The 112,831-nt window shown below is 72.1% G+C and carries 107 protein-coding genes, 3 pseudogenes and 1 riboswitch (1 of these 111 cut by a window edge); of the genes and pseudogenes, 57 read left to right on the top strand and 53 right to left on the bottom strand.

What is annotated here, in order from left to right:
* The 3 genes from H305_RS0128030 to H305_RS0128020 form a co-directional block, all read left to right on the top strand.
* A protein-coding gene (locus H305_RS0128030; RefSeq protein WP_028803366.1) for a pectate lyase family protein crosses the window boundary here: on the top strand, nt 1-414 show its final stretch. 918 nt of this gene lie to the left of the window's left edge; the window shows 414 of its 1,332 coding nt (coding positions 919-1,332); the start codon falls outside the window, past its left edge; its stop codon occupies nt 412-414.
* A gap of 1 nt (nt 415) precedes the next feature.
* Nucleotides 416-562, top strand: a complete 147-nt coding sequence (locus H305_RS53520; RefSeq protein ID WP_158690581.1) for a hypothetical protein — start codon at nt 416-418, stop codon at nt 560-562.
* A 117-nt stretch (nt 563-679) separates the two neighbouring features.
* Nucleotides 680-1,471, top strand: a complete 792-nt coding sequence (locus H305_RS0128020; RefSeq protein WP_028803365.1) for an HAD family acid phosphatase — start codon at nt 680-682, stop codon at nt 1,469-1,471.
* Between the two features lie 252 nt (nt 1,472-1,723).
* Here the strand turns inward: H305_RS0128020 and H305_RS47225 are convergent.
* Nucleotides 1,724-1,933: pseudogene (locus tag H305_RS47225) on the bottom strand (SigE family RNA polymerase sigma factor); the annotation flags it as partial.
* A gap of 266 nt (nt 1,934-2,199) precedes the next feature.
* On the opposite strand from H305_RS47225, the gene H305_RS0128010 reads away from it, so the two are divergent.
* A complete protein-coding gene (locus H305_RS0128010; protein WP_028803364.1) occupies nt 2,200-3,651 on the top strand; it encodes an NCS2 family permease in 1,452 nt (483 codons plus the stop codon).
* Between the two features lie 52 nt (nt 3,652-3,703).
* Here H305_RS0128010 and H305_RS0128005 read toward each other — a convergent pair whose 3' ends face one another.
* The 5 genes from H305_RS0128005 to H305_RS0127985 form a co-directional block, all read right to left on the bottom strand.
* A complete protein-coding gene (locus H305_RS0128005) occupies nt 3,704-5,155 on the bottom strand; it encodes a peptidoglycan D,D-transpeptidase FtsI family protein (RefSeq protein WP_028803363.1) in 1,452 nt (483 codons plus the stop codon).
* 55 nt (nt 5,156-5,210) lie between these two features.
* Nucleotides 5,211-5,885: a response regulator transcription factor gene (locus H305_RS0128000; RefSeq protein WP_028803362.1), complete on the bottom strand. Its 675-nt coding sequence runs from the start codon at nt 5,883-5,885 to the stop codon at nt 5,211-5,213.
* Nucleotides 5,882-7,210 carry a sensor histidine kinase gene (locus H305_RS47220; protein WP_037765557.1) on the bottom strand — a complete coding sequence of 443 codons (1,329 nt, stop codon included), beginning with the start codon at nt 7,208-7,210 and terminating at the stop codon, nt 5,882-5,884. The genes H305_RS0128000 and H305_RS47220 overlap by 4 nt, the downstream gene beginning before the upstream one ends.
* A gap of 10 nt (nt 7,211-7,220) precedes the next feature.
* Nucleotides 7,221-8,255, bottom strand: a complete 1,035-nt coding sequence (locus H305_RS0127990; RefSeq protein ID WP_028803361.1) for a hypothetical protein — start codon at nt 8,253-8,255, stop codon at nt 7,221-7,223.
* An 88-nt stretch (nt 8,256-8,343) separates the two neighbouring features.
* The gene (locus H305_RS0127985; protein WP_028803360.1) at nt 8,344-9,117 is read right to left on the bottom strand and encodes an IclR family transcriptional regulator; all 774 of its coding nucleotides are present in this window, start codon (nt 9,115-9,117) and stop codon (nt 8,344-8,346) included.
* Between the two features lie 131 nt (nt 9,118-9,248).
* Here H305_RS0127985 and H305_RS0127980 point away from each other — a divergent pair, with 131 nt between their 5' ends.
* From H305_RS0127980 to H305_RS0127955, 5 genes are all read left to right on the top strand, one after another.
* Nucleotides 9,249-10,778: an aldehyde dehydrogenase (NADP(+)) gene (locus H305_RS0127980; RefSeq protein ID WP_078629279.1), complete on the top strand. Its 1,530-nt coding sequence runs from the start codon at nt 9,249-9,251 to the stop codon at nt 10,776-10,778.
* 74 nt (nt 10,779-10,852) lie between these two features.
* A complete protein-coding gene (locus tag H305_RS0127975; RefSeq protein WP_028803358.1) occupies nt 10,853-11,461 on the top strand; it encodes a DUF1349 domain-containing protein in 609 nt (202 codons plus the stop codon).
* A 492-nt stretch (nt 11,462-11,953) separates the two neighbouring features.
* A complete protein-coding gene (locus tag H305_RS0127965; protein ID WP_028803356.1) occupies nt 11,954-12,466 on the top strand; it encodes a GNAT family N-acetyltransferase in 513 nt (170 codons plus the stop codon).
* A 168-nt stretch (nt 12,467-12,634) separates the two neighbouring features.
* The gene (locus H305_RS0127960; RefSeq protein ID WP_028803355.1) at nt 12,635-13,354 is read left to right on the top strand and encodes a DsbA family oxidoreductase; all 720 of its coding nucleotides are present in this window, start codon (nt 12,635-12,637) and stop codon (nt 13,352-13,354) included.
* 60 nt (nt 13,355-13,414) lie between these two features.
* Nucleotides 13,415-14,500 carry an aminotransferase class V-fold PLP-dependent enzyme gene (locus tag H305_RS0127955; protein WP_028803354.1) on the top strand — a complete coding sequence of 362 codons (1,086 nt, stop codon included), beginning with the start codon at nt 13,415-13,417 and terminating at the stop codon, nt 14,498-14,500.
* A 218-nt stretch (nt 14,501-14,718) separates the two neighbouring features.
* Here H305_RS0127955 and thpD read toward each other — a convergent pair whose 3' ends face one another.
* The 5 genes from thpD to H305_RS0127930 all read right to left on the bottom strand — a co-directional run bounded on the left by thpD (nt 14,719) and on the right by H305_RS0127930 (nt 19,548).
* Nucleotides 14,719-15,615 carry an ectoine hydroxylase gene (gene thpD, locus H305_RS0127950; protein ID WP_028803353.1) on the bottom strand — a complete coding sequence of 299 codons (897 nt, stop codon included), beginning with the start codon at nt 15,613-15,615 and terminating at the stop codon, nt 14,719-14,721.
* A gap of 5 nt (nt 15,616-15,620) precedes the next feature.
* Nucleotides 15,621-16,019 (bottom strand): ectoine synthase, encoded by a 399-nt coding sequence (locus H305_RS0127945; protein WP_028803352.1) that lies wholly within the window; start codon nt 16,017-16,019, stop codon nt 15,621-15,623.
* Between the two features lie 101 nt (nt 16,020-16,120).
* The gene (ectB, locus tag H305_RS0127940) at nt 16,121-17,395 is read right to left on the bottom strand and encodes a diaminobutyrate--2-oxoglutarate transaminase (RefSeq protein ID WP_028803351.1); all 1,275 of its coding nucleotides are present in this window, start codon (nt 17,393-17,395) and stop codon (nt 16,121-16,123) included.
* Between the two features lie 67 nt (nt 17,396-17,462).
* Entirely contained in the window at nt 17,463-18,008 is a 546-nt protein-coding gene (gene ectA / locus H305_RS0127935) for a diaminobutyrate acetyltransferase (protein WP_028803350.1), read from the bottom strand.
* Nucleotides 18,009-18,447: 439 nt separating this feature from the next.
* On the bottom strand, nt 18,448-19,548 hold the full coding sequence (locus tag H305_RS0127930; RefSeq protein ID WP_028803349.1) for a pyridoxal-phosphate-dependent aminotransferase family protein: 1,101 nt from the start codon (nt 19,546-19,548) through the stop codon (nt 18,448-18,450).
* Nucleotides 19,549-19,818: 270 nt separating this feature from the next.
* Between H305_RS0127930 and H305_RS0127925 the strand changes: the two genes are divergently transcribed.
* The 5 genes from H305_RS0127925 to H305_RS0127905 all read left to right on the top strand — a co-directional run bounded on the left by H305_RS0127925 (nt 19,819) and on the right by H305_RS0127905 (nt 24,699).
* The gene (locus tag H305_RS0127925) at nt 19,819-20,667 is read left to right on the top strand and encodes a transporter substrate-binding domain-containing protein (RefSeq protein WP_028803348.1); all 849 of its coding nucleotides are present in this window, start codon (nt 19,819-19,821) and stop codon (nt 20,665-20,667) included.
* On the top strand, nt 20,664-21,497 hold the full coding sequence (locus H305_RS0127920) for an amino acid ABC transporter permease (protein ID WP_028803347.1): 834 nt from the start codon (nt 20,664-20,666) through the stop codon (nt 21,495-21,497). The genes H305_RS0127925 and H305_RS0127920 overlap by 4 nt, the downstream gene beginning before the upstream one ends.
* Nucleotides 21,494-22,294, top strand: a complete 801-nt coding sequence (locus H305_RS0127915; protein WP_028803346.1) for an amino acid ABC transporter ATP-binding protein — start codon at nt 21,494-21,496, stop codon at nt 22,292-22,294. Before H305_RS0127920 ends, H305_RS0127915 begins: the two co-directional genes overlap by 4 nt.
* 35 nt (nt 22,295-22,329) lie before the next feature.
* On the top strand, nt 22,330-23,421 hold the full coding sequence (locus tag H305_RS0127910) for an amidohydrolase family protein (protein WP_028803345.1): 1,092 nt from the start codon (nt 22,330-22,332) through the stop codon (nt 23,419-23,421).
* A 372-nt stretch (nt 23,422-23,793) separates the two neighbouring features.
* Entirely contained in the window at nt 23,794-24,699 is a 906-nt protein-coding gene (locus tag H305_RS0127905) for an SCO1860 family LAETG-anchored protein (protein WP_028803344.1), read from the top strand.
* Nucleotides 24,700-24,817: 118 nt separating this feature from the next.
* Here H305_RS0127905 and cobC read toward each other — a convergent pair whose 3' ends face one another.
* From cobC to cobM, 5 genes are all read right to left on the bottom strand, one after another.
* Nucleotides 24,818-25,948 (bottom strand): Rv2231c family pyridoxal phosphate-dependent protein CobC, encoded by a 1,131-nt coding sequence (cobC, locus tag H305_RS0127900; RefSeq protein WP_051371026.1) that lies wholly within the window; start codon nt 25,946-25,948, stop codon nt 24,818-24,820.
* Nucleotides 25,938-26,870, bottom strand: coding sequence for a sirohydrochlorin chelatase (locus H305_RS0127895; protein ID WP_028803342.1), 933 nt, complete (start codon nt 26,868-26,870; stop codon nt 25,938-25,940). Before H305_RS0127895 ends, cobC begins: the two co-directional genes overlap by 11 nt.
* Nucleotides 26,871-27,132: 262 nt before the next feature.
* Nucleotides 27,133-28,824, bottom strand: a complete 1,692-nt coding sequence (gene cobJ / locus H305_RS0127885) for a precorrin-3B C(17)-methyltransferase (RefSeq protein WP_028803340.1) — start codon at nt 28,822-28,824, stop codon at nt 27,133-27,135.
* Nucleotides 28,778-30,133, bottom strand: a complete 1,356-nt coding sequence (locus tag H305_RS47210; protein ID WP_051371024.1) for a bifunctional cobalt-precorrin-7 (C(5))-methyltransferase/cobalt-precorrin-6B (C(15))-methyltransferase — start codon at nt 30,131-30,133, stop codon at nt 28,778-28,780. Before H305_RS47210 ends, cobJ begins: the two co-directional genes overlap by 47 nt.
* Nucleotides 30,130-30,954, bottom strand: a complete 825-nt coding sequence (cobM, locus tag H305_RS0127875; protein ID WP_028803339.1) for a precorrin-4 C(11)-methyltransferase — start codon at nt 30,952-30,954, stop codon at nt 30,130-30,132. Before cobM ends, H305_RS47210 begins: the two co-directional genes overlap by 4 nt.
* 132 nt (nt 30,955-31,086) lie before the next feature.
* Here cobM and H305_RS0127870 point away from each other — a divergent pair, with 132 nt between their 5' ends.
* Complete coding sequence (locus tag H305_RS0127870; protein WP_028803338.1) at nt 31,087-31,815, top strand: ZIP family metal transporter; 729 nt, start codon at nt 31,087-31,089, stop codon at nt 31,813-31,815.
* Nucleotides 31,816-31,826: 11 nt separating this feature from the next.
* Here H305_RS0127870 and cobI read toward each other — a convergent pair whose 3' ends face one another.
* The 10 genes from cobI to H305_RS0127820 form a co-directional block, all read right to left on the bottom strand.
* Entirely contained in the window at nt 31,827-32,576 is a 750-nt protein-coding gene (cobI, locus tag H305_RS0127865; RefSeq protein WP_028803337.1) for a precorrin-2 C(20)-methyltransferase, read from the bottom strand.
* Nucleotides 32,573-34,012: a cobyrinate a,c-diamide synthase gene (locus tag H305_RS0127860; protein WP_107440115.1), complete on the bottom strand. Its 1,440-nt coding sequence runs from the start codon at nt 34,010-34,012 to the stop codon at nt 32,573-32,575. Before H305_RS0127860 ends, cobI begins: the two co-directional genes overlap by 4 nt.
* On the bottom strand, nt 34,012-34,611 hold the full coding sequence (gene cobO, locus H305_RS0127855) for a cob(I)yrinic acid a,c-diamide adenosyltransferase (protein WP_028803335.1): 600 nt from the start codon (nt 34,609-34,611) through the stop codon (nt 34,012-34,014). Before cobO ends, H305_RS0127860 begins: the two co-directional genes overlap by 1 nt.
* Nucleotides 34,611-36,665: a putative cobaltochelatase gene (locus H305_RS0127850; protein ID WP_028803334.1), complete on the bottom strand. Its 2,055-nt coding sequence runs from the start codon at nt 36,663-36,665 to the stop codon at nt 34,611-34,613. Before H305_RS0127850 ends, cobO begins: the two co-directional genes overlap by 1 nt.
* Nucleotides 36,662-40,315, bottom strand: coding sequence for a cobaltochelatase subunit CobN (gene cobN / locus H305_RS0127845; protein WP_028803333.1), 3,654 nt, complete (start codon nt 40,313-40,315; stop codon nt 36,662-36,664). Before cobN ends, H305_RS0127850 begins: the two co-directional genes overlap by 4 nt.
* Nucleotides 40,312-41,820 carry a cobyric acid synthase gene (locus tag H305_RS0127840; protein ID WP_028803332.1) on the bottom strand — a complete coding sequence of 503 codons (1,509 nt, stop codon included), beginning with the start codon at nt 41,818-41,820 and terminating at the stop codon, nt 40,312-40,314. Before H305_RS0127840 ends, cobN begins: the two co-directional genes overlap by 4 nt.
* Nucleotides 41,821-41,869: 49 nt before the next feature.
* Nucleotides 41,870-42,832 carry a cobalamin biosynthesis protein gene (locus H305_RS0127835; RefSeq protein WP_028803331.1) on the bottom strand — a complete coding sequence of 321 codons (963 nt, stop codon included), beginning with the start codon at nt 42,830-42,832 and terminating at the stop codon, nt 41,870-41,872.
* Between the two features lie 108 nt (nt 42,833-42,940).
* Nucleotides 42,941-43,084, bottom strand: a riboswitch (cobalamin riboswitch).
* Between the two features lie 263 nt (nt 43,085-43,347).
* Entirely contained in the window at nt 43,348-43,569 is a 222-nt protein-coding gene (locus tag H305_RS0127830) for a hypothetical protein (RefSeq protein ID WP_028803330.1), read from the bottom strand.
* A gap of 12 nt (nt 43,570-43,581) precedes the next feature.
* Nucleotides 43,582-44,835: an inorganic phosphate transporter gene (locus tag H305_RS0127825; RefSeq protein ID WP_028803329.1), complete on the bottom strand. Its 1,254-nt coding sequence runs from the start codon at nt 44,833-44,835 to the stop codon at nt 43,582-43,584.
* A 177-nt stretch (nt 44,836-45,012) separates the two neighbouring features.
* Complete coding sequence (locus tag H305_RS0127820) at nt 45,013-45,762, bottom strand: lysozyme (protein ID WP_028803328.1); 750 nt, start codon at nt 45,760-45,762, stop codon at nt 45,013-45,015.
* A 196-nt stretch (nt 45,763-45,958) separates the two neighbouring features.
* On the opposite strand from H305_RS0127820, the gene H305_RS0127815 reads away from it, so the two are divergent.
* The 3 genes from H305_RS0127815 (at nt 45,959) to H305_RS0127805 (ending at nt 49,961) form a co-directional block, all read left to right on the top strand.
* Nucleotides 45,959-46,681, top strand: a complete 723-nt coding sequence (locus tag H305_RS0127815; RefSeq protein ID WP_028803327.1) for a class II aldolase/adducin family protein — start codon at nt 45,959-45,961, stop codon at nt 46,679-46,681.
* A 550-nt stretch (nt 46,682-47,231) separates the two neighbouring features.
* Nucleotides 47,232-48,356: an alpha/beta hydrolase gene (locus H305_RS0127810; RefSeq protein ID WP_028803326.1), complete on the top strand. Its 1,125-nt coding sequence runs from the start codon at nt 47,232-47,234 to the stop codon at nt 48,354-48,356.
* 201 nt (nt 48,357-48,557) lie between these two features.
* Nucleotides 48,558-49,961: a hypothetical protein gene (locus tag H305_RS0127805; RefSeq protein ID WP_078629277.1), complete on the top strand. Its 1,404-nt coding sequence runs from the start codon at nt 48,558-48,560 to the stop codon at nt 49,959-49,961.
* 31 nt (nt 49,962-49,992) lie between these two features.
* Here H305_RS0127805 and H305_RS0127800 read toward each other — a convergent pair whose 3' ends face one another.
* Nucleotides 49,993-50,406: a VOC family protein gene (locus H305_RS0127800; protein WP_037765583.1), complete on the bottom strand. Its 414-nt coding sequence runs from the start codon at nt 50,404-50,406 to the stop codon at nt 49,993-49,995.
* A gap of 187 nt (nt 50,407-50,593) precedes the next feature.
* Nucleotides 50,594-51,484, bottom strand: a complete 891-nt coding sequence (locus tag H305_RS0127795; RefSeq protein ID WP_028803323.1) for a neutral zinc metallopeptidase — start codon at nt 51,482-51,484, stop codon at nt 50,594-50,596.
* Between the two features lie 202 nt (nt 51,485-51,686).
* On the opposite strand from H305_RS0127795, the gene H305_RS47205 reads away from it, so the two are divergent.
* The 4 genes from H305_RS47205 (at nt 51,687) to H305_RS0127775 (ending at nt 55,859) form a co-directional block, all read left to right on the top strand.
* Complete coding sequence (locus H305_RS47205) at nt 51,687-52,625, top strand: PQQ-binding-like beta-propeller repeat protein (protein ID WP_063611361.1); 939 nt, start codon at nt 51,687-51,689, stop codon at nt 52,623-52,625.
* A 92-nt stretch (nt 52,626-52,717) separates the two neighbouring features.
* A complete protein-coding gene (locus H305_RS0127785) occupies nt 52,718-54,316 on the top strand; it encodes an ABC-F family ATP-binding cassette domain-containing protein (RefSeq protein WP_028803322.1) in 1,599 nt (532 codons plus the stop codon).
* 393 nt (nt 54,317-54,709) lie between these two features.
* Nucleotides 54,710-54,931: a helix-turn-helix domain-containing protein gene (locus H305_RS0127780; protein WP_006123601.1), complete on the top strand. Its 222-nt coding sequence runs from the start codon at nt 54,710-54,712 to the stop codon at nt 54,929-54,931.
* Between the two features lie 136 nt (nt 54,932-55,067).
* The gene (locus H305_RS0127775; RefSeq protein ID WP_028803321.1) at nt 55,068-55,859 is read left to right on the top strand and encodes an enoyl-CoA hydratase/isomerase family protein; all 792 of its coding nucleotides are present in this window, start codon (nt 55,068-55,070) and stop codon (nt 55,857-55,859) included.
* A gap of 161 nt (nt 55,860-56,020) precedes the next feature.
* Here H305_RS0127775 and H305_RS52640 read toward each other — a convergent pair whose 3' ends face one another.
* Nucleotides 56,021-56,752 (bottom strand): hypothetical protein, encoded by a 732-nt coding sequence (locus H305_RS52640; protein ID WP_028803320.1) that lies wholly within the window; start codon nt 56,750-56,752, stop codon nt 56,021-56,023.
* 87 nt (nt 56,753-56,839) lie between these two features.
* On the opposite strand from H305_RS52640, the gene H305_RS0127765 reads away from it, so the two are divergent.
* Genes H305_RS0127765 through amaP form a run of 5 tightly spaced genes read left to right on the top strand, consistent with a single transcriptional unit; the run spans nt 56,840 to nt 59,250 of the window.
* Nucleotides 56,840-57,325, top strand: coding sequence for an Asp23/Gls24 family envelope stress response protein (locus H305_RS0127765; RefSeq protein WP_028803319.1), 486 nt, complete (start codon nt 56,840-56,842; stop codon nt 57,323-57,325).
* Between the two features lie 59 nt (nt 57,326-57,384).
* Nucleotides 57,385-57,570: a hypothetical protein gene (locus H305_RS0127760; RefSeq protein ID WP_028803318.1), complete on the top strand. Its 186-nt coding sequence runs from the start codon at nt 57,385-57,387 to the stop codon at nt 57,568-57,570.
* Nucleotides 57,571-57,573: 3 nt separating this feature from the next.
* Nucleotides 57,574-57,996: an Asp23/Gls24 family envelope stress response protein gene (locus H305_RS0127755; RefSeq protein ID WP_028803317.1), complete on the top strand. Its 423-nt coding sequence runs from the start codon at nt 57,574-57,576 to the stop codon at nt 57,994-57,996.
* Nucleotides 57,993-58,667 carry a DUF6286 domain-containing protein gene (locus H305_RS0127750; protein WP_028803316.1) on the top strand — a complete coding sequence of 225 codons (675 nt, stop codon included), beginning with the start codon at nt 57,993-57,995 and terminating at the stop codon, nt 58,665-58,667. Before H305_RS0127755 ends, H305_RS0127750 begins: the two co-directional genes overlap by 4 nt.
* Before the next feature lie 4 nt (nt 58,668-58,671).
* Entirely contained in the window at nt 58,672-59,250 is a 579-nt protein-coding gene (gene amaP / locus H305_RS0127745) for an alkaline shock response membrane anchor protein AmaP (RefSeq protein ID WP_028803315.1), read from the top strand.
* 128 nt (nt 59,251-59,378) lie between these two features.
* Here amaP and H305_RS0127740 read toward each other — a convergent pair whose 3' ends face one another.
* The 6 genes from H305_RS0127740 to H305_RS0127715 form a co-directional block, all read right to left on the bottom strand.
* A complete protein-coding gene (locus tag H305_RS0127740; protein WP_028803314.1) occupies nt 59,379-60,134 on the bottom strand; it encodes an SDR family oxidoreductase in 756 nt (251 codons plus the stop codon).
* 5 nt (nt 60,135-60,139) lie between these two features.
* Entirely contained in the window at nt 60,140-62,026 is a 1,887-nt protein-coding gene (locus tag H305_RS0127735; RefSeq protein WP_028803313.1) for a glycoside hydrolase family 15 protein, read from the bottom strand.
* Between the two features lie 138 nt (nt 62,027-62,164).
* Nucleotides 62,165-62,956, bottom strand: a complete 792-nt coding sequence (locus tag H305_RS0127730) for an SURF1 family protein (RefSeq protein WP_028803312.1) — start codon at nt 62,954-62,956, stop codon at nt 62,165-62,167.
* Between the two features lie 71 nt (nt 62,957-63,027).
* Nucleotides 63,028-63,261 carry a hypothetical protein gene (locus tag H305_RS0127725; RefSeq protein ID WP_078629285.1) on the bottom strand — a complete coding sequence of 78 codons (234 nt, stop codon included), beginning with the start codon at nt 63,259-63,261 and terminating at the stop codon, nt 63,028-63,030.
* 189 nt (nt 63,262-63,450) lie between these two features.
* Nucleotides 63,451-64,434 carry a DEDDh family exonuclease gene (locus tag H305_RS0127720; protein ID WP_028803310.1) on the bottom strand — a complete coding sequence of 328 codons (984 nt, stop codon included), beginning with the start codon at nt 64,432-64,434 and terminating at the stop codon, nt 63,451-63,453.
* A gap of 111 nt (nt 64,435-64,545) precedes the next feature.
* Nucleotides 64,546-65,163: a TetR/AcrR family transcriptional regulator gene (locus H305_RS0127715; RefSeq protein WP_028803309.1), complete on the bottom strand. Its 618-nt coding sequence runs from the start codon at nt 65,161-65,163 to the stop codon at nt 64,546-64,548.
* Nucleotides 65,164-65,289: 126 nt separating this feature from the next.
* Between H305_RS0127715 and H305_RS0127710 the strand changes: the two genes are divergently transcribed.
* The 8 genes from H305_RS0127710 to H305_RS0127675 all read left to right on the top strand — a co-directional run bounded on the left by H305_RS0127710 (nt 65,290) and on the right by H305_RS0127675 (nt 73,336).
* Nucleotides 65,290-66,087: an acetoacetate decarboxylase family protein gene (locus H305_RS0127710; RefSeq protein WP_028803308.1), complete on the top strand. Its 798-nt coding sequence runs from the start codon at nt 65,290-65,292 to the stop codon at nt 66,085-66,087.
* A 70-nt stretch (nt 66,088-66,157) separates the two neighbouring features.
* The gene (locus H305_RS0127705) at nt 66,158-67,042 is read left to right on the top strand and encodes an SDR family NAD(P)-dependent oxidoreductase (protein ID WP_028803307.1); all 885 of its coding nucleotides are present in this window, start codon (nt 66,158-66,160) and stop codon (nt 67,040-67,042) included.
* Nucleotides 67,043-67,052: 10 nt separating this feature from the next.
* Nucleotides 67,053-68,336 carry an amidohydrolase family protein gene (locus H305_RS0127700; RefSeq protein WP_028803306.1) on the top strand — a complete coding sequence of 428 codons (1,284 nt, stop codon included), beginning with the start codon at nt 67,053-67,055 and terminating at the stop codon, nt 68,334-68,336.
* On the top strand, nt 68,333-69,589 hold the full coding sequence (locus tag H305_RS0127695; protein ID WP_051371021.1) for an amidohydrolase family protein: 1,257 nt from the start codon (nt 68,333-68,335) through the stop codon (nt 69,587-69,589). The genes H305_RS0127700 and H305_RS0127695 overlap by 4 nt, the downstream gene beginning before the upstream one ends.
* Nucleotides 69,590-69,639: 50 nt before the next feature.
* On the top strand, nt 69,640-70,350 hold the full coding sequence (locus H305_RS0127690) for a VIT1/CCC1 transporter family protein (RefSeq protein ID WP_028803304.1): 711 nt from the start codon (nt 69,640-69,642) through the stop codon (nt 70,348-70,350).
* 347 nt (nt 70,351-70,697) lie between these two features.
* Nucleotides 70,698-71,582, top strand: a complete 885-nt coding sequence (locus tag H305_RS47200; protein ID WP_037765547.1) for a sterol desaturase family protein — start codon at nt 70,698-70,700, stop codon at nt 71,580-71,582.
* A complete protein-coding gene (locus H305_RS0127680; RefSeq protein WP_028803303.1) occupies nt 71,579-72,253 on the top strand; it encodes a lysoplasmalogenase in 675 nt (224 codons plus the stop codon). Before H305_RS47200 ends, H305_RS0127680 begins: the two co-directional genes overlap by 4 nt.
* 39 nt (nt 72,254-72,292) lie before the next feature.
* Nucleotides 72,293-73,336: a zinc-dependent alcohol dehydrogenase family protein gene (locus H305_RS0127675; RefSeq protein WP_028803302.1), complete on the top strand. Its 1,044-nt coding sequence runs from the start codon at nt 72,293-72,295 to the stop codon at nt 73,334-73,336.
* A 90-nt stretch (nt 73,337-73,426) separates the two neighbouring features.
* On the opposite strand, the gene H305_RS0127670 is transcribed toward H305_RS0127675, so the two are convergent.
* The 3 genes from H305_RS0127670 to H305_RS0127660 all read right to left on the bottom strand — a co-directional run bounded on the left by H305_RS0127670 (nt 73,427) and on the right by H305_RS0127660 (nt 77,747).
* The gene (locus H305_RS0127670; RefSeq protein WP_028803301.1) at nt 73,427-74,437 is read right to left on the bottom strand and encodes a CopD family protein; all 1,011 of its coding nucleotides are present in this window, start codon (nt 74,435-74,437) and stop codon (nt 73,427-73,429) included.
* A 100-nt stretch (nt 74,438-74,537) separates the two neighbouring features.
* A complete protein-coding gene (locus H305_RS0127665; protein ID WP_078629274.1) occupies nt 74,538-76,022 on the bottom strand; it encodes a CoA transferase in 1,485 nt (494 codons plus the stop codon).
* Between the two features lie 198 nt (nt 76,023-76,220).
* On the bottom strand, nt 76,221-77,747 hold the full coding sequence (locus H305_RS0127660; RefSeq protein WP_028803299.1) for a S8 family serine peptidase: 1,527 nt from the start codon (nt 77,745-77,747) through the stop codon (nt 76,221-76,223).
* Nucleotides 77,748-78,122: 375 nt separating this feature from the next.
* Between H305_RS0127660 and H305_RS0127650 the strand changes: the two genes are divergently transcribed.
* The 3 genes from H305_RS0127650 to moaA all read left to right on the top strand — a co-directional run bounded on the left by H305_RS0127650 (nt 78,123) and on the right by moaA (nt 81,252).
* The gene (locus tag H305_RS0127650) at nt 78,123-78,479 is read left to right on the top strand and encodes a DUF485 domain-containing protein (protein ID WP_028803298.1); all 357 of its coding nucleotides are present in this window, start codon (nt 78,123-78,125) and stop codon (nt 78,477-78,479) included.
* Nucleotides 78,476-80,095: a cation acetate symporter gene (locus H305_RS0127645; protein ID WP_028803297.1), complete on the top strand. Its 1,620-nt coding sequence runs from the start codon at nt 78,476-78,478 to the stop codon at nt 80,093-80,095. Before H305_RS0127650 ends, H305_RS0127645 begins: the two co-directional genes overlap by 4 nt.
* A 167-nt stretch (nt 80,096-80,262) precedes the next feature.
* Complete coding sequence (moaA, locus tag H305_RS0127640) at nt 80,263-81,252, top strand: GTP 3',8-cyclase MoaA (protein WP_028803296.1); 990 nt, start codon at nt 80,263-80,265, stop codon at nt 81,250-81,252.
* A gap of 36 nt (nt 81,253-81,288) precedes the next feature.
* Here moaA and H305_RS0127635 read toward each other — a convergent pair whose 3' ends face one another.
* Nucleotides 81,289-81,534 (bottom strand): hypothetical protein, encoded by a 246-nt coding sequence (locus H305_RS0127635; protein ID WP_028803295.1) that lies wholly within the window; start codon nt 81,532-81,534, stop codon nt 81,289-81,291.
* 222 nt (nt 81,535-81,756) lie between these two features.
* Nucleotides 81,757-82,143, bottom strand: coding sequence for a DUF3099 domain-containing protein (locus H305_RS0127630; protein ID WP_037765540.1), 387 nt, complete (start codon nt 82,141-82,143; stop codon nt 81,757-81,759).
* A 245-nt stretch (nt 82,144-82,388) separates the two neighbouring features.
* Here H305_RS0127630 and H305_RS0127625 point away from each other — a divergent pair, with 245 nt between their 5' ends.
* Nucleotides 82,389-82,670, top strand: coding sequence for a GlsB/YeaQ/YmgE family stress response membrane protein (locus H305_RS0127625; protein ID WP_028803293.1), 282 nt, complete (start codon nt 82,389-82,391; stop codon nt 82,668-82,670).
* 68 nt (nt 82,671-82,738) lie between these two features.
* Here H305_RS0127625 and tyrS read toward each other — a convergent pair whose 3' ends face one another.
* Genes tyrS through H305_RS0127610 form a run of 3 tightly spaced genes read right to left on the bottom strand, consistent with a single transcriptional unit; the run spans nt 82,739 to nt 86,974 of the window.
* Nucleotides 82,739-84,007, bottom strand: a complete 1,269-nt coding sequence (gene tyrS / locus H305_RS0127620) for a tyrosine--tRNA ligase (protein ID WP_028803292.1) — start codon at nt 84,005-84,007, stop codon at nt 82,739-82,741.
* A gap of 52 nt (nt 84,008-84,059) precedes the next feature.
* Complete coding sequence (locus H305_RS0127615; protein ID WP_028803291.1) at nt 84,060-85,454, bottom strand: metallopeptidase TldD-related protein; 1,395 nt, start codon at nt 85,452-85,454, stop codon at nt 84,060-84,062.
* Nucleotides 85,451-86,974, bottom strand: coding sequence for a TldD/PmbA family protein (locus H305_RS0127610; RefSeq protein WP_028803290.1), 1,524 nt, complete (start codon nt 86,972-86,974; stop codon nt 85,451-85,453). Before H305_RS0127610 ends, H305_RS0127615 begins: the two co-directional genes overlap by 4 nt.
* 300 nt (nt 86,975-87,274) lie before the next feature.
* Here H305_RS0127610 and fabG point away from each other — a divergent pair, with 300 nt between their 5' ends.
* The 3 genes from fabG to H305_RS0127595 all read left to right on the top strand — a co-directional run bounded on the left by fabG (nt 87,275) and on the right by H305_RS0127595 (nt 89,339).
* A complete protein-coding gene (gene fabG / locus H305_RS0127605; protein WP_028803289.1) occupies nt 87,275-87,979 on the top strand; it encodes a 3-oxoacyl-[acyl-carrier-protein] reductase in 705 nt (234 codons plus the stop codon).
* Nucleotides 87,980-87,984: 5 nt separating this feature from the next.
* Nucleotides 87,985-88,752: an enoyl-ACP reductase FabI gene (fabI, locus tag H305_RS0127600; RefSeq protein ID WP_028803288.1), complete on the top strand. Its 768-nt coding sequence runs from the start codon at nt 87,985-87,987 to the stop codon at nt 88,750-88,752.
* 203 nt (nt 88,753-88,955) lie between these two features.
* Nucleotides 88,956-89,339: a hypothetical protein gene (locus H305_RS0127595; protein ID WP_028803287.1), complete on the top strand. Its 384-nt coding sequence runs from the start codon at nt 88,956-88,958 to the stop codon at nt 89,337-89,339.
* On the opposite strand, the gene H305_RS0127590 is transcribed toward H305_RS0127595, so the two are convergent.
* Nucleotides 89,314-90,009: a FadR/GntR family transcriptional regulator gene (locus H305_RS0127590; RefSeq protein ID WP_028803286.1), complete on the bottom strand. Its 696-nt coding sequence runs from the start codon at nt 90,007-90,009 to the stop codon at nt 89,314-89,316. The two genes, H305_RS0127595 and H305_RS0127590, sit on opposite strands and share 26 nt — an antisense overlap.
* A gap of 111 nt (nt 90,010-90,120) precedes the next feature.
* On the opposite strand from H305_RS0127590, the gene H305_RS0127585 reads away from it, so the two are divergent.
* From H305_RS0127585 to H305_RS0127570, 4 genes are all read left to right on the top strand, one after another.
* Complete coding sequence (locus H305_RS0127585) at nt 90,121-91,473, top strand: CynX/NimT family MFS transporter (RefSeq protein ID WP_234021067.1); 1,353 nt, start codon at nt 90,121-90,123, stop codon at nt 91,471-91,473.
* Nucleotides 91,474-91,616: 143 nt separating this feature from the next.
* Nucleotides 91,617-91,733: an SGM_5486 family transporter-associated protein gene (locus tag H305_RS55825; protein WP_095933372.1), complete on the top strand. Its 117-nt coding sequence runs from the start codon at nt 91,617-91,619 to the stop codon at nt 91,731-91,733.
* A 193-nt stretch (nt 91,734-91,926) separates the two neighbouring features.
* On the top strand, nt 91,927-92,142 hold the full coding sequence (locus H305_RS0127575) for a hypothetical protein (protein WP_028803284.1): 216 nt from the start codon (nt 91,927-91,929) through the stop codon (nt 92,140-92,142).
* A gap of 113 nt (nt 92,143-92,255) precedes the next feature.
* Complete coding sequence (locus H305_RS0127570) at nt 92,256-92,774, top strand: SixA phosphatase family protein (RefSeq protein WP_028803283.1); 519 nt, start codon at nt 92,256-92,258, stop codon at nt 92,772-92,774.
* Between the two features lie 71 nt (nt 92,775-92,845).
* Here H305_RS0127570 and serB read toward each other — a convergent pair whose 3' ends face one another.
* Nucleotides 92,846-94,057, bottom strand: coding sequence for a phosphoserine phosphatase SerB (serB, locus tag H305_RS0127565; protein ID WP_028803282.1), 1,212 nt, complete (start codon nt 94,055-94,057; stop codon nt 92,846-92,848).
* 204 nt (nt 94,058-94,261) lie between these two features.
* Nucleotides 94,262-96,181 carry a streptophobe family protein gene (locus tag H305_RS0127560; RefSeq protein WP_051371020.1) on the bottom strand — a complete coding sequence of 640 codons (1,920 nt, stop codon included), beginning with the start codon at nt 96,179-96,181 and terminating at the stop codon, nt 94,262-94,264.
* 242 nt (nt 96,182-96,423) lie between these two features.
* Here H305_RS0127560 and H305_RS0127555 point away from each other — a divergent pair, with 242 nt between their 5' ends.
* Entirely contained in the window at nt 96,424-98,922 is a 2,499-nt protein-coding gene (locus H305_RS0127555; protein WP_028803280.1) for an FHA domain-containing protein, read from the top strand.
* Nucleotides 98,923-99,034: 112 nt separating this feature from the next.
* Here the strand turns inward: H305_RS0127555 and H305_RS0127550 are convergent, their stop codons facing one another.
* The 3 genes from H305_RS0127550 to H305_RS0127540 all read right to left on the bottom strand — a co-directional run bounded on the left by H305_RS0127550 (nt 99,035) and on the right by H305_RS0127540 (nt 101,902).
* On the bottom strand, nt 99,035-99,790 hold the full coding sequence (locus H305_RS0127550) for a transglycosylase SLT domain-containing protein (RefSeq protein ID WP_028803279.1): 756 nt from the start codon (nt 99,788-99,790) through the stop codon (nt 99,035-99,037).
* Nucleotides 99,791-100,088: 298 nt separating this feature from the next.
* Complete coding sequence (locus tag H305_RS0127545; protein ID WP_051371018.1) at nt 100,089-101,210, bottom strand: S-adenosylmethionine:tRNA ribosyltransferase-isomerase; 1,122 nt, start codon at nt 101,208-101,210, stop codon at nt 100,089-100,091.
* Nucleotides 101,207-101,902 carry an SDR family NAD(P)-dependent oxidoreductase gene (locus H305_RS0127540; RefSeq protein ID WP_028803277.1) on the bottom strand — a complete coding sequence of 232 codons (696 nt, stop codon included), beginning with the start codon at nt 101,900-101,902 and terminating at the stop codon, nt 101,207-101,209. The genes H305_RS0127545 and H305_RS0127540 overlap by 4 nt, the downstream gene beginning before the upstream one ends.
* 188 nt (nt 101,903-102,090) lie before the next feature.
* On the opposite strand from H305_RS0127540, the gene H305_RS0127535 reads away from it, so the two are divergent.
* From H305_RS0127535 to H305_RS0127520, 4 genes are all read left to right on the top strand, one after another.
* Nucleotides 102,091-103,269 carry a GAF domain-containing sensor histidine kinase gene (locus H305_RS0127535; protein WP_028803276.1) on the top strand — a complete coding sequence of 393 codons (1,179 nt, stop codon included), beginning with the start codon at nt 102,091-102,093 and terminating at the stop codon, nt 103,267-103,269.
* The gene (locus tag H305_RS0127530; RefSeq protein WP_028803275.1) at nt 103,262-103,903 is read left to right on the top strand and encodes a response regulator; all 642 of its coding nucleotides are present in this window, start codon (nt 103,262-103,264) and stop codon (nt 103,901-103,903) included. Before H305_RS0127535 ends, H305_RS0127530 begins: the two co-directional genes overlap by 8 nt.
* Nucleotides 103,904-104,109: 206 nt before the next feature.
* The gene (locus tag H305_RS0127525) at nt 104,110-104,355 is read left to right on the top strand and encodes a chaplin (RefSeq protein ID WP_028803274.1); all 246 of its coding nucleotides are present in this window, start codon (nt 104,110-104,112) and stop codon (nt 104,353-104,355) included.
* 195 nt (nt 104,356-104,550) lie between these two features.
* Nucleotides 104,551-104,790: a chaplin gene (locus H305_RS0127520; protein ID WP_028803273.1), complete on the top strand. Its 240-nt coding sequence runs from the start codon at nt 104,551-104,553 to the stop codon at nt 104,788-104,790.
* A gap of 453 nt (nt 104,791-105,243) precedes the next feature.
* Here H305_RS0127520 and H305_RS0127515 read toward each other — a convergent pair whose 3' ends face one another.
* Entirely contained in the window at nt 105,244-106,032 is a 789-nt protein-coding gene (locus H305_RS0127515) for a hypothetical protein (protein WP_051371017.1), read from the bottom strand.
* A gap of 121 nt (nt 106,033-106,153) precedes the next feature.
* Between H305_RS0127515 and H305_RS0127510 the strand changes: the two genes are divergently transcribed.
* The 3 genes from H305_RS0127510 (at nt 106,154) to H305_RS0127500 (ending at nt 108,576) form a co-directional block, all read left to right on the top strand.
* Nucleotides 106,154-106,945 carry an ABC transporter ATP-binding protein gene (locus tag H305_RS0127510; RefSeq protein WP_028803271.1) on the top strand — a complete coding sequence of 264 codons (792 nt, stop codon included), beginning with the start codon at nt 106,154-106,156 and terminating at the stop codon, nt 106,943-106,945.
* Between the two features lie 105 nt (nt 106,946-107,050).
* On the top strand, nt 107,051-107,485 hold the full coding sequence (locus tag H305_RS0127505) for an NfeD family protein (protein ID WP_028803270.1): 435 nt from the start codon (nt 107,051-107,053) through the stop codon (nt 107,483-107,485).
* A gap of 131 nt (nt 107,486-107,616) precedes the next feature.
* Nucleotides 107,617-108,576, top strand: coding sequence for an SPFH domain-containing protein (locus H305_RS0127500; RefSeq protein ID WP_028803269.1), 960 nt, complete (start codon nt 107,617-107,619; stop codon nt 108,574-108,576).
* Nucleotides 108,577-108,660: 84 nt separating this feature from the next.
* Here H305_RS0127500 and H305_RS0127495 read toward each other — a convergent pair whose 3' ends face one another.
* From H305_RS0127495 to H305_RS0127485, 3 genes are all read right to left on the bottom strand, one after another.
* Nucleotides 108,661-109,167, bottom strand: coding sequence for an HNH endonuclease (locus H305_RS0127495; protein WP_028803268.1), 507 nt, complete (start codon nt 109,165-109,167; stop codon nt 108,661-108,663).
* A 168-nt stretch (nt 109,168-109,335) separates the two neighbouring features.
* Nucleotides 109,336-109,869 (bottom strand): YbhB/YbcL family Raf kinase inhibitor-like protein, encoded by a 534-nt coding sequence (locus tag H305_RS0127490; RefSeq protein ID WP_028803267.1) that lies wholly within the window; start codon nt 109,867-109,869, stop codon nt 109,336-109,338.
* Nucleotides 109,870-109,939: 70 nt separating this feature from the next.
* Entirely contained in the window at nt 109,940-110,725 is a 786-nt protein-coding gene (locus H305_RS0127485; protein WP_028803266.1) for a sporulation protein, read from the bottom strand.
* A 209-nt stretch (nt 110,726-110,934) separates the two neighbouring features.
* Here H305_RS0127485 and H305_RS0127480 point away from each other — a divergent pair.
* From H305_RS0127480 to H305_RS51060, 3 genes and pseudogenes are all read left to right on the top strand, one after another.
* Nucleotides 110,935-111,192: pseudogene (locus H305_RS0127480) on the top strand (DNA-3-methyladenine glycosylase); the annotation flags it as partial.
* Between the two features lie 14 nt (nt 111,193-111,206).
* A complete protein-coding gene (locus tag H305_RS0127475) occupies nt 111,207-111,818 on the top strand; it encodes a DNA-3-methyladenine glycosylase (RefSeq protein WP_028803264.1) in 612 nt (203 codons plus the stop codon).
* Between the two features lie 80 nt (nt 111,819-111,898).
* Nucleotides 111,899-112,225, top strand: a pseudogene (locus H305_RS51060) (DNA-3-methyladenine glycosylase); the annotation flags it as partial.
* Nucleotides 112,226-112,831 lie beyond the last annotated feature (606 nt).

Here is a 112,831-nt window from a genome sequence, read left to right as displayed (position 1 = left end):
AAGGCCACGTTCCACCACAACCTGTTCACCGGTCTCGTCGAGCGCGCGCCCCGCGTCCGCTTCGGCCAGGTCGACTCCTACAACAACCACTTCGTCGCCGACTCCACGTTCTCCTACAGCTTCGGCATCGGCATGGAGTCCCAGCTCGTCGCCGAGCACAACGCGTTCACGCTGCCCGACGGGATCAGCGCCGCGACGGTCCTGAAGAAGTGGAAGGAGGCGCCGCTCACCGCCGCCGACAACTACGTCAACGGCAGGAGGACCGACCTGATCGCCGTGCACAACGCGCAGATCCCGGCCGAGACGCTCCAGTCCGGTGCCGGCTGGACTCCCGCGCTGCGTACGAAGGTCGACCCGCCGAAGGCCGTCCCGGGCCTCGTCGACCACCGGGCGGGCGCCGGAAGGATCCGCTGACATGGCCGGGCCCCCGCTCAGCAGAAGGGCGTTCGTCGCCGCGGCCGTCACGGTCCCCGCCGACCGGCCCCAACTCACCCCCGAGGAGGCCGAGTCCGCCACCCGCGAGGCACATCTCGGCGACCGGGCACCCTGGAAGGACCGCTGATCCGTCCACCGCCGGCGCCGGGCTCTCCGGTGCCGCCGGGGCCCGTTGCCTGTGGAGTATGTATCGATCGGGCAACGGGCCTCGCGTTCCCCTGGGTGACGCGCGTAGAAACCTGTCATGCATAAGCCACGCATCGCGGCCATCGCCGCCGCCTGTGCCGTCGCCGGCGCCGCCCTGTACGGCGCCGGCGCGGCCACCGCCGGTCAGTCGACCGCGAACTCGACCCACGAGCCCTACAACATCGGGGTCCTGGTCAAGGACATCGACACCTACTACGGCACGACGCTCGACAGCGACGGTGTGTACCAGGCCTCCCCGGACAGCCCGTACGCCAAGGACCTGGCGCGCATCGAGTCCGACGCCGAGCGCTACATCGACAAGGCGGCGCACAAGGCCCGCCACCACGGCGAGAAGCCCGCGGTCGTCTTCGACATCGACGACACGCTGCTGCTCTCTCTCGACTACGAGAAGAAGACCAACTACACGTACAACTCGGCCTCCTGGGCCGCGTACGTCGCCCAGGCCGACCGCCCGGCCGTCTTCGGCACCCCCGCACTCGTCGAGTACGCGCGGTCCAAGGGAGTCGAGGTCTTCTACAACTCGGGCCTGAAGGAGTCGCAGCGCGCCGACGCCGTCAAGAACCTCAAGAAGGTCGGCGCCGACGTCAACCTCGACGCCGACCACATGTTCCTCAAGGACGCGGCCAACCCGCCCGCCTACCTGGGCGACTGTGCCACGGCGACCGCCTGGAACTGCACCACCGTGCAGTACAAGTCCGGCACCCGCAAGCACATCGAGTCCCTCGGGTACGAGATCGTCGCCAACTTCGGCGATCAGTACTCCGACCTCGACGGCGGCTACGCCGACAGGACGTACAAGCTCCCGAACCCGACGTACTTCGTGAGCTGAGCCCTCCCGGGAGACGAACGCCCCCGCAGGTCGTCACCGGCGGGGGCGTTCTCTGCTGACCGAGGGGGGCTCGGGTCAGCAGGTCCGTACAAGGGAAAGGACGCCGGAATCGAACGTCCGGTTGTTTCGTTCGGCAATCTATTCGTGAGCGGCGGCGTGCGGTCGTGAAGCGGGTTCCTCGAACGGTGAGTAGACCTCTGCGTCTCCGGGTCGCCACCCACGGGAAAAGGGTGGCCGCGTCCGGCGGGGCCAGATCACGAGGGGCGCGTACGCCACCGGGTGGTCCGCCGCGCGCACCCGGTCCCAGCGGTGCCGCAGGGCGGGCGGCGCGTCCGCCGCCAGATCGTCCGCGACGTGCGGTTCGCCCGTCAACAGGGCGGCGAGGCGGGGGAGTTCGGCGTAGTGCCGCTCGAAGAAGGCGTGGAACCCCACGGAGGCGTTGTCGTCGAGGGCCGTGTCCACGGGTGGGTGACCTCCCCTCGCTGCGGCTACGGGCACCGGCGGGGGTGCGGGTGCGTGGTCGTGCGGCCCCCGTGTGCCATCCGTGACGAAGCGGCTGTCCGTGGGACGGGATGCGAGAGCGAATCAGCGTCCGTACGGAGCTTCGAATGCCGTATGGCGGGCCGAACTCGATTCCGTAACACGGAGAAAACCTGAAACCGGTGCGACGTGGGAACAATCCAGCCAGCATCCGCACACCCAGCACGCAGGCATCGAGGAGCAACGCCATGTCCGAATCCCAGAAGGTGGCCGACCGGCCAAGTGCCGCGCCCCCCGCGGCGAACAGCGTCGACGGGTTCTTCAAGATATCCGCCAGGGGCTCCACCTTCGGCCGGGAGATACGCGGCGGCTTCGCCACGTTCTTCACGATGGCCTACATCCTTGTCCTGAACCCGATCATTCTGGGCAGCGCCAAGGACAAGTTCGGCCACCAGCTCGACGCCGTCCAACTGACCACCGCCACCGCCCTGGTGGCCGCCGTCATGACCGTCGTCATGGGCCTCGGCGGCAACCTCCCGCTCGCACTCGCCGCGGGCCTCGGCCTCAACGCGGTCGTCGCCTTCCAGATCGCCCCGCTGATGAGCTGGGACGACGCGATGGGCCTGATCGTCCTGGAGGGCCTGCTGATCTGCGTACTGGTGGTGACGGGTCTGCGTGAAGCGGTCATGCACGCGATCCCGCAGCCGCTGAAGCAGGCGATCAGCGTCGGCATCGGTCTGTTCATCGCCTTCATCGGCTTCGTCGACGCCGGGTTCGTCACCCGCATCCCGGACGTCGCGAGCACCACGGTCCCGGTGCAGCTCGGCGGCACCGGCACGCTGACCGGCTGGCCGGTCCTCGTCTTCTGCCTCGGCGTGCTGCTGACCATCGGACTGCTCGCCCGCAAGGTCAAGGGCGCGATCCTGATCAGCATCGTGACCATGACGATCGCGGCGATCGTCATCAACTCCGCCGCCGACATCAAGAGCTGGGGACTGACCACGCCGAAGCTTCCCGACGACGTGGTGGCCTCACCGGACTTCGGACTGCTCGGTCACTTCAGCCTGTTCGGTGCCTTCGGCGAGACCGGCGCGATCACGGTCGTCCTGCTGATCTTCACGCTCGTCCTGTCCGACTTCTTCGACACGATGGGCACCGTCGTCGGCATCAGCGCCGAGGCCGGCCTGCTGGACGAGGAGGGCAAGGTGCCGAACCTCGGCCGGGTCCTGCTCATCGACGGCGCCGCCGCGGTGGCCGGCGGTGCCGCCTCGGCCTCCTCCTCGACCTCGTACATCGAGTCGGCGGCGGGCGTCGGCGAGGGAGCCCGCACCGGCTTCGCGAACCTGGTCACCGGCGGGCTCTTCGCGCTCGCGCTGTTCCTGACCCCGCTGCTCACGATCGTCCCGCTGCAGGCCGCCGCGCCCGCGCTCGTCGCGGTCGGCTTCCTGATGATGACCCAGGTCAAGCACATCGACTGGGACAGGTACGAGATCGCCATCCCCGCCTTCCTGACCATCGCCGTGATGCCGTTCACCTACTCGATCACGAACGGCATCGGCGCGGGCTTCCTGGCCTACGTCCTGATCAAGACGGTCCTCGGCAGGGCGAAGGAGGTCCACTGGCTGCTGTGGGCCTCCTCGGCACTGTTCCTCGTGTACTTCGCGATCGATCCGATCGAGCAGATCCTCGGCGTGAAGTGACGACGAGGGCCCCGCACCCGGACGGGGGTGCGGGGCCCTTCGCGGGTGGCGCTCAGCCCTTCAGCGCGGCCCGCATCGCGGCCTTCGCGACCGGCGCCGCCAGGCCGTTGCCGCTGACCTCGGAGCGGGTGGCGTCGGACTGCTCGACCATCACCGCGACGGCCACCTCCTTGCCGGTGGAGTCGGACTTCGCGTACGACGTGAACCAGGCGTAGGGCGTCTCGCTGTTGTTCTCGCCGTGCTGGGCCGTGCCGGTCTTGCCGCCCACGGTCGCGCCGGAGATCCTGGCGTTCGTGCCCGTGCCGTCCTCGACGACCGTCTGCATCGCCGACCGGAGCTGCCGCGCCGTGGACGAGCTGACGATCTCCTTCGTGCGCGTGTCGTCGTCGTAGTTCTTCAGGACGTTCCCGTCGGCGTCGCTGGTCTGCGCCACCATGTGCGGTGAGACCAGCTTGCCGTCGTTGGCGATCGCGGCGGACACCATGGCCATCTGGAGCGGCGTCGCCGTCACGTCGAACTGGCCGATGCCGGTCAGCGCCGTCGAGGACCTGTCCATGCCCGAGGGGTACACGCTGGCGTAGGCCCGCACCGGCACGTCCTGCTCCTCGTCGTTGAAGCCGAACTTCTCCGCCATCGCCCTGACCTTGTCCTGGCCCAGGTCGACGGCCATCTTCGCGAAGACGTTGTTGCAGGAGTACTGGAGCGCGACGCGGATGGAGGCGTCCTCGCAGGGGGCCGAGCTGTTCTCGTTCTTCAGGACACGGCTCGTGCCCGGCAGCGTGTACGGGTCGGGGCTGTCCGTCTTCGCGTCCACGTCCGGGTACAGCTCGTCCTCCAGCGCGGCGGCCGCGACGACCAGCTTGAACGTCGAGCCAGGCGGCAGCGGCTGCCGGAGCGCGCGGTTGACCAGCGGCTTGTCGGCGTCCTTCTTCAGCTTCTGCCAGACGCTGTCGTTGCCCGCGGAGATCGTCGTCGGGTCGTACGACGGTGTGGAGACGGCCGCGAGGATCCTGCCCGTCTTCGGGTCGATCGCGACGGCGCCGCCCTTCTTGTCGCCGAGCGCGTCGTACACCGCCTTCTGCACGTCCGGGTCGATCGTCGTGATCACGTCACCCGGGTCGGCGTGCTTGCCGGTGAGCGCGTCCAGCGGGTTCTTCAGCCGGGTGTCCGTGCCGTCCAGCAGGTCCCGGTAGATGCCCTCCAGCTGGGTCGCCCCGTACACCTGGGAGCTGTACCCGGTGACCGCCGCGTACAGGCTGCCGTCCTTGTACGTCCGCTTGTACTTGAGGTCGCCGCCCTTCGTCGGCGCGGAACCGGTGATCGCGTCGCCGGCCACGATGATGTTCCCGAGCGGGTTCGCGTACAGCGAGATCGCGTTCCGCCGGTTGTCCTTGTCGTCCGCGAGCGCCTTGCCGTCGTAGAACTGCACCCAGGTCGCCCTGACCAGCAGTGCGAGCACGAGCAGTAGAGAGAAGACGGCGGCCCGCCTGATCGTCTTGTTCATCCCGCCCAGAAGGACGAGTGGAGGAGGGCGGATCGTTCCCTCCCGCCGCGGTTTCTCATCCGCCCTTCATGAAGCCGGCCTCGTACGCGGCGATCACCGCCTGGGTGCGGTCCCGTGTCCCGGTCTTCGCCAGCACCGCCGCCACGTGCGACTTCACCGTGGCGGGGCCCACCCCCATGCGCGCGGCGATCTCGGCGTTGGTGAGCCCCGTCGCCATCAGCCGCAGCACGTCGCCCTCCCGCGCGGTGAGCCTCGCCACCCACGGCGGTGGCGCGGGACGGGACCGGGCGTGCCCGGCGGCCAGCGCGCGCACCGCCGACGGGAACAGCAGCGTGTCGCCGCGCGCCACCAGCCGGACGGCCTGCACGAGCGCGTCCGCGTCGGCCCGCTTGAGCAGGAAGCCCGCGGCTCCGGCGCGCAGCGCCTCGTACACGTACGCGTCGTTCTCGAAGGTGGTCACGACGACGACGCGCGGGGGGTCCGGCAGGGTCGCCAGGATCTGCTCGGTGGCCCGGATGCCGTCGACCTCGGGCATCCGCACGTCCATGAGCACGACGTCCGGGGCCAGCTCCCGCACGACCGACACGGCCTCGGCGCCGGTGGCCGCCTCGCCGACCACCTCCAGGCCGGGCTCGGCGTCGAGGATCACGCGCAGGGCGGTGCGCACCATGCGCTCGTCGTCGGCGACGACGATCCGCAGGGGAGCGGTGCCGGGGGACGGGCCGGTCATGAGGGCTCCTCGTCTCTCTCGACGGGCGGTCGTACGGGCAGGCGCACGGCCAGGCGCCACAGCCCGTCGGCCGGGCCGGCCTCGGCCGTGCCGCCGAGGAGGCGGGCACGGTCGGCGACCCCGCGCAGACCGTGCCCGCCGCCGGGACGGGGCGCGGGGACCGCCGCGGACACCGGGTTCTCGGCGGTCATGTACAGCTCGGTGCGCGGCCCGTCGCCGGTGAGCGCGATCCGCAGCGTGACACGGGTGCCGGGACCGGCGTGCTTCAGCGCGTTGCTCAGTGCCTCCTGCACGATGCGGTACGCCTCGCGCGACACCCGTGGCGGCAGGGTCTCCGGGCGCACCTCGACGGCGGCCGTGACGCGCAGGCCACCGGCGCGGGTGCGGCGCAGCAGGCCGTCGAGGTCGGTGTCGAGCGTGGGGGTGGCGGGCTCCCCGCGGCCGGATCCCACCGCCGGGTCCGGTCCGGGCCGCCGCTCCCGGTCGTCGCCCTGCCGCAGCATGCCGAGGACCGCGTCCAGTTCGCCGACCGTGCGCCGCGTGGTGTCCTCGATGGCGGCGAGCGCCTCCCGGACGAAGTCGGGGTCGGTGTCGAGGACCCGGCGGGCGGCGCTCGCCTGGAGGGTGACCGCGCTGAGGGCGTGGCCTACCGAGTCGTGCAGCTCGCGGGCGAGGCGGTTGCGTACCGCGAGGTCGGCGGCCCGGCGTTCGGCCGCCGCGAGCCGGTCCTCGGGCGTGGGGCCGAGCAGCCGGGGCGCCCAGCGTGCCAGCAGCCCGCCGGACCCGGCGGCGCAGCTCGCGAGCGCGATCAGCGTGGCGATCCCGGCGACCGGGGAGAGCGTCAACGCCCAGCCGTGGTCGAGGACTTCGGGCAGTCCCAGGCGTGAATCGCCCAGCAGCACGACGGCGGGCAGTGCGATGAGGACGGCCGCGAACGGCGGCACGGCCAGCGACATCCCGCTGATGATCCCGCCGAACCCGAGGTGCAGGGTGAACCAGCCCGCCGCCCGCCGGCGGGCCGCCCAGGTCCGCGCGGGTCCCTCGGCGAGCGCGTCGCCGTCGACGCCGCACAGGGCGCGCACCGCGGCCACCGACATCGGCCGGGTCAGGGGGAACAGCGCGGTGACCGCGGCGAGCGGCAGTCCGACGGCGAACGAGAGGAGTTGGAGCGGCAGCGAGTCGAACACGTGCCGCGAGCCGGTGGCGGGCCCGACGATCACCTCGCCGACCAGCACGTACGGCATGGCGAGCGCGCCGCCGAGGATCAGGTGGACCCATCGCCGACGGGCCCGTCGGCCGAACAGGAAGCGGGCGGCCCCCCTCACGCGGACCCCCTCACGCGGTACGCCGCGGCGGCCCGGCGGCGGCGGACCGCTCCGCGAAGAGGTACGCGCCGAGGGTGACCACGAGCACGCCGACGATCATCTGCACAGAGTAGGTGAGGTTCATCAGGCCCGTCGGGCGATCTGCGACGTCGTCCCCACCGCCCAGGCTCGCCAGCGACAACCAGCCGCCCCAGCACGCCACCGCGCCGGATCCGGCCCAGCCGAGGGCGAGCGGCACGGCCAGGGGCAGGTCCCGGCCGCGCCGGAAGGCGAGCATCCAGGCGCCCGCGACGGCGCACAGCAGATGGACCACGTACATCGCCTCCAGCACCCGGAAGTCGCCTGACCGGTCGGCGATCCTCCCGGCGCTCAGCCCCGACGTGCCGCCGCAGGCCCACATCAGGTGCGTGGTGAGCGGGAACAGTGTGAGCACGGCGGCGGCGACCGCCGTGGCCCGCCGGGCGGCGCCGGCCGGACCGGCGGACAGCTCCCGGACCCGGCCCCGCCACAGGTGGGCCCAGCGGTCCCCCGCGTACAGCACGAACAGCACGCCCAGCGTGAGGCCCTGCACGATGAACCCGGTGTAGACGACGCCGAAGACCCATTCGTCCAGGAACGGTTCGCGGCCCGCGGCGGCCGGATCGCGGCCCGAACCGCCGAGGAGCCGTACGAGGAGCTGCATCGGGTAGCCGGTCATGATCGGCGTGAGCAGGCCGGTCGCCACCCACATGGGGAAGGCGAGCAGCCAGGCGGGGACGCGCAGGCCCCACGGCCGGGTCAGCAGCAGCGCGAGCACGATCACCGCGCTGTCGAGCAGCACGCTCAGACCGTTGACGACGGCCATGCCGACGCGGTGGTCCAGCAGCGAGCTGCCTCGGGGGATGCCGATACGGCTTCCCGCCACCCAGGCGATCTTCAGGGACAGATAGGGCACGCAGGAGACGACGGCCACGGCGCGAAGGGCCCGGCGCGCCCGGCCGGGCCCTCCCCAGGACGGTTCCGACTGCGACGGCGTGTCCGGCCCGGCGGTGGATGTCTGCGTCATGCCCTCCACGCTGCCGTGAGGGGTCCCGCCGCACGTCGTGCCCTGCGACGATCCGCCTCCGCCGCGCGGCGGAGGCGCGCCTGACCCGTCAGAGCCGGCGCGTCGCCAGGGTCAGACGGTCGCGCGCGTCGAACAGCGCGTCCTTGACCATCTGTTCGTGCGCGGGGGTGAGCCGGGCCACCGGCACCGAGCAGCTGATCGCGTCGCGGGCCGGCGTGCGGTAGGGGATGGCGACGCCGAAGCAGCGCAGCCCCAGCGTGTTCTCCTCGCGGTCCACCGCGAAGCCCTGCTCCCGTACCTGGTGCAGCTCCTCGATGAGCTTCTCCCGGTCGGTGATCGTGTGCTCGGTCAGTGCGGGCAGGGTCTCCGGGAGCATCTTGCGGACCTGCTCGTCCGTGTGCGTGGCGAGCAGCGCCTTGCCCAGCGACGTGGAGTGCGCGGGGAGCCGGCGGCCCACCCGCGTGAACGGACGCAGGTAGTGCTGGGACTGGCGGGTGGCGAGGTAGACCACGTTCGTGCCGTCCAGGCGCGCGAGGTGGATGGTCTCCGTGGTGTCGTCGGACAGCCGGTCGAGTGTGGGCCGGGCCGCGGCCACCACCTCGTCGCCGTCGATGTACGACGTGCCGACGAGCAGCGCGCGCACCCCGATGCCGTACCGCGTGCCCGTCGCGTCGGTCTCCACCCAGCCGAGCTCCACGAGCGTGCGCAGCAGCATGTACAGGCTGGACTTGGGATAGCCGACGGCCTCCTGGACCGCGGCCAGGGAGTGCATTCCGGGCCGGCCGGCGAAGTACTCGAGCAATTCCACGGTCCGTACCGCGGACTTGACCTGCGCCCCGCCGCCTGTCTCGCCTGCCGACATCGCCCTTGACCCCTTCGTTGGACGGGAAATAGTCTCCGACAGCATATTCATCATCAGAGACAGCGTTCAGTATATCGAACGCCCTGGTGAGTGACACAAGAACTGCGGCATCACATCTGGAGGGACCCGCGGTGGCAGCAGCACCAGTCTGGAGTGTCGACCCCCGTACCGGGAAGCAGCGTGAGCAGGTTGCGGTGGAAGCCACAGCCCAGGAGGTGGACGACGCCGTCCGCGCCGCCCACGCCGCGCGCCCGGCCCTCGCCGACCGCACGGTACGCGCCGCGTTCCTGCGCACCGCCGCGGACCTCCTCGAAGGCGCCCGCGAGCAGCTCGTCGAGGCCGCCGACGCGGAGAGCGCGCTCGGCCCGGTCCGGCTCACCGGGGAACTCGCCCGCACCTGTTACCAGTTGCGGGCCTTCGCGGACATCGTCGACGAGGGCGCCTTCCTCGACGTGATCATCAACCACCCCGACGACACGGCGACCCCGCCCGTCCCGGACCTGCGCCGCTACAAGGTGCCGCTCGGCGTCGTCGCCGTCTACTCCGCCTCCAACTTCCCCTTCGCGTTCTCGGTCGCGGGCGGCGACACCGCGAGCGCGCTGGCGGCCGGCTGCCCGGTCGTCGTCAAAGCCCACCCGGACCACCCCGCCCTCTCCGAGCTGGTCGCGGCCGTCCTGCGCCGGGCCGCCGCCCGCCATGACATCCCCGAGGGCGTCATCGGCCTGCTGCACGGCTTCCAGGCCGGCGTCGACCTGGTCAAGCACCCGCTGATCGCCGCCGCCGGGTTCACCGGTTCGGTCCGCGGCGGCCGGGCCCTCTTCGACGCCGCCGCCGCACGCCCCGTGCCGATCCCCTTCCACGGCGAACTCGGTTCGCTCAATCCCGTGGTCGTGACCGAGGCCGCCGCCGCCGAACGCGCCGAGGCGATCGGCGCCGGCCTCGCGGGCTCGATGACCCTGGGAGTCGGCCAGTTCTGCGTGAAGCCCGGCCTCGTGCTCGCGCCCGCCGGAGCGGCCGGCGACCGGCTGGTGAAGTCCCTGACCGACGCTGTCAGCGACACCGACGCCGGTGTCCTGCTCGACCACCGCATGCGCGACAACTTCATCGCCGGCGTCGCCGAGCGCGCCGAACTCCCCGAGGTGGAGACCCCGGTGACCCCGGGCGCCGGCAGCGAGCACACGGTGAGCCCCGGCTTTTTGACCGTGCCCGCGCACCGGCTGGCCACCGAGGGCGAGCACGACCTGCTCCTGGAGGAGTGCTTCGGACCCCTCACGGTGGTCGCCCGCTACGAGGACGAGTCCGAGGCGAGCGCGGTCCTCTCCCGGTTGCCCGGCAACCTCACCGCGACCGTCCAGCTCTCCACCGAGGAGGCCGCGGGCGAGGGCCGCGGCGCCGAGATCCTCGCCGAGCTGACCCCGCTCGCCGGACGGGTCCTGGTCAACGGCTGGCCGACCGGTGTCGCGGTCGCCCCGGCACAGCACCACGGCGGCCCGTACCCGGCGACGACGTCCACCTCGACCTCCGTCGGCGGCACGGCCGTCGAGCGGTGGCTGAGGCCGGTGGCCTACCAGAACGCCCCCGAGGCGCTGCTGCCCCCGGAACTGCGCGACGACAACCCGCTGGGTCTGCCGCGCCGCTTCGACGGGCGCCTGGAGCGGTAGCCGCGCCGGAGCCACGCGTGTCACTTCCCCGCGCCCCCTCCGGGGCGCGGGGACGGACCTGAGAGACTCGCGCAATGGACGTCGAACTCCCCGAACTTCCCTTCTCCCTGCGCACGTACGGACCCGACGGTCACTGGTCCTACGAGGACGGGGTGCTCGCCGGCTGGGCGGGCCCCCGCCAGGACCGGTTCGTGCCGCCCACCGGCGAGGGGCTCGACCCCGCCTCCGACGCGCCCCGGCTGCTGGGCGCGCCCGAGGGGGACTTCCAGCTGATCGCCCGGGTCACGGTCGGCTTCGGGGCGGCCTTCGACGCGGGTGTCCTCTACGTCCACGTGGGCGAGCGGGCCTGGGCGAAGCTCTGCCTGGAGTACTCGCCGGACGTGCCGACGGTGTGCACGGTGGTCACCCGCGGACACTCCGACGACGCCAACTCCTTCACGGTGGAGGGCAGTTCCGTCTGGTTCCGGGTCAGCCGGACCGGGCGGGCCTTCGCCTTCCACGCCTCGCGCGACGGAAAGCGGTGGACCTTCGTCCGGCTCTTCACGCTCGGCGAGGAGAAGGAGACCGGGGCGGCCCTCGTCGGCTTCATGACCCAGTCGCCCATGGGCGAGGGCTGCGTCGTCACCTACGACGGCATCGAATACCGCCCGCACTGGCCGAAGGACCTGCGCGACGGCAGCTGACCCGCGGGCGGCGGCCGGCAGGGCGCCCGCCAGGACCGGCCACGCCCGTCACGCAGGGGACACCGCACCGCATCGCCGCCATCGCCCCGTCCCCCGTGTCGCTGTCCGACCTCGCCCTCCCCGAGCTCCTCTTCGGGAAGCCGAGGCCGGTGGACGGCCGGGCTGCGAACCGGCCGTGTGCACCCCGCGCCCGGGCCCGGTCGCCACCGCCGGCGGACACGACCTGCACGTCGGACGCGGCCTGGACGCGGTGGCCGACGCGGACACGGTGACGGGCGCGGGCACCGGGCGGCGGTACGCGGCCGATCCGGGTCACCGCGGCCGCCTTGCGCGAGGCGGACGCCGCCGGCAACGGGGTCGCCTCCATCTGCGGCGGCGCCCTCGCGCCGGCCGCGGACACCTGGCCCGGCGCACCGGGCTCACCCCGAGCGCCTGCCGTGCCCGGTTCAGCAGGCTGGGAACCGCGGCCTGACCGGGAGCGTCCTGGCCTGCATGATCGAAGACCGTGTCAGCTGTGTGAGCCGTGTGATCAGAACCGCGCTGCCCGCCGAGGCCGACGTCGTCGCGGCACTGCACGCCCGAGCGCGGGCCACCTACTACCCGGACGGCGTACCGCAGGACGGGACGGACTGGCTCGCTGCCTGGCGCGGCGCCATCGAGCGGCCGGACGGGCACGTGCTCTGCGTCGTCGACGGCGGCCGGCTCACCGGCGTCGCCTCCTTCCGCACCACCGAGGGCGCCGCGGCCGACACCGTCAGGCTCTTCCAGTTCCACGTGGATCCCGACCACTGGCGGGCCGGGATCGGTACCGAGCTGCACAGGGCGTGCGTCGAGGAGTGGAGCGCCGACGGGAAGCGCACGGCCACTTTGGACGTGCACGTCGACAACCGGCGCGCGCAGGCCTTCTACGCCCGCCAGGGCTGGGTCCCCGACCCGGAGAACACGCCGGCCGAGGGGGACCACCACCTCTTTCTGCGGTACACGGTGCCGGCGCCGGGGAAGTGACCGGACGGCCTTCGCGGAGCGAGCCCACGACGCCGGGGGAGCCGTCTCGCGGGGCCCGGGTCCCGGGGTGCGGAGCGGCCGGCACGGAATAGACCGAGCCGCTTGAACGTTCACACACCGACCCGCGAGGGTCCACCGGTACCCGCACGACCTGGAGAGAGCCGAGACATGCGCGTCGAGATCTGGAGCGACATCGCCTGCCCGTGGTGCTACGTGGGCAAGGCCCGCTTCGAGAAGGCGCTGGAGGCCTTCCCGCACCGCGACGACGTCGAGGTCGTGCACCGGTCGTTCGAGCTGGACCCGGGCCGTGCCAAGGGCGACATCCAGCCCGTGCTCACGATGCTCACCAAGAAGTACGGCATGAGCGAGGCACAGGCGCAGGCCGGCGAGGAGAACCTGGGCGCGCAGGCCGCCGCCGAGGGCCTGGAGTACCGCACCCGTGGCCGCGACCACGGCAACACCTTCGACATGCACCGCCTGCTGCACCTCGCCAAGGAGCGGGGCCGCCAGGACGAACTGATCGGCCTGCTCTACAAGGCGAACTTCGCGGAGGAGCGGACCGTCTTCGACGACGACGAGCGGCTCGTGGAGCTGGCGGTGGCCGCCGGGCTCGACGCCGACGCCGCCCGCGCGGTGCTCGCCGACCCGGCCGCGTACGCCGACGACGTCCGCGCCGACGAGCGCGAGGCGGCGGAGCTGGGCGCGAACGGCGTCCCCTTCTTCGTCCTCGACCGCAAGTACGGCGTCTCGGGCGCCCAGCCCGCCGAGGTCTTCACCGAGGCGCTCACCCAGGCGTGGGGCGAGCGCGAGCCGCTGAAGCTGATCCAGCAGGGCTCCGCCGGCGCGGAGGCCTGCGGGCCCGACGGCTGCGCCGTGCCCGGGCACTGAAAACCCCAGGTCGGGGCGGACGTATAAGGGTTCCTTGGCACAACCACGCAGAAATCCGCAATGGACGGGGAGTTCCGGGGGCCGCAGAGTGGACCCATGGAGACCTTCGAGACCCTCGTCCGAGCCGAGTTCGCCCCGAAGAACACCTATCTGAACACCGCGAGCACCGGACTCGTGCCGGCCCGCACGGTGACCGCCATGCGGGCCGCCGTCGAGTCCGTGGCCGCCGGGCAGCCCTCCGACATGTTCGCCGACGTGGAGGCCGCCCGCGCGTCGTTCGCGCGGCTCGTCGGGGTTGCGGCGAGCCGGGTGGCCGCCGGGGCCTCCGTCGCCGTGTACAGCGGCCTGATCGCCGCCTCACTGCCGCCGGGGGCCGAAGTCCTCACCGCCGAGGCGGACTTCAGCTCCGTCGTCACCCCCTTCCACGTCCGCGGCGACCTCAAGGTCCGCTCCGTTCCGCTGGAGCGGATCGCCGAGTCCGTCCGTCCCGGCACGGCGCTCGTCGCCGTCAGCGCCGCACAGTCGGCCGACGGGCGGATCGCCGACCTGGAGGCGATCCGCGACGCCGCGCGGACGCACGGGGCGCGTACGTACATCGACGCGTCCCAGGCCGCCGGATGGCTGCCCCTGCGGGCGGACGCCCACGACTACGTCTCCTCCGTCGCCTTCAAGTGGCTCGTCTGCCCGCGCGGCGTGGCCTTCCTCGTCGTCCCGGAGGACCTCGGCGGGCTCACCCCGGTGTTCGCGGGCTGGGTCGCGGGCGAGGCCCCCTGGGACAGCTGTTACGGCCCGGTCGAGGAACTGGCGCACTCCGCACGGCGGTTCGACGAGAGTCCCGCGCTCTTCTCCTACGCGGGCGCACGACGGTCGCTGGAACTCGTCGAGGAGCTGGGCGTGGAGCGCGTGCACGCCCACGACCTCGCCCTCGCCGACCGCTTCCGGGCGGGCCTGCTCACCCTGGGCAGGCAACCCGTCCGGGCCCCCGGCTCGCCCATCGTCTCCGTCCCCGGGCTCGGCCACCGGCAGCCGGACCTGAGCCGTGCCGGGGTCGAGGTCTCCGACCGCGCGGGCAACCTGAGGGCGGCCTTCCACCTGTACAACACGGCCGCGGACGTCGACCGGCTGCTGGACGTGCTGGCCGGCTGAGCGACCGTGCGCCCGCCCCGGCCCCCTTGCGCGGGGGCCCGGCGGGGCGCCAGGAAGGGCACCACGAGCACGGCCGTGCCGGCGCGCGCCGCGTCGCCGGCACGGCTGCAGCCCCCGGCCCGCCGGTGGGCTCCGACTCCCGGGCCCACGGCGGTCTTGCGCGCACACGCACGTGGCCGGTGCCTCCCCACCCGGGAGGCACCGGCCACGGACGGACGTCACTTCACCGGAGTGAAGTCCCGTGCCCCGATGAACTCGGGCCGGCGCACCGGCGCCGCGAACGGCTCCACCGCCGCGTTCTCCACGCTGTTGAACACGATGAAGACGTTGCTTCGCGGGAACGGGGTGATGTTGTCGCCCGAGCCGTGCATGCAGTTGCAGTCGAACCAGGTCGCCGAACCGGCCCTGCCGGTGAACAGCTTGATGCCGTGCCGCGAGGCGAAACGGGTGAGCGCCTCGTCGGACGGCGTGCCCGCGTCCTGCATCTGCAGCGACTTCTTGTAGTTGTCCTTCGGCGTGGCCCCCGCGCACCCGAGGAACGTCTTGTGCGACCCCGGCATGATCATGAGTCCGCCGTTGGTGTCGTGGTTCTCGGTCAGCGCGATCGACACGGACACCGTCCGCATGTTCGGCAGACCGTCCTCGGCGTGCCACGTCTCGAAGTCCGAGTGCCAGTAGAAGCCGCTGGCCCCGAAGCCCGGCTTCACGTTGATCCGCGACTGGTGGACGTACACGTCCGAGCCGAGGATCTGGCGGGCCCGTCCGACCACGCGCTCGTCGCGCACGAGCCGGGCGAAGACCTCGCTGATGCGGTGCACCTCGAAGACGGAGCGGATCTCCTGGGACGCCGGCTCCACGATGGACCGCTCGTCGGCGCGGATCGCCGGATCGGCGACGAGGCGCTCCAGCTCCTGCCGGTAGACGGCGACCTCGTCGTCGGGGAGCAGTTCCTCGACGGGCAGGAAGCCGTCGCGCTCGTAGCACTGGAGCTCGTGCACCGTGATCGGGCCGGGCTCGCCCGGCGCGCTCCACACGACCGGGTCCTTGCGGGGTACGGACACCTCCGTGGCGCCGCGGCTGGGGTAAAGATCGGTGACTTCGGCGACGGTGGTCATCTGTCTCACACCTCCTCGGTGATCAGCGGGTAGACGCCGTTCTCGTCGTGGTCCTCCCGTCCGGTGACGGGCGGATTGAAGACGCAGACGCACCGGAAGTCGGTCTTCGGGCGCATGGTGTGGCGCTCGTGACCGTCCAGGAGATACATGGTCCCCGGGGTGATCCAGTGCTTCTCGCCGGTCTCGTCGTTGGTCAGTTCGGCCTCGCCCTCCACGCAGAGCACGGCCTCGATGTGGTTCGCGTACCACATCGACGTCTCGGTACCCGCGTAGAGAGTCGTCTCGTGGAGGGAGAAGCCGACCCGCTCCTTGGCGAGCACGATGCGCTTGCTCTCCCAGGTGCCGGACTTCGCCTTCACATGACGCTCGGTTCCCTCGATGTCCTTGAACGATCGGACGATCACGGTGCGTTGCTGCCTTTCTGCTCTGCTGGTGCGGGCTGCGCACGTCCGCCGCAGGCGGGGCGTCGGCGGACGTGGGCGCGTCGTACGGCTGCCGTACGCGGTCAGGCGGCCGTCTCGTGGACGGCGCGGGCGAGGGTGCGCAGCCCCTCGTCCAGTTCGTCGGGGGTGATGGTGAGCGCCGGGAGGAGTTTGACGACCTCGCTCTCAGGACCGGACGTCTCGATGAGCAGCCCGAGTTCGAAGGCGCGCTGCGCGACGCGGCCCGCACGCGCCTTCTCCTTGAACTCCAGGCCCCACACGAGTCCCCGGCCCCGGTACTCCTTGACGTCGGCCAGGTTCTCCTCGGTGATGGAGATGAGCGCCTGCTCGATCTGCTCGCCGCGGGCGCGGGTCTGCTTCTCCATGGCGGAGCCGTCGGTCCAGTACGTCTCCAGGGCCGCGGCGGCGGTGACGAACGCCGGGTTGTTGCCGCGGAAGGTGCCGTTGTGCTCGCCCGGCTCCCAGATGTCCAGCTCGGGCTTGAACAGGCACAGGGACATGGGCAGGCCGTATCCGCTGATGGACTTCGAGACGGTGACGATGTCGGGCACGACCCCCGCCTCCTCGAAGGAGAAGAAGGCGCCGGTGCGGCCGCAGCCCATCTGGATGTCGTCCACGATGAGCAGCATGTCGCGGCGGGCGCAGAGGTCGGCGAGGGCACGCAGCCACTCGGGGCGCGCGACGTTGATGCCGCCCTCGCCCTGCACGGTCTCGACGATCACCGCGGCGGGCTGGTTGAGGCCGGAGCCCTGGTCCTCCAGGAGCCGCTCGAACCACAGGAAGTCCGGGACCTGGCCGTCGAAGTAGTTGTCGAAGGGCATCGGGGTGCCGTGCACGAGCGGGATGCCCGCGCCGGCCCGCTTGAACGCGTTGCCGGTGACGGCGAGCGACCCGAGGGACATGCCGTGGAAGGCGTTGGTGAAGGACACGATGGCCTCGCGCCCCTTCACCTTCCGCGCCAGTTTCAGCGCGGACTCGACGGCGTTGGTGCCCGTCGGCCCGGGGAACATGACCTTGTACGGCAGGTCGCGCGGGCGCAGGATCAGGTTCTGGAAGGTCTCCAGAAAGCCGCGCTTGGCCGTCGTCGACATGTCGAGGCCGTGCGTGACGCCGTCGCGCTCCAGGTAGTCGATCAACGCCCGTTTCAGTACGGGGTTGTTGTGGCCGTAGTTCAGGGATCCCGCGCCGGCGAAGAAGTCGAGGTACTCGTGGCCGTCCTCGTCGTACATCCGGCTGCCCCGGGCCCGGTCGAAGACGGTGGGCCAGCCGCGGCAGTAGCTGCGCACCTCGGACTCCAGGGTCTCGAAGACGCTCAGGTCGGGCTGGGTGATGGTCACAGCGAATCGCTCCTCGGAACGTGGGGGGAGGGGGATCGGCGAAGTCTCGGGGGGAGGCCGGCGCGGGTCACAGGGAGAGCGGACCGATGCGGTGCAGCACTTCCGGCTCGTGCGGTCCGCCGGGGAAGTGGGCCGTCCCGAACAGCACTTCGCGCTCGACGGTCGCGCCGTGGCGTCGGGCGTACGACGCGAACAGGCGCTCGGAGGCGGTGTTGCCGGGCGTGATGGTGGTCTCCAGGGCGGTGGGCGCCTGGGTGCTCTCCTCGGCGAGCCGGGCGGTCAGGCCGTCGAGCAGGGCCGCGGCCAGCCCGCGTCCGCGATGCGCCTCGTCGACGGCCACCTGCCAGACGAACAGGGTGCGGGGGCGCTCGGGGCGGACGTACCCGGTGACGAAGCCGACCGGCGTCCCTTGCGCGTCGCGGGCCACCGCGGACGTGCGGGCGAAGTCACGGCACCAGAGGAGATAGCTGTACGAGGAGTTCAGGTCGAGGGTTCCGGAGTTCTTGGCGAGATGCCAGAGCGCGGCTCCGTCGGCCACCTCGGGACGGTCGATCCGAAGGCCCTCCGGCATTTCCCGGAATTCCGCTTGCAGGTCTGCTTGTGCGGCGGTCATGCGAATTGAATTTACCGAGGGAAAGCTGAAATTGCATCGTCGTGAGGGGTTACGGGAGGCGCGCCTGTGTGTTATCACGCGCCCGCGTCTGAGCGCGCGAATAGGCGGCAGTAGATGCCGTTCTGTCCGGAAAATACCGCACAAAAGGAGCGCGCTGTGGAGTGCGTCACAGGGACGTAATGCGTAAGAGACCTGCCCGAATTGCGACGGTTGGCGTTCGCGAAATCTTTGCGTTTAGGGCCAGGAAAAGCGGGCAGAAGAATACGGGAAGCTGCGCTTGATTAATATATGGATAAGCGGACGGAGTGGCCCTGAAATTCTTTTCGGAGAGTGTTCCGTCCGACTCGTTCCCCGCGCCGTCCCGGAGGGCCGCGGGTCGTTTCGGGCAGGACGGCGTCCGGTGGAGGAGCTCCACCGGACGCCGGGGACCGGCGGCAGCTCAGTCCCAGGCCTGCGCCACGGCCCGGCGTGCCCCTTCCGGATCCACCGGGAAGCCGGACTCGGCCAGCGCGGCCCCCAGTCCAGCGAGGCTGGAGTGGACGACGCCCGGCGTCGCGTCGGGCCCGTAATGGTTCACCCGGATCATCTCCTTGGCGAGCGCACCCCCGCCCGCGGCCAGCGGCAGCGCCGGGTCGGCGGCCAGCGCCTTCGCGACGAGCGCGGACGCGTCGGCCCCGGCGGGCACCCGCAGCGTGGTGGCGACCGGCGCAGCGTCGGAGGCCGCGTACACGTACGGCTCGAGGCCGCCGCCCAGGGCGAGCGCTCCGGCCCGGGTCGCCGCCGCGGCCGAGGCGTGGCGGTCCATCACCGCGCCCAGGCCCTCGTTCTCGATGCGCTCGACACAGGCCTCCAGTGCCAGCATCTCCAGCTGCGCCGGCGCGTGCAGCAGCGCCTTGCGGCCGCCGTCGACCCATCGCTGCTTCCAGTCCAGCAGCGACAGGTACGACCGGCGCGGCGCCGCCGGGTTGGCGGCCATCCGCGCCCACGCCCGCTCGCTCACCGAGACCGCCGACACACCCGCGGGGCCGCCCATCGCCTTCTGCGCCCCGATCACGCACAGGTCGACGCCCCAGGTGTCCGGCAGCACCGGCTCGGCGCCGATCGACGCGACCGCGTCCAGGTAGAACAGGGCGCCGTGCTCCTGGACGACCTCCCCGATCTCCGCGACGGGGTTGGTGTTGCCGGTGGCCGCCTCCGCGTGCACGAGCGAGACGAAGTCGATCGACGGGTGCTCGGCGAAGGCCTCGCGGACCTGCTCGGCGGTGACCGCGGTGTGGAAGGGCACCGCCAGGTCGATCACGGTCGCGCCGCAGTCCCGCAGCCAGTCGCCGAAGGTCTGCCCGTACGGGCCGGTGATCACGTTGAGCGCGGTCGTGCCGGGACCGGCCGTCGCGCGGATGGCCCCCTCCAGCGGGAGCAGCGCCTCGCCCTGCATGATCACGACGTCCTGCTCGGTGGAGAGCAGTCCGGCCACGCGGTCCTCGATCGAGGCGAAGCGCGCGGCGCTCAGCGGCGCCAGGTCCAGGAAGGGGTGGGTCACGGCGGTGCTCTCTTCGCTCACGGGTCCGGTACGCGGGTGCGTGCCTCCCGTGCGGGTGCGCGGGGGGACTCGTCCGTGAGCGTAACCGGAGGTCTCCCCGATGGCCGGACCGCCCGCGGCCGCCCGCGCGGGGCACGGGACCGGAGGCCGGACGGCCCTCCGCGGGCGCGGGATCCGAGGCCGGACGGCCGCGTGACCATTGGATTGTTTTGAGCAACCCAAACCTTTCCTTATAATCGGAACCCACAGTTCCCCCACAGGAGGTCCCCCGTGAACTCGGTCCTCGGACGCCGGACGCGCATTCTGGCCGCCACCACCGCGACGGCCGGGCTGCTGCTCGTGGCCGGTTGTTCCTCGGACGGCAAGGACGGCGGCGGCACCGCCAAGGGCGTCCCCGTGGTCAAGACGGGCAAGCTCACGACCTGCACCCACCTCCCGTACCCGCCCTTCCAGTCGGAGATCGACGGCAAGGTGCAGGGCTTCGACGTGTCGCTGATCGACCTGGTCGCCAAGGACCTGGGCGTGAAGCAGACCATCGTCGACACCCCCTTCGAGAACTTCAAGACGGGCGCGTTCCTCAACTCCGGCCAGTGCGACCTCGCGGCGGCCGGCATGACGATCACCGAGGAGCGCAAGAAGAACGTCGACTTCTCCGACCCGTACTTCGACGCCACCCAGGCCGTCCTCGTCGACAAGAAGAGCGGCGTCGACTCGCTCGCCGACGTGAAGGCCAAGGGCAAGAAGCTCGGCGCCCAGGCGCAGACCACCGGTGAGGAGTACGCGAAGAAGCAGGGCTTCGACCCCGTCTCCTTCGAGTCCTCCGACGCGGTCATCAACGGCCTGCGCACCGGCCAGGTCCAGGCCGTCGTCATCGACTATCCCGTCGTGCAGGGCTGGCTGAAGGACAAGGCCACCGCCGACGCCTTCAAGGTCGTGGACAACCTCAACACCGGTGAGCAGTACGGCTTCACGGTGAAGAAGGGCAACACCAAGCTCGTCGACGCCCTCAACAAGGCGATCAAGGACGCGAAGGCCGACGGCACGTACAAGAAGCTCTACGAGAAGTGGATCGGCCCGTACGACGCGTCCGCGGCCAGCGCCTCCCCGTCCGCCTCATGAGCGGTGCCGACACACAGGTCCGGCCCCGCAGGTCCGGCCTGACCCGCCGGCAGAAGCGCGCGCTGTCGCGCGGCGTCCAGTACGCCGTCTTCATCGCCGCCGTGGCCGTCTTCGCGGCCACGGCGGACTGGGCACGTCTGAAGAACCAGTTCGCCCAGTGGGACCTGGTCCAGCAGATGTTCCCGGACGTCATCACGCTGGCGCTGAAGAACACCGTGCTCTACACGATGTCCGGCTTCGTCGTCGGCCTCGTGCTCGGCATGGTCATCGCCCTGATGCGGCTCTCCCCGGTGGGCCCCTACCGCTGGGTCGCCGGCATCTACATCGAGATCTTCCGTGGCCTGCCCGCCCTGCTGATCTTCGTCTTCGTCGGCGTCGCGGTGCCGCTGGCCTTCCCGGGCACGGAGATCCCCGGCGGCACCTACGGCAAGGTCGCCCTCGCGCTCGGCCTGGTCTCGGCCGCGTACATGGCCGAGACGATCCGCGCCGGCATCCAGGCGGTCCCCAAGGGACAGATGGAAGCGGCCCGTTCACTCGGCTTCTCGCATGCGCGGGCCATGGTCTCGATCGTCATCCCGCAGGCGTTCCGCATCGTGATCCCGCCGCTCACCAACGAACTGGTCCTGCTGTTCAAGGACTCCTCCCTGGTGCTGTTCCTCGGCGTCACGCTGGAGGAGCGCGAACTCACCAAGTTCGGGCGCGACCTGGCCAGCCAGACCGCCAACTCCACACCGATCCTGGTGGCGGGCCTGTGCTACCTGCTGGTGACCGTGCCGCTCGGATTCGTCGTACGACGTCTTGAGACCAAGGCGGGGGAGGCCACCCGATGAGTGCAAGCGGTGCTCCGGAGATCCAGGTCCGCGACCTGCACAAGTCCTTCGGCGACAACGAGGTGCTGCGCGGCATCGACCTGGAGATCCGGCAGGGCGAGGTCGTCTGCGTGATCGGCCCGTCCGGCTCCGGCAAGTCGACACTGCTGCGCTGCGTCAACCTGCTGGAGGAGCCCACCGAGGGCCAGGTCTTCGTCGGCGGCACCGAGGTCACCGACCCCGACGTCGACATCGACGCCGTACGCCGCCGCATCGGCATGGTCTTCCAGCAGTTCAACCTCTTCCCGCACCTCTCGGTGACCGAGAACCTCACGCTGCCCCAGCGGCGCGTGCTGAAGCGGGACAAGGCCGAGGCCGCGCGGATCGCGGCGGCCAACCTGGACCGCGTGGGCCTGGCCGAGAAGGCGGACGCCTACCCCTCCTCGCTGTCCGGCGGCCAGCAGCAGCGTGTGGCCATCGCCCGCGCGCTCGCCATGGGTCCCGAGGTGATGCTCTTCGACGAGCCGACCTCTGCACTCGACCCCGAACTCGTCGGCGACGTGCTCGCCGTCATGCGGATGCTCGCCGACGAGGGCATGACGATGATGGTCGTCACCCACGAGATGACGTTCGCCCGCGAGGTGGCCGACCGGGTCGTGTTCATGGACGGCGGCGTGATCGTCGAGGACGGCACCCCGGCCCAGGTCATCGGTGCCCCGAGCCACGAACGCACCCGCCACTTCCTGTCCCGGCTCCTCGACCCCGCCATGGCGGACGTCGAGGAGGAGGTGCCGGACGCGGCCGAAAAGGGCTCGTAGCGCCCGCCCGTACGGCACGAACTAAGGTGCGGTGCATGAGCGATCGCGCGGTGCTGCACGTGAAGGGGCGGGTGCTCGTCGGGCCCGACGACGTCCGGGACGACCTCTGGGTCGTCGGCGGCAGGGTCACGTACGAGCGCCCGGCGGGAGCCCGTGACGTCCGCACCGTCGAGGGCTGGGCGCTGCCCGGCCTGGTGGACGCGCACTGCCACGTCGGGCTCGACGCGCACGGCCCTGTCGAGCCGGACGTCGCCGAGAAGCAGGCCCTCACCGACCGTGAGGCCGGCACCCTCCTCGTCCGGGACGCGGGCTCGCCGTCCGACACCCGCTGGATCGACGACCGCGAGGACCTCCCGAAGATCATCCGCGCGGGCCGTCACATCGCCCGCACCCGCCGCTACATCCGCAACTACGCCCACGAGATCGAACCCGAGGACCTCGTCGCGTACGTCGCCCGGGAGGCCCGGCGCGGCGACGGCTGGGTCAAGCTGGTGGGGGACTGGATCGACCGGGACACCGGCGACCTGAGCGCCTGCTGGCCGCGCGACGCCGTCGAGGCCGCGATCGCCGAGGCGCACCGGCTGGGCGCGAGGGTCACCGCGCACTGCTTCGCGGAGGACTCGCTCCGGGACCTCGTCGAGGCGGGCATAGACTGCGTCGAGCACGCGACCGGGCTGACCGAGGACACCGTCCCGCTGTTCGCCGAGCGCGGCGTCGCCATCGTCCCGACTCTCGTGAACATCGCCATTTTTCCGCGCCTGGCGGCCGGCGGCGAGGCCAAGTACCCGCGCTGGGCGGCCCACATGCGACAACTGCACGCACGGCGCCACGACACCGTGCGCGCCGCCTACGACGCCGGAATCCCGGTCTACGTGGGCACCGACGCGGGCGGTACCCTCGCGCACGGGCTCGTCGCGGCGGAGGTCGCCGAACTCGTCACCGCGGGTATCCCACCCGTAGAGGCCCTCTCCGCCACCACGTGGGGCGCCCGGCGCTGGCTCGGGCGGCCCGGCCTCGACGAGGGAGCGCCCGCGGACCTCGTGGTCTACGAGGGCGACCCCCGCGAGGACGTCCGGGTCCTCGCCGCCCCGCGGCGGGTGGTCCTGAACGGGCGGGTCGTCGGCTGACCCGGCGCCCGCGGGCCCACCCCGGCCGGCCGGCTCGGACGGCGTCCACCTGCCGACCGTGACGACCGGCGCCCTCTCTCGACCAGGGGCGGCCGGCACGTGCCCGTCGGCCGGCACACCGTCCGTTGACTGACGGTGACGGGCGGGGCGGGCCGGTCGTTGTGCACTCCTGCGCGCGCTCCGGCGCTCCGACCGGCGCTTTCGACTCTGCGGGGTGGCCCGGGTGACGGTGGGGAACAAGCGTGCCGGAGGAATCGAATGCGTTCACGGAATTCCCACGTTGGAGTGAAGTGGCGGAAGGTCGCTGACTGTTCACTCTCAGTGCGCAATTCTTTCCGGGTCCCGAGCTTTCCTCCCATGGGGGTCCCACCCGTGAACAGCAACAGCTTCCGCCTGCCCGCACGCCGACTCGCCGCCACGGCGGCCGCCACCGCCCTCGCCGCCGGTCCCGCGGGCCTGGCCGGCGCGGGCACCGCCCACGCGACCACCGACCACGGTCGCGCGAGCGCCGTCGTGCTCCGCACCGGACTCGACGTCTCCCTGCTCGACAAGACCGTGGACGTCCCGTTCGCGGTCTCCCTCAACGAGGTGCAGGCACCACGGAGCGCGCAGAAGACCGCGCTCACCGCCCAGTTGGACGGCGTCGACGGCGGACGCCCGTTCAGCGTGCTGCGCGCCGACGTCGCCACCGCCAAGGCCACCGTGTCCGCGGACAAGGCCGAAGGCTCCAGCACCCTCGCGCACGCGGCGGTCCATGTCCCCGGACTGCCCCTGCTCTCGGTCATCGAGGTCGAGCAGGTGACGTCGAAGGCGACGTGCGAGGCGGGGAAGAAGCCCGTCGCCACCGCGAACCTGCTCGGATCGGTCACCGTGCTCGGCAAGAAGGTGACGCTCTCGGCAGGCGGGCCGACGGAGGTCAAGGTGCCCGGTGTCGGCGAGGTCCGCCTCGACCTGTCCAAGACGCGGACGACGACCCGCACGGCCGCCGCCTCCGCCCTCGAACTCAAGGTCTCCATCGATCCGTTGAAGCTGAACGTGGCCGAGGTCGAGGGCACCCTGACCCTCGCGGGCGCGACCTGCGAGGCCCCGCCGGCGCCGGCCGCACCGGCCGAGCCCGGCGACCCGGTGGCCGACGTGAAGCCGCAGGGCGCGCCCGCGGAGGCGAACCTCGCGGAGACCGGGGGAAGTTCGACGACCCCGTACATCGCCGCCGGGGCGGCGGCGCTCCTCGCGACGGGCGCCGGCGCGGTGGTCCTGGCCCGCCGCCGCCGGGGCTGAGGCAGCCGGAGCGGCCCCCCGAGGAGCCGTGTCGGCCTGAACGGCCCCGTCCCCGGGTGCCGGGCGGGCTTCCCGGCCCGTCCGGCACCGGCGTCGCGGGCCTGGGGGCGAAGACCCCTCAGTCCCGCGACAGCGTGATCGCGCGGTCGACGGCCTGGAGCAGCCGGTTGACCGTCGCCCGGTCCCGGACGGCGATCCGCAGCCAGTCCTCGTCGAGCCCGGGAAACGTGTCGCCGCGCCGCACCGCGAACCCGAGGTCGCGCAGACGCCTGCGCACCGCGGCCGCCCGCGGCAGACGGACCAGCACGAACGGCCCCTCCGACGGCTCCACGACGTACAGCCCGTCAGAGGCGAACTCCCGGAGCCCGGCCACGAGATGGGCACGGTCCGCGGCGATCCGGTGCGCCGCGTGCGCGGCCTCCGCGAGCGCCTGGGAGGACACACAGGCCTCGGCGGCGGCGAGCGCGGGCGTGGACACGGGCCACAGCGGCTGGGCCCGCTCCAGTTCCTCGACCGTCCCGGGATCGGCGAGCACGTACCCGATGCGCAGGCCGGCCAGTCCCCACGTCTTCGTGAGACTGCGCAGCACGACGAGCCCGGGGACGTCCGTGCGGCCGGCCAGCGCCTCCCGCTCCCCGGGCACCGCGTCCATGAACGCCTCGTCGACGACCAGCACCCGCCCGGGCCTGGCGAGCCGCGCGATCGACGCGGCCGGATGCAGCACCGACGTCGGGTTGGTCGGATTGCCGATCACGACGAGGTCCGCGTCCTCGGGCACGGCCGCCGGATCCAGCCGGAAACCGTCCTCGGCCCGCGACAGGACCCGGCCGACGGCGTGCCCGGCGTCCCGCAAGGCGGCCTCCGGCTCCGTGAACTGCGGATGCACGACCACCGGCCGACGCACCTTCAGGGCACGCGCGAGCAGCACGAACGCCTCGGCGGCCCCGGCGGTCAGCAGTACCCGCTCCACCGGAAGCCCGTGCCGCGCGGCCACCGCGGCCCGCGCCGCCCGCCCGTCCGGGTAGGCGGCCAGCCCGGTCAGCGACGCGGCGATCCGCTCGCGCAGCCACGGAGGAGGCGTGCCGGCGCGGACGTTCACGGCGAGATCGGTGAGCGCGGAGCCGCCGTCGCGCACCTCGGCGTCACCGTGGTGACGCAGGTCGTGGCCGCCGTCGCCCGCGGCCGGACCGTCCGCCCCGGGCGCGTCCCCCCGGGCCGAACCGCCGCCGTGCACGTCGTCAGTGCGCATGCGAGTGCGAGTGCGAGTGGCCACCGTGGTGGTGTCCGTGGTGGTGACCGTCGTCGTCCGGGTGGAAGTGCGGCTGCTGGGGGAGCCCCACCTTGTCCTCGAACCCGGGCATCGCGATCCGGTACACGCAGGAGTCGCAGTTCATCCGCAGATCGCCCCTGACGGCCTCCTCGTACCGCTCCATGACGAGGCCGAGCAACTCCGGCTCCGGGCCGATGACATCGGCGGAGCGCACCTCGACGTCCGGGTGTGCGGCGGACCAGCCCTCGGTCTGCTGCCGCACCCGGTCGGGGAGGATGCCGGTGAACAGGAAGTAGGGGAGCACGACGATCCGGCGGGCACCCAGCTTCACACACCGGTCGAGCCCGGACGGCACGTCCGGCGCCGCCAGCGACACGAACGCCGTCTCGACCCCCGCGTATCCGCGGCCCTCCCACAGCAGCCGGGCCGCCTTGTGCACCTCGGCGTTGGCGTCCGGGTCGGTGGAACCGCGCCCCACGAGCAGCACGGTCACGTCGGCACGGTCCTCGGGCGTCCGCGCCGTCCCGCCGAGCGCCTCGTCGAGCCGCCGTTCCAGGACGGCGAGCAGCGACGGGTGCGGGCCCAGCGGACGCCCGTACGTGTACGAGATGCCGGGGTGCCGTTCCTTCTCGCGGGCGAGCGCCGCCGGGATGTCGCCCTTGGCGTGCCCGGCGGACACCAGCATCAGCGGTACGGCCGCGAAGCGCCGCACGCCCCGTCCGACGAGCTCGGCGACGGCCTCGCCGAGCGGCGGCGGCGACAGTTCGATGAACCCGCCCGCGACGGGCAGGTCGGGGTGGCGGCGGCCCAACTCCCGTACGAAGTCGCGGAAGGCCTCGGCTCCGGCCTCGTCCCGGGTGCCGTGTCCGGCGATGAGCAGGGCGGGGGCAGGGGTGGTCACGATGTCTCCTTGGCGGATTGTGAAGCCTCGGTGGCCTGGGGAACGGGGTGGTACGGCGGGACGCCGGCTGCGGCGGTGACCGCCGGCCGGAGCCCGCCGGACACGGTGCGGGCGGTGGTCGGGCCGCTCGCGACGCGCGGTTCGGATGCGGGTACGCCGGGCCGGCGGGCGCGCGGCGACCGGCAGGACACCCGCCCGACGGGCCGTGCCGGGCGGTCCGGTCCGTCGGTGTGCGTGGCCCGAGCCCGCGGGGAGCGCGGGCTCATCCGGCCGTCTCCTGCCAGCGGTAGCCGCGCGGCGTCACCATGCGCCCGGCGATGTCACGGGTCGCCGTGTTCCCCACGGTGACCACGGTCATCATGTCCACCGTCGCCGGATCGAGCGCCGAGAGGCTGGTGAGCCGGCTCGACTCGTCCGGACGTGACGCGTTGCGCACGACACCCACCGGTGTCCGCGGCTCCCGGTGCTCGGCGAGGATCGCCAGCGCCTTCGGGAGCTGCCAGTCGCGGCCCCGGCTACGGGGGTTGTAGAAGGTCACCACGATGTCGGCCTCGGCGGCGGCCCGCACCCGGCGCTCGATGACCTCCCAGGGCGTGTGCAGGTCGGAGAGGCTGATCGACACGTGGTCGTGGCCGAGCGGGGCACCCAGGATCGCTCCCGCCGCCAGCGCCGCCGTCACCCCGGGCACCCCGACCACGTCGATGTCGTCGGACGCCTCGGCCAGCGCGGGCGACGCCATCGCGTACACGCCCGCGTCGCCGCTGCCGATCAGGGCGACGGCCTGCCCGCGCCGGGCCTCGGCCACCGCGGTCCGCGCCCGCTCCTCCTCCGCGCCCAGCCCCGATTCCAGGACACGGGTGCCCGGGCGCAGCAGATCGCGGATCTGGTCGACGTACTGGTCGAGCCCGACGAGCACCGACGCACGCCGCAGTTCCTGCTCGGCGCGCGGGGTGAGCAGGTCGCGGGCGCCCGGTCCGAGACCGACGACCGCGAGCCGGCCGCGGGCCACGCGTCGCACGACCGCGCAGGTCGCCATCGCGGGACGCCCGTCGGCGCGCCCCGACTTGCGCTTGGGGACGAGGAGTTCGCCACCGCCGTGGAGGGCGGCGGCCTCCGCCACCGAGGGGGTGCCGACGGCGGCGAGCGGTGCGTCCGACGGGTTCGGCACGTCCACGCGCGCCAGTTCGTCCGCGGCGTACGTCACCAGCGGCACCCCGAGGCGCTCGGCGGCCCCGACGATGCCGGGCTCACCGGCCTTGGCGTCCACGGTGGCGAGTTCGCCCACCGACCGCACGGACAGCCCGGCCTCCCGCAGGGCGTCCTCGACGAGCCCCAGCACCTCGTCGACGGGCGCGCCGCTGGACGCGCCCACACCCACGACGAGGGACGGCGGACGCAGCACGACCTCCCGGTCGGCGGCCGGCACGAGCCGGTCGGTGACCCGGATCGTGCACACGCCCTCGTCCGTGACCGGCAGCGGAGGCAGCGGCCACGCCAGCTCGGCCGACAGGCCGACGGGTTCACCGTCGAGCAGGGCGCGGGTGACGCCGGCGACGTCCCCCTCCACGGGGAAACCGAGGGTGTCCAGACCGGGGACGCCCACCGCGTCGGTCGCCGTGGTCACCACGGGTGCGGCGCCGAGCACCGCGCCGACCTCGCGGGCGAGTTCGTTCGCCCCGCCGCCGTGACCGCCGACGAGGGACACCGCGAAGCGCCCCGCCTCGTCGACGCACACGATCCCCGGGTCCGACGTCTTGTCGCCCAGCAGCGGTGCGACGAGCCGTACGACCGCGCCGGTGGCGAGGAAGCACACGAGCCGGTCGCACTCCGCGAACGCCCGCCGCACGGCGTCGGCGACGGACCCGTCGTACACCCGCGTGCGGGAGGGCCAGGCCGCGGCCAGCCGGTCACGCGCCGCCGCGCCGGCCGCCGTGGCGGAAATCAGGCCGATCACTGGGGACTCCTTCGATACGGGCCGGGGGTCTGACACCCCACAGCAGGAAGACGGGGTTGGTGGCGGCGAGCCGGTCGACACCGCCGGGCAGCGCCGCCAGCCGGGACGACTGCAACAGCACGCCGTCGCAGTCGAACCCGGCGGCGACGAGCGCGTCGCGGGCCGCCGGCACCCGGTCCAGCGCGGCCATGGCCACCACCACGGCACGCCGGGCCCGCCGCGCGCAGGCCGTGACGATCACGGGCAGTTCACGTCCGCCGCCGCCGATGAACACGGCGTCCGGATCGTCCAGGCCGGACAGCGCCGTGGGCGCCGCCCCGTGCACGACGCGTACGTCCACGCCGTGCGCCTCGGCGTTGGCGCGGATCCGCTCGACGCCGTCCACGCTCTTCTCGACCGCGGCGACCGCGGCGCCGAACCGCGCGCACTCGACGGCGACGGAGCCGGAGCCCGCGCCGACGTCCCAGACCAGGTCGCCCGGGCGCGGACCGAGCCGGGCCAGCGCGAGCGCACGCACCTCGAATTTGCTGATCATCGAGTCACGATGGGCGAACTCGCTCTCGCCCAGGGCCCATCGGTCGGGCCCCGGACGGGGCCCGGCGACGGTCCGCGCCGGGCCGAGGGCGCGCGCCTCGTCCAGGCACAGCACGACGCTCACCGCCGTCCCCCAGTCACGGGCGGCGGCCTCGGCGGGCGTCACCCGCTCCACGCGCTCGCGGCCGGGGTCGCCGAGGGCGCTCGCCACGACGAGGACACGTGTCCCGCACCCGTGCGCGAGGGCCGCGCCCAGCTCAGCCGGCCCGGAGCCCGGGCCGGTCAGCACGGCCACCTTCGGATGAGCACGGCACACGTTCACGGCGGTGCGCAGATCACGCCCGTGCGCGCTCACCACCACCGCGTCGTCCCAGGGCACTTTGAGCCGCGCGAACGCGGTGGCGACGGACGAGACTCCGGGGTGCACGTCCAGCCGGTCCGGCCCGAACCGCCCGGCCAGCGCCCGTACGATCCCGAAGAACCCCGGGTCGCCGGAGGCGAGCACCACGACCCCGTCGCCGGGCGCGCCGGCCGGTCCCGTCCCGTCCGGCCGCGCGGACCCCGCCGCCCGCTCCGCGGAGCGTTTCTCCACGTACTGCTCGATCGCGTCCAGCGCGGGCGCCAGCGGCCCGAGGACGATCCGCTCCACCGCGTCCGGCAGCCTTGCCGCCGTCAGATGACGGCGGGCGCCCACCACGAGACCGGCCCCGGCGAGCGCGGCCTCGGCGTCCGCGGGCAACGGCGCGCCCGTCCCCGTACCGACGACGGTGATCACGACGAACCGCTCCTGCGTGCCGCGCGCAGCTGCGCGCGCGCCTGCGGGTCGGCCTTGCGGAAGCCGTGGAAGTGACCGGGGTGGTAGAGGTGCGAGCGGGTGCCGCTCGCATCGAGCGCCGGACCGACCAGGAACAGCGTGTGCTTCCACAGCTTGTGCTCCTTGACGGTCTCCTCCAGGGTGCCGATCGTGCACCTGACGACCAGTTCCTCGGGCCAGGTCGCCTGGTGGGCGACCACGACCGGCGTGGACGTCGGATAGCCGCCCTCCAGCAGCTCCCGGACGAGCTGCCCGCTGCGCGCGGCCGACAGGAACAACGCCATCGTCGTCCCGTGCCGGGCGAACTCCCGCACCTCCTCCCCGGGCGGCATCGGCGTCTTGCCCCCGCCGAGCCTGGTGAGGATCACGGACTGCGCGACCTCGGGGATCGTCAGCTCGCGCTGAGCGAGCGCGGCGACCGCGGAGAAGGAGGAGACGCCGGGCACGATCTCCGTCTCGATCCCGATGGCGGCACACCGATCGACCTGCTCCTGCGTGCCGCCCCAGAGCGCCGGGTCGCCGGAGTGGATCCGGGCCACCCGCAGGCCCTGCGCCGCGGCCCGCTCGTACACGGCGACGACGTCCTCGAGGGACATCGTCGCGGAGTCCAGGATCTCCGCGCCCTCCCGCGCGTGGTCGAGGACCTCGGCCTGCACCAGGCTGGCCGCCCAGATCACGACGTCCGCCTCGGCGATGGCGCGCGCGGCGCGGAACGTCAGCAGGTCGGCGGCGCCGGGGCCGGCACCGACGAAGGTCACCTTGCCGGTGGGGGCTTCGGCCATGGGAATCGGTCCTCTCCTACACAGTGCGAGTACTACGGCTGCGGGCACCGCGAATGCGGTGATCGCGAAAAGTCAGCGGACGATCCGCCGTCGGACGTGCGCGAACGGGGGTTGATCGGATAGCAAGGGCGTATGGCGGTCCTCGTAGCGCTCGGCGCGTTCCTGATGACGCTGGCCGGCGGCTGGACGGCACAGCGTGTGACCGACCGCCGCCACCTGGTCCTGGGCCTGGCCGGCGGGCTGATGCTCGGCGTGGTCGGCCTGGACCTGCTGCCCGAGGCGCTCCAGGCAGCGGGCGAGGAGGTCTTCGGCGTACCGTCCGCGCTGCTGCTGTTCGTCGCGGGATTCCTGCTGGCGCACCTGGTGGAGCGGCTGCTTGCCCATCGTCAGGCCGCGCACGGCGGCGAGGAGGACGGCGGACGCGCGCCCGAGGTGGGCCTGACGGCCGCCGCGGCGATGGTCGGTCACAGCGCGATGGACGGCGTCGCGATCGGCGCGGCCTTCCAGATCGGCGGCGGGATGGGTCTCGCGGTCGCCCTCGCGGTGGTCGCGCACGACTTCGCGGACGGCTTCAACACGTACACGATCACGAGCCTGTACGGAAACGCCCGCCACAAGGCGATCACGATGCTCGTCGCGGACGCCTGCGCCCCCGTGGCCGGCGCGGCCTCCACGCTCTTCTTCACCATCCCGGAGCAGGTGCTCGGCTGCTATCTCGGGCTCTTCGGCGGTGTCCTGCTCTACCTCGCCGCCGCGGAGATCCTTCCCGAGGCGCACCACGAGCACCCGGCCCGCTCGACCCTGCTGTGCACGGTCGCGGGCGTGGGCTTCATCTGGCTGGTGGTCGGTATCGCGGGCTGAGGCCGGGCGGTTCACAGTTTTCCGCCGCGGGTGCCGTCACGTCGCGCGGGCGCGATGAGCGTCGACAGGTAGGGGAGGGCCGCGCCGTCCAGTTCGGCCGCGGAGCGGATGGACTCGCCCTCCAGGCCGAGCGCGGAACCCCACACGGCGTCGTCGATCCGGCCGGTCTCGCGCAGCGCCTCGGCCACCTCCCGCGCCTGCCGCCCGAACTTGTACGCGACCACGGTCCCCGGTCCGCCGAGGGCGTCCTTCAGCACGGTGGCCCCCGCCGTCACCGGGACCAGCACCAGCGGCTCGGTCCCTTCGGTCAGCACCGCGCCCGACCGTGCGGCGAGGTCCTGCATGGCGGTGATCCCGGGCACGGTCTCGATCACCGTCCCCGGCACGAGCTCGCCGATCGTCCGAGCGAGATAGGTGAACGTCGAATACACGTTGGGGTCGCCGATGGTCGCGAACGCCACCGTGGCGTGCCGGGTGAGGAGCTCCGCGACCCGGCCGCCGGCGGCGTCCCAGGCGGCCTCGCGGCGTGCCCGGTCGGTCCGCTCGTTGAGCGCGAACACGACCCGCACGACCTTCTCCCCGGGCACGTAGTGCAGCACGGTCGCCTCCGCACGTCCGGGCTCGCCGCCGTCCTGACCGTCCGGCGCGGCCATGACGGGTACGACGACGACCTCGGCGGCGCGCAGGGCGTTGACACCCTTGACGGTCACCAGCTCGGGGTCACCGGGGCCGACCCCGACTCCGATCAGCTTGCTGCTCATGACGTCAGGCACCTCTCCACGAACCGACGGGCGACACCGGGCTCGGACGCCCAGTGCGTGTGCAGATAACTCGCGTGCACACCTTGTTGTACGAAACCTTCGAGCCGCCGCTCAGGGGCGCGCACACCCCAGGCGGGAGCCGCCCCGGCGCCGGGGTCGACGACGGTCCGGTGGAACTCGTGCCCGCGCATCCGTGTACCGGCCGCGGCGAGCACACTGTCGGACACGGCGACGGCATCGCGGTAGCCCAGCGTCAGCCGTTCCGTCATGCGCGCCGTGGCGTCGAGCACCCCGCACATGGGCCGCCCGTCGAGCTCACGGCACAGGTAGAGCAGGCCGGCGCACTCGGCGGCGACGGGAGCACCGCTCAGCGCCAGCTCCGCGACGGCCTTGCGCAGCGGCTCGTTGGCGGACAGCTCGGCCGCGTACACCTCGGGGAAACCACCGCCGACGACCAGCCCCGTGATGCCGTCCGGCAGTTGCTCGTCGTGCAGCGGGTCGAAGGTGACGACCTCGGCCCCGGCGGCGGTCAGCAGCTCACCGTGCTCGGCGTAGGAGAAGGTGAACGCGGCGCCACCCGCGACGGCGATCCTCGGCCGCGGCCCGTCCGCCGCGCGGGGGCGGGAGCGTCCGGGCAGCCCCGAGGGGTCCGCGGGCCCGGTCGCCGCAGACGGGCCGGGCCAGGGCTGCGGGAGAGGACCGGCCACGGCCTCGGCCGGATCCCACGCGGCGACCGGCAGCGCCCCGGCGCCCCGCGCCAGCGCGGCCAGGGCCTCCAGGTCGCACCCCTCGGCCACCTGAGCGGCCATGGCCGCCACGGCCTGAACGGCGGCGGACCGCCGCTCGGCGACGGGCACCAGCCCGAGGTGCCGCGACGGCGTGTCCACCTGCGGGGCGCGGCGCAGCACACCGAGCACGGGCACGCCCGCCGAGTCCAGCGCGTCGCGCAGCAGCGCCTCGTGCCGGTCGGAGCCGACCTTGTTCAGGACGACCCCGGCGACCCGCACCTCGGGGTCCCAGGACGCGAAACCGTGCACCAGCGCGGCCACCGACCGCGACTGCGACGAGGCGTCCACGACGAGCACGACCGGCGCCCTGAGCAGCTTCGCGACCTGCGCGGTGGACGCCAGTTCGCCCTCCCCGGCGGCCCCGTCGTACAGACCCATCACGCCCTCGACGACCGCCAGGTCGCAGCCGCGCGCACCGTGCGCGAACAACGGCGCCACGAGCTCCGGCCCGCACAGGTACGCGTCGAGATTCCGTCCCACGCGCCCGGTGGCGAGCGCGTGATATCCGGGATCGATGTAGTCCGGCCCCACCTTGTGCGGGGACACGGCGAGCCCCCGCGCGGCGAACGCCGCCATCAGCCCCGTGGCAACGGTGGTCTTGCCGCTGCCCGAGGAGGGCGCGGCGACGACCAGCCGTGGGACGGACATCACCACTCGATGCCCCTCTGGCCCTTCTGACCGGCGTCCATGGGGTGCTTCACCTTGGACATGTCGGTCACCAGGTCCGCGAAGTCCACTAGCTTCTCCGGCGCGTTCCGCCCGGTGATCACCACGTGCTGGGTCCCCGGCCGGTTCCGGAGCACGTCGACGACCTCGTCGGTGTCGACCCAGCCCCAGTGCATCGGATACGCGAACTCGTCGAGCACGTACAGCCGGTACGTCTCGGCGGCCAGGTCCCGCTTGACCTGCTCCCAGCCCTCCCGGGCCTTCTCCTCGTTGTCCAGCTGCTCGTCGCGCTGGACCCACGACCAGCCCTCGCCCATCTTGTGCCAGTCGACGGTCCCGCCCTCGCCACAGGCGCCGAGCACCTTGAGCGCGTTCTCCTCGCCGACCTTCCACTTCGCCGACTTGACGAACTGGAACACCCCGATGGGCCACCCCTGGTTCCAGGCGCGCAGCGCGAGCCCGAACGCGGCCGTGGACTTGCCCTTGCCGACGCCCGTGTGCACCACGACCAGCGGACGGTTGCGCCGCTGACGTGTCGTCAGACCGTCGTCCGGCACCACGTTCGGCTGTCCCTGCGGCATTACGCGGCCCTCCTGTCGCCCTGAACTTCCCTGACCAGCCCGGCGATCGAGTCCGCCCGCAGCTCGTCCAGCGTCACCGCCGTACCGGCCAGCTCACCCGCGAGGTGCCCGGCGAGGCCCAGCCGTACCGGCCCTGTCTCGCAGTCGACGACCACGGACGCGATCCCGTCGGCCGCGAACAGCCGCGCCGCACGCCCCGCGAGCGCGACCGGCTCCGTCCCACCCGTCGCCCGGCCGCCACCCCGGCCCGAGGCGCTTCGCGCCGCCCCTGTGTCCGTGGCTCGTCCGTCCGTCACCACGACGACCAGCGGACGCCGTGCCGCGTCCCGCAGCCGCTCGACCCGCAGCACCTCGTGCGCCCTGAGCAGCCCCGCGGCGAGCGGCGTGCGCCCGCCGGTGGGCAGCGACTCCAGCCGCGCCGCCGCCGCGTCCACCGACGACGTGGGCGGCAGCGCCACCTCGGCGGCCGACCCGCGGAAGGTCACCAGCCCCACCTTGTCCCGCCGCTGGTACGCGTCGAGGAGCAGCGACAGCACGGCACCCTTCACCGCGCTCATCCGCTGCCGGGCCGCCATCGAACCGGAGGCGTCCACCACGAAGAGGACGAGGTTCCCCTCGCGGCCCTCCCGCGTCGCCTGCCGCAGATCGTCGCGCCGGACGACCAGACCGGGCCCGGAGCGCCCGCGCACCCGCTGGTGCGGCGCCGCCGCCCGTACGGTCGCCGCCAGGTGCAGCTTGGTCAGGGCGCCCCGGGGCCGCCGCGACCCGGTCGTGCGGCCGTGCTCGGTCCGCGCGCGCGAACGCCGCCCGGCCGCGCCCTCGCCGAGCCCGGGAACGCTCAGCGTCTTCGTGCGGAACGGCTTGGCGGCCCGCACCGGCGACTGCTCGCCCGCCCCGGATGCCTGCGGCTCCCCGCCCTCCCCCGACTCGGGGCGGGCGGCCGTGTCGCCGCCGGCCGGACCCTCGTCCGGCGCCGGCTGCCCACCGCCACCGGGTCCGTCCGGCCCGGGGTCCGGATCGTCGTCGCCCTGGTCCGTGTCCTGACCGCCGAACTCCTCCAGCGTCTCGTCGAGCTTGTCCTCGTCCAGCCCGGGCGCGTCGAAGGGGTTGCGGCGCCGCCGGTGCGGCAGCGCCAGCAGCGCCGCCTGACGCACGTCCTCGGCGAGCACCTCGGTGCGCCCCGCCCACGCTGCGAGCGCCGTCGCGGTCCGCGCCATGACGATGTCCGCCCGCATGCCGTCCACCTCGAAGGCCGCGCAGGTCGCCGCGATCTGCCGCAGCGCCCCGTCGCCGAGCCGCACCGACGGCAGCAGGGCGCGCGCGGCCACGATCCGGGCCCGTACCGCGGCCTCCTCGTCGGCCCAGCGCGCGGCGAAGGCCTCCGGGTCGTCGTCGTGGGCGAGCCTGCGCCGGACCACCTCGACGCGCTGGTCGGGCTCCCGGGACGCCGCGACCTCGACGGTCAGCCCGAACCGGTCGAGCAACTGCGGCCGCAGCTCGCCCTCTTCCGGGTTCATCGTCCCGACCAGCAGGAAGCGGGCCGCGTGCCGCACCGAGACGCCCTCGCGCTCCACGTAGGAGGCGCCCATCGCCGCAGCGTCCAGCAGCAGGTCGACCAGATGGTCGTGGAGCAGGTTGACCTCGTCGACGTACAGGATGCCGCGGTGCGCGTCGGCCAGCAGGCCCGGCTCGAAGGCCTTCACGCCCTCGGCGAGCGCCCGCTCGATGTCGAGCGCGCCGACCAGCCGGTCCTCGGAGGCGCCGACCGGAAGCTCCACCATGCGGGCCGGACGCGACTCGGACGCCCCCGGCCCATGGGGCCCGTCCGGGCACGCCGGGTCGGGGGCCGCCGGGTCGCAGGAGAACCGGCATCCGGAGACGACGTCCACCACCGGCATCAGGGCCGAAAGGGCGCGCACGGCCGTGGACTTGGCGGTGCCCTTCTCGCCGCGCACCAGCACGCCGCCCACCGCGGGCGACACGGCGTTCAGCAGCAGCGCGAGCCGCAGGTCGTCCTGGCCGACGACGGCCGTGAACGGGAACGGGGTACTCACTTCTCGTCGCCCTCCAAGTCGCCTTCGAGCTCCAGATAGGTGGCGCGCAGCTCTTCGATCGTGTCGGCGTCCGGCTCGGCCCACAGCCCACGGTCGGCGGCCTCCAGGAGCCGTTCGGTGATGCCGCGCAGCGCCCACGGGTTGGACTTCTTCATGAAGTCACGGTTCTCGGCGTCGAAGACGTACTCCGCGCTGAGCTTCTCGTACATCCAGTCGTCCACGACCCCGGCGGTGGCGTCGTAGCCGAAGAGGTAGTCGACCGTCGCCGCCATCTCGAAGGCGCCCTTGTAGCCGTGGCGGCGCATCGCCGCCATCCAGCGGGGGTTGACCACCCGGGCGCGGAAGACGCGGTGGGTCTCCTCGCCGAGGGTGCGGGTCTTCACCTGGTCCGGGACGGCCGAGTCGCCGACGTACGCCTCGGGGGAGGCTCCCGTCAGATGCCGCACCATGGCGACCATGCCGCCGTGGTACTGGAAGTAGTCGTCGGCGTCCACGAGGTCGTGCTCGCGGGTGTCGACGTTCTTCGCGGCCACCGCGATCCGCCGGAACGCGGTCTCCATGTCCCCGCGCGCCGCCCGCCCGTCGAGCCCGCGCCCGTACGCGTAACCGCCCCACACCGCGTACACCTCGGCGAGGTCGGCGTCCGAGCGCCAGTTGCGGGCGTCGATGAGCGGCAGCAGACCGGCGCCGTAGGCGCCCGGCTTGGAGCCGAAGACCCGGGCGGTCGCCCGCCGCCGGTCCCCGTGCTCGGCGGTGTCCTCGTCCGCGTGCGCCTTCACGAAGTTCTGCCCGGCGGACTCGTCCAGCTCGGCCACCGCCCGCACCGCGTCGTCGATCAGCCCGACGACGTGCGGGAACGCGTCCCGGAAGAAGCCGGAGATACGGACCGTCACGTCGATGCGCGGCCGGCCGAGCTCCTCCAGGGGCACGATCTCGAAGCCGGTGACCCGGCGCGAGGCGTCGTCCCAGACCGGACGGCAGCCCAGCAGCGCGAGGATCTCCGCGATGTCGTCGCCCTGGGTGCGCATCGCCGAGGTGCCCCACACGGTGAGCCCGACGGAGGTCGGGTACGCGCCCGTGTCCTGGAGGTAGCGCTGCACGAGGGAGTCCGCGAGGGACTGCCCGACCTCCCAGCTCAGCCTGGACGGGATCGCCTTGGGGTCGACGGAGTAGAAGTTCCGGCCCGTCGGCAGGACGTTGACCAGTCCGCGCGTCGGCGAACCCGAGGGCCCCGCCGGCACGTAACCCCCGTCCAGCGCCTTGAGGATGTGTCCGATCTCGTCCGTCGTCCGGGCGAGCCGCGGCACCACCTCACGGCAGGCGAACTCCAGCACGGCCACCGCGTCGGGCAGTTCGGTGCCGAGGACCTCCCGGACGAGGCCCGGGCCCTCGGCGACCGCCCAGCCGCGCTCCTCCATGCCCTCCGCGATCCGCCGGCACAGCTGCTCCAGCAGGTCGATCGCGTCCGCCCCCGTCCGGGAGGGCCCGGCGACCAGGTCGGTCAGCCCGTCCGGCACCTTGACCGGCGCGCCCGGCTCGGCGAGCAACTCCTTCTCGACCAGGCCGAAGTGTGCGGCCAGGCAGGCCCGCAGGCCCGGCAGGGCGTTCGCCGTGCCGCCCCACACCTGCGAGGCGCGCAGCACGGCCAGCACCAGGTTCACGCGCGGCTCGGCCTCGGGACCGCCACCGAGGACGTGCAGGCCGTCCCGGATCTGTACGTCCTTGATCTCGCACAGATAGCCGTCGATGTGCATGACGAACTCGTCGAAGTCGTCGTCGCCCGGTTGCTCGGCGACGTGCAGGTCGTGGTGCAGCTCGGCCGCCTTGACCAGCGTCCAGATCTGCGCGCGCACCGCCGGGGCCTTCGTCGGGTCCAGGTCGCAGACGAGCGCGTACTCGTCGAGCAGCTGCTCCAGCTTGGCCAGGTCGCCGTAGGTGTCCGCACGCGCCATCGGCGGCACGAGGTGGTCGACGACGGTGGCGTGCCCGCGGCGCTTGGCCTGGGTGCCCTCGCCGGGGTCGTTGACGATGAACGGGTAGATCAGCGGCAGCTCGCCGAGCACGGCGTCCGGCGCGCAACCCCCGCTGAGGCCGAGGCCCTTGCCCGGCAGCCACTCCATCGTGCCGTGCTTGCCCATGTGGACGATCGCGTCGGCGCCGAAGCTGTTCTCCAGCCACCGGTAGGCCGCCATGTAGTGGTGGGAGGGCGGCATGTCGGGGTCGTGGTAGATCGCGATCGGGTTCTCGCCGAAGCCGCGCGGCGGCTGGATCATCACGACGACGTTCCCGAACTGCAGGGAGGCGAGCACGATCTCGTCCCCGTCGACGTACAGGCTGCCCGGCGGCTCGCCCCACGCCTGCAGCATGGCCTCCCGCAGCCCCGGGTCGAGCTCGTCGAACCAGGCCCGGTAGTCGGCGAGCGGCACCCGCGCGGGAGCGGCGGCCAGCTGGTCCTCGGTGAGCCACTCGACGTCGTGACCGCCCGCCTCGATCAGCCGGTGGATCAACTCGTCGCCGTCGTCGGGGTATTCGGTCAGCGAGTACCCCGCGCCCCGCAGTGCGTCCAGGACCCGCACCGCCGAGGCGGGCGTGTCCAGGCCGACCGCGTTGCCGACCCGCGAGTGCTTGGTCGGGTAGGCGGTGAAGACCAGCGCGAGCTTCTTCTCCCCGTTCGGCTTGTGCCTGAGCCGGGCGTGCCGCACCGCGATCCCGGCGACCCGCGCCGCCCGCTCGGGGTCGGCGACGTACACCGGGACGTCGTCTGGGCCTTGCTCCTTGAAGGAGAACGGCACCGTGATCAGCCGCCCGTCGAACTCCGGGATGGCGACCTGCATCGCCGCGTCCATGGGGGACAGGGCGGCGTCCGAGGCGTCCCAGGCGCTCCGCGAGGAGGTCAGGCACAGCCCCTGGAGGACGGGCACGTCCAGGTCGGCGAGCGCGCCGATGTCCCACGCCTCCTCGTCGCCGCCCGCGGACGCCTGCGAGGCGTGCGTGCCGCCCGCCGCGAGCACGGTGGCGACCAGCGCGTCGGCCCTGCCGAGGATCTCGTACAGGCCCGGGTCCGCGCCGCGCAGCGAACCGCAGAACACCGGCAGCGCGTTGGCGCCCCGCGCCTCGATCGCGTCGCACAGCGTGTCCACGAACGCGGTGTTGCCGGACAGCTCGTGGGCCCGGTAGAACAGCACGCCGACCGTGGGACGGCCCTCGGCGGCCACGCGCTCGCCGTGCACACCGAACTCGGCCGTCCGCTGCGGCTCCTCGAAGCCCTCCCCGGTGAGCAGCACGGTGTCGGAGAGGAACCGCGCCAGTTCGGTGAGGTTGGCCGGGCCACCCTCCACCAGATAGCGCAGCGCCTCCGCGACCACACCGGCGGGCACCGACGACTCGGCCATCAACTCGGCGTCGGGCACGGACTCGCCGCCGAGCAGGACGGTCGGCACACCCGACGCCCTCAGCACGGCCAGACCCTCCTCCCAGGCGCGCTTTCCGCCCAGCAGCCGTACGACGGCGACGTCCGCGCCGTCGAGAAGGGCGGGCAGCTCCGCCACGACGTCCACCCGGGTCGGATTGCCGATCCGGTACGGGGCACCGGAGGCACGGGCCGCCAGCAGATCCGTGTCGGCGGTCGACAACAACAACACTGTGCTCATGCGGGCGCTCCCGGTGGAATGAAAGGCAGTCCTTGCGGCGCGCCCGACTCGATGAGCCGCAACAGCGCGTCCGTGTCCGCGTGTTCCTCGATCAGATCGCCGAGCCGGTCCAGCTGCTCCTCGCGCAGCGCCGCGAACGACGTGTCCGCGGCCGGCACGAAGCGGCGGCCCGCGGCGGCGGCCACCTCGCGCAGGAAGGCCCGCCGGAATCCGTCCGACTCCAGCGAACCGTGCCAGTGGGTGCCCCACACGGAGCCGACCCGGCATCCGTCCAAGAAGGCTTCCCCACCGGTGACATGGGCGACACCGTGGTGGATCTCGTACCCCTCGACCCGTTCGCCCAGGGCCTCGCCGACCGGTCTGGTCAGGGTCTTCTCGTGCGCGAACCGCACCCGCACCGGCAGCAGTCCGAGCCCGTCGACGTGACCGGCGCGGCTCTCCACGCCGTCCTCGATGTGCTCGCCCAGCAACTGGAAGCCGCCGCAGATGCCGAGCGTGGGCCGCCCCTCGGCGGCCCGGCGCAGCAGCGCGTCGGCGAGTCCGCGCTCGCGCAGCCACTCCAGCGCCTTCACGGTCCCCCGCGTCCCGGGCACCACGACCAGGTCGGCGTCGGCGAGTTCCTCGGCCCGGTCCACGAACCGCACGACCACGCCCGGTTCGGCGGCCAGCGCGTCGACGTCCGTGAAGTTCGACATGAGCGGGACCGCGCAGACGGCGACCCGCAGAACGTCCTCGCCGACAGGGGCGCTGACCCCCGACTCGCGGACCGCCCCGCGCAGCGACACCCGCAGCCCGTCCTCCTCGTCGATGCCGAGGCCGTGCCGGAACGGAAGCACACCGTAGGAGGGCCGCCCGGTGAGGTCCTTCAGCATGTCGAGACCGGGATCCAGCAGCGAGACATCACCGCGGAACTTGTTGACGAGGAACCCGGCGACGAGCGCCTGGTCCTCGCGCGACAGCAGCGCGACCGTCCCGAAGAAGGAGGCGAACACACCGCCGCGGTCGATGTCGCCGACGACGAGCACGGGCAGCCCCGCATTGCGGGCGATGCCCATGTTCACGATGTCGGTGCGCCGCAGATTGATCTCGGCAGGACTGCCGGCCCCCTCACAGATCACCGCGTCATACGTGCCCCGCAACTCGGCCAGACAGTCCAGGACCGTGCCGAGGAGCGCCTGTTGGCGGCCCCCGTGGTAGCCGCGCGCGCTCATCTCGCCCACGGGCCTGCCCATGAGCACGACCTGACTGCTCCGGTCGCTGCCCGGCTTGAGCAGCACGGGGTTCATGAGCGCGGTCGGCTCCACGCGTGCGGCCTGCGCCTGCATGGCCTGCGCGCGCCCGATCTCGGCGCCCTCACGGGTGACGAACGAGTTGAGGGACATGTTCTGCGCCTTGAACGGCGCGACCTTGACGCCCCGTCGCACCAGCCACCGGCAGATCCCGGCGGTGACGACGCTCTTGCCGGCGTCGGAGGTCGTTCCGGCGATCAGCAGTCCGCCGCTCATGACAAGGCTCCTTCGCGCGCTCCGGCATCCATGGCGTACCCCTCCCCGGTCATGCCCCGGCCCCTCGTCGCCGCGCGGCGACGCGCCCGAGGAGCGTGCGCGCGACGGCGCACGCGCCCAGCGCCAGCCAACCCACGCGACGCGACAGCCGTACGGCCCGTTCGATGTCGGCGACGGCCACCGCGCGGCCGTTGCCGTTGAGGACGGGCCGGTGCTCGACCCGGCCCGCGTACGAGAGCGTCCCGCCGAGCCGCACCCCGAGCGCCCCCGCGAACGAGGCCTCCACCGGACCGGCGTTGGGACTCGGATGCTTGTGGGCGTCCGTGCGCCAGGCGTGGGCGGCGCCGCGCGGGGCGCCACCGGCGACGGTCGCGAGAACGGCGGTCAGCCGCGCCCCCGGCCAGCCCGCGACGTCGTCGAGCCGCGCGGAGGCCCAGCCGTACCGCCGGTACTTGGGCGACTTGTGCCCGACCATCGCGTCGAGCGTGTTCACGGCGCGGAAGGCGACCAGACCGGGGGCTCCGCCGACGGCCCCCCACACCAGGGCTCCCACCACGGCGTCGGAGGTGTTCTCGGCGACGGACTCGACGACGGCCCGCGCGATCCCGTCGGCGTCCAGCGCCTGGGGGTCGCGCCCGCACAGGTGCGGCAGCCGTTCCCGGGCCGCCTCCACGTCGCCCGCGGCGAGCGCCGAGCCGATCGCCCGCGCCTCACGGCCGAGTGTGGTGCCGCCGACGACGGCCCAGGTGGCCGCGGCGGTCAGCGCGACGGAAGCGGCGGGGGAGGGCCGGACGGCACGGTGGGCGAGGGCGGCGAGGGCGGTGGCACCGCCCACGCACACGGCGGTGTGCAGCGCACCCCGTCCGCGGTCGTCCCGCCACAACACCCGTTCCACGGCGCCCGCGGCCCGCCCGAACACGGCGACCGGGTGCCCCCGGCGAGGATCACCGAGCAGCAGGTCGCCGAGAAGGCCGGCGGCGGCGCCGTACGCGAAGACGCGATCGGCACGCATCGGTTCAGCCGGCCGTCAGGTCGGTCTCAACCGTCGTTAGCGTCCTGCGCAGAGCACTTGGGCAGCCGTGCATGGCGACATGTCCTCACTCAGGGTGTCCACGCCCTGGTTCGACGAGACCGGCGGTGAGAGTTCCTGGCTCCCGGGACATCTCTTCCCCGGTGACAGTGGCGGGACCGCGCCGGACTTGCACCGGCTTCCTCTCTTGCCGCCGTACTTGGCTCCGGCAGTCCACCACGGGGCGAGAACAGCCGTCAACTTGCTGTTGACCTGCGAGGAGAGAGTGTGCTGAGCCCCACACCGCCACCACGCCCGGCTGCCCGCCAAGACCGAATTGCACCGTGTCCCGGGGCCGTTGCGCAGGCCCGCGGCCCGCCTTCCGGCGACCTGGGACGCATCCCGCCGGGCGCGACCGCCCGCAGTCCTCGCGCGCCCCCGGGCCCCGGCACGACGACGGGCGGGTACGGGACGCCATGTCCCGTACCCGCCCGTCGTGCGGCAGAGCGTCGCCTGTGTCAGGAGACGATGATGAAGATCCCGTACGCCACTGCCGCCGCGCAGGCCGCGAAGCAGGCGTACGCGCCGGTGACCGCGAGGGCCGCCGAGTCGCCCCGGACGGACGCCGACTCGCGCTTGGAGAGGCCGACGATGCCGAGGGTGAAGAGGCCGACGAGTGCCACGGTCGCCCCGAGGCTGACTCCGAAGACGGAGCCGAGGGCTGCCCAGTCGATGTTCATGCTGTTCGTTCCTTACACCGTGGCCGGGCGGGTGGGCTCGGCGGAGGGGCCGGGGTCCGGCACCGGGATGGTGGCCTTGAGCTCGGTGTCGGCCGCGGTGACCGGGCCGGCCGGCGGCACGGCGACGGCGGCCATCGCCGTGGTGACGACGCCCGCGGGCTCGGCGTCGACGTCGTTCACGTTGTGGACGGTGACCGGCTGGCGTCGCGACAGCGTCCAGATGGCGCCGGCGCCGGCGACCAGCAGCACGCCCGTGAGGACGATGCCCCAGGTGCCCTGCTTGGTCAGGAACTCGGCGGAGGCACCGGCCAGACCCGCGGCCGGCAGGGTCAGACCCCAGGCCACGAACATGCGGGTCGCGGTCGACCAGCGGACCACACCGCCCTTGCGGCCGAGGCCCGAGCCCATCACGGCGCCGGAGCACACCTGGGTGGTGGAGAGGGAGAAGCCGATGTGCGAGGAGGCCAGGATGGCCGTCGCGGCGCTGGTCTGGGCGGCGAAGCCCTGCGGCGGCGCGAGGTCGGTGAGGCCCTTGCCCATCGTGCGGATGATGCGCCAGCCGCCCAGGTAGGTGCCGAGCGCGATGGCCATACCGGCCGAGACGATGACCCAGGTGGGAGGGTTCGAGCCGGGGGCGATGACGCCGCCGGTGACCAGGGCCAGGGTGATGATGCCCATCGTCTTCTGAGCGTCGTTCGTGCCGTGGGCGAGGGAGACCAGGCCGGCGGAGGCTATCTGGCCGGCGCGGTAGCCCTTGGCGGTCGCCTTCTCCTCGACGCGACCGCCGATGCGGTAGGTCAGCCGGGTGGCCAGCATGGCGGCGATTCCGGCCACGATCGGCGCGGCCACCGCGGGGATGAGCACCTTGGTGACGACGGTCGAACCGTTCACCGACGACCAGCCCGCCGACATGACGGCGGCACCGATGAGGCCGCCGAAGAGTGCGTGGGAGGAACTGGAGGGCAGACCCAGGAGCCAGGTCAGCAGATTCCACAGGATGGCGCCGACGAGCGCCGCGAAGATCACTTCGGTGCGTATGCCCTCTTCGTTGATGATTCCGCCGGAGATCGTCTTGGCGACCTCCACCGAGAGGAACGCACCGACGAGATTCAGCACGGCGGACATGGCCACCGCCGTCTTGGGCTTGAGAGCGCCGGTCGAGATGGTCGTCGCCATCGCGTTGGCAGTGTCGTGGAAACCGTTCGTGAAATCGAACACGAGAGCGGTGACGATCACGATTCCGAGGAGGAGCGTGATGTGTTCCATTTACCCAGGCTTCTGTTGGACGTCAGTGGCATGTGGACCGTAAGCAACCTGGGTGAACGGAAGATGAACTGAGGCGGACCGGGGGGTGTCTCAATCGGTGGGATGTCCCTCCGTTTACGCCGGAGGGGACCCCCGCTCCTCGAACGCAGGCGGAATATCGGGATCCGCTACCAGTGTCTAGCCTCGGGTGAGCCTCTTGAGTCCGGACATGGACCCATTGAAGAGATTTTGGTCACCCGGCAGGCTGCCGCTGTTGTCGTACTGCCAGAACGTCCAGTACGACCAGCCGGCGGGCAGGGTGCCGGCATCCGCGGAGTCGTAGCGCGCCAGCCACAGGGCGTGGTTCGCGCCGAAGGCCCGGCTGGCGCCGGTGCAGGTGTTCCACCAGTGCGTGGTCGTGTAGATCACCGGGCGGCGGCCGGTCCGCCGCTTGACCTCGTCGCTGAACGCCTTGATCCAGCTCACCATCCCGGCCTTGCTCAGGCCGTAGCACTTGCGCTTGCCGTACGGGTTGTACTCGATGTCCAGCGCGGGCGGCAGCGTCCAGCCGTCCGCGCGCCAGGCGCCGCCGTTGCGCACGAAGTACGCGGCCTGGGTGGTGCCGGAGGACTTGTCCGGCACCGCGAAGTGGTAGGCGCCGCGGAGGATGCCCGCGTTGCGCGCGCCGTTGTACTGCCGGCCGAAGTAGGGATTGCGGTAGGTGTGGGACTCCGTCGCCTTGACGTAGACGAACCGGGCACCCTTCGCCTTGGCGCTCCGCCAGTCGACGTTCTTCTGGTGAGAGGAGACGTCGTGCCCCTCGGGTTTTCCCGCAGCGCCCGCCGGGAGCGCGGTGAGGGCGGTGCCCGCCGCGGTGAGCGCCGCCACGACGGCCGTCGCGGCCGTGGTGCGGACATGGCGATGGAATGGTTTGTGATCACGGGCCATATTTCCCCCCGGAATGGCGACGTGTGCGACAAATCCCCCAGAGGCTACTGGAAGATCGGCGACCGGACGTCGATCACCGGCCAATCCACCTCGGAGGGTGATCCGTGCCCATATGTGCCCTTACGGAGGCGTGGGCTCCGGCCTAAAGTGCCCTCGCCCGCGACGCGTCGAGGTCACCTGCTGGCAGGATCGCGGCATGGCTGAACAGCGGCGGGACGCACGGGACGTGCGGGAGGAAGCACAGGCCGCGGGTGCGCGGGACGCGAGGGACGTGGGGGACGCGGTGGCGCGGGCCTGGGAGGAGCTCGTGGCGACGGCCCGTCGGACGGTGGCCGACGGACTGGTCGTCGGAACGTCGGGCAACGTGTCGGTCCGCGTCGGCGACACCGTCCTGGTCACGCCGACGGGAGTGCCGTACGACCGTCTCGCGCCCGAGGACGTCGTCGGCGTCGGCCTCGACGGGCGGCAGGTGCTCGGTTCGCTGCTGCCGACGAGCGAACTGCCGATGCATCTCGCGGTCTACCGCGCGACGGACGCCGTCGCCGTCGTCCACACCCACGCGGCCCACGCGACGGCCGTCTCGACGCTCGTCCCCGAGCTCCCGCTGATCCACTACATGGCCGGCGCCCTCGGCGGACCGGTCCGTGTCGCCCCGTACGCGACGTACGGCACCGCGGAGTTGGCCGAGAACATGCTCGGGGCCCTCGACGGCCGCACCGCCTGCCTCCTCCAGAACCACGGCACCGTCGCCCACGGCGCGTCCCTGTCCCAGGCGTACGACCGCACGGCCCAGCTGGAGTGGATGTCCCGCGTCTGGCTCCTCGCCGCGTCGGTCCCCGGCCTCACCCCGAACCTGCTGACCCCGGCCCAGGTGACCCGGGCGGGCGAACACCTGAAGACCTACGGCCAGAAACCGTAGCCCCGACCGCCACCGTCACTCCTCCGGCCGACTCCGGACCCGGGGGTCGCGCAGGACCGGCCATCCGCGGTCGGGGGTGCTTGTCCCGCCGCCGGGGCGCCCGGTCGGGGGTGCTTGTCCCGCCGCCGCGGCGCTCGGCCGGGGGTGCTTGTCCCGCCGCCGGGGCGCTCGGCCGGGGGTGCTTGTCCCGCCGCCGGGGCGCCCGGCCGGGGGTGCCTGTCCCGCCGCCGGGGCGCCCGGCCACGACGGACCGTCCGGTGGTGACGAGCCCGGGCACGGGTGGAGTCCCGCCCGCCTCGGCCAGGGGAGAGGCGCCCTCCAGCCGCTGTGGCGCTCGTCCGGGACGGACCACCGCTGGTCCGGCACGGGTGCGGCGTGCCTGCCCGACCGGGGGAGAGATTCCCTCCCACCGACGCGGCGCCCGACCGGGACGGACCACCCCGGTGGTGCCGAGCCCGGCGCGCCCAGACCCACGGAAGGCCCCCCCGGTCCTCGGGCGTGCCCCGCGCTCCCACTGGCCGACCACGGGCTCCCCCGGGAGACTGAACCCGTGCGCACTGTCAAAGCGACGGCCGCAGCCGTCACCGTAGCCATCGCCGCGGGCGCAGCCTCCGTGGCGGCCGGCCGGTTCGCCAGCGACGCCGCACTGAAGGCGTCACCCGGCCGGCCCCTGCCCACCGAACCCCGGCTCACCGTGCACGCCACGACGGCCGGCGGGATCACGCTCACCCGTGATCTGGCCTCACTGCGTCCGGGCACCTACGGCCTCGCAGGCAACGGCTCCCACGCGGTCGTCGGCCCGGTCCTGCGCGGCACGCCCCACCCCGCCGACACGGTCGTCCGCCGTCTGGAGCGCGTCACCCACGGCGCCCTGGAGCCCGGCGACAAGGTGTGGCTCACCCCCAACCTGCACATCGGCGACCCGAGCTCCGCCCTCGGCCTGGAGACCGCCGACGTCGACGTCCCCGGCGAACTCGGCGCGCTGCCCGCCTGGTTCGTGCCCGCGGTCCGCGACACGTGGGTGATCGCCGTGCACGGCCTGGGCACCACCCGCGAGCACCCCATGAACGTCATGGAGTTCCTGAACCGCTACCACTTCCCGGTGCTCGACATCGCCTACCGCGGCGACCTCGGCGCCCCCCGCTCCCAGGACGGGCTGAGCCACCTCGGCGAGACGGAGTGGCGCGACCTCGACGCCGCCATCCGCTACGCCGTGCGGTACGGCGCCGAACAGGTCGTGCTGTACGGGTGGTCCACCGGCGCCACCATGGCCCTGCTCGCCGCCACGCGCTCCGCCCTGCGCGAGCGGATCTCCGGGATCGTCCTTGACTCGCCGGTCCTCGACTGGAAGGCCACGCTGCGCGCCCTCGCCACGGCCCGCCACACGCCGGGCGCCCTGCTGCCCCTCGCGGTGCGCGCCGCCCAGGGCCGCACGGGGCTGCGTGACGAGCGGCTGGACGGCGCGCATCCCGACCACCTGAAGGTGCCCACCCTGCTGGTGCACGGGCCGGACGACACCATCGCCCCCTGGGGACCCTCGCGCCGCTTCGCCCAGCGCCGCCCCGACCTGGTCACCCTGCACACCGTCCCGCAGGCCCCGCACGGCGCCATGTGGAACGCCGACCCGGAGACCTACGAGGAGGCGCTGCGCCGGTTCCTCACCCCCTTGATGTAGCCCTGGGCCGGCTCTGTCGCCGCTTCGCGGGAACCTCTCCGGCGAAGCCGCGCACCCGCTTCCGGTTCGGTGTCGGACGACTCCCGCGACGGCCCGTGCCCGCCTGTGAAGAGCCCCCGGAGCCCCGCCCCGCGAGCACCCCCGTCGCCCTCCGTGGCATTCCGTTTGGGTTTTCGGACCGTCAACCGGAAGACTGCACCCGTGACGTCCCGTAATCCGCGCGACTCCAGGCTCCGACTCGTCAGCCCACGGCCCCTGGCCGCCGCCCCCCGAGCGGTGACACAGCGCCGCACGCGCCGCCCCGCCCCGCGGCCGCCCGAGGGCACGCCCCCGCCCGCGGAGCTGGCCAGCATGGCGCGCACCCGCCTGGCCGGCGCGGCCCGTGTCGCCCGCTGGGCGGACGCCGCCCTGCGCCCGGGCCGTGACGGCGGAACCCCCGACGGCAAGGGCACCTTGTCCGAGGCCACCGCCGAACGGGCTGCCGCCGACCTCGGGCTGAGCACCGCTCAGGTCCGCGCGGACTGGGACACGGCACGCCTCGCGGGCCTCGTCGAGGTGCACGGCGACAGTGCCCGCCCGGGATGGCGGCTGCGCGCCTGGGACCGCGACGACAGCGCCGTCCTGCGCGGCTGGGTCGCCCTCTTCGACGCCTGGTCGCTCGCCCACCCGGAGCCCGAGGACCGCGAACCCGCCGCCGTCGCCGAGGTCGTCTCCGCGATGCCCCAGGTGCTCTCCTTCCTCCAGCTCTCCGCCGGGCCCGTCCCGATGGAACAACTCCTCGACCTGCTGGAGCAGCGCGTCACGGAACTGCGCACCGCACGCTGCGAGGTCTCCTACGGCCCCCGGCCCGAGGCCGCACCGGAGGGCCCCGGGATCGCGGACGCGGAACTCGCCCCCCTCCTCGACTGGGCCCTGCACGCCCTGGCCTCCGTCGGCGCCCTCACCTACGGGGACGGACAGGCCACCCTCACCCCGCTCGGCAGCTGGGCGGTCTGGGTCAAGCTGGAGCAGATCTGCGTCGCCGCGCAGAGCCCCGCCGGGAACATCGAGCAGTCCGCCGAGGACATGCTCCGGGGCTGCGCCCAACTGCGCCCGAACGCCGCCCGGGCCGAGTACCGCGCCTGGCTCGCCGCCCGTCCCGTCGGCAGCGCGATCACCGAACTCCTCGACGCCGCCCGTGGCGAGGACGCCCTGACCCGCGGCCTCGCCTTCGAAGCCCTGCGCGTCGTCGGCGCCCCCGCCGAGCCCGATGTACGTGCCGTGGCCGGCGAGACCCCGCTGCGTCCGTACGCCCTGCTGTGGCTGGCCGAGCACGACGGCCACGACCCCGAGGACGCCCACGAGGTGCTCACCCGGGAGGAGGCGACCTGGCTGTGGGTGGACACCGCCGCCGCCGTCGCCGATCACGGCGAAGCCCCGCTCCTCGTACGGCACTTGGAGTCGGCCGTGCAGCCGACCGTGCCCGCGCTGCTCGACGCGGTCCGCGCGGTCGGACACCCGCGCACGGTGCAGGTCCTGGTCGCGCTCGCGGCCGCCCACCCGGATCCGGCGCTCGCCAAGGCCGTACGCCGGGCGGCCTTCCAGGTGCACACCGGAGGCAGCTGACGGGCGCGTCCCGCGAGCCGGTCCTCGAGTCCTACGCCCCTGTCTCCGGGGCGTAGGTGCCGAAGCTCCAGATGTTGCCCTCCAGATCGCGGGCCATGTAGTCGCGGGAGCCGTAGTCCTGGTCGGTCGGGGGCATCACGATCTCGGCGCCGTGGTCCACGGCCTGCTGGTGGTGGGCGTCGATGTCGTCCACCACCACGTACACCCCAGCCGGGCCGGCGGCCTTCATCGCGGTGTCGAACGCTCCGCCGCGGCCCTTGGACCCCAGCATCACCGCGCCGTGGCCCTGGACCAGCTCGGCGTGCATCACCGTGCCGTCCTCGCTCTCGTACACCGACGCCTCGGTGAAGCCGAAGGCCTCCGTGAGCTGCCTGATGGCCGCTTTCGCGTCCGCGTACAGCAGGGTCGGGTAGATGCTCGGGCGCCCGCCGTCCAAACCTGCCATGCCGATCACTCCCTCTGGTCCCGCCGCCGGTTCTCGACCTGTCGCCCAGTCTCGCACCGGTCACTGACAACGCCCCGCCGATCGCGGGCCGCCGCGACGGCGACCGGCGGGACGTGCGACCCGGCGGAGCGCGAAGGCCACCGGAGCACATGATCTGACGGGGCGTACGGACCGGGGGAACGGCCGCTCAGCGGAACGTGTTGCACTGCGCCATGTCGCCGCTGCTGAAGCCCCGGTAGAACCACTGCTGCCGTTGCTCGGAGGAGCCGTGCGTCCAGGTCTCCGGGGTCACCCGGCCCTGGAACCTCTCCTGGATCCGGTCGTCCCCGACGGCCGCCGCCGCGTCCAGGCCGTCGCGTATGTCGGCGTCCGTGAGGCTGGTCAGCAGCGCCTTGCCGGTCGCCGGGTCCTTCGTGGTCGTCGCGTGGCTCGCCCACACCCCGGCGTAGCAGTCGGCCTGCAGCTCAGTGCGCACCGAGTTGCTGTTCGCGCCGGTCACGCCGTCCTGTGCCTTGGCCAGCGTGCCCATCAGGTCCTGCACGTGGTGCCCGTACTCGTGCGCCACCACGTACGCCTGGGCGAACGGGCCGCCGCTGGAGCCGAACCTGTCGCGCAGTTCGTCGAAGAAGCCGAGGTCCAGGTAGACCTTCCGGTCGCCCGGGCAGTAGAAGGGCCCGACGGCGGACGTGGCCGTGCCGCACGCCGTGCCGACCCTGTCGGTGAAGAAGACCGTCGGGGAGGGCGTGTAGGTGCCGCTGCGGCGTGCGAACTCCTGTGTCCAGAAGTCCTGGACGCTGTTGACCACCGCCACCATGCGGCAGTCCTCCTTGGTGTTCGCGTCGCTTCCCTTCTTGCAGGTCTGCTGGACCTGCGCGAGGGAGGAGGCGGTCGCGTCCGGCTGGCCGTCGCCCGAGGACAGGCCGAGCTGGTCGGGGCCGACCCCGAAGAACAGACCGAGGATCAGGGCCATGAGCGCGGCGACGCCGCCGCCGACGGTCGCTCTGCCGCCGGGGATTCGACTGCCGCGCACATCCTGGACCTCGGAGGTGTCCAGGTCGGCGTCGTCGTCGAACTGCATGCGCACACCACCCTCTGCCGCACGTCTCTGCGTGCCGCCATCCTCGTACGCCCCCGCAGGCCCGGCCATTCGGACGGACGTCCGAACGGGCTACGCGCCCGCCCCCGTCCGTCGTGTCGGCGGCCTCCCGCCGCCCGCGCGTCTACGCTCTGCGCCTGTCCCGTGGGACGGTCCGTGACCGTCGGAACACCCGGGACGGTCCGTGCTCCCCGCGCGGGCCGCCGAACGTGGCCGTCGGGGCGAGGGGGTCAAGGTGGTCGTCGCGCGCATCGGTGTACCGGACGCGCCGCCCACGGCCCCGGACACCTCGCCCGCCCCCACGATCCCGGTGACCCCGGCCCCGCCCACCCTCCCGGTCGCCCCGGTTCCTCGCGCCGACCCTCCCCCCGCCCCGCCCGGCGCCGTGCGGCTGCCCCGCCGGGACGCCCGGCGCCGCACCGCCCGAGCGTTCCTGTCCGTCGCCCTCGCGTTCCTCCCGGCGGTGCCGCTTCTCGTGGCGGCCCACAAGGCACGTTCCGCGCCCTTCGGGGACCGCCTCACCGTCCACGCGCGCGCGGAGCACGGACCGCGGCCCGCGCTGCGCGCGCGAGGGACGAGGGTGGAGGCGTACGACGTGGCGACCGGGCACCCTCGCTGGACCTACGCGCGCGAGGGGCGGCGGCCGCTCGTCGTGCTCCCCGCGCGCGGGGACGCGATCGCCCTCTGGGACGACGGGCTGGTCACCGCGACCGTGCGGGACGACGGCCGCGCGGTCCGCTGGCACCGGGCGCTCCCCGACGCCGCACCTTGGCTCGCGGGCCGCGGGGGAGCGGGCGTACTGCGCGTCCTCGGCCCCCGCGTGCTCGCCGTCGTCACCCCGCTGCGCGTCGCCGCCTACCGCCTCGCCGACGGCGACCTGCGCTGGGTACTGCCCGCCCGCCCGGGCTGCGCCTTCGCCCCCGCGCGCGCGGTGCGCCACGACGGCGCCCTGCTGATCGCCCAGCCGTGCGCCACCGCGGACGACTGGACCGGCGAGATCGTCGCCGTCGACGAGCTGGGCAGGATCACCGCCGACCGCGCCCCCCTGGGCGGCGAACGAAGGGGCGAGCATCACAGCGCCGGGCACCCGCACGCAGAAAAAGCGCTTGCACGGCCCCGTTAGACTTGGCCCCATGGCCATTCTCCTCGCGCAATAGACGGCGGGAACGTCCTCAGCCGCCCATCCCGCCACCCATCCGCCCCAGGAGCATGTCCGTGATCTCCGCCTCCGCCATCGAGCTGCGCGCCGGCGCCCGTGTCCTCATCGAGTCCGCCACCTTCCGTATCGCCAAGGGCGACCGCGTCGGTCTCGTCGGCCGCAACGGCGCGGGGAAGACGACCCTCACCAAGGTTCTCGCGGGGGAGGGCATCCCCGCCGGCGGCACCGTCACCCGCTCCGGCGAGGTCGGCTATCTGCCGCAGGACCCGCGCACCGGCGATCTCGACGTGCTCGCTCGCGACCGCATCCTGTCCGCGCGCGGCCTGGACACCCTGATCCGCAAGATGCGGCAGAACGAGGAGCGGATCGCCACCGGCGCCGGCGCCACCCGTGACAAGGCCATGCGGCAGTACGAGCGCCAGGAGACGGAGTTCCTCACCAAGGGCGGGTACTCCGCCGAGGCCGAGGCCGCCACCATCGCCGCCGCGCTCAACCTGCCCGACCGTGTGCTCGGCCAGCCGCTGCACACGCTCTCCGGCGGTCAGCGGCGCCGTATCGAGCTGGCCCGCATCCTGTTCTCGGACGCCGACACCCTGCTGCTCGACGAGCCGACGAACCACCTCGACGCCGACTCGATCGTCTGGCTGCGCGACTACCTGAAGACGTACCGCGGCGGCTTCATCGTGATCTCCCACGACGTCGACCTCGTCGAGACGGTCGTCAACAAGGTCTTCTACCTCGACGCCAACCGCTCCCAGATCGACGTCTACAACATGGGCTGGAAGCTCTACCAGCAGCAGCGCGAGGCCGACGAGAAGCGTCGCAAGCGCGAGCGTCAGAACGCCGAGAAGAAGGCCGCGGCGCTGAACGCGCAGGCCGACAAGATGCGCGCCAAGGCGACCAAGACGGTGGCCGCGCAGAACATGGCCAAGCGCGCCGACAAGCTGCTCGCCGGCCTCGAGGCGGTCCGCGTCTCCGACAAGGTCGCCAAGCTGCGCTTCCCCGAGCCCGCGCCCTGCGGCAAGACGCCGCTGATGGCCGAGGGGCTGTCGAAGTCGTACGGCTCGCTGGAGATCTTCACCGACGTCGACCTCGCCATCGACAAGGGCTCGCGCGTGGTCATCCTCGGCCTCAACGGCGCGGGCAAGACAACCCTGCTGCGGCTGCTCGGCGGCGCCGAGCAGCCCGACACCGGCAAGGTCGTCGAGGGCCACGGCCTCAAGCTCGGTTACTACGCGCAGGAGCACGAGACCCTCGACCCGGAGCGCACGGTCCTGGAGAACATGCGCTCCGCCGCCCCCGACCTCGACCTGGTCGAGGTCCGCAAGGTGCTCGGTTCGTTCCTGTTCTCAGGCGACGACGTCGACAAGCCGGCCGGTGTCCTCTCCGGCGGCGAGAAGACCCGTCTCGCCCTCGCGACGCTCGTGGTCTCCTCGGCGAACGTGCTGCTGCTCGACGAGCCGACGAACAACCTCGACCCGGCCAGCCGCGAGGAGATCCTCGGCGCGCTGCGCACCTACAAGGGCGCCGTCGTCCTCGTCACCCACGACGAGGGTGCCGTCGAGGCCCTCCAGCCGGAGCGGATCATCCTGCTGCCGGACGGCGTCGAGGACCTGTGGGGCGCCGACTACGCGGACCTGGTCGCCCTCGCCTGACCCCTGTGACACGGCCACGGCCCGCCCCCGCCACGGGCGGGCGGGTCAGCCCCGCTTGATCGAATGACTGATCCACTGCGTATGGATCATTCGGCCGATCCGTGATCCACCATCTGTGTGAGATCTCCTCGTACCGAGGTGTGTCGTACATCGATTTTGCGGCCGAGCCCTTTGTTCCCAAGGTCTCGGCCGTCTTGCGTCGCTGACCAGGTACTTCGCTGAAGAACCCGTTCGGGCGTACGGAACGGGACGGCCGGAATGAAAGATTCCACTCGTGGGGACGGGCTCCTGTCGTCAAAACCTTGTCTTACGGACCTTGCCGAATGGGTGGCCATGACGCCCGGGAGGGGTGATCATGAGAGTCCAGAGCGCACTTCCCATGAGGAGGCACGGGTGGCCGAGACTCTGAAGAAGGGCAGCCGGGTGACCGGCGCCGCGCGCGACAAGCTCGCGGCAGACCTGAAGAAGAAGTACGACTCCGGTGCGAGCATCCGGGCGCTGGCCGAAGAGACCGGCCGCTCGTATGGCTTCGTGCACCGGATGCTCAGCGAGTCGGGCGTCACGCTCCGAGGGCGTGGCGGAGCGACGAGGGGCAAGAAGGCCGCCTCGGCCTGAGGCCGGGCGTCCCCATCGGCTTCGGTGGTGGCCACCCGGTCGGTCGCACGATCGGCCGGGTGGTTACTGTGCAGTCACTTAGGTGTGTCTCCGCTGGGCACGCACCTGATCCGACCGCACCCATCGGAGGCGCCCCATGGCTTCGCTCGACCCGGTACTCGACAAGGACGGCGTACGGCTCACCGTCGACGACGCGATCGCCACGGTGACGCTGACCAACCCGGCCAAGCGCAACGCCCAGAGTCCTGCTCTGTGGCGGGCGTTGACACAGGCCGGCCGGTCACTGCCGGGCTCCGTCCGGGTGGTCGTCCTGCGCGCCGAGGGCAAGTCCTTCTCCGCGGGGCTCGACCGGCAGGCCTTCACGCCGGAGGGGTTCGACGGGGAACCGTCGTTCATCGATCTGGCGCGCGGCTCCGACGCCGAGCTCGACGCGACCATCGCCGAGTACCAGGAAGCGTTCACCTGGTGGCGACGCAGCGACATCGTGTCCATCGCCGCTGTCCAGGGACATGCGATCGGTGCCGGGTTCCAGCTCGCCCTCGCCTGTGATCTGCGTGTCGTCGCGGACGACGTGCAGTTCGCCATGCGTGAGACCAGTCTGGGACTCGTCCCCGACCTGACGGGGACGCATCCGCTGGTGGGCCTGGTGGGCTATGCCCGTGCGCTCGAGATCTGCGCGACGGGCCGGCTCGTGACGGCCGACGAGGCCGAGCGCACCGGACTGGCCAATCTCGCCGTGCCCGCCGGCCAGCTCGACGAGGCGGTACGGGACCTGTCCGCCGCGCTGCTCGCCGCGCCGCGCGACGCCGTCGTCGAGACGAAGGCGCTGCTGCGCGGTGCCCAGGAGCGGACGTACGAGGAGCAGCGCGTCGCCGAGCGGGCGGCGCAGGCCCGACGCCTCCGCGACCTCGCCGGCGTGGGCGACTGACACCGCGGCACCAGGAGCGAGGCACCCGTGTGCACGGTGACCCGCGCCGACCCGCCGGCCGTCGCCACGCACTCGCCGTACGCATGAAGGGCACCCCTGGCACCGGGGTGCCCGTCGCGCGTCCCAGCCCCACTCCCGGGCAGCATCGCGCCCCACGGGGATCACTCGGTCACGGCCGTCACCAGGACCGTCACCGACGGGGCATCCGGGAGGGCTCGGGCGGCCGCCGCCCTGACGGCTCCCACCACCTCGACGGCGTGGCTGCGCGCGGCCACCGCCAGTTCGACGCGCACATGGCGTCGGGGCAGCGCCGCGTCACCGCCTGGACGGACCTCGATGCGCACCGGGTGGCCCAGGACGTCCGTCAGACGGCTCACCCCCGGCACGGACCGTGCCGCCGCGGCCACCCGCGCCTCCTCGGGGTCCGACGGCTCGGGTGCCGGCCGTGGAACGTCGCGGTGTTCGGCGACCGGCACCTCGTCCCCCTCCAGCAGCCCCGTGATCCGCAGGTCGACCCGTGCGATCACCAGGCCGAGACGGTCCGCCGCCCCGGCGACGGCCGACCGCAGCCGCCCCGCGGTGGCCGGCAGCGGCTCGGCACCCGGCGCCGTCGGATCCGCGAAGGCCCGGAACTCGACGTCGATCCGCAGGGGCCCGGGCGGCAGCGCGCCGGGCGGGGGCAGCACGACCGGGTCGTACACCTCGTCCGGATCGGCGAGCGCGATCCGCAGCGCGCCCACCCGTACCCCGCGCACGCGCTCCGCCGCGCTCCGCAGGACCGGCCCGGCCGCGGCCTCCGCGATCCACGCGCCGTCCTGCGGGAGCCCCAGAGGCAGCAGTCTGCCGAGCCCGAGCTGATGCCGCACCACCTGAGTCCACCGGTCCGCCGTCATTGCTCCAGCCTGCCCCATCCCCGGCGCGCGACCACGCAACCGCACTTACTGTGGGCACAGGAGGACGACCGAAAGGGACGTACGGCCATGACCGACATGACGGAGCCGAACCGGACGGGGAGCCCCGAAGGCGGGACGGAGTCGCCGCAGATCCGCAAGCCCACCAGACGCGGCGGCGGGGACCCCGCGACGCGCGGACGTACCACGATCGCCGACGGCGTGGTCGAGAAGATCGCCGGGCTCGCCGCCCGCGACGTGCTCGGCGTGCACGCGATGGGCAGCGGACTGAGCCGGACCTTCGGGGCGGTGCGCGACAGGGTGCCCGGCGGCGGCTCGAAGTCCGTCACACGGGGCGTGAAGGCGGAGGTCGGTGAATTGCAGACCGCGCTCGACCTGGAGATCGTCGTCGACTACGGCGTCTCGATCGGCGATGTCGCCCGCGCCGTACGGGAGAACGTGGTCGCGGCCGTGGAGCGCATGACGGGACTCGAGGTGGTGGAAGTCAACATCGCGGTGAGTGATGTGAAACTTCCCGAGGAAGAGGACGAGGAGCCGGAGTCGCGGCTCCAGTGACCACCCGGCCACCGGACCACCGGTGATCACTCGGCCACCGAACTGCTGAGGAGCGCACCATGAGTTTGGCCGTGATCGGCATGATCGCCGGAATGGCGCTGGGCTTCGCCGGATACTTCGGGGGTTTCGGAGCCTTCCTCCTGGTGGCCGCCCTGGGCGCCGTCGGCTTCGTCGTCGGGCGGTTCCTCGAGGGGGACCTGGACATCGGCGACCTGTTCCGCACCCGCGACGACCGGCGGCGGTGACGCGTGCCAGGCCAGGCGGACCGGCTCGGTGAGACGCGGCGTCCGCCGACGGTCGTGCCGGCGGCCGAGCGCGGCGCGACCCGGATCGCCGACCGGGTGGTCGCGAAGATCGCGGCACAGGCGGCCCGCGAGGTGCTGCCCGCGCTGCCCGCGGAGGCCGGGGCCCCGCACGCCACCGTGGTCGTGCGCCGCCACGAGAAGGGCTCGGGCCGGCCGGCGGGCGCCCCGGCCGAGAGCGCCCACGTCCGGGTCAGCCTCGAACTCGACTACCCCTCCGACATCGGCGGCCGCTGCGGCGCGGTGCGTCGGCACGTCGCCGAGCGGGTAGAGGCGTTGGCGGGGATGGAAGTTCCGGAGGTGGCCGTCCAGGTGGAGCGGTTGCACCTGGCACACACGCCCGGCGCGGCACAGGGGAGGACGCGATGAGCGAGCCCCAGGGCTCGGAGAACACCCGGCGCATGCCCGTCATGGAGAAGTCCGGCGAGAGCGCACTCGGCCAGTCCGCCTCCGCGGCGGACTACGAACCATTGCACACCGACGAGGACGAGGACGGCGGCCAGGGCCGCTTCTGGTCCGCCCGCCGGATCCCGGCGGGCATCCTCGCGGTGCTCGTCCTCCTCTGTGCGGGAGCCTTCCTGTACGACGTGGCGGCCGTGCGCGCGCACCGGCCCGCCATGCGCTGGCGCAGGACCCTGGCCGACGGGCTCGCCGAACGGCCCCTGGACGACACATGGGTGCTCGTCGGTGCGGGTGTCGCCGCGGCAGTAGGACTGTGGCTGATCGTCCTCGCGGCCACGCCGGGACTGCGGGACGTCCTGCCGATGCGGCGCACCCACGCGGACGTGCGGGCCGGGCTGCACCGGGGCGCCGCGGCGATGGCGCTGCGCGACCGGGCCATGGAGGTCGCCGGCGTGCAGTCGGTCCGGGTCCACATGGGCCGGCGCAAGGCCGCCGTGCGCGCGCTCTCGCACTTCCGCGAACTCGACGACGTACGTGCCGACCTGGACGCCACGCTCGCCGACGGCATCCGGGGGCTCGGGCTCGCCCGGCCGCCCTCCCTGTCGGTGCACGTGAGGCGTCCCGGACGGAAGGGGTGAGGCAGTGCTGCGCATCGTCAACCGCGTACTGATCGGGATCATCGGTCTCGCGCTGCTCGTCCTCGGCGGATCCGTGCTCGCCGTCGGGCTCGGCGTGCGCCCGCCGTCGTGGTGGATCCACGAAGGGCGGCACGACGTACTGATCAGCGACGCCGACCGGGCGCGATGGCGGGACCAGGGGTGGTGGTGGCCGACCGTCATCGCCGCCCTCACGGTCCTGCTGCTCCTCGCCCTGTGGTGGCTGGTGGCCGTGCTGCGTCGACGTCGCCTCGCCGAGGTGCTCGTGGACACCGGCGACGGCGAGGGCGCGCTGCTGCGGGGACGGGCCCTGGAAGGCGTGCTGGCCGCCGAGGCGGGCAGGCTGGACGGCGTCGCGCAGGCGCACGTGCTGCTGACCGGACGGCGCAGCACGCCGGAGGCACGCGTGCAGCTCCAGCTGGAACCGCACGTGGACCCCGGGGACGCGCTGCATCTGCTCACCACGGAGGCGCTCGCGCACGCGCGGGACTCCGCGGGCCTCGCCTCGCTCCCCGCGGAGGCGCGCCTGCGCGGGGTCAAGCACCGGGCCGAGCGCGTGAGCTGACCCGCCGAACCGTCCGTGCGCCGGCCGGCAGCCGCGCCGCACGGCCGCGTCGTGCAGCCGTGCCGCACGGCGGTGTCGAGCAGCCGTGCCGCGCACCGGTGTGCAGAGGCGGGACTGCCCGCCGGCGGTCAGAAGCCGTGCCGCATGCCGCCGTCCACCGGCAGCATGATGCCGGTCAGGTAGGAGGCTGCCGGCGAGAGCAGGAACGCGGCCGCGCGGCCGAACTCCTCGGAAGTGCCGTAGCGGCGCAGCGGGATGCGTGCCTCGTTGGCCGCGCGGGTGGCCTCCGGGTCGGCGGACAGACCGTCCAGCTCGCGGACGCGGTCGGTGTCGATGCGCGACGGCAGCAGCCCGAGCACGCGGATGCCGCGCGGGCCGAGCTCGTCCGCGAGGGACTTGGCGAAGCCCGCGAGGCCGGGACGCAGGCCGTTGGAGATGGTCAGCCCGGGGATCGGTTCGTGCACCGAGCCGGAGAGCACGAACCCGATGACCCCGCCCTCGCCGAGCTCCGCGGCAGCCGTGCGGGCCAGTCGCACCGCGCCGAGGAAGACCGAGTCGAACGCGGCCGTCCACTGCTCGTCGGTGTTGTCGGCGACGAATCCCGGCGGCGGTCCGCCGACGCTGATCAGAATGCCGTCGAAACCCCCGAAGTGTTCATGGGCAGCCGCGACGAGCCGGGTCGCGGTCGCCGGGTCGCCGTTGTCGGCGGCGACACCGACCGCGTTCGGGCCGAGCGCGGACGCCGCCTCGGCGGCGCTCTTCTCGTCGCGCCCGGTGACGATCACCTTCGCGCCGTCGGCGACGAGTTCACGCGCGGCGGCGTTGCCCAGCCCGCGGGTGGCTCCCGTGACGACGTACACACGGTCCTTCAGTCCAAGATCCATGCCCCCTATCCTGCCCGGTCGCCCCCGAACAGGGCGAGGGCGGTACTCACCAGGCCGATGTGGCTGAACGCCTGGGGGAAATTGCCGAGCTGGCGTCCGGCGACGGGGTCGTACTCCTCGGACAGCAGACCCACGTCGTTGGTCAGCGCCACCAGCCGGTCGAACAGCTCGCGGGCCTCCTGCTTCCGGCCCGTCGCGTGCAGTGCCTCCGCGAGCCAGAACGAGCAGACGAGGAACGTTCCCTCGCCGCCGGGAAGCCCGTCGACGACGTGCGTGCCGGGGCTGCTGACGGACATCTCGGTCTCGCTCAGGGACACCGCGGTCTCGCTCACGGACATCTCGGCCTCGTCGACGGACACCTCGAGGGCGCCGGACGGGTCGATGTCGTAGCGACGCAGGAAGCCGTTGTTGTCGAGTTCCGCGCGGACGGCGTCGATCGTGCCGACGACTCTCGGATCGTCGGCCGGCAGGAAACCGACGCGGGGGATCAGCAGCAAGGAGGCGTCCAGCTCGCGCGAGCCGTAGGACTGGGTGAACGTGTTCCGCTCCGGGTCGAAGCCGCGCTCGCACACCTCGCGGTGCACCTCGTCGCGCATCGCGCGCCAGCCCTCCAGGTCGCCGCCGAGCGCCGGCTCGCTCTCCAGGGCGCGCACCGCGCGGTCGGCGGCCACCCAGGCCATCACCTTGGAGTACACGAAGTGCCTGCGCGGTCCCCGCACTTCCCAGATGCCCTCGTCGGGCTGCCGCCACGCCGTGCGCACGAAGTCCATCAGGGCGCACCACACCCGCCACATGTGGGGCTTGAACGGCAGACCCGAACGCCGTGACAGCGCCAGCGAGTCGATGACCTCGCCGTACACGTCCAGCTGCAACTGCTCCACGGCGGCGTTGCCGATCCGGACCGGGGTCGAGCCCGCGAAGCCGGACAGCCACGGCAGCTCGAACTCGGTCAGCCGGCGCTCCCCGGACAGGCCGTACATGATCTGCAGGTCCGCCGGGTCGCCCGCGACCGCGCGCAGCAGCCAGTCGCGCCAGGCCTCGGCCTCCTGGTGGTAGCCGGCCGACAGGAGCGCGTCGAGGGTGAGGGTGGAGTCGCGCAGCCAGCAGTACCGGTAGTCCCAGTTGCGGACGCCGCCGAGTTCCTCGGGCAGCGAGGTGGTGGGAGCGGCCACGATGCCGCCGGTCGGCGAGTAGGTGAGGGCCTTGAGGGTGATCAGGGAGCGCATGACGGCCTCCCGGTGCGGGCCGTCGTAGCGGCAGTCCGCCGCCCACGCCTGCCAGTCCTCGACGCTGCTGCGCAGCGCCTCGAAGGGGTCGCCCAGCGGCGGACGCGGTTCGTGCGAGGGGTGCCAGGTCAGGACGAAGGCCACCTTCTGCCCGGCCTCGACCGTGAACTCCGAGTACGTGCGGAAGTCCTTGCCCCAGGTCCGCACGGGCGGCTCGCTGCGCAGCCAGACCGAGTCGGGGCCCGCGACCGCCACCCGGTGGCCCTCCGCGCGGCGCATCCACGGCACGATCGAGCCGTAGTCGAAGCGCAGCCGCAGCTGGCTCTGCACGGTGACCCGGCCGCTCAGCCCCTCGACGACGCGTACGACGTCGGGGGCGACATCGCGCTGCGGCATCAGGTCGGTCACCCGGACAGCCCCTTCGTCGGTCTCCCACTCGGTGTCCAGCACGAGCGTGTCCGGGCGGTAGGCGCGCCGGGTGCAGGGGCCGGCGCCCTTGGGGGAGATCCGCCAGTGGCCGTTGTCCTCGTCGCCCAGCAGCGCGGCGAAGCAGGCCGCCGAGTCGAACCGGGGCAGACACAGCCAGTCGATGGAGCCGTACCGGCTCACCAGCGCCGCGGTCTGCTCGTCCCCGATGAGCGCGTAGTCCTCGATGCGTGGGTCCACGTGGGGCGAGTTCCCCGGTCGGGCGCGCGGTCAATCCGGGGCGGGGGCCGACCGGGTGACCTCCGGCCGGGACGGTCGCGGCCCGGCGGGGTGGACGGGCGGCGCGGCGGCCGCCGGTCCGGGGCGAAGGCGTACGGGCTACACGCCCGCGGGAGCCGCCTCGGGAGCGGCCTCCGTCTGTGCGGACGCCGCCCTGTCGCGGCGTTCACGGCGGACCAGGACCGCCCAGCCCACGGGGACGCCCGCGGAGAACAGCCACCACTGGATCGCGTACGCCATGTGCGGGCCGATGTCGCTGTGCTCGGGATCGGGGATCAGCTCGGGGAAGCCGCCCTTCGGCCGCGGCGCTGTCTGCTCGATGTAGCCGCCGAGGACCTGCTTGCCGAGCCGCCGGGCCTCCTGCCCGCTGTCGATCAGCATGACCTGCCGGTCGGGCAGGCCCTTGACGTTCTTGATGCCGCTGTCGGCGGTCGTCTGGTCGGCCATCAGCCGTCCGGTGACGGTGGTCTCGCCGCGCGGTGGAGCCGGGATCTTCGGGAACACGGTCTGCGCGCCGTCCGCCGGGACCCAGCCCCGGTTGACCATGAGCACCCGGCCGTCGTCGAGGACGAACGGGGTGAGGACGTGGTAGCCGACCGCGCCGTCGGAGTTCGTGCGACGGCGCACGACCTCCTCGTGGGTCGTGTCGAAGTGGCCCTTCGCGGTCACCCGGCGGTACAGGTCGTCGTGGGCGATCTGCCGTCCCGGCGCGGTCAGTGACGCGGCCGGCACCGGATCGGCGGCGAGCGAGTCGGAGATCACGTTGTTCAGTGCGACCTTGTGCTCGTGCCGGTGCAGCTGCCAGTAGCCCAGCTTGATCATCGTCGGGATGAGCGCGAGGGTCACGAGGGTGAGGATCACCCACTGCCGGGACAACAGGAAGCGGTACACCCCATTGACGGTACTCGGCACGATTCGGCCCCCGACGGGAGGGTCCCGTGGGGGGCCGTGCTGCCCGGCGGTCAGACCTTGTCGATGATCCCCACCTTCCCCTCCGCGCGGGCGCAGTGCGCCCCGCAGAACCAGTGGCCCTCGACCTCGACCCCTTGGCCGATGATCTGCACGCGACAGTGCTCGCAGATGGGGGCCATCCGGTGGATCGCGCAGGAGAAGCAGTCGAAGACGTGCACCGAGCCCTGCGCGTGCACCTCGAACGTCATGCCGTAGTCATTGCCACATACTTCGCATCTCGCCATGCGCCACAGGGTGAGGTGCCGACGCGGCCCGGGCGAGCGGGTGCCGGGCGAGTCGTGCTCCAATCACCCGTACGTCCGTCAGCGACCCGCGCCCCTGCTCCGCCCGCCGCGGCGGGCTCGCGTTCCCGGGCCGGGGCGTCCGTCCATGGCCGGGGGGCGCTCGCGCGGTGGGTTCGCCCCCGCGTCCGGTCACCCTTCGGTGGCCGGCTCCACGTCCCGCAGGAGCTGGCCGAACGCGGCCTCGTCGATCACCGGTGTGCCGAACTGCCTGGCCTTGACCACCTTGGACGTGCCGGAGTCCGGGTCGTTGGTGACGAGCAGGCTGGTGAGCCGGGACAGGCTCGTCGCGACGTGCAGCCCCGCCTCGACGGCGCGGTCCTCCAGCAGCTCGCGGTCTACGGACGTGTCCCCGGAGAACGCCACCCGCATGCCCTGCTTGAGAGGTTTGCCCTCTTCGTATCGCCCTGGGTTGGGATAGGGGCATGCGGGACGCTTGCGTGAAGGACGCCAACTCCCGGACGGATAACCGCCGGACTGCCGGCCGATCCGCGGCGCGGCCGGACTGTCGGACCACTCCTTGAGCGGCCGGCACTCCAGCAGCGGCAGCCGTACACCGTCGCGTGCGGCGGCCCGCAGGCTCGGCCGGAACGCCTCGGCCAGCACGCGCGCGTCGTCCAGCGCGTGGTGCGCGCGCTGCTGCACGACGCCGAAGTGCGCGGCCAGCGACTCCAGCTTGTGATTGGGCAGCGGCAGCCGCAGCTCCTTGGACAGGGCGATGGTGCACAGCCGTTGCCGTACCGGGGCCTCGCGCTCCACGCGCGCGTACTCGCGGGCGATCATGGACCAGTCGAAGACCGCGTTGTGCGCGACCAGCACGCGGTCCGCGAGCCGGGCGGCGAACTCCTCGGCGACCTCGTGGAAGAACGGGGCCCCTTCGAGCATCTCGCTCGTCAGCCCGTGGATCCACACGGGGCCCGGATCGCGCTCCGGATTGACCATCGTGTACCAGTGGTCCTCGACCTCGCCGCGCGCGTCCAGCCGGTAGACGGCGGCGGAGATTATCCGGTCGTCGCGGGCCAGTCCGGTGGTCTCCACGTCAACGACCGCGTATCCCTGCGGATACGCGGCCGGCCAGGAGACTGGGGTCGCTGCGGTCGTGAGGTCTTCGAGCATGGTCCATGAGGATACGGGCCGCGACTGACAGCCCGGCCCCCGCCTTCTCGGATGCGGAGAGCGCTCCGGCGCACCGCCGGCCGTTGCGGCACGGCCGTCCCGGGCCGCCGCTCAGCGTGCCAGGAGCCCGTCCACCAACGCCCGTACGGAGGTGACGAACAGCCTCTCCTCGTCCACCGGACGGGCGAGCGCACGGGCCAGAGCCGGGTCCCGCCCGGCGGTCTCGGCGTCCCACGACTCCTCCTCGGCGGGCCGCTGTGCCGGCGCGCGTTCGCGGTTCCGCTCGACGAGCACGAAGCCGACGACCTGGAACTGCACCGCGCGCACCACCTCGGCCGCCCGCGCGCCCTCCAGCCCCGCCGCGTGCGCCTCGCGCACCAGGGCCTGCCGGGCGGGCAGGAACATCCGCTCGGTCAGACCGCGTTCGTGCACCATCGCGACGAGGTGCGGACGGGCGCGCAGCTGCCGGCGCAGGGCGCGGGCCAGCGACACGATGCGCTGCGCCGGGGTGCGCCCGGTGGGACGCAGCGCACCGAGGTCGGCGACGGTCCGCTCGACGAGGGCGTCGAGCAGCGACTCGCGGTTGCCGACGTGCCAGTAGATCGAGGTGACCGCGGTGCCCAGCTCGGCGGCGAGCTTGCGCATCGTCAGCGCGTCCGGGCCGTGCTGCGTCACCAGACTCGCGGCGGTGTCGAGCACCCGTTCGCGGGTGAGTGCCGGTCTGCTCACGGGCGCCCCCAAGGCTTTGTCACGCACACGTATTTACCCTTCGCGGACTCTGCTGTAACTGTGTTACAGGCGTCAGTGACGGACCATCAGAAACCTTCCGAAGCACCTGACGAAGGGCGGTACGACATGGCACGCGTGAGGTACGGCCCGCGGACCGGGGCGGAGATCGCCGCCGCGCGCGCCGCGAGCTCCAGGCTCCCAGACATCTGGTCCACCGGTGTGGTGGCCGTCTGGGAGAGCGATCCGGACGCGGTCGCGGCGGTTCTGCCGCCACCGCTGAAACCCACCGGACGCCCCCTGGTGCGGGTCAACATCAGCAAGGTCGACCTGCCCGGATACCCGCTGGGCGCGGGTTCGTTCGCCGTCGCCGCCGTACACGACGGTGTCGAGGGCTGGTATCCGCTCGTCATGCCGATGACCCACGAGCGGGCCCTGATCGGCGGCCGTGAGGTCTTCGGGGAGCCCAAGAAGCTCGGCGAGGTGACGGTCGAACGCGACGGCCTCGTCGTACGCGCCGCGCTCGCCCGGCACGGCATCGCGTTCGTCGAGGTGCGCGGCGCGGTGAGCGGTGACCTCCCGCTGCCCGGGCCCGTCCAGAAGATCGACTTCTACTTCAAGTTCCTTCCCGCGGTGGACGGTTCGGGCTTCGACGCCGATCCCGTCCTCGTGCACTGTGTGCGCAACGAGAAGGTGCGCAGGCTGGAGCGCGTCACCGGGGACGTCGTCCTGCGCGAGTCCATGTACGACCCGGTCGCCGACCTCCCCGTGCGCGAACTCGTCGAGATCACCATCGGCGAGAAGACCACCGACCAGCAGGGCAGGGTCGCCGGACGCGTCGGCGCCCAGGCCCTGATGCCGTACATCCACCAGCGCTACGACGATCCGCGGCAGATCCTCGACGGACCGCCCGAGGGGAGCGTCTGATGCCGCGTCCTCCCGGCGCACACCACTCCCAGGACCGCCCCACGGGGCCGGCACGGAAGGACGGGCGGGCATGGAACTGACACCGGGCCAGGTCGCCGTCGTCACCGGCGCCGCGAGCGGCATCGGACTCGCGATGGCGCGCCGCTTCGCCGCGGACGGTCTGAAGGTGGTCCTCGCGGACATCGAGGAGGGCGCCTTGGAGGACGCCGCCTCCGGGCTGCGCAAGGACGGCGCCGACGTGCACGCGTGCGTGGTGGACGTCGCGGACCGCACGCAGGTGGAGGCGCTCGCCACCGAGACGTACGAGCGGTACGGCGCCGTCCACGTCCTGTGCAACAACGCCGGTGTCGGCTCCGGCGCCGAGGGCCGCATGTGGGAGCACGACCCCAACGACTGGAAGTGGGCGTTCGCCGTCAACGTGTGGGGCGTCTTCCACGGCGTCCAGGCGTTCGTACCGCGGATGATCGCCGGGGGAGAGCCGGGACACGTCGTCAACACCTCGTCCGGGGACGGCGGTATCGCCCCGCTGCCCACCGCGTCCGTGTACGCCGTCACCAAGGCGGCCGTCGTGACGATGACCGAGTCGCTCTACGCGCATCTGAAGGCGGAACACGCGCGCGTGGGTGCGTCCGTGCTCTTCCCCGGTCCTCACATGCTCCGTACCGGCCTGTGGGAATCGCACCGCAACCGGCCCGCGCGCTACGCGAAGCAGAAACCCAGGAAGACCCCGTACCGCAGCCTCGGCCAGTGGGAGGCCGCGATGAAGGAGGCCGGCCACGAGGTGCGGTTCACGCCCGTCGAGGACGTCGCCGACCTCGTCGCCGAGGGCATCCGCGCCGGCCGCTTCTGGCTGCTGCCCGAGAGCGAGCACAGCGACCGGCAGATCAGCGCGCGGTCGCAGTCGATGCTCGACCGGGCGGACCCGTCGTATCTCGAACACTTCATCCTGGACTGAGGGAGCCGTGATGCCGGACCAGGACCCCTACCTGATCATCTCCTCCGACTGCCACGCCGGACTCCCCACCGAGGAGTACCGGCCCTATCTGGACTCCCGCTTCCACCGGGACTTCGACGACTTCCTCGCGGGCCGGGACCGCCGCCGCGAGGAGATGACACGGCTCGGCATCCGCAACGAGTCCTTCGCGAACAAGTGGTTCCAGGACAACGAGGAGGGGCTGCGCGGCGGCTGGGACACCGCGCAGCGCCTCAAGGAGCTGGACGGTGACGGCGTGGCGGCGGAGGTGGTCTTCCCCGACGCGGATGCCGTGGACAGCCGGACGGCCGCCCCCTTCGGTGTCGGTCTCGGCCTGTCCGGCGACCACGACCCGGAGCTCGGCATGGCCGGCGCGCAGGCCCACAACCGCTGGCTCGCCGACTTCGTCTCCGAGAACCCCGAACGGCACTGCGGGGTCGCCCTGCTGCCGGTCACCGCGGACACCGGGCGCGTCGTCGCCGAGGTGCACCGGGCGAGGGCATCGGGACTCGGCGCCCTCATGATCCCCTCCATGTGGGTGGACAAGGAGCCCTACCACGACCGCCGTTACGACCCGGTGTGGGCGGCGGCGGCCGAATGCGGGATGCCGGTGGTCACCCACTCCGGGGCGGCCCCGCGCCACGAGTACGGCGACCACCTCGGCATCTACGTCAGCGAGGTGACCTGGTGGCCCGCCCGCCCCCTGTGGTTCCTGCTCTGGTCGGGCGTCCTCGAACGGCACCCGGACCTGAGGTTCGGGGTCGCCGAGTCGGGCTGCTGGTGGCTGCCGAACCTGCTGTGGTTCATGGACCGCCTCTACCTCGGCGCGCACGGCGGCAAGAAGCTGTCCCCCTTCGCCGAGCTGAAGCGGCCCCCGCACGAGTACCTGGACCGCCAGCTCTTCATCTGCGCGACCAACACCAAGCGCCGGGAACTGGCCCAGCGCTACGAGATCGGCGTCGACAACATCCTCTGGGGCAGCGACTTCCCGCACCCCGAGGGCACCTGGCCCGACACGCGCGCGTGGCTGAAGAGGACCTTCCACGACATCCCCGTCGCCGAGACGCGCCGCATGCTCGGCCTGGCCGCCGCCGAGGTCTTCGGCTTCGACGTCGACAGGCTGGCACCGCTCGCCCGGCGCATCGGCCCGACGCCCGCCGAACTCGGCCAGCCGGACGACCAGCAGGCGGTCGAGGCATCATGGGCGCACTCGCGCGAGGTGGGCCGCCACTGGCTCACGGACCACGACTTCCCCGCCCTGGGGGTGAACCCGTGACGGAAGCCCGACACGACCCGGGCGGGCCGGACGACCGGTACACGGTGATCTCCGCCGACTGCCACGCGGGCGCCGATCTCCTCGACTACCGGCCGTACTTGGCGGCGAAGCACCACGAGGCCTTCGACGCCTGGGCGGCCACCTACGTCAACCCCTACGCGGACCTGCTCGCCGACACGGCCGACCGGAACTGGAACTCCGAGCGGCGCGTCGCGGAGCTGGAGGCGGACGGAATCGTCGCGGAGGTCGTCTTCCCCAACACCGTCCCGCCGTTCTTCCCCTCCGCCTCCCTGATGGCGCCGGTCCCGACCGCGGAGGAGTTCGAGCAGCGGTGGGCCGGACTGCGCGCCCACAACCGCTGGCTCGCCGACTTCTGCGCGGCCGCCCCGGGCCGCCGGGCGGGCGTCTTCCAGATCCTCCTGAACGACGTGGACGAAGCGGTGAAGGAGATCAGGTGGGCGGTCGGCGCGGGCCTGCGCGGCGGCCTGCTGCTCCCCGGAACACCGCCGGGATCGGGCCTGCCCGAGCTCTACTCCTCGGCGTACGACCCGATCTGGGCGGTCTGCGACGAACTGGACGTCCCCGTCAACCACCACGCGGGCTCGGCGTCACCGCCCCTGGGCGACGAGCCGGCCGCACGCGCGGTGTTCATGGTGGAGACGACGTGGTTCTCGCACCGGGCGCTGTGGCACCTCGTGTTCGGCGGCGCGTTCCGCCGCCACCCCGGCCTGAAGCTCGTCCTCACCGAGCAGGGCTCCGGCTGGATCCCCGGCGTGCTGGACATGCTGGACTACTACCACGGGCGACTCGTGGCCGCGGCCACGAAGGCGTCGACGGCCGAGTCGAAGTTCGGCGCGGGACTCGCCGCGGCGATGGGCAAGGGACCCTCGCAGGTCTGGCGGGAGAACTGCTTCGTCGGGGCCAGCTTCATGCGTCCGCACGAGGTGCCGCTGCGCGACCGCATCGGCCTCGACAAGATCATGTGGGGCAGCGACTACCCGCACGACGAGGGCACCCATCCGTACTCCCGCGAAGGGCTGCGCATCGCCTACGCGGGCCTGCCGCGGGACGAGGTCTCGGCGATGGTCGGCGGCAACGCGGCGCGCGTGTACGGCTTCGACCTGGACCGGCTGGACGAGATCGCGGCGAAGGCAGGCCCGACGGTGGCCGAGATCGCCGAGCCGCTCGGCACCCCGCCCGCGGACGCGACCAGCCCGGTGTTCGCGAAGGGAGGCTCGGTACGGGTGTGGTGACCGAAGCGTCGGTACGCCGACGGCGGCGCCCGGGGTGGGATCCTCGCCGTGTGATGGAACCGACGCACGACGAGGAGCACCCAGGCGCACTCGGCACCCGGCTGAACTGGCTACGGGCCGCCGTCCTCGGCGCCAACGACGGCATCGTCTCCACCGCGGGCCTCGTCGTAGGCGTGGCGGGCGCCACCGACGACCGCGCCGCGCTGCTCACGGCGGGGCTCGCGGGCCTGCTGGCCGGGTCGATGTCGATGGCGGCGGGCGAGTACGTGTCCGTCTCCACCCAGCGTGACTCGGAGCTGGCCGCCCTGGCCACGGAGAAGCGCGAGCTGAAGGAGCAGCCGGAGGCCGAGCTGGCGGAGCTGACCCAACTGCTGCAGGAGCGCGGCCTGTCCCGGGAGGTGGCCCGCGAGGCGGCGCAGCAGCTCACCGAGCGGGACGCGCTCAGGGCCCACGCGCGCGTGGAGCTCGGCATCGACCCCGACGTGCTCACCAATCCGTGGCATGCGGCGTGGGCCAGTTTCCTGGCGTTCACCGTGGGGGCGCTGCTTCCGCTGCTGGCGATCGTGCTGCCGCCCGCGGACTGGCGGCTCGGGGTCACGGTCGTGTCGGTGCTCGCGGCGCTCGTCCTCACCGGGTGGAGCAGCGCCCGGATGGGGGCGGCCGACGCGAGGCGCGCGGTGCTGCGCAACGCGGCCGGGGGCGCGCTGGCGATGGCGGTGACGTACGCGGCGGGAAGCCTGCTGGCTGCCGCGGGGGTGTGAACCCCGCCGGCCGCACCGGACTTGCCGGACACGGCCGCGGGAGCCCGCGGGCCGCCTGCCCGACGCGGTGGCCGGGAGAACCCCGCGGGCCGCCTGCCCGACGCGGTGGGCGTGCGGAGCCCGCGGTGCCGCGTGGTGTGGTGGCCGTGCGGAGCCGTGGTGCCGCGTGGTGAGGTGGGGGGCGAGCCCCGCCGGGCAGTCGGCCGGGGAACCCGCTGGTGGGCGGCGTGCGGCCGGTGAGCACCGGGCCTTTGTCGGAGATCGCCGACAAGCAAGCGCGTACCGGCGGTAATACTTGTCGGTAACCACCCCTAGCCGCAGCGGATCAGCGGCTCTACGGTGCACCCATGCCGAACCTCCCCGACGTCGTGGTCTGGTCGATCCCCGCCTTTGTGCTGCTCAGCGTCATCGAGATGATCAGCGTCCGCATCCACCCCGACGATGACGCGGCGGGGTACGAGGCGAAGGACGCCGCGACCAGCGTCGGCATGGGCCTCGGCAGTCTCCTCTTCGACTTCTTCTGGAAGATCCCGATCGTCGCGATCTACTCGGCGGTCTACGAGCTGACGCCGCTGCGGGTGCCCGTCCTGTGGTGGACGATCCCGCTGATGCTGCTCGCGCAGGACTTCTTCTACTACTGGTCGCACCGCGGACACCACGTGATTCGCATCCTGTGGGCCTGCCACGTCGTCCACCATTCGAGCCGGAGGTTCAACCTCACCACCGCGCTGCGCCAGCCGTGGACGTCCTGGACGTCGTGGCCCTTCTACCTGCCGCTCGTGGCGTTCGGCGTGCATCCCGCCGCGCTCGCGTTCTGCTCGTCCGTGAACCTCGTCTACCAGTTCTGGATCCACACCGAGCGCATCGACAAGCTGCCGCGGCCCTTCGAGTTCGCCTTCAACACGCCCTCCCACCACCGTGTCCACCACGCCTCGCAGGGCGGCTACCTGGACCGCAACTTCGGGGGCATCCTCATCGTCTGGGACCGCCTCTTCCGGTCGTTCGTCGCCGAGACCGAGCGGCCCGTGTACGGACTCACCAAGAACATCTCCACGTACAACCCCCTGCGCGTCGCCACCCACGAGTACGTCGCCATCGCCAGGGACGTGAAGGCGGCGACGAGTTGGCGCGAACGAGCCGGGCGGGTCCTGCGCGGGCCGGGCTGGCAGCCCGCGCCGGCGGCCGCCGGCACGCCGCTCGCGGAGCCGTCCGTCACGGAGTCCGTCGCGTGAAGCGGAGCCCCGCGCGCGTGCTGCTCGCCGCGTTCGCCGCGGCGACCGTCGTGGACCTCGTCTCCCTGGTCACCGGCTTCGACCTGGGTCACACGGTCGCCAAGCCCCTCCTGCTGCCGCTGCTGGCCGCCCACGTGGTCGTGCGCGGCGGCCCGCGCCCGCTCGTCGCGGCCCTGCTCTGCGGGTGGGGCGGCGACGTGCTGCTGCTGTCCGACGCGGACGCCGCCTTCCTCGCGGGCATGGCCTCCTTCGCCGCGGGCCACGTCTGCTACCTGGTCCTCTTCCGGAGAGCCGCACCCGCACGGGCCGGCCGCCCGCTCGCCGGGGCGTACGCCCTCGCGCTGACCGCCCTCGTCGTCCTCCTGTGGCCCGATCTGCCCGTCGGCCTCCGCGTCCCCGTCGCCGGCTACAGCCTGCTGCTCACCGCGATGGCGTACAGTGCCACGCGCCTCGGACCGGTCGCGGGTCTCGGCGGTGCGCTCTTCATGGTCTCGGACACGCTCATCGCCACCGGCGTCGCCCACTGGCCGCAGCTTCCGGAACCAGCCTTCTGGATCATGCTCACGTACGCCGCCGCCCAGTTCCTGCTGGTCCGCGGCGTGCTGGGCTCCCTCGGCGCGCGGCCCGCGCCCGCGGCGGCGTACGGTGAGATGCGCTCAACCACCCCCTGAGCGCATCCACCGACGCCCCGCACGAGAAGGACCCTCGCCATGCGCGCCACCACCATCCACGCCCCGTTCGACATGCGCGTGGAGGACGTCCCCGAGCCCGTGGTGCAGCTGCCCACCGACGCCGTCGTGCGCGTGCTGCGCTCCTGCATCTGCGGCAGCGACCTGTGGGCGTACCGCGGTGAGGCGGAGCGGCAGCCCGGCCAGCGCATCGGGCACGAGTTCCTCGGCATCGTCGAGGACACCGGCTCCGAGGTCGGCACCGTCCGGCGCGGCGACCTGGTCGTCGCGCCCTTCATGTGGTCCGACGGCGTGTGCGACTACTGCCGCGAGGGCCTCACCACCTCGTGCGAGCACGGCGGCTTCTGGGGCTCCGTCGGATACGACGGCGGTCAGGGCGAGGCCGTGCGCGTCCCGTTCGCCGACGGCACCCTCGTCCAGCTGCCCAAGGAGGCGGCCTCCGACGACCACCTGCTGGCGGCGCTGCTGACGCTCTCCGACGTCATGGGCACGGGCCACCACGCGGCCCTGGGCGCCGGTGTCCGGGCGGGCTCCACCGTCGCCGTCGTCGGCGACGGGGCCGTCGGGCTGTGCGCCGTGCTGGCCGCCAAGCGGCTCGGCGCCGAGCGGATCATCGCGCTCGGCCGCCACCAGGTGCGGACGGACATCGCCCGCCGCTTCGGCGCCACGGACGTCGTCGCCGAGCGCGGCGACGCGGCGGTCGAGGCCGTCCGTGAGCTGACCCGCGGGCAGGGCGCGCACTGCGTCGTCGAGGCGGTCGGTACCGAGCAGTCCATGCGGACGGCCGTGAACATCACCCGCGACGGCGGCGCCATCGGCTTCGTCGGCGTGCCGCACGGCAGCGGCACGGGCCTGGACCTGGGCGTCATGTTCGACCGGAACATCGCGCTGCGCGGCGGTGTGGCGCCGGTACGCGCCTACATCCCGGAGCTGCTGCCCGACGTCCTCGACGGGACCATCGACCCCTCGCCCGTCTTCGACATGACCATCGGCCTCGAAGACGTACCGGAGGGATACAAGGCCATGGACGAGCGCACGGCCCTCAAGGTCATCGTCGCGAGCTGAACCACCGCTGGACCACCCGCTCCGCACCACGAGCCGGGACCGCGCCCGGTCCGCCTCGTGGTGCGCGGAGTCCGACCACCCTCGCCGTGGTCACCACCTGATGGGCAGCGGCAGCGCCGTCAGTACGCCCGAGACCGCGACGACCACGCCCAGCGCGACGACCTCCGCGCGCGCGGGAGAGCAGGCCCCGAGCGGGTCCGCCGACCGGCGCATCCGCCACCGCGCCCACAGGGCCAGGACGGCGACGACGGCGACGAGGAGCACCTTGGCGAGCAGGGTGCGCCCGTACGCCGTCGTCGTCAGCTGCTCCAGGACCGTGCCGGGCGGCATACGGCGCAGTGCGCTGCAGGTGCCCGTCGCCGTGAGCGCCGCGAACAGGACGGCCGCCACGCGCGCGTAGAGGCCGAGGAGCGCGGCGCCCGGCTCCGTCGCGCGCCAGGTCCGCAGCAGTCGCAGGACGTGCAGCAGTCCACCCACCCACAGGGCCGCGCAGGTCACGTGAAGGAACGTCAGGCCGGAGCCGATCAGCGGGTCGTGCTCCGCCGCGGGGTGGACGCGCAGCGCCTCCGCGACCGCCACCACGGCCGACGGCCACGCCCGGACGGCCGGCCGGCGCGAGCGGGCGCACAGCCAGGCGACCGCGAAGGCGTTGACCTCCAGGAGTGCCGACCTGCCGTCCCTGGTCCGGTACAGCCCTCCGACGTCCATGTCGGAGAGCTGGTGCGGCAGCAGATTGCCCGTGGCGACGACCGACGCCAGCCCCAGGGAGGCGACGAGCCCGGCGGCGGCCGCGAGGGGGGCCCAGCTGCGCGGCGCTTTCGCCGGTGGAGCGCCCGGCACACGGCGGGCCAGCCGGGCCGCGAGGAGTTCGCCCACGGGCACGCACAGCGCGGCGAACAGCACCGCACGCAACAGGGCTATGCCGCCGGCGCCGGGTGTCGCCGCCTCGCCCGTCCCCTGCAACGCGCCCCGTGGGCCCAGCAACGGGATCAGGGCGGCGACGGCCACCAGGGCGAGCACGGCGACGGCGCGGCCGGCAGAGCCCGGCCGGGCAGGCCCGCCCGCGCCCGCCGACCGGGTCGTCGGTCTCGTCGACGTCACTTCACGATCCTCACCAGGCGCCGCGGATACGGGCAAGCACGGAGGAACAACTGGTGCAGCCCCATTCCGCCCACAGGTACGTTTCCGGTCGCCGGGACGCTCATGACCAACGGGCCGCGTCCGCACCCCAGATCCCCGGCGGCCGCGCCCAGTCGGCCGGTCCGCCGGCGTACGAGACCGGGGAGCGGGCGTATCCGAGACGCCCGAGCGGGCTGTCCGTCACGGCGAGCCACGGGTCGGGGGTGTCGTATCCGCCCGCTTCGTCGGCCGGTCCCGCACCGACCGTCCCGCCCACGGGCACGGTCCTGTTCGCGGCCGCGTTCTCGTCCGCGCGCGCGGTCCCGCTCCCGGGCACCGTCCTGTTCGCGCTCGCGCGCGCGGCCCCGCCCGTGGCGCCGTCCACCCCGTCCATCAGCCAAGCCGCCGTCCGCGCCAGGGCGAGCCGCACGGACCGGCTGCCGCCGTCAGCGGCCTGCTCCGTCAACGCCCGCAGCACTCCCGCGGCGAGCAGATATCCCGTCCCGTGGTCGAGCGCCTGCGCGGGCAGCGCGCCTGGCCCCTTTGGCGAGCCCTCGACGGCCGCGATGCCCGTGGCGACCTGCACCAGACTGTCGAAACCCCGGCGCCCCGCCCACGGACCGCGGTCGCCCCAGGCCGACAGCTGCGCCACGACCAGTCCTGGCCTGCGCTCGGCCAGCGCCTCGGGCGAGAGACCGAACCGGTCCAGGGCGCCCGGGCGGTACCCGGTGACGACGATGTCCGCGGCGGCGAGCAGTTCCTCGAAGACACGCCGGTCCGTCGTGAGATCGAGGACGGCGGACCGCTTGCCGAAGCCCGTGTCGGCGTGCGCGTCGGCTAGTTCGGGCAGCCGCGGCGAGTCCACGCGCAGCACGTCGGCACCCAGCAGGGCGAGCGTCCGGGTGGCGACCGGGCCCGCGATCACCCGGGTGAGGTCGAGGACGCGCAGACCCGCCGCGGGCAGCAGCGGATCACCGTGGAGCGCGGGGAGCCCGCGTACCGGCGCGTCGTCCAGCCGTTCCCGGCTCAGCAGCGGGCCCCGCGCCACGGCGGCGCCCTGCTCGTGCGCCCTCCACTCCTTCGCCGTGCGCAGCGCGACGGCGAGGCCCCCGGCGGCGTACACCGTGTCCTCCACCGCCACGGCGGACCGCTCCGCGAGATGCGCGGCGACCGTGTCCACGGAGGCGTCCCCGGGCAGCCCCAGCACGCCCAGCAGCCGTGTCCGGTGGTGCGGATAGTTGGCGTGCGTGCGCACCCAGCCGTCGGCGGTGCGCCAGAACCGCGACACCGGCGCGAAGGTGACGGGCGCCCGCCCGCCGATCAGCAGATGCCGCTCGCTGACGAACGCGGTCGCGACGGCCCCGTCGTCGACCCGCACGTCCGGCACGTCGGTGCGCCCCGCCCGCAGCGCCCCGAGCTCGGCCGCGGCCAGCGCGCAGCCGCCCACGCAGGCCCGCGCCATTTCACGTACCGGGAGCCGCGACTCCAGGGCGCCTTCACGCGGCACGGTCGACACCCGGGAGAGCAGCGCGGGATCGCCGCCCAGTCCCTCCCACACAGCAGCCATCGGCGAATGCTTCATACCAGGCACTATGCAGGGTGGACCGGATCAACATGAGAGGCGGCCGCCCCCACGGGCGCATCTCTTCGCGCACGTCCGAGGAGTTCCTTCCCCGTGGACGATTCGGGCCGGGCGGTCGCACCGCCCGGCCCGAATCGTCATGGTCGTTCCGCATTCACGGCGCGACCGGCGGTGCGGTGACGGCTACTTGACCGCGCGCAGCGCGTTGACGACGCCCCAGCCGTAGAAGCCGTTCACACGCTTGCCGCCCGAGCAGGTGGCGTCGACGACGCCGTCGCCGTTCCCGTCGTACGGGTCGGTCGGACAACCCGGGTTGTCCGCCTGCGCCTTGAGCAGCGCCTGGAGCTGTGTCGGACCGGCCCAGGGGTACTTGGACTTCAGCAGCGCGGCCACACCGGCGACGTGCGGCGTCGCCATCGAGGTGCCCTGGAGGTAGCCGTACTGGTTGTTGGGCAGGGTGGAGAGGATGCGGCCGTTCTTCGACGGCGTGTCCGGGATCTGGTACCGGTCACCGCCGGGCGCGGACACGTCGATGACGCCGTCACCGTAGCTGGAGAAGTACGACTTGGCGCCCTTGACGCCCGTCGAGCTGACCGTGACGACACCCGGAAGCTGGGTGGGCACGTCGAAGCACTTGTGCGGGTCGACGGTGCGGGTGACCGGTGTCGAGTCGTCGGGGCTGGACGCGTCGGTGAGGGCGTCGGAGTCGAGGTCGTCGTTGGAGTTGCCGGCCGCGGCGACGTTCAGCGTGCCCTTTTTCTGGGCGTACGCCTGGGCCCGGTTCACCGCGTCGACGATGGCCCGCTGGTCGGGGTCGTCGAGGCAGTTGTAGAGCCACGGGTCCACGTAGTAGCTGTTGTTGGTGATCTCGACGCCGTGGTCGGCGGCGAACACGAAGGCGCAGACGACGCTTTCGGGGTAGAAGAGCTGCGTGGAGTCCGGCTGGGCCACCGTGATGCCCGAGACCTTCACGCCGGGCGCGACACCCGCGACGCCGACGCCGTTGCGGGCCGCCGCGATCTCGCCCGCGACATGCGTGCCGTGGTAGTGGTCGGCGTCGACCGGACGCCAGGAACCGTACGTGGTGTCCGGCTTGCCGCCCACACAGTTCGCGGACTGCGAGGGCGAGAAGTTCGGTGCGATGTCCGGGTGGGTGTCGTCGACGCCGACGTCGATCACGGCGACCGTCACCTTCTTGCTGCCCGGGTCGATCTTCGCCGCCTTGTCGGCGCCTATCGCCCGCAGATCCCACTGGTCGGCCTCGAGGGGCTCCTCGTCCGCCGTGGCGGCGCGCGAGACCTTGGCGGCCTCGGCTGCCGACAGCACCTGGGCGGAACCCTCGTCCGTCGTCCCCGCGGGCGTCAGCGGCGAGGTGCGCGTCGCACCCGCGGACTGCACTCCGCGCACTGTCCGGATCTGCTTCCCGAAGTCCGGGTTGGCGGAGTGGACGACGATCACACCGATCTGCTCGTACGCGATGACGACATTGCCGCCGGCCGCCTTGATCGCCTTCGTCACCGACGCGATCGTGCGGTGGTCCGTCCGGGTGTTGACCACGTACGACAGGTCGGGTCCGTCCGCGGTGGTCGCGGCGGGAGCGCCGAGGGGGGCGGCGGAGGCGGCACCCGGCAGGAAGCCGAGCGAGGCGGTGAGCGACAGCACGACCGGTACGGCGAGGCCGAGGCGGCGTCTGGATCGCAGATGAGCCATGGGATCTCCACATCATCCGGAAAACGAAGCTGCCCGAACACAGGTGGTGCCCGGGCAGGTACATGACGGAGTGGTGCAGGGCGAAAGCTATCCCCGGTCCGAGCTGGGCAGCAACGACTTCCGGCGATGACTTCCGAAAGAAGTCGGGGGAGTTGAACCGGTCCACGCGTGGCGCCGTGACCTTGAGCAGGGAGCCCGAGGACGATCGAGCCCCCTGAAGGATCACTTACAGGAGCTTTATGATCATGCTCCGTCATGTGATTCATATCACTGTGAGGTCAGAACTGCATGTCCGTAAGCGAGCCGTCCCCGTCCGCGAGCCCCGGCTCGCCCCCGTCCACCGTCGCAACAGCACCCGCAACGCGAGGAGACAACGTGGCCACCGACGCACCGCCACCCTCGAAAGCCGGAACACCCCTCCCCTCCACCGAGGAGTTCGTCCAGGTGCAGGAGAGCGCCGAATTCGGTGAACTGCGCAGCTCCTACCGCTCCTTCGCCTTCCCGCTGACCGTCGGCTTCATCGTCTGGTACCTGCTGTACGTCCTGCTGTCGAACTACGCGGGCGACTTCATGGGCACCAAGCTGTTCGGCAACATCAACGTCGCCCTGGTGCTCGGCCTCGGTCAGTTCCTCACCACGTTCCTCATCGCCTGGTGGTACTCGCGGCACGCCGCCGCCAAACTCGACCCCAAGGCCGAGGCGATCAAGTCCCGGATGGAGGGCGGCGCATGAGCCCCGCGATCACCCTGGCCGCAGGCGAGGCCAGCGAGCACCGGCCGCTGATCATCACCTTGTTCGCGGTGTTCGTCGCCGCGACCCTCGTCATCACCGTCTGGGCCGGCCGCCAGACCAAGGACGCCTCCGACTTCTACGCGGGCGGCCGGCAGTTCACCGGCTTCCAGAACGGTCTCGCGGTCTCCGGTGACTACATGTCCGCCGCGTCCTTCCTCGGCATCGCGGGCGCGATCGCCCTCTTCGGCTACGACGGCTTCCTCTACTCCATCGGCTTCCTGGTGGCATGGCTGGTGGCCCTGCTCCTGGTCGCGGAGCCGCTGCGCAACTCCGGCCGGTACACGATGGGCGACGTCCTCGCCTACCGCATGCGCCAGCGCCCGGTACGCACCGCCGCGGGCACCTCCACGATCGTCGTCTCGATCTTCTATCTGCTGGCCCAGATGGCGGGCGCGGGCGTCCTCGTGTCCCTGCTCCTCGGCATCACCAGCGACGGCGGCAAGATCGGCATCGTCGCCCTCGTCGGCGTCCTGATGATCGTGTACGTCACCATCGGCGGCATGAAGGGCACCACCTGGGTGCAGATGGTCAAGGCGGTGCTGCTCATCGTCGGGGCCCTCCTCCTCACCTTCCTGGTCATGCTGAAGTTCAACTTCAACATCTCCGACCTGCTCGGCAAGGCCGCCGACAACAGCGGCAAGGGAGCGCCCTTCCTGGAGCCCGGGCTCAAGTACGGCGCGACCTCCACCACCAAGCTGGACTTCATCTCGCTGGGCATGGCGCTGGTCCTCGGCACCGCGGGCCTGCCGCACATCCTGATCCGCTTCTACACCGTGCCCACGGCCAAGACCGCGCGGAAGTCCGTGAACTGGGCGATCGGCCTCATCGGCGCCTTCTACCTGATGACCCTCGCCCTCGGCTTCGGCGCCGCCGCGCTGATCAAACCGGACGAGATCATCGCCTCCAACAAGGCGGGCAACACGGCGGCCCCGCTGCTCGCGCTGCATCTGGGAGGCGTCGACTCCAACTGGGGTGCGATCCTCCTCGCCTCCATCTCGGCCGTCGCCTTCGCCACGATCCTCGCCGTCGTCGCGGGGCTGACGCTGGCATCGTCCTCGTCGTTCGCGCACGACATCTACGCGAACGTCATCAAGAAGGGTCAGGCGTCGGAGAAGCAGGAGATGAAGGCCGCCCGGTACGCGACGGTGGGCATCGGCGCCGTGTCCATCCTGCTGGGCGCCCTCGCCCGCGACCTGAACGTCGCCGGCCTGGTCGCCCTGGCCTTCGCCGTCGCAGCCTCCGCCAACCTGCCGACGATCCTCTACAGCCTGTTCTGGAAGAGGTTCACCACACAGGGCGCCCTCTGGTCGATCTACGGCGGTCTGGTCACCGCGGTCGGCCTGGTGCTGTTCTCGCCGGTCGTGTCCGGCAAGCCCACCTCGATGTTCCCGGACGTCGACTTCCACTGGTTCGCGCTGGAGAACCCGGGGCTCATCTCCATCCCGGTCGGCTTCCTGCTGGGCTGGCTCGGCACGATCCTGTCGAAGGAGGAGCCGGACGCCGGGAAGTACGCGGAACTGGAGGTCCGCTCGCTCACCGGAACCGGGGCGCACTGAGCACGCGCCGCCCCAACCACCGGGACCGCACCGCTCGCGGCCGCGTCGTAGATCCCTACGACGCGGCCGCGTCGCACCTCGTGGGATCGGGCCGCTGTCGATGTCGGTCCCGTCACGTAGGCTCGCAGTGTCAGGCAAAGTGATCCGCTTAGCGGGAGGGGGCCCACGTGCTCATCGACACCTACGGCCGGGTGGCCACCGACCTGCGTGTCTCGCTGACGGACCGCTGCAATCTGAGGTGCACGTACTGCATGCCCGAGGAGGGCCTGCAGTGGCTGTCCAAGCCGGACCTGCTCACGGACGACGAGATCGTCCGGCTGATACGCGTCGCGGTCACCGACCTCGGCATCACCGAGGTCCGCTTCACCGGCGGCGAGCCCCTGCTGCGCCCCGGTCTGGCCGGCATCGTGGAGCAGGTCGCCGCGCTCGATCCCCGCCCCCAGATGTCCCTGACGACCAACGGCATCGGTCTGAAGCGCACCGCGACGGCCCTCAAGGCGGCGGGCCTGGACCGGGTGAACGTCTCGCTGGACACCCTGCGCCCCGACGTCTTCAAGACCCTCACGCGCCGTGACCGCCACAAGGACGTCCTCGAAGGCCTCGAAGCCGCCCGGGACGCCGGCCTGACCCCGGTCAAGGTCAATTCGGTCCTCATGCCCGGACTGAACGACGACGAGGCACCCGACCTGCTCGCCTGGGCGGTGGAGCACGACTACGAACTCCGGTTCATCGAGCAGATGCCCCTGGACGCCCAGCACGGCTGGAAGCGCGAGGGCATGGTCACCGCCGGTGACATCCTCGCCTCACTGCGCACCCGGTTCGAGCTCACCCCGGAGGGTTCCGGCGAGCGGGGCTCCGCCCCCGCCGAGCGCTGGCTCGTCGACGGCGGACCGCACCGCGTCGGTGTGATCGCCTCGGTCACCCGCCCGTTCTGCGCCGCCTGCGACCGCACCCGGCTCACGGCCGACGGCCAGATCCGCACCTGCCTGTTCGCCACCGAGGAGACCGACCTGAGGGCCGCGCTGCGCTCGGACGCCCCCGACGACGAGATCGCCCGCATCTGGCGGCTCGCGATGTGGGGCAAGAAGGCGGGCTCGGGCCTGGACGACCCGTCGTTCCTCCAGCCCGACCGACCGATGTCCGCGATCGGCGGCTAGTCCCGGGCGCCGCCCGCGCGACGAGTCGTCCGACCCCTAGGCCCCCTCGGGCGCTTCCCAGTCCGCCAGTTTCACGACGTCCTTGAGGAACCCGCGCACACCGAGGAACTGCGACAGGTGCTCGCGATGCTCCTCGCACGCGAGCCACGTCTTGCGCCGCTCCGGTGTGTGCAGCTTCGGGTTGTTCCAGGCGAGCACCCACACGGCGTCGGCACGACAGCCCTTGGCGGAGCACTGCGCGGTGGCGGGAGCGGATGACGGATCGGGCAGCGGGAGGTTCACGCCTCAACCCTAGACGGCCCCCAAAAGGCGACGCCGAGCAGCCACGGGGGGAGCTGCCCGGCGTCGGTCCGTCGCTCCGACGGGGGATGCGGAGCGCGTACGAAGTATGTCACGGGTAACCCGTCGCCCGGCACCGGAACAACATGATTGATCTGAGCTTTTCTTGAGCTTGATGCGCGACGGCGTTCCGTTTCGGAAGGAGTCCCGGTGGCCGGGCCGAGGTCAGTTCATGTCCTGTCGCTCGGCCCGCGGACTCCTGCCGGGATCGGCCGTGACGTCCTCCGGAACGCCTTCCGAAGGGTCGTCCTCACGCGGCGGCGCGATCATCGGACGGGTGGGGGCGGCGACGAACGTCGAGGGGAGCGACGGCGCGTTCTCGCGCCCCGCGTTGGCGATGACCACCGCGATGTAGGGGAGCACCAGGCCGAGCACCAGCGCGACGATCGCGACGTGCCGCTCCACGTTCCACAGGGTGGCCGCAAGGATCACGGAGACCGTGCGCACGGACATCGAGATGACGTAGCGGCGCTGCCGTCCGCGTACGTCCTCGTCCAGTCCCTGCCTGGCTCCGGTGATCCGGAAGACCTGGACATTGCTCTGCTTCCGCATCACGTTCCACCACCCGCTTGTGTCGGACGCTCCCCGGTCCGTACCCGGCCCGGACCCCGTCGGGGAAGCAGGTCCGAACAGCTCCACGTTACGCCGCGACTGCGCCGCCTTCGAGACCGGGGCGGAGACCCGACGGGGTGGACCGGATGCGCCGGAGCGCGTACGGCGCCGCCCGACATGCGCCGTATGGCGGACAGGCCGAGACTGGGCGTACTGCTCATATGGAGCCGCACTAGGAGGCAGGCATGGGCTGGTTGTGGGCCATCATCGTCGGGTTCGTGCTGGGTCTGCTCGCCAAGGCGATCCTCCCGGGCAAGCAGCACAGCCCCCTCTGGCTGACCACCATCTTCGGCATGCTCGGCGCCATCGCCGGCAACGCGATCGCCCAGGGGCTGGGCGTCGCCGAGACCCGCGGCATCGACTGGAGCCGGCACGCCTTCCAGCTCGTGGCGGCGATCATCATCGTCTTCCTCGGCGACATGGCCTACATGGCGGTGTGGGGCAACAAGCGGAAGCAGCGCGCCTGAGTGCGGCGCGTACGCACGCACGAAGGGGGCGGCCCCGACGGGACCGCCCCCTTCGTGCGTGCTCCGGCTCAGCCGCCCGTGACCTCGACGGCCGCCAGGTTCTTCTTGCCCCGGCGCAGCACGAGCCAGCGCCCGTGCAGCAGGTCCTCCTCGGCGGGGACCGCGTCCTCGCCGACGACCTTCACGTTGTTCACGTACGCGCCGCCCTCCTTGACCGTCCGGCGCGCGGCAGACTTGCTCGCCACCAGGCCGACCTCCGCGAAGAGGTCCACGACGGGACCGAACCCGGCGACCTGGATGTGCGGCAGCTCGGAGAGGGACGCGGCCAGGGTCTTCTCGTCGAGCTCCGCCAGCTCGCCCTGGCCGAAGAGGGCCTTGGACGCGGCGGTCACCGCGGCCGTCTGGTCGGCGCCGTGCACCAGTGTCGTCAGCTCCTCGGCCAGCGCACGCTGCGCGGCACGGGCCTGCGGACGCTCCACGGTCTGCTTCTCCAGCTCCTCGATCTCCTCACGGGACCGGAAGCTGAAGATGCGCAGGAACTTGGAGACGTCGCGGTCGTCCGCGTTCAGCCAGAACTGGTAGAACGCGTACGGCGTGGTCATCTCGGGGTCGAGCCAGACCGTGCCCGACTCCGTCTTGCCGAACTTGGTGCCGTCCGCCTTGGTGATCAGCGGAGTGCCCAGCGCGTGCACCACGGCGTCCGTCTCGACCCGGTGGATCAGGTCGGTGCCCGACGTGAGGTTGCCCCACTGGTCGCTGCCGCCGGTCTGCAGCGTGCAGCCGTATCTGCGGTACAGCTCCAGGAAGTCCATGCCCTGCAGGATCTGGTAGCTGAACTCGGTGTAGCTGATGCCCTCCTGGGACTCCAGGCGCCGGGCGACGGCCTCCTTGGTGATCATCTTGTTGACGCGGAAGTGCTTGCCCACGTCACGCAGGAACTCGATGGCCGACAGGCCCTGGGTCCAGTCCAGGTTGTTGACCATGACCGCCGCGTTGGGCCCCTCGAAGTCCAGCAGCGGCTGGATCTGGGCGCGCAGCCGCTCCACCCACTGGGCGACGACCTCGGGCGCGTTCAGCGTGCGCTCGGAGTTCGGCTTCGGGTCACCGATCAGACCGGTGGCACCACCGACCAGGCCCAGCGGACGGTTGCCCGCCTGCTGGATGCGGCGCATGGTCAGGATCTGCACGAGGTTGCCGAGGTGCAGGCTGGGCGCGGTCGGGTCGAAGCCGCAATAGAACGTGACGGGACCGTCCGCGAACGCCTTGCGCAATGCGTCCTCGTCCGTGGAGAGGGCGATCAGCCCGCGCCACTTCAGTTCGTCGACGATGTCCGTCACGGTCTTGTGTCTCCTTGAAAGCGAAGGTTGGGCACCGGCCAGTCTAGGCGGGTCACACGCCCTGGCTGACCGAGCTCATGTTGAAGTCCGGCACCCGCAGCGCCGGCATCGCAGCACGAGTGAACCAATCGCTCCATTCACGCGGCAATGTCTTTTCCGTGCGCCCCGCCTCCGTGGCCCGCCCCAGCAGGTCCACCGGCGACTCGTTGAACCGGAAATTGTTCACCTCGCCGACGACCTGGCCCCTCTCCACGAGGTAGACGCCGTCCCGGGTCAGCCCGGTCAGCAGCAGCGTCGCCGGGTCGACCTCGCGGATGTACCACAGGCAGGTCAGCAGCAGACCACGCTCGGTGGCGGCGACCATCTCCTCCAGCGAGCGGTCCTCGCCCCCGTCCAGGACGAGGTTCCCGATCGACGGCGCCACCGGGAGCCCGGTCAGGTCCGCGCTGTGCCGGGTGGTGGACAGACGGTGCAGCGTGCCCTCGCGCACCCAGTCCGTCGCGGCCAGCGGCAGTCCGTTGTCGAACACGGAGGCGTCGTCCCCCGAGGAGTGCGCGAGGACGAACGGGGCGGACTCCAGTCCCGGCTCGTTCGGGTCGCTGCGCAGCGTCAGCGGCAGCTCGGTGAGCTTCTCGCCGACGCGGGTGCCGCCCCCGGGCTTGCTGAACACGGTGCGGCCCTCGGCCGCGTCCCGGGCCGCGGCCGACCACATCTGATAGATCAGCAGGTCGGCGACGGCGGTCGGCGGCAGCAGCGTCTCGTAGCGCCCCGCGGGCAGCTCGACGCGCCGCTCCGCCCAGCCGAGCCGCACCGCGAGCTCGGCGTCCAGCGCCGCCGGGTCCACGTCCTTGAAGTCCCGCGTCGAGCGCCCCGCCCACGCCGACCGCGTACGGTCCGGCGACTTGGCGTTGAGCTCCAGCGTGCCGTTGGGCTGGTCGTGCCGCAGCCGCAGCCCGGCCGACGTGCCGAGGTAGCTGGAGACCAGCTCGTGGTTGGCGAAGCCGTACAGCTCGCGGCCGCCGTGCCGGGCGCGGGCGAAGGACTCGCCGAGCGCCGGCGCGAAGTCGGCGAAGACGGCGGACGACGTCTCGGCGGGCGCGTCCGTGAAGTCAGGGGACTCCGGTACCCCCGTCACGAGCGGCTGTGCGTCCTCGGCGGGACCGGCACCGCGCGCGGCGGCCTCGGCGGCCCGCACCAGCGGCTCCAGCTCGTCGGCGGTCACGGCCGAGCGCGACACGACGCCGGACGCGGTGCCCTCACGGCCGTCGACGGTCGCGATGACGGTCAGCGTGCGCCCGCGGGTGACGCCGTTCGTGGTGAGCGCGTTGCCCGCCCAGCGCAGGTTCGCCGTGGACTGCTCGTCGGCGATCACCACGCAGCCGTCGGCGCGGGACAGTTCGAGGGCGCGCTCGACGACCTCGTGCGGCTTGTTCGTACGAGCGGTCATCGACCGGCCTCCTGCGTGGTGTTGAGGATGTTCACGCCCTTGAAGAGGGCCGTCGGGCAGCCGTGCGAGACCGCGGCGACCTGGCCCGGCTGGGCCTTGCCGCAGTTGAAGGCACCGCCCAGGACGTACGTCTGCGGGCCGCCCACCGCGGCCATCGAACCCCAGAAGTCGGTGGTCGTGGCCTGGTACGCGACATCCCGCAGCTGGCCGGTGAGCCGGCCGTTCTCGATCTTGAAGAAGCGCTGGCCGGTGAACTGGAAGTTGTAGCGCTGCATGTCGATCGACCAGGACCGGTCGCCGACCACGTAGATGCCGCGGTCCACGCTCCCGATCAGATCCTCGGTGGACATCCCGGCCGGGTCAGGCTGAAGCGACACGTTGGCCATGCGCTGCACGGGCACGTGCCCGGGGGAGTCGGCATACGCGCAGCCGTTGGACCGCTCGAAGCCGGTCAGCCGCGCGATGCGCCGGTCCAGCTGGTAGCCGACGAGCGTGCCGTCCTTGACCAGGTCCCAGGACTGCCCCGCGACACCCTCGTCGTCGTATCCGACGGTCGCGAGTCCGTGCTCGGCGGTGCGGTCGCCGGTGACGTTCATCAGCTCGGAGCCGTACCGCAGCTTGCCCAGCTGGTCGAAGGTGGCGAAGGAGGTGCCGGCGTACGCCGCCTCGTAGCCCAGCGCGCGGTCCAGCTCGGTGGCGTGCCCGATGGACTCGTGGATCGTCAGCCACAGGTTGGACGGATCGACCACGAGGTCGTACACGCCGGCCTCGACGCTCGGCGCCCGCATCTTCTCCGCGAGCAGCTCCGGGATCTGCCCGAGCTCCGACTCCCAGTCCCAGCCGGTGCCCGTCAGGTACTCCCAGCCGCGCCCGACCGGTGGCGCGAGGGTCCGCATCGAGTCGAACTCGCCGCTGGACTCGTCGACGGCGACGGCCGTGAGCTGCGGGTGCAGCCGGACCCGCTGCTGCGTGGTCACGGTCCCGGCGGTGTCGGCGTAGAACTTGTTCTCGTGCACGGTCAGCAGCGAGGCGTCGACGTGGTTGACGCCGTCGGCCGCCAGCAGCCGCGCGCTCCAGTCCGCCAGCAGCCCGGCCTTCTCCTCGTCGGGCACGGAGAAGGGATCGATGTCGTACGAGGAGACCCACGTCTTCTCGGCGTGCACGGGCTCGTCCGCCAGCTCCACGACCTCCTCGGACCCGGCGGCCTTGATCACCTGGGCGGACAGCTTCGCCATCGCCACGGCCTGCGAGGCGACCTTCGCGGCGGCGTCCATCGTCAGGTCCACACCTGACGCGAAGCCCCAGGTCCCGCCGTGCACCACCCGCACCGCGTACCCGAGGTCCGTGGTGTCCGACGACCCGGCGGGCTTGGCGTCCCGCAGCCGCCAGGACGCGCTGCGCACCCGCTCGAAGCGGAAGTCCGCGTGCTCGGCGCCCAGGGCCCGCGCCCGCGCGAGCGCGGCGTCGGCCAGGGCGCGCAGCGGTAGCGCCGTGAAGGCTTCGTCGATGGAATGAGGCACCGAGGTCTCCCTGCTGTCGTGGCCTGTCGGATCCGATCATGTCGCGCGGGCGGGCCCGGCGGCCATGCCTTTCCCCCAGCAGGCGCAGGTTTCGGGCCGGTACGTCCGGCGGGCCGCGGGATTCTGCGGCTCGGCCGGGTCCCGGCCCCCGCCGAGCAGGGATTTCTGTAGGGACCCGACAGCGACTCCCCGGCGCCACTGTCGGTGCCCGATTCTCCGAGCGGCCTGCCGGACCGATAGGTTTCCGAGGAAGGCGCCTGTCTTGCAGGGGTTCCAGTCCGCTATCGAAAGGGTGATCCGTTGAGCCGCTCGGTTCTCGTCACCGGAGGCAACCGGGGCATCGGCCTCGCCATCGCCCGCGCGTTCGCCGACGCCGGCGACAAGGTCGCGATCACATACCGTTCCGGTGAGCCGCCGTCCGGCTTCCTGGCCGTCAAGTGCGACATCACCGACACCGAGCAGGTGGAGCAGGCCTACAAGGAGATCGAGGCCGAGCACGGCCCGGTCGAGGTCCTCGTCGCCAACGCCGGCGTCACCAAGGACCAGCTCCTGATGCGTATGTCCGAGGAGGACTTCACCTCGGTCATCGACACGAACCTCACCGGCGCCTTCCGCGTCGTCAAGCGCGCCAACCGCGGCATGCTGCGCGCCAAGAAGGGCCGCGTGGTCCTGATCTCGTCGGTCGTCGGACTGCTCGGTTCGGCGGGGCAGGCCAACTACGCCGCCTCCAAGGCCGCCCTGGTCGGCTTCGCGCGCTCCCTTGCCCGGGAGCTCGGCTCGCGCAACATCACCTTCAACGTCGTCGCGCCCGGTTTCGTCGACACCGACATGACCCAGGCGCTCACCGACGACCAGCGCGCGGGCATCGTGTCGCAGGTGCCGCTGGGCCGCTACGCGCAGCCCGAGGAGGTCGCCGCGACGGTGCGGTTCCTCGCCTCGGACGACGCCTCGTACATCACTGGAGCCGTCATCCCCGTTGACGGCGGACTGGGAATGGGTCACTGATCACCATGAGCGGAATTCTCGAGGGCAAGCGCGTCCTGATCACCGGTGTGCTGATGGAGTCCTCCATCGCCTTCCACACCGCCAAGCTGGCCCAGGAGCAGGGTGCCGAGATCATCCTGACCGCGTTCCCGCGGCCCACGCTCACCGAGCGCATCGCCAGGAAGCTCCCCAAGCCCACCAAGGTCATCGAGCTCGACGTCACCAACGAGGAGCACCTCGCCCGTCTCGCCGACGTCGTCGGCGAGGAGCTCGGCGGCCTCGACGGCGTCGTTCACTCCATCGGCTTCGCCCCGCAGGACGCACTCGGCGGCAACTTCCTCAACACGCCGTTCGAGTCGGTCGCCACCGCCATGCACGTCTCGGCGTTCTCCCTGAAGTCGCTGACCATGGCCTGCCTGCCGCTGATGCAGAACGGCGGAGCGGTCGTCGGCCTCACCTTCGACGCCCAGTACGCGTGGCCGCAGTACGACTGGATGGGCCCGGCCAAGGCCGCCCTGGAGGCCACCAACCGCTACCTCGCCCGGGACCTGGGCAAGCAGAACGTGCGCTCCAACCTCATCTCGGCGGGCCCGATCGGCTCCATGGCCGCCAAGTCCATCCCGGGCTTCAGCGAGCTCGCCGCCGTGTGGGACACCCGCGCGCCCCTGGAGTGGGACCTCAAGGACCCGGAGCCGGCCGGCCGCGGTGTCGTCGCGCTGCTGAGCGACTGGTTCCCGAAGACCACGGGCGAGATCATCCACGTCGACGGCGGTCTGCACGCGATCGGCGCCTGACACCTCGCGACGCGTCGCGACGGGACGCCGGTGAAGCCTCCCGGTGCGCTCCCGCGGACGCCCGCACCCGACGCCCCGTTCCCCGCAGCCGCGGGGGGCGGGGCGTCCCCCGTTCGGCCCAACAGACCGGGCGCCCGGGGTGGCCGGGCACGCACGATTGGAGTAGCACCGCCCCGCAGCCGTACGGCCGAGGAGGTCCCCTTGTGCGCCTGTCCCGCCGCTTTGCCCCGGTGTTCGCGGCTGTCGCTCTCGTGATGGCCGTGCCGTACGACGCGATACCCCACGCGCGCGTGGGACACGACGACGCCCAGAACCTCTCGGCCGACGACGGCCGGCCCGCCGATCCCGAACCGTTCGGCGCCGAGTGCCGCACCACCATCGACGGCTCGCACGCCGTCGCGTACTGCCACAACCCCTATGTGGACACGGACCGCGTCCGTCTGCACGTCGAGTGCGACCGCTGGTGGGACATCGACACCGACAGCGCCCCCGCCGACGCCGGTGCCGCGGCCACGGTGAAGCTCACCGGCCGGTGCTGGAAGGAGATCCGCTCCGTCTGGGTCAGTCACCAGAAGCAGCCGGGCTGAGTCTCCCGGGACGGCACAGGAACGGATAACCCGCGGCCTCCGTGGCCGCCGCCTCCGCGTCGCCCGTGCGGATCGCGTCGACGAGCCGCGTGTGGTCCATGTATGTCTCCGGCGTCAGCTCCTCGCCGACGTCCTCGCGCAGCCAGTCCCGGAGCACCTCGCCCAGGTCCGCGTACATCGCCCTCATGACGTCGTTGTGGGACGCGGCCACCACCGCCAGGTGGAAGGTCGCGTCCGCCGTCACGAACGCCTCCGTGTCGCCCGACTCCCACGCCTCCTCACGGCGCAGCAGCAGGGTGTCCAACTGCTTGAGATCGCGCTCGGTGCGCCGCTCGGCCGCCAGCTTCGCCGCGCTCGACTCCAGCGTGGAGCGCAGTTCGGCGATGTGCCGCGGGTCCGCGTCCGCGAAGCGGCGGTGCATCACTCCGGCCAGCTCGCTCGTCGCCACGACATAGGTGCCCGAGCCCTGACGGATGTCGAGCAGGCCGTTGTGGGCGAGGGCGCGGACGGCTTCGCGGACGGTGTTGCGGGCGACGCCCAGCTGCTCGACGAGCTCCGGCTCGGTGGGGATGCGTGAGCCGACCGGCCACTCGCCCGAGGTGATCTGCGTCCGCAGCTCGGCGATGACCTGCTCGGACAGGGCCGAACGGCGTGGGTGGCTCAGCGGCATGTCGGTCCTTCGTACGGGCCCGGTGCGTTCGGTCGCGCGGGGCCGGAGGTTTCGGAGATTAACGCAGACCGATTGGACAACCAATCATCCCATGATTCTATGATGGGCGGCATGGTGAGCGAGGAGACCCGGACGATGACGTCCACACCGATACGCAGCTCCGCAGGAAGCCGGGAACCCCGATCGCCCGCCACGCGCGTGTGGACGACGCGACTCGTGGTCGTCGGCATCGTCCTCACCGCGCTCAACCTGCGTCCGGCGATCACCAGCCTCGGCGCCCTCCTCGAAGAGGTGCGCGACGGCCTCGGCATGAGCGGCAGCCTCGCCGGGCTGCTCACCTCCGTACCGCCGCTCTGCTTCGCGGTCTTCGGTGTCATGGCGCCGCGGCTGGCCCGCCGCTTCGGGCCGGGCGCGGTCGTCTGCGCGGGCATGGCCGCCATCGCGGCGGGCCTGGCCATCCGCCCCTACGCGGGGAACACGGCCGGCTTCCTGGCCGCCAGCGCGCTCGCCCTCATGGGCATCGCCGTCAGCAACGTCCTGATGCCGGTCATCGTCAAGCGCTGGTTCCCGGACCGGGTCGGCTCCATGACCGGCCTGTACTCGATGGCCCTGGCGCTCGGCACCTCGGCCGCCGCGGCGGTGACGGTCCCCATGACCGATGTCCTGGGCGGCAGTTGGCAGTCCGGGCTGGCGGTCTGGGCGGGGCTCGCGGCGGCGGCCGTGCTGCCGTGGCTCCCGCTCGTGCGCGCACGGGACACGGAAGCCGGTGCCGGCCCCGCCCGGCGCACCGGCTCCCCGGTAGGTGCCGCGGGCGCGCGGCCGGACTCCGGGTCCGCCGCGGCGACGGGGTCCGAGCCGGACGGGCTGCGCATCACCCGCAGCCCTACGGCCTGGGCGCTCGCCGTCTTCTTCGGGCTCCAGGCCACCGCCGCCTACATCACGATGGGCTGGATGGCGCAGATCTTCCGCGACGCGGGCGTCTCGGCCGGCACCGCCGGACTGCTCCTCGCCGTCACGATGGTCATGGGCGTTCCGCTCGCCTTCGTCATCCCGCGCCTGGCCACGCGCCTGCCCCGCCAGGGGCCGATCGTGCTCGCCCTCGGCGTCTGCGGGCTCGCCGGGTACGCCGGGCTCTACTTCGCGCCGGCGGCCGGCGCCTGGGCCTGGGCGCTGCTCCTCGGCGTCTCCAACTGCGCGTTCCCCCTCGCGCTCACCATGGTCGGCATGCGGGCCAGGACCGCGGCGGGCGTCGCCAAGCTGTCGGCCTTCGCCCAGAGCACCGGTTACCTGCTCTCCATCCCGGGCCCGCTGCTCGTGGGCGTGCTCTACCAGCACAGCGGCGGCTGGGGCCTGCCGCTCGCCCTCATGGCCGCGCTGATGGTCCCGCAGATGGCGGTGGGCGCCCTGGCCGGCCGCGACCGCACGGTGGAGGACGAGGCGGCGGCGCCGGGCGCACAGGGCTGAGCCCGCGGCTCCCCGGCCGAGGCCGTGGCCCGCCGTGGGAGGAGGCCACGGCTCCGGGCGTGACGACCCGCGTGATGGCACCGGGGGCCGTCACGCCCGGACCCCCTCTCCGAGGTCCGGACGAAGGGTGCGAGACTGGCCGTATGCCTGCGCTCGACCCGAACCCCCAGAACGGCCAGAAGAAGCTCCTGCTCGTCTTTGGAGCGATGCTGGCCATCACCGTGATCATCGGAATCATCGCGTCGATCGCCTCGCCGTGACCCGAGGCCCCCTCGGCCACCCGGGCCACGCGCCCCACCGCGGTGGTGGGGCTAACCCCCCTGTCCCCTAGGGGGTGAGTGTCAGGGTCAAGTGGGTGGATCACCGGATGGGTTGAGCGCCCCCGAGTCCGTAGTTTCGAGATGTGGCCGCGAGGACGCCGGTCACGGACCACTCGAAGACCACGGAGGCGGCATGTCGGCCCGAACGCACACCCGGCCCCACCCGGCGACCCCGGGCCGCGTCGAGATCCGTCTGCCCTGGTGGGCCCTGGCCCTGCCCACGCTCGCCTTCGTCACCCTGCTGCTCCTGATCCTCAATCCCGCCGACGCGCACGCCGCGGGCGGCGACCCGGCGATCACCCACGTCTTCGAGCAGGTCCAGCAGACAGTGCTGCACCGGGCGCCCTGAGTCACCGCCCGTCCGGCCCGGCCCCGCGCCGTCCGGGGGACCTCATCACCCCTGGCGGGTGAGCACGTCAACTCCCAGCGCCCCGTGGCGTGTTTCATGCGAAGCTGGAACGCATGAGCGTCGCAGAACCCCGCAGGATCATCCTCTTCCGGCATGCGAAAGCCGACTGGCCGCAGGTGTCCGACCACGAGCGGCCGCTCGCTGACCGGGGCCGCATGGACGCGGCCGTCGCCGGGCGCAAGCTGGCCGACACCGGCATCACCTTCGACCTGGCCCTCTGCTCCACCGCGATCCGGACCCGCGACACCTGGAAGCTCGCGGTCCACGAACTCGCGCACCGGCCGAAAACAGTCTATGAGGAGCGGCTCTACGAAGCCTCGCCCGGCGAGCTGATCGCCGTGCTCAACGAAACCCCCGACGACGCGCGCCAGGTGGTCCTCGTCGGTCACAACCCCGGGGTGCACGGCCTCGCCGAGATCCTGGCCGGCCAGGCCGAGGGCGACGCCCGCACCCGGATGAACAGCAGAGGATTCCCAGCCGCCGCCTTCGCGGTGCTCACCTTCGACGGCTCCTGGAAGACCCTGGAGCCCGGCGCGGCCACCCTCGTCGACTACTGGGCGCCGACGGAGTGACCCACCCCTCCTCGTGACGAAGGGGGTCCGGCACCCTGTGCCGGACCCCCTTCGTCATATCACCGGGCGGGTCAGTGGTCGTCCGTGTGCATGTCCGCCGCCTCGACCTCTTCGCGGGTGACGCCCAGCAGATAGAGGACCGTGTCGAGGAACGGGAAGTTCACCGCCGTGTGCGCGGCCTCACGCACCACCGGCTTCGCGTTGAACGCGACGCCGAGCCCGGCCGCATTGAGCATGTCCAGGTCGTTGGCGCCGTCACCGATCGCCACGGTCTGCGCGAGCGGGACCCCCGCCTCGGCGGCGAACCGGCGCAGCAGCCGCGCCTTGCCCGCCCGGTCCACGATCTCGCCGGTGACCTTGCCGGTCAGCTTCCCGTCGACGATCTCCAGGGTGTTGGCCTGCGCGAAGTCGAGGCCCAGCCGCTCCTTCAGGTCGTCCGTGACCTGGGTGAACCCGCCCGACACCACGCCGACTTGGAAACCGAGCCGCTTCAGCGTACGGATGAGGGTGCGCGCGCCCGGCGTCAGCCGCACCTCCTCGCGCACCTTTTCCACCACGGAGGCGTCGAGCCCCTTGAGCAGGGCCACACGCGCGTGCAGCGACTGCTCGAAGTCCAGCTCCCCGCGCATCGCCGCCGCAGTCACCTCGGCGACCTCGGCCTCGCAGCCCGCGTGCGCCGCGAAGAGCTCGATCACCTCGTCCTGGATGAGCGTCGAGTCCACGTCCATGACGACCAGACGCTGGGCCCTGCGGTGCAGTCCGGCCGCGACGACCGCGATGTCGACACCGAGCGCCGCCGCCTCCGTCACCAGCGCGGTGCGCAGCGCCTCGGTCTCCGTACCGGACACGGCGAATTCGACGGCCGTCACGGGGTACTTGGCGAGCCGGAAGATGCGGTCGATGTTGCCGCCACACTTCGTGATCCGCGCGGCGATCGCGGCGGTCGACTCCGCGGTCAGCGGATGCCCGAGCACCGTGACGAGCGAACGCCCGAGCCCACGGGGCCGGTTGTCGCCGTGACCGGAGATGATCTCCGCCTGCATCTTCATCGACTCCGCCCAGCTGTGGACGGTGGCCCGCAGATCACCTTCGAGCCCGACGTGCGGCTCGGTCACGAGCGCGCACAGCACGATCCGGCCACGGGTGACGACCTGCTCGATGTCGACCACGTCGACGGAGTAGGCGGCGAGGGTGTCGAAGAGTCCGGCGGTGATGCCCGGCCGGTCCTTGCCGAAAATCTTGACGAGGAGAGTGGGGACGTCGGAGGTCTGCGAAGCGCTCATGGTGTATCCACCGTATCCGGCACCGAGTGCCTTCCGCCTTCCCGGTCCGCCTGGCGGACGGGGAACACTGGATGTCACCTGAGTGGCGCGCGCATGACCGCCCGCCGACACCGTGCTCCCCTCTCCCGCGCAAGGCCCCCGCCCCCGGCGAGAACGGGGCCGTGCCGGCCGCCGGCACGTCCGCCTGCCCGCGGGGTGCGTGTGTCAGCGTCCTCCGCGGGGCCGGCGCGGAGGGGGCGTCCCCTCGTCCGGGGGCGGCGGCGGGGGCGGCGGCGGCGCCCCGCCCAGCCCCTGCCCGCCCGACCGGGGCCGACGCGGGGGCGGCGCCCCGATGGGCCCGACCACCGTCGGCGCACCGTACACGTCTCCGGGTGCCGGTCCGCTTCCCGGCGACCGTGTGCCCTCGGAGGGCGGTCCGCCGCCCCGCGGTCCGGCTCCCCGTGAGGTCTGTCCGCCGTCCCTGGGTCCGGCGCCCCGCGAGCGCTGCCCGTCGCGTCCCGGTGCCGTGCCCGGCGCGGGCCCCCGCTCCCTCGCGCCGCCCGGCCTCCGCAACTCCTCCGGCAGCTGAAGATAGGGGTTCGTGTCCGGGTTCGGCGGCCGGTAGGAGGCCTGCGGGCGGTACGGCCCGGACTCCCCGGCCGGCACGGCGTACTCGGCCGCGGCCACCGGGTGACCCCCGAAGTCACCCAGTGCCAAAGGCCCGGCCCGTCGTCCCGCGGCGCCGCTCGCGTACGCCAGCAGCGCCCCGGCCGCGCCCGCGCCCGCGCCCCACGCGGCGCCGAGCAGCAGCGCGATGCCCAGGCGTCCGTGCAACTCGATCCCCGCGCCGAAGGCGTCGAAGCCGAGCACCGACAGCGAGGCGTCCGCGGACACCTCCGTCAGCCATGCCATCAGGGGCAGCGCGGCCGCGGTCACCACCGCGAGCGGAAGAGCGCAGCGCCCTGCGAAGGAGAGCGCACCCCCGCCCCGTACGTCTGCGGCAGCCGTGCCTCCCGCGTCGGCGGCACCCGGCTCCCGTACAAAAGGCGTACGCGTCGCCGTCAGGACGCCCGCGAACAGCATCATGAGGGCGGTCGCCACACCCAGCAGCCACACACGTCCGTCGAGTTCGGCGAGACGGCCCAGCGTGACGGGCCGGCCGGAGTCGACACTGAGCAACCGGTCCAGCGGGTCGGGCAGCAGCTTGGCGAGTTCGCCCGTGGCCCTGCCGTCCCACGGGACGAAGAGGCCGACGGGCACGCCGAGCCACACGCCGTTGGGCGCACCGAGCAGGGCGGCCCCGGCGATCCGCTTGGGGTGGTCGTCGCCGATCGCCGCGTACGCCGCCGCGGCGAGCCCTGCCAGGACGGCGACCAGCAGCACCGTGACGAGCGCGGAGGCGGCCGGCCGCACCACGCGGTGCACGGCCTCCCAGCCGCGCGGCAGCGGTGTGCGCCGCGAGGCCAGCAGGGCGATCACCAGGACCCCGGCCGCCCACGCCGCGCCGCCCAGCAGCGTGGGCCCCGTGTCAACGGTGAACCCCACGGCCGCCTTCGCGTCGACCAGGTCGCCGATCTTGTCGGGGAGCAGTCCGCCCAGGTCGCCCAGCCCGCCGGGGAGTTTGTCCGTGATGTCGCCGAGTCCGCCCCCGCCCGCGACCCGGTCGAGCCCGAGCTTGCTCCCGTCGATCGTGACGACGTCATGACCGGCCCAGGCGAGACCGCCCAACGCGGCGACGAAGAGCACCACCACCGAGGCCACGCGCGCGAGGAGTTCGGACGGAGCGATCACAACTTGCGCCCCGCGCAAGGACCTCAGGAAGAACCAGGCCAGCAGCAGCGCACCGACCAGGGCCACACCCAGCGGTGTGATCTCGATCGCGGTGTGTGCCTCCGCTCCCTTCAGACCGAAGGCCGACACGTCGCCCGACGGCTTGACCGCGCCGTTCGCCCCAAGTGCCACCACCGCCGCCGTCATCGGCCCCAGCGAGCCCGCCGAGTCCGCCCCGAGCAGATGCAGACCGAGCGCGGCCGTACCGGCCATGCCGATCAACGCCCAGCTCACGGAGGCGATCGCGGACAGTGCCACGTCTCCCCACGGCACGCCCCTGGTGCCTGCCTCGTGGTCCGCGGTCCCGATGCTCATCGTCAGACCCCCCCGATCCGCGCCGCGGCGATGCACCGCGGATGTCCCCCTCGCGTGGGATTACCACTCTCCGGGCCGGTTTCAACCCCGTCAACGGAAACGGGCAACCCGCCCGTACTCATCCTTCACAAGGCCCGACTTTCGGTCAGGGGGCTCCTACTGAAATAGTTCCCCACGATGTTCGACATCCCTAGACTCCCTGTGATGGGGGTAACTCGGGGGACAACTCAGTGGGGCATGGAGTGCCGGAACTCGTACTGGAATTGAATGGACGGACCTGGACGCTCGATGCGTCCAGGCCACACACCCTCGGACGCGATCCGCAGGGAGACATCGTGCTCGACGACGCCAGGGTGTCCTGGCGTCACGCCACGATCAGCTGGGGCGGCCGCAGTTGGGTCATCGAGGACCACGGCAGCACCAACGGCACATTCGTGCAGGGCCAGCGGATCCACCAGATGGAGATCGGCCCGGGCTCGGCCGTGCACCTCGGCAACGCGACCGACGGGCCGCGCCTGAACGTATCGGGTGCCGCCGCCCCGGTCGCGCAGCCCCAGCAGCAGCCGTACGCCGCGCAGGGCGCGAGCCCCGGCTGGGCTCAGCAGCCGCAGCAGCAGGCACCCGACCAGGGCTGGCAGCAGTCGCAGCAGTCGGCACCGAGCGTGCCGCAGCAGCAGGGATCCGGTGGAGCCGCGGGGGCGCCGCCGGTCTACGGCGACCGCAGCCCGACGACCTTCCACCAGTTCTCGCTCGGCCGCGTGATGCGCATCGGCCGTGCGCTGGAGAACGAGCTGGTCGTCTCCGACCTCCAGGTCTCGCGCCACCACGCCGAGTTCCACGCGACGCCCGACGGCCGCTTCGAGATCCGTGACCTCGGCTCGCACAACGGCACGTACGTCAACGGTATGCCGATCGCCAAGGGCGGTTCGGCGCTGCTCGGCCCGAACGACATCGTCGGCGTCGGCCACTCGACGTTCCGCCTCGTCGGCGACCGCCTCGAGGAGTTCGTCGACACCGGTGAGGTCTCCTTCTCGGCCCGCCACCTGACCGTGACGGTCGACGGCGGCAAGCAGATCCTCAAGGACGTCTCCTTCGGCGTGCCGGAGAAGTCGCTCATCGCGGTCATCGGCCCGTCCGGTTCCGGCAAGTCGACGCTGCTGAAGGCGCTCACCGGCTACCGCCCCGCCAACCAGGGCGACGTCCTCTACGACAACCGGAACCTGTACAAGCAGTTCGCCGAGCTGCGGCAGCGCATCGGTCTGGTCCCGCAGGACGACATCCTGCACAAGGAACTGACCGTCAAGAAGGCCCTCAAGTACGCGGCCAAGCTGCGCTTCCCCGCCGACACCACGGCCGAGGAGCGCGAGGCCCGCATAGACGAGGTGCTGCGCGAGCTGAAGCTGGACATCCACAAGGAGAAGAAGGTCACCTCCCTCTCCGGTGGCCAGCGCAAGCGTGTCTCGGTGGCCCTGGAGCTGCTCACCAAGCCGTCGCTGATCTTCCTGGACGAGCCGACCTCCGGCCTCGACCCGGGCATGGACCGTGACGTCATGCAGCTGCTGCGCGGCCTCGCCGACGACGGCCGTACGGTCCTCGTCGTCACGCACTCGGTGGCCGAGCTGGCGATCTGCGACAAGCTCCTCGTCATGGCGCCCGGCGGCTCCGTGGCCTACTTCGGGCCGCCGGAGGAGGCGCTGAACTTCTTCGGCTACGACACCTGGGCCGATGTGTTCTCCGCCTTCGAGAACTACCGCGACTACGACTGGGCGGGCCGCTGGAAGGGCTCGCAGCACTACCAGATGTACGCCGCGGACATCGACGCGGTCGCCCCGCAGTCGACGCAGATGCCGCCGCCGCAGGCGATGAAGCCGCCGAAGCCGCAGAGCTGGGGCTCCCAGCTGATGACGCTGATCCGCCGCTATGTCTCGGTGATCGCCTCCGACAAGGGCTTCCTGGCGCTGACGGTGATCCTGCCGGCGGTGCTGGGCGCGGTGAGCCTGCTCATCGACTCGGACAAGACGCTGCTGGTCAACCCGATCATCACGAAGGGGGGGTTCCACGTCGCCAACGGCACGGCCACGACGGTGCTCCTCATCCTCGCGGTCGGCGCGTGCTTCGCCGGTGCCGCCAACTCCGTCCGCGAACTGATCAAGGAGCGGGTGATCTACGAGCGGGAGCGCGCGACGGGTCTGTCACGTTCCGCGTATCTCATGTCCAAGGTCATCGTCCTCGGCGTGATCACCATGCTGCAGGGCGCCTTGATCGGCGCCATCGGCTTCGGCAGCCGCACGGTCCCGAAAGAGGGCCTGATCCTGACGAGCCTGCCCAAGGTCGAGCTCACCATCCCGATCATGGCCCTCGGTTTCGCGTCGATGATGTTCGGCCTGGTGATCTCCTCGCTGGTGAAGACCGCCGAGAAGACCATGCCGCTGCTGGTCATGTTCGCGATCGTCCAGGTCGTCTTCACCGGCTGCCTGTTCATCCTGAACGGCACCCCCGGTGTCAACCAGTTCTCGTACCTGATGCCGGCCCGCTGGGCTGTCGCCGCCTCCGGTACCACGCTGGACTTCAACAACATCTTCCCGAACCAGGACGACCCGAGCAGCACGGACCCGCTGTGGGACCACACGGCCGGGGCCTGGACCCTGGACATGGTCGCCCTGATCGTCCTCGGCGTGCTCTGCGGCTTCTTCGTGGCCCGCTTCCTGCGCCGCCACGAGCCCGAGGTCATGCGCAAGTAGTCGCGCGGACCGGCCGCCCGCAGTCGCGCGGACCGGCCGGGACGGGCGAAGGGCGGCACCCCGACCGGGGTGCCGCCCTTCGGCGTCAGTGTGGGAGCTCCGCGCCAAGCCCTCAGTAGGCGCTGTTGACGTTGTCCATCGAGCCGTACTTGTCGGCCGCGTAGTTGGCGGCGGCGGTGATGTTGGCGATCGGGTCGTAGATGTTCCACGAGGTGCCGGGCACGTGGTACGCGTTGAAGGTCGGCTGGATGACCTGCAGCAGACCCTTCGACGGGATGCCGTTGATCGCGTTGATGTCCCAGCCGTTGATGGCGTTCGGGTTGCCCGACGACTCCCGCATGATGTTGCGGTACAGGCCGTTGTAGGAGCCCGGGATACCGTGCTTGGCCATGATCGAGAGGGACTTGCGGATCCAGCCGTCGAGGTTGTTGGTGTAGGTCTTCGCGGCGACCGTCTCGACGTGGACCACGGTGCGCGGCGCGGAGCGGCCGGCGGCCAGCGTCGTCACACGGGATTCCGCGGCCTGCTGCTTCGCGAGTGCCTCGGCCTCGGCCTTCTGCGCGGCCTTGTCGGCGGCGGCCTTCTTCGAGGCGTCGGCGGCCTTCTGCTTCGCGGCGATGTCCTGGGTCTTCAGGTCCGCGGCGGCCAGCTGGTCGGTGATGCGGGCCTTGACGTCCTTGATCTGCGTCTCGCTGTAGGCGACCGGGGCCGCGTCGACGGCGGCGTCGGTCGTGCTGGTCCCCGAGTGACCCGGTGCCAGCGAGAACGCGAGGGCAGCGGCGCCGAGGGTGGCGACACCTGCGATCGAGAGCTTGCGGACCTTGGTCAGCTTCGGACTATGTCCAGGAGTGGTGATGTTCTTGGGCATGGCTGATGGACCTCTTCGAATAGCGCGGAGGTCGCTCGGGGCCCGGTGGGGGACAAATCGTTTCCGGAACGAACACCGTGGGGCGAAACCCTCGGTGTTGAGCGACGGAGGCAATTCTTAGCGGTCGCAAAATCCCATGGCAAAGGTGTGACGTACGAAGCCGGGTAGTGGAACGGGAACGGGCAAATCGGGACAGACTGGCACGTCTGTCCCGCTCACCGCGTCCTGTTTATCTCCTATGTTCCCTCGTACGTGATGTGTGCCCTATGTGCGGGCTCACACCGGTCCCTCCCCCATGTCACCAACAGTTGCCGGAGCAATGCCGAGAGCGAGGGCTCTCCTCGGGGAGGATGAGGTGGACGTCCCCGAACTCGTGCCAGAGGTACAGCCCGCGCAGCGCCTCGTCGTAGCTGGTGTCGATCGCAGCGCGGCCCGCGATCGCCTCCAGCATCAGAAGATGCGAGGCCTCGGGCTCGTGCAGCCCGGTCAGCAGCCCGTCGACGACCCGCACCCCGCGCTCCGGGGTCACCACCAGATCGGTCCAGCCCTTCGCCGCCCGCACCACCCCGTCGGTGCCGGTCGCGGACTCGACGGCACGCACCGCGGTCGTACCGATCGCGATGATCCGGCCTCCGCCGGCCTTCGCCGCGTTGATCAGCCGGGCCGACGCCGCCGGCACCTCGTACCTCTCCGGATACGGCGGCTCATGGGACTCCGCCGACGCCACCCCCGTATGCAGCGTGATCGGCGCGAACTGAACACCCCGGCTCACCAGCTCCGCCACCAGCCGAGAGGTGAAGGGCCGCGCCGCGCTCGGCATCTCCGCACTGCCCGCGCCGTCGGCGGACGGCAGCGCGAACACCGTCTGGTACACGGACAGCGGCTGGTCCCTGTCCGTGTAGGAGTAACGGATGGGCCGGCCGTGCCGCCGCAGCAGCCCCAGGACGTCGGCCTCCGACACCCGCCCCCACCACAGCCGCGGGCTCCGCGAGGCCAGCGGCTCCTCCAGGACGAGCCGTACGTCGCCGGGCAGACACACCTCTGTACCCGCAGGCCCGCCCGCCCGTGCGCGCGTAGTACCAGCACCGTCCGGATCCCGCAGCTCGACGGCCCACCGCCCGTCGTCCCCGCGCGTGGAGAAGTGGACGACCACGCGCGCGTCCCCCACCCGCCCGTCCACCGCCGCCGACAAAGTGGCGGAAGTGTTGACCACGAGCAGGTCACCCGCCTTCAGCTCCCGCGGCAGCTCCACGAACTCGTGATGCGACACCTCCGTACCGCGCGACACCAGCAGCCGCACCGAGTCCCGGTCCAGGCCCGGGCCGCGCTGCTCGGCCGGCACCCGGGCCGACAACTCCTCCGGAACCTTCCCCCATTCTCGGCTGCCCCCGAACGGGGGGACCCCCATCGCCGTCGTCATCGCTCCTCCAGGAGGGCCGGAGCGGAGTAGCGCCCACTGGCCGGCCGTTCGTCGATCAGTCGCAGAAGGGCAGGAACCACGCTGTCCGGTGCCGGCCGTGGATCGTCGTCCTCCGGTACGGCCGCGGCGTACAGGTCCGTACCCATGTCCCCGGGGTCGACGGCCCAGACCCGAAGACCGGGCTCCTCCTCGCCGAGGACCGCCGACAGATGGTCGAGTGCCGCCTTGGACGCGCCGTAGCCGCCCCACGTCTCGTACGCCTCGACGGCGGCGTCCGAGCTGATGTCGACGACCGTGCCCGCCTCCGCGGCCCGGAGCAGCGGCAGCGCCTCCTGGACCAGGCCCAGCGCGGCCACCACATTGACCTCCAGCGCCTGCCGCAGCCCGTCCAGCGTCAGGTCCTCCAGACGCACCAGCGGCTCGGCGCCGAGCGCGCTCGCGTTGTTCACCACCAGATCGACGCCTCCGAGCTTGCGGGCCGCCGCCACCAGCTCCGCGCGGTGCCCCGCGTCCGTGACGTCCCCGGGCAGAGCCTCGACACGGGTCCCGTACGCGGACAGTGCCACCGCGGTCTCCTCCAGAACCCCGGCCGTCCTGGCGTCGAGCACCAGGTCCCAGCCGCGCTCCGCCAGGGCCGCACCGAGCGCCCGCCCCAGCCCCTTCGAAGCCCCCGTGATGATCGCTACCGGCATGACAACAGTCCCCTCATCCCTTGACCGCCTCTCCCGGCGGGTGTCTTCAAGGTAGGGACCGGGCCCGCCCCGGCGCCTCGTGCGCGGGCCGCAATGATCCGGGTTCCTTCGTCCTAGGCCCCTGGGCCTAGGCGGGGGCCACCACAGGTCCGATACGCGCCGTCGCACCCCGCCGGTACCTTGAGGTCATGAGCCAAGGACCCCGTTCCGGCCTGTCCGCGGTGAGTTCCGCGCTGCTGGCCATGAGCAGGCACCTCGAGGTGCGCGACGTCCTCAAGACGATCGTCGCCTCGGCCCGTGAGCTGCTCGACGCGCAGTACGCGGCGCTCGGCGTGCCCGACGACCACGGCGGCTTCGCCCAGTTCGTCGTCGACGGCGTCAGCGACGCACAGTGGAAGGCCATCGGCCCGCTCCCGCGCCAGCACGGCATCCTCGCCGCCATGCTGCACGAGGCCCGCCCGGAACGACTCGCCGACGTCCGCAAGGACCCCCGCTTCGAGGGCTGGCCCAGCGCCCACCCGAACATGTCCGACTTCCTGGGCCTGCCCATCCGCGACGGGGACGAGGTCATCGGCGCGCTGTTCCTCGCCAACAAGGTGCGACCCTCCGCGGGCCGCGGACAGGACGTCCCGGCCCCCAGGGCGGGCGGCGGCTGCGGATTCACCGAGAACGACGAGGAACTGCTCACGATCCTCGCCCAGCACGCGGCGATCGCCCTGACCAACGCCCGGCTGTACGAGCGCAGCCGCGAGCTCACCATCGCCGAGGAGCGGTCCCGGCTCGCCCATGAACTGCACGACGCGGTCAGCCAGAAGCTGTTCTCCCTGCGCCTCACCGCGCAGGCGGCGGCCGCACTCGTCGACCGCGACCCGTCACGCGCCAAGGGCGAACTCCAGCAGGTGGCCGCGCTCGCCGCGGAGGCGGCGGACGAACTGCGCGCCGCCGTGGTCGAGTTGCGCCCCACCGCACTCGACGAGGACGGCCTGGTCGCCACCCTGCGCAATCAGATCCAGGTCCTCGACCGCGCCCACTCGGCGCGGGTCGGCTTCTCCAGCCGCGGGGTCCGGGCGCTGCCCGCGGCCCAGGAGGAGGCCCTGCTGCGCGTCGCCCAGGAGGCCCTGCACAACGCGCTGCGGCACTCCGGCGCAGCCCGGGTCGACGTCACCCTGGAGAAGCACGGCCCGGGGGCCGTCCTGCGCGTCACGGACGACGGCAGCGGCTTCGAACCCGCCGCGACACGCAGCGCCGGCCGCCACCTCGGACTGGTGTCGATGCGCGACCGGGCGAGCGGGGTCGGCGGCAACCTCACCGTGGAATCGGCGCCCGGAAAGGGCACCACGATCGAGATGGAGGTCCCTGGTGGCTGACGCAATCAAGGTGCTGCTCGTCGACGACCACCAAGTGGTCCGCCGCGGTCTGCGCACCTTCCTCGAAGTACAGGACGACATCGAGGTCGTGGGAGAGGCCTCCGACGGTGCCGAAGGGGTGGAGCGTGCCGAGGAGTTGAAACCCGACGTCGTCCTCATGGACGTCAAGATGCCCGGCACGGACGGCATCGACGCGCTGCGCCGGCTCCGCGAACTCGCCAACCCGGCACGCGTGCTGATCGTCACCAGCTTCACCGAGCAGCGCACCGTCGTGCCCGCCCTGCGCGCCGGAGCCGCCGGATATGTGTACAAGGACGTGGACCCGGACGCCCTGGCCGGCGCCATCCGCTCCGTGCACGCCGGACACATCCTGCTGCAACCCGAGGTCGCGGGCGCCCTGTTGTCCCAGGACGAGGCCAACTCAAACCAGGGGAGAGGCGGTTCGCTCACCGAGCGGGAGCGTGAAGTACTCGCCCTGATCGCGGACGGCCGCTCCAACCGGGAGATCGCCCGCGCCCTCGTCCTGTCCGAGAAGACGGTGAAGACCCATGTCTCGAACATCCTGATGAAACTCGACCTCGCCGACCGGACCCAGGCCGCGCTCTGGGCCGTGCGGCACGGCGTCGGGGGCTGAGGGCGGTGCCGGTCACCAGGGAGAGAGCGCTCCGGCGCACCTTCCTGGAAGGTCGGCGCCCGGCAATTCGGAGGGTTCCGCTCCGGGATGAGATTCATACCGTCGTGTGTATGTCCCCCGAATGGCGCATCCTCCGTGGTCCTCCGCCGTTCTCCAGTGCGTGCCGCGGCGACCTGCCGCGGTGATCGCTAGGAGGGGTTGAAGAAGTGAAGAACCTGAAGAAGGCCACGGCAGTCGCGATGGTGGCCGGCGGCCTGGTCGCCGCGGGAGCCGGCATGGCCTCCGCCACCGACGGCGCGTGGGCGGGCGGCACGGCCGCGGGCTCCCCGGGTGTCGTCTCGGGCAACCTCGTCCAGGTCCCGGTGCACGTGCCGGTGAACGCGGTCGGCAACACGGTGAACGTCATCGGCGCCCTGAACCCGGCCTTCGGCAACCTCGGCATCAACCACTGAGGTCCGCACCGGCCCGTTCGTGACCACCGGCCTTCCAGGGATCTCTGGGAGGCCGGTCAGGTTGTCGACTGATCAGCCGACTGGCCCGATCGGGCCTTTCGGCGCGGCATCCCGTGCCGCGGCGGGCCTCCTCGCGTTGCTCAGCGTACGACCCTCGGCCGGGTCGGATAAGCGAACGCAGGAGGAACGTTTTTTATGAAGATCGCCAAGAAGGCAGCCCTGGCCCTCACCATCGCCGGGATCGCCGCGGGCGCCTCGGCCGGTGCCGCCGTCGCCGACTCGGGTGCCGAAGGCGCTGCCTCGCAGTCCCCGGGCGTCGCCTCGGGCAACACCGTGCAGGTCCCGGTCCACGTCCCCGTGAACGTGTCCGGCGACAGCGTGAACGTCATCGGTCTCCTGAACCCGGCCTTCGGCAACCAGGCCGTCAACGACTGATCCGTACGGTCGCCAAGGGCCCCGCGCCGGAAGCGTGCGGGGCCCTTCGCGTACCCAGGAGCGCCCGCCCCGTGGGTCAGGAACGCCCGCCCCGTGGGCCGGGAGCGCCGGCCCGGCGTCCCGCGGGCCCGTGAGCGCACCCGCGCGCCGCGCAGGCTCCCGTCCCGCGCTCCGTGAGCGCACCCGCGCGGCGCAGGCTCCTTCCGTGTCCCCGGGTCCCTTCGCGCGGGGAGCGACTCGGGGTCCGGCCGCCTCCTGCGCAGCGCGGTCCGCCCGGATGCAGGCCGGTCCGCCCGGACCCCGCACGACCCCCGGGCCGACTGCCGGCCCCGGCGCCTTCGGCCCGGGCCCGCTCACCGCCCCCGCACCGCTCCGGTTCGGTCCCGCTCACCGAGCCCCCGGTGTCTCCCGCTCACCCCGGCGGGCGGACTCCCCGTCCCGCCCTCAGGACGTTCACCGAGCTCCCCGCTCCCGCTCCTCCACGAAGGCGTTGTACGCGGCCACCTGTGCCCGTCGGGCCGTCCGCTCCACCGGGCGCAGCGCGAGGGAGCGTGCGCCGATCTCCGAGGCGCTCACCGCTCCGCCGTGGCCGTTCTCGTAGGCGACGGAGATCAGCAGTCCCACCCGCTGGGCGAGCTCGAGTACGCGTACGGCGCGCGGCGGATAACCGGGAGCGAGCACCTCGCCACCACGCTCGGCACGCGCCCGGTACGCGTCGATCGCCGCCTCCGCGACCGGCCCCGATCCGGCCACGTCCAGGCGCGACAACACCTGGGTCGCCTCGCGCAGCGCCTCCGCCAGCTCCCGCTCCGCCTCACTGAGGGACGGCACGTCGGCGGGCGGCGCCTCCCGCACGGCGAGACAGTGCCAGAGGACCTCGACGTGCACATCGCCCTCGGGCCCGGCCTCGTACACCTCGGGCACGAGCCCGAGCGCCGCGCCGTGACAGACGACGGCCTCCTCGGCGTCGAGGGCGCGCGCGTTGAACTCCGGCGGACCGCTCAGGCCGAGCGGATGGCCCGGCGCCGGCAGCGCGACCCGCAGTCCCGTCACGCCGAGCACGCGGAGCCGTCCGAGGGCGAGCGTCAGGCCCACGGGCCCGGGCTCGCCGGGCAGCCCCTCGACCCGGTGCACGGCGTCCTCCCCGACGACGGCCAGCACCGCGTCGTCCGGTGACACAAGTCCGGCCAAAAGGGCATTTCCCCATGCGGCCAGTCGTCCTGAGCGTGGTTCCGAGAGCATGCCTCCACCCTAAGGACCGACCGATGGATTGGAGCGGCCGACCGGTGGCGTAGGTTTTCCCTGGGGGCTGCGTCGACAGACGTCAGCGACGGCCGAGACTGCAATGGGAGACAACGCGCTCATGAGCGATGTACTGGAGCTGGAGGACGTGTCCGTGGTCCGCGAGGGCCGGGCTCTGGTGGACCAGGTCTCCTGGTCGGTCAAGGAGGGCGAGCGCTGGGTCATCCTCGGCCCCAACGGCGCCGGAAAGACGACCCTCCTGAACGTCGCCTCCAGCTACCTCTTCCCCAGCCAGGGCACCGCCACCATCCTCGGCGAGACCCTCGGGAAGGTCGACGTCTTCGAACTGCGCCCGCGCATCGGCGTGGCCGGCATCGCCATGGCGGAGAAGCTCCCCAAGCGCCAGACCGTCCTGCAGACCGTGCTGACCGCCGCCTACGGCATGACCGCCGGCTGGCACGAGGACTACGAGGACGTCGACGAGCAGCGCGCCCGCGCCTTCCTCGACCGGCTCGGCATGAGCGACTACCTCGACCGCAGGTTCGGCACGCTCTCCGAGGGCGAGCGCAAGCGCACCCTGATCGCCCGCGCCCTGATGACCGACCCCGAACTGCTGCTGCTCGACGAGCCCGCCGCGGGCCTCGACCTGGGCGGGCGTGAGGACCTCGTACGCCGCCTCGGCCGCCTCGCCCGCGACCCGGTCGCCCCCTCCATGATCATGGTCACCCACCACGTCGAGGAGATCGCGCCCGGCTTCACCCACGTCCTGATGATCCGTCAGGGCAAGGTCCTCGCCGCCGGCCCGCTGGAGCTCGAACTCACCTCGCGCAACCTCTCGCTCTGCTTCGGCCTCCCGCTCGTCGTCGAGCAGGTCGGCGAGCGCTGGACGGCGCAGGGCCTCCCGATGGCCTGAGCACCCGACCCGGCCACCCGAGCACCCGGACGCACCTCTGGGGCCACGCGTCCCAGTTGATCGTGCGCCCTGTCCGCCGAGGGCACGCGGTCCTACCATGACCGTGTGAACGACATCAACGCATGGGTGTGGTGGCTGGTCGCCGCGGCCGGACTCGGCATCCCGCTCGTCGTGACCGCGATGCCGGAGTTCGGCATGCTCGCCGTGGGCGCCGTCGCCGCCGCGGCCACGTCCGGCCTCGGCGGCGGTGTCGTCCCCCAGGTCCTCGTCTTCGCCGTCGTCTCGGTCGCCCTCATCGCCGTGGTGCGGCCCATCGCGGCCCGGCACCGCGCCCAGCAGCCTCAACTGGCCACGGGCGTGGAAGCGTTGAAGGGGAAACAGGCCGTCGTCATGGAGCGGATCGACGGCTCCGGCGGCGGCAGGATCAAGCTCGCCGGGGAGATCTGGTCCGCACGCGCCCTCGACGCCGGACAGTCCTACGAGGTAGGCCAGGAAGTGGACGTCGTGGACATCGAAGGAGCTACGGCGATCATCATGTGACCTCGTACGACGCAAGTGAACCGAACGCCCCACGTGGCAGACGGAGGTCTGTCAGACTCGTCCAGCAAGATCTTCAACAACCATAAGATCTTTCGGAATCACCGAGGCGGAGAAGGGTACGGGGAGCAACGATGGAACCGATCATCATCGTCCTGATCATTCTGGTGGTGCTGGTCTTCATCGCCCTGATCAAGACCATCCAGGTCATCCCACAGGCGAGCGCCGCCATCGTCGAGCGCTTCGGCCGCTACACACGCACACTGAACGCCGGCCTGAACATCGTGGTCCCGTTCATCGACTCCATCCGCAACCGCATCGACCTGCGCGAACAGGTCGTGCCGTTCCCCCCGCAGCCGGTGATCACCCAGGACAACCTGGTCGTCAACATCGACACCGTCATCTACTACCAGGTCACCGACGCCCGCGCCGCGACGTACGAGGTCGCCAGCTACATCCAGGCGATCGAGCAGCTCACCGTCACCACGTTGCGCAACATCATCGGCGGCATGGACCTGGAGCGCACGCTGACCTCCCGCGAGGAGATCAACGCGGCCCTGCGCGGCGTCCTCGACGAGGCCACCGGCAAGTGGGGCATCCGCGTCAACCGCGTCGAGCTCAAGGCCATCGAGCCGCCCACCTCCATCCAGGACTCGATGGAGAAGCAGATGCGCGCCGACCGTGACAAGCGCGCCGCGATCCTCACCGCCGAAGGCATCCGGCAGTCCCAGATCCTCACCGCGGAAGGTGAGAAGCAGTCCGCGATCCTGCGAGCGGAAGGTGAGGCCAAGGCCGCCGCACTGCGCGCCGAGGGCGAAGCCCAGGCCGTCCGGACGGTCTTCGAGGCGATCCACGCCGGAGACCCGGACCAGAAGCTCCTCTCCTACCAGTACCTCCAGATGCTCCCGAAGATCGCCGAAGGCGACGCCAACAAGCTCTGGATCGTGCCGAGCGAGATCGGCGACGCCCTCAAGGGACTCAGCGGCGCCATGGGCAACTTCGGCGCCATGGGCGGCGGCTCGGGCAACGGCGGCACGCCGGGCGGCTCCGGCGGTGGCACGGAGCGCCGCGAGAAGCCGTCGATCACCGACTGACCTCTCCGCATACGGCGATGGGGCCCGCCTCCACGAGGGAGGCGGGCCCCATCGCCGTATGGGCCACGGATCGCGCCGCGCGGATCAGGCGGCCGGCTGCACCAGCCACTGAGGAAGCGCGTCGAAGTCGTCCTGCCCGAGCGCCAGCAGCATCGCGTCCGCAGGCGTCGGCTCGAACGGCTGCCGCAGCAGCGGCATGCCCGCCTGCTCCGGCGTACGGTCCGCCTTGCGGTGATTGTCCATCGCACACGAGGCGACCGTGTTCAGCCAGGAGTCCTGGCCACCCTGCGCCCGCGGCACCACGTGGTCCACGGTCGTCGCCCGGTGCCCGCAGTACGCGCACCTGTGCCGGTCCCGCACCAGCACACCCCGCCTCGACCACGGGGCTTGTCTTCGGAAGGGCACCCGGACGTAGCGGCAGAGCCTGATCACCCGGGGCACGGGTATGTCCAGGTCGGCTCCGCGCATGCGCAGCTCGGGGTGGGCCTGCTCGACGACCGCCTTGTCCTGCAGCACCAGAACGACGGCTCGGTTCAACGTCACCGTCGACAGCGGCTCAAAGCTCGCGTTGAGTACCAGCGTGTCCCGCATCCAGCCCACCTCCTGTGCGCACCGGCCCACCCCCTGGCGGGCTGGATCAACTCTGGCCGGGCACGCCGAGATGGACAACGCAATAAAAAATGCCCGCCCCTGATCACTTCCAAGACCAGAGGCGGGCAAACGTTCAATGAACGTCAGTCTTCGACACCGCGAGGTGCCTCACGCGGGAGCCGCGTACTCACCGATCAGCTGGGCGCGCCCCAGCGTGTGGAACCGCAGATTGAAGCCCACCACGGCAGGCGACACGTCCGAGTCGGGACCGAGCTTCTCCTGATCGACGGCGTACACCGTGAACACATACCGGTGAGCCGGGTCCCCGGACGGCGGCGCCGCACCACCGAAGTCCTTCGAGCCGTAGTCGTTGCGCACGTGCACCGCGCCCTCCGGCAGGCCCTCGAACTTGCCGGTACCCGCGCCCGTGGGCAGCTCGGTGACCGACACCGGGATGTCGAACAGGACCCAGTGCCAGAATCCGCTCCCCGTCGGCGCGTCCGGGTCGTAGCAGGTCACGGCGAAACTCTTGGTCTCCGGCGGGAAACCCTCCCAGCGCAGCTGCGGAGAGGTGTTCCCCGCCGCGTAGACCTGAGCGTCCTTGAGCGTCGCACCCTGCTCGACGTCCTCGCTCGTGACCGTGAACGCCGGCACGGGCGGATGGAAGTCGTGGGGAAGCGGCGGCCGCTTGAGCTCGGTCACCTCGGTACCTCCTGATCGGTTCCTGGTTGGTTGCCGGGCGGTTCCAGAAGCGGAATCTCCCGACCCGAGCCTAGAACCAGCTGCGCTTGCTGCCGACCTCCGACAGCCACTGGTTCAGGTAGGCGGCCCAGTCCGTGCTCTGGTAGTCGTGCAGCCCCACCTGGAAGGAGCGGAACGAGTCGCTGCCCTCGCTGAAGAGGCCCGGCTTCTTGTCCATCTCCAGCACGACGTCCATCGCGTGCTCGTCCGCGACGAAGCTCAACTCCACCTGGTTCAGGCCGCGGTACTGCGACGGCGGGTAGAACTCGACCTCCTGGTAGAAGGGCAGCTTCTGCCGCGTCCCCCGGATGTGACCGCGCTCCATGTCCGCGTTCTTGAAACGGAAGCCCAGCTGGAGGAACGCGTCCAGGATCGCCTTCTGCGCCGGCAGCGGGTGCACGTTGATCGGGTCCAGGTCGCCCGAGTCGATGGCGCGCGCGATCTCCAGCTCCGTCACCACCCCGATGTTCATCCCGCGCAGGCTCTGCCCGTCGATCATGGTGACCGGCGTCTCCCACGGGATCTCCAGACCGAACGGCACCGCGTGCACCGCGCCGGCCTGGAGCTCGAAGGCGCCGCCGAGGCGTACCTTCGTGAAGACGACGTCCTGCTTGTACTCCTGGTCGTCGTGGCCCTCGACCTCGACCCGGGCCTGCAGACCCACGGACAGGCCCTCGATGGACTGGTTCACCGACCCGCCCTGGATCCGCACCTCGCCCTGGACCACGCCGCCCGGGATGGTGTTCACCTCCGTCAGCACCGTCTCGACCGAAGCGCCACCGGCACCCATGCTCGCGAGCAGCCGCTTGAACCCCATGTCACTACCTCCCCAGGCAACGCCTGTTCCGTCCTGATGTCCGTCTGGATTCCTTGATCCCTACAAACGCGATCCAGCCGCGGCCGGTTCCGTGCCCACACCTTTCCAAGGAGGAGAGCACCTGACCACCCCGTCGACGAGCATCCGCCCGTACCGGCCCAGGGCTGCTCCCGGCTCCCGTCCCGGTTCCTGGACTACGCTCGTACGCCATGATCGTGGCCCCTGACCGTACGCCTCTCACACGCGACTTCCTCGGCCGCCCCGTACCGGACGTCGCCGCCGACCTCCTGGGGCGCATCCTCCTGCGCTCCACCCCGGACGGCCCGATCGAGCTCCGCGTCACTGAGGCGGAGGCGTACGACGGCCCGAACGACCCCGGCTCACACGCCTGCCGCGCCCGCACGGCCCCCAACGGAGTGATGTTCGGTCCGCCCGGCACTGTGTACGTCCACTTCACCTGTGGCATGTCGAGGCGGTCAGCATGAACGTCATGGATCTTGCTCACCCAGCTGAAGAAGTCGCCCCCAGACTGCTCGGCGCCATCCTCACCCACGAGACCCCCGAGGGAACCGTGAGCATCACCATCACGGAGACCGAGGCGTACTCCGGTTCGGCCGACCCTGCCTCCCACGCCTACCGAGGCAGGACACCCCGAAACGCCGTCATGTTCGGACCCGCGGGACATCTGTACGTCTACCGGTCCCACGGACTCCACTGGTGCGCCAACATCGTCACCGGGGCGGACGGCATCGCCACGGCCGTCCTCATCCGGGCAGGCAGGGTCATCGAAGGGGAAGACCTGGCCCGCGAGCGGCGAGGGGCCAAGGTCGAGAGTCCACGGCTCGCGCGGGGCCCGGGGAACTTCTGCCAAGCGCTCGGCATCACTGCGGAGCACAACGGCGCAGACCTACTGACAGGCGCCTCGGTCGCGCTGTCCGAGGGCGAGCCAGTACCCGCCGCACTCATCCGGGCCGGTCCTCGGGTAGGCGTGAGCAAAGCCCACGACTGGCAGCACCGCTTCTACCTCGCCGGCGATCCAACGGTCTCGGCGTACCGACTGAGCCCGAGAGCCAAGCCGTCCGCCGGAGCCTGAGCCGCTGTGCGCCTTGCTCGCGGCTCGCCGGTGAGTCGGCGCGGCGCTGGGTCCGAGGACGCGACGCGGAAGACTCCTTCTCCGCCGGCGAGATCACCGAGGACGTCGACCTGGCTCGCAAACGTCGAATCTCGGCCCGCAATGACAAGGAACTGGCCAAAGGGCCGGCGCGCCTCGCCACAGCTCCCGGGGTGGACCGTGCGCTCGACGGCACCCACGCCTGCGGTCCCGAAGGCTGCCCGCTGAGCCTGTGCGCGGGCACACTCGTCCACTCCGACCAGGTACGGAACGGTCCCCGCGCCGGTGTGGCCGGCGACGGCGGCGTCCACCCTTGGCGCTTCCGGATCGCCAAGGGCCCTACGGTGAGCCCTTGTCGGGCCCGTACGCCCCGTCGGCGTTCAACTTGACGCGTCCCTGGGGGATCCGTAATGTAGCCCGAGCCGCTTGAACCGGGTACGGCGTTCAGCCAGCAGCCGGAAGCGGCCAACCCACTACCTACGACTTCCCCTCAGCGGGGGCGAATTCGGCGTGCCTGCATGCCTGAATTCGAACTCGCGCAACTCGATTATGAGTGGACCGCGGGAATCGGTTAACGTAGTGAATGTTGAAAGGCTGCGGGGCGAAAGCCCTCGATGACCTGAAGACAACCCCGCCGACAGGGAATCGGACGCGAAAGAGTCTGATAGAGTCGGGTCCGCCGGAAAGGGAAACGCGAAAGCGAGAACCTGGAAAGCGCCGAGGAAATCGGATCGGAAAGATCTGATAGAGTCGGAAACGCAAGACCGAAGGGAAGCGCCCGGAGGAAAGCCTGAGAGAGTCTCTCGGGTGAGTACAAAGGAAGTGTCCGTTCCTTGAGAACTCAACAGCGTGCCAAAAATCAACGCCAGATATGTTGATACCCCGTCCATCGGAAACTTCCGGTGGCGAGGTTCCTTTGAAAAAGTCCTGCCGGGCAGTGTTCGGCAGGCGCACAGCGAGGACGCTGTGAACCGTCCGATTATTCCTCGGACGGT

The sequence above is a fragment of the Streptomyces sp. 142MFCol3.1 genome (assembly GCF_000424945.1).
Classification (GTDB): domain Bacteria; phylum Actinomycetota; class Actinomycetes; order Streptomycetales; family Streptomycetaceae; genus Streptomyces; species Streptomyces siamensis.
This window is presented reverse-complemented; position numbering and strand designations above follow the sequence as displayed.

Coding starts and splice junctions, on each gene's coding strand:
- H305_RS0127990 (WP_028803361.1), bottom strand. CDS start 8,255: ATGACGCAGACATCCACCGCCGGGCCGGACACGCCGTCGCAGTCGGAA.
- H305_RS55825 (WP_095933372.1), top strand. CDS start 91,617: ATGCCTGCGCTCGACCCGAACCCCCAGAACGGCCAGAAGAAGCTCCTG.
- H305_RS0127835 (WP_028803331.1), bottom strand. CDS start 42,832: ATGCGTGCCGATCGCGTCTTCGCGTACGGCGCCGCCGCCGGCCTTCTC.
- H305_RS0127955 (WP_028803354.1), top strand. CDS start 13,415: ATGGACGGGGAGTTCCGGGGGCCGCAGAGTGGACCCATGGAGACCTTC.
- cobC (WP_051371026.1), bottom strand. CDS start 25,948: ATGCGCACTGACGACGTGCACGGCGGCGGTTCGGCCCGGGGGGACGCG.
- H305_RS0127825 (WP_028803329.1), bottom strand. CDS start 44,835: ATGGAACACATCACGCTCCTCCTCGGAATCGTGATCGTCACCGCTCTC.
- H305_RS0127550 (WP_028803279.1), bottom strand. CDS start 99,790: ATGCCCAAGAACATCACCACTCCTGGACATAGTCCGAAGCTGACCAAG.
- H305_RS0127630 (WP_037765540.1), bottom strand. CDS start 82,143: ATGCGGAAGCAGAGCAATGTCCAGGTCTTCCGGATCACCGGAGCCAGG.
- H305_RS0127915 (WP_028803346.1), top strand. CDS start 21,494: ATGAGTGCAAGCGGTGCTCCGGAGATCCAGGTCCGCGACCTGCACAAG.
- H305_RS0127570 (WP_028803283.1), top strand. CDS start 92,256: ATGAGCGTCGCAGAACCCCGCAGGATCATCCTCTTCCGGCATGCGAAA.
- cobO (WP_028803335.1), bottom strand. CDS start 34,611: ATGCCGCAGGGACAGCCGAACGTGGTGCCGGACGACGGTCTGACGACA.
- H305_RS0127775 (WP_028803321.1), top strand. CDS start 55,068: ATGGCTTCGCTCGACCCGGTACTCGACAAGGACGGCGTACGGCTCACC.
- H305_RS0127475 (WP_028803264.1), top strand. CDS start 111,207: ATGAACGTCATGGATCTTGCTCACCCAGCTGAAGAAGTCGCCCCCAGA.
- H305_RS0127795 (WP_028803323.1), bottom strand. CDS start 51,484: ATGCAGTTCGACGACGACGCCGACCTGGACACCTCCGAGGTCCAGGAT.
- H305_RS0127615 (WP_028803291.1), bottom strand. CDS start 85,454: ATGACCGCTCGTACGAACAAGCCGCACGAGGTCGTCGAGCGCGCCCTC.
- H305_RS0127740 (WP_028803314.1), bottom strand. CDS start 60,134: ATGGATCTTGGACTGAAGGACCGTGTGTACGTCGTCACGGGAGCCACC.
- H305_RS0127585 (WP_234021067.1), top strand. CDS start 90,121: ATGGTGAGCGAGGAGACCCGGACGATGACGTCCACACCGATACGCAGC.
- H305_RS0127765 (WP_028803319.1), top strand. CDS start 56,840: ATGACCGACATGACGGAGCCGAACCGGACGGGGAGCCCCGAAGGCGGG.
- H305_RS0128020 (WP_028803365.1), top strand. CDS start 680: ATGCATAAGCCACGCATCGCGGCCATCGCCGCCGCCTGTGCCGTCGCC.
- H305_RS0127540 (WP_028803277.1), bottom strand. CDS start 101,902: ATGCCGGTAGCGATCATCACGGGGGCTTCGAAGGGGCTGGGGCGGGCG.
- H305_RS0127625 (WP_028803293.1), top strand. CDS start 82,389: ATGGGCTGGTTGTGGGCCATCATCGTCGGGTTCGTGCTGGGTCTGCTC.
- H305_RS0127800 (WP_037765583.1), bottom strand. CDS start 50,406: ATGGCAGGTTTGGACGGCGGGCGCCCGAGCATCTACCCGACCCTGCTG.
- fabI (WP_028803288.1), top strand. CDS start 87,985: ATGAGCGGAATTCTCGAGGGCAAGCGCGTCCTGATCACCGGTGTGCTG.
- H305_RS0127700 (WP_028803306.1), top strand. CDS start 67,053: ATGCCGGACCAGGACCCCTACCTGATCATCTCCTCCGACTGCCACGCC.
- H305_RS0128010 (WP_028803364.1), top strand. CDS start 2,200: ATGTCCGAATCCCAGAAGGTGGCCGACCGGCCAAGTGCCGCGCCCCCC.
- H305_RS0127860 (WP_107440115.1), bottom strand. CDS start 34,012: ATGTCCGTCCCACGGCTGGTCGTCGCCGCGCCCTCCTCGGGCAGCGGC.
- H305_RS0127660 (WP_028803299.1), bottom strand. CDS start 77,747: ATGGCTCATCTGCGATCCAGACGCCGCCTCGGCCTCGCCGTACCGGTC.
- H305_RS0127645 (WP_028803297.1), top strand. CDS start 78,476: ATGAGCCCCGCGATCACCCTGGCCGCAGGCGAGGCCAGCGAGCACCGG.
- H305_RS0127985 (WP_028803360.1), bottom strand. CDS start 9,117: ATGTCGGCAGGCGAGACAGGCGGCGGGGCGCAGGTCAAGTCCGCGGTA.
- H305_RS0127760 (WP_028803318.1), top strand. CDS start 57,385: ATGAGTTTGGCCGTGATCGGCATGATCGCCGGAATGGCGCTGGGCTTC.
- H305_RS0127840 (WP_028803332.1), bottom strand. CDS start 41,820: ATGAGCGGCGGACTGCTGATCGCCGGAACGACCTCCGACGCCGGCAAG.
- H305_RS0127590 (WP_028803286.1), bottom strand. CDS start 90,009: ATGCCGCTGAGCCACCCACGCCGTTCGGCCCTGTCCGAGCAGGTCATC.
- H305_RS0127960 (WP_028803355.1), top strand. CDS start 12,635: ATGCGCGTCGAGATCTGGAGCGACATCGCCTGCCCGTGGTGCTACGTG.
- H305_RS0127870 (WP_028803338.1), top strand. CDS start 31,087: ATGGCGGTCCTCGTAGCGCTCGGCGCGTTCCTGATGACGCTGGCCGGC.
- H305_RS53520 (WP_158690581.1), top strand. CDS start 416: ATGGCCGGGCCCCCGCTCAGCAGAAGGGCGTTCGTCGCCGCGGCCGTC.
- cobN (WP_028803333.1), bottom strand. CDS start 40,315: ATGAGCACAGTGTTGTTGTTGTCGACCGCCGACACGGATCTGCTGGCG.
- H305_RS0127520 (WP_028803273.1), top strand. CDS start 104,551: ATGAAGATCGCCAAGAAGGCAGCCCTGGCCCTCACCATCGCCGGGATC.
- ectA (WP_028803350.1), bottom strand. CDS start 18,008: ATGACCGCCGCACAAGCAGACCTGCAAGCGGAATTCCGGGAAATGCCG.
- H305_RS0128000 (WP_028803362.1), bottom strand. CDS start 5,885: ATGACCGGCCCGTCCCCCGGCACCGCTCCCCTGCGGATCGTCGTCGCC.
- H305_RS0127510 (WP_028803271.1), top strand. CDS start 106,154: ATGAGCGATGTACTGGAGCTGGAGGACGTGTCCGTGGTCCGCGAGGGC.
- H305_RS0127705 (WP_028803307.1), top strand. CDS start 66,158: ATGGAACTGACACCGGGCCAGGTCGCCGTCGTCACCGGCGCCGCGAGC.
- H305_RS0127560 (WP_051371020.1), bottom strand. CDS start 96,181: ATGAGCATCGGGACCGCGGACCACGAGGCAGGCACCAGGGGCGTGCCG.
- H305_RS0127535 (WP_028803276.1), top strand. CDS start 102,091: ATGAGCCAAGGACCCCGTTCCGGCCTGTCCGCGGTGAGTTCCGCGCTG.
- cobI (WP_028803337.1), bottom strand. CDS start 32,576: ATGAGCAGCAAGCTGATCGGAGTCGGGGTCGGCCCCGGTGACCCCGAG.
- H305_RS0127815 (WP_028803327.1), top strand. CDS start 45,959: ATGGCTGAACAGCGGCGGGACGCACGGGACGTGCGGGAGGAAGCACAG.
- H305_RS0127820 (WP_028803328.1), bottom strand. CDS start 45,762: ATGGCCCGTGATCACAAACCATTCCATCGCCATGTCCGCACCACGGCC.
- H305_RS0127575 (WP_028803284.1), top strand. CDS start 91,927: ATGTCGGCCCGAACGCACACCCGGCCCCACCCGGCGACCCCGGGCCGC.
- cobM (WP_028803339.1), bottom strand. CDS start 30,954: ATGGCCGAAGCCCCCACCGGCAAGGTGACCTTCGTCGGTGCCGGCCCC.
- H305_RS0127665 (WP_078629274.1), bottom strand. CDS start 76,022: ATGGCTGCTGTGTGGGAGGGACTGGGCGGCGATCCCGCGCTGCTCTCC.
- H305_RS0127750 (WP_028803316.1), top strand. CDS start 57,993: ATGAGCGAGCCCCAGGGCTCGGAGAACACCCGGCGCATGCCCGTCATG.
- serB (WP_028803282.1), bottom strand. CDS start 94,057: ATGAGCGCTTCGCAGACCTCCGACGTCCCCACTCTCCTCGTCAAGATT.
- H305_RS0127975 (WP_028803358.1), top strand. CDS start 10,853: ATGGACGTCGAACTCCCCGAACTTCCCTTCTCCCTGCGCACGTACGGA.
- H305_RS0127830 (WP_028803330.1), bottom strand. CDS start 43,569: ATGAACATCGACTGGGCAGCCCTCGGCTCCGTCTTCGGAGTCAGCCTC.
- H305_RS0127710 (WP_028803308.1), top strand. CDS start 65,290: ATGGCACGCGTGAGGTACGGCCCGCGGACCGGGGCGGAGATCGCCGCC.
- H305_RS0127545 (WP_051371018.1), bottom strand. CDS start 101,210: ATGACGACGGCGATGGGGGTCCCCCCGTTCGGGGGCAGCCGAGAATGG.
- H305_RS47200 (WP_037765547.1), top strand. CDS start 70,698: ATGCCGAACCTCCCCGACGTCGTGGTCTGGTCGATCCCCGCCTTTGTG.
- H305_RS0127495 (WP_028803268.1), bottom strand. CDS start 109,167: ATGCGGGACACGCTGGTACTCAACGCGAGCTTTGAGCCGCTGTCGACG.
- H305_RS0127920 (WP_028803347.1), top strand. CDS start 20,664: ATGAGCGGTGCCGACACACAGGTCCGGCCCCGCAGGTCCGGCCTGACC.
- H305_RS0127515 (WP_051371017.1), bottom strand. CDS start 106,032: ATGCTCTCGGAACCACGCTCAGGACGACTGGCCGCATGGGGAAATGCC.
- H305_RS0127965 (WP_028803356.1), top strand. CDS start 11,954: ATGATCGAAGACCGTGTCAGCTGTGTGAGCCGTGTGATCAGAACCGCG.
- H305_RS0127485 (WP_028803266.1), bottom strand. CDS start 110,725: ATGGGGTTCAAGCGGCTGCTCGCGAGCATGGGTGCCGGTGGCGCTTCG.
- H305_RS0127500 (WP_028803269.1), top strand. CDS start 107,617: ATGGAACCGATCATCATCGTCCTGATCATTCTGGTGGTGCTGGTCTTC.
- H305_RS52640 (WP_028803320.1), bottom strand. CDS start 56,752: ATGACGGCGGACCGGTGGACTCAGGTGGTGCGGCATCAGCTCGGGCTC.
- thpD (WP_028803353.1), bottom strand. CDS start 15,615: ATGACCACCGTCGCCGAAGTCACCGATCTTTACCCCAGCCGCGGCGCC.
- H305_RS0127675 (WP_028803302.1), top strand. CDS start 72,293: ATGCGCGCCACCACCATCCACGCCCCGTTCGACATGCGCGTGGAGGAC.
- H305_RS0127725 (WP_078629285.1), bottom strand. CDS start 63,261: ATGGCGAGATGCGAAGTATGTGGCAATGACTACGGCATGACGTTCGAG.
- H305_RS0127720 (WP_028803310.1), bottom strand. CDS start 64,434: ATGCTCGAAGACCTCACGACCGCAGCGACCCCAGTCTCCTGGCCGGCC.
- H305_RS0127910 (WP_028803345.1), top strand. CDS start 22,330: ATGAGCGATCGCGCGGTGCTGCACGTGAAGGGGCGGGTGCTCGTCGGG.
- H305_RS0128005 (WP_028803363.1), bottom strand. CDS start 5,155: ATGAACAAGACGATCAGGCGGGCCGCCGTCTTCTCTCTACTGCTCGTG.